Consider the following 105,962-nt stretch of genomic DNA (forward strand, 5'->3'; position numbering starts at 1 on the left):
CGGGCATTTCGGCGATGGTCATGCATTTCGGCTGGTCGCTCGGGTTTTGGCTGCAACTGCTCGGCTCGCGATCGCAGCGCGGGGTGGCATGATGGTCGCCGACAGCCGCCGAATCGACATCTGCGTCTGCACGTTCCGGCGGCCGGAACTGGCCGACACGCTGCGGTCGCTCGCTGCCATGGATATGCCTGCCGGTTTCGGCATCGGCGTCATCGTCGCCGACAATGACGACGAGCCGACCGCCGAGCCGCTGGTGACCGCGCTGGCGAGCGAATTGAAGCTCGTGGCCCGCTACCGGCACGCTCCGGCGCGCAACATCTCGGTTGCCCGCAACGCCTGTCTTGATGCCAGCACGGCCGATTTTGTCGCCTTCATCGACGACGATGAAACCGCTTCCCGGCAATGGCTGGCCGAACTGATTGCTATCGCGGAGACAAGCGGCGCCGAGGCCGTGCTCGGTCCGGTGCGGGCGCTCTACCGCCCGGATGCGCCGGACTGGATGCGCAAGGGCGATTTCCATTCGACCTTGCCGGTCTGGGTGCAGGGCGAAATCCGCACCGGCTACACCTGCAACGTCCTTTTGAGGATGAGCGCCGACAGCTTGCGCGACCGTCGTTTCAGCCTGGCGCGCGGCCAGAGCGGCGGCGAGGACACCGAATTCTTCAACCGCATGGTCAAGGCAGGCGGTCGCATCGCCTTTGCGCCGGAGGCGTGGGTCGAGGAAGTCGTGCCGCGTTCGCGAGCCGCTTTCGACTGGCTGCGCCGCCGCCGCTTCCGCTTCGGCCAGACGCACGGCCACCTCATCGGCCATGACGCAGGCGTGATAGAGCGTGCGAAGGCTGTCGGCCTTGCCTCGGCCAAGGCCGTCTATTGCTTCGGCATGGCGGCGTTGACCGCGATTAGCCCGGTCCGCCGCAACCGCAGCGTGCTGCGCGGCATCATGCATGTCGGCGTCGTCAGCGGCCTGGTCGGTATCAGCGAAATTCGCCAATACGGACTGTCTTCCCCGCAGCAAGGAGGCAAGCGTGCAGCCTGACGTCTCCTTTGTCATCGCAGCCTACAATGCCGCGGCCACGCTCGACCGGGCGATCGCAAGCGCCATGGCCCAGCGCGATGTCAGCGTCGAAATCATCGTCGCCGATGACCAGTCGCGCGACAACACGCTCGACGTCGCAAGAGCCTATCCAAAAGATGTCGTCAAAGTGGTTGCGCTGCCGGCAAATCGTGGCCCTGGCGGCGCCAGGAATGCCGGGCTCGAACTGGCTTCCGGCCGCTGGGTCGCGGTGCTCGATTCCGACGATGCCGTCCTGCCCGGGCGGCTTTCTGCCATGATCGCGCGGGCCGAAAGCGCGGGCGCTGTGATCGCCGTCGACAACCTCCAGGTGGTGCGCGAGGACGGCATTGCCGAAGCGACGATGTTTCCCGCCGAATATCTGGAGGGCCTGCGTGAAATCACGCTCGCCGACTACATCGCTGGCAACATCGTTTTCGAATCCACGTTCAACCTTGGCTATCTCAAGCCGATCTTCCAGCGCCGTTTCCTGATCGAAAACGGGCTTCGCTATGATGAAAGTCTGAGCATAGGCGAGGATTACATCCTGCTCGCCAACGCGCTGGCCAAGGGCGGAAAATGCGTCGTCGAGCCGACGACCGGCTATATCTACCACATCCGCACGGGCTCGATCTCGCGCGTGCTCGAGCTTCACCATATCGAGGCGATGCGCAAGGCCGACGCGGTCTTCGCCGAGACCAATTCCATGGACGCTGCTGCTGCGGCCGCCTTCGCCAAACGCGCCCGCAGCCTGCGCAAGGCGGCATCGTTCCTGTCGCTGGTCCAGCACATCAAGGCGCGTTCGCCGTTGAAAGCGATACGCACCGCGCTAAGTGATCCGGCGGCTGTCAGGCACATGTCGATGCCGATCGCCGTCCGCCTCAAAAGGGTGGCGGCGCAGTTTGCTGTCGGCGCGGAGTAAGGAGGGCGAGTACATGAAGACGTTTGTTCGTGGCCTGCAACAGGCTGAAATCGATCTGCTCAGAAGGAATTTGCGATGAAGAAAATCAGGAAGGCAGTCATCCCTGTGGCGGGGCTTGGAACACGGTTCCTGCCGGCAACCAAGTCGATTCCGAAGGAGATGCTGCCCGTGGTCGACCGGCCGGTCGTCCAATATGCGGTGGACGAGGCCTTCGAAGCCGGCATCGAGCACATCGTGTTCGTCACCGGCCGCAACAAGGCTGTCATCGAGGACTACTTCGACCTGCACCCCGAACTGATTGGAACGCTCGAACAAACCGGCAAGAAGACCCAGCTGGAGGCGCTCGAAAGCATGCTGCCCGTGGCCGGCGCCACCAGCTTCATCCGCCAGCAGTCGCCACATGGTCTCGGCCATGCGGTGTGGTGCGCACGCGAAGTCATCGGCGACGAGCCCTTCGCCCTGCTGCTCCCCGATATGGTGTCGTTCGGTCGCCGAGGTTGCCTGGCTGAAACAGTCGATCTCTATCAGCAGACCGGCGGCAATGTGATCGCCGTCGAGCGCTGTGATCCCAGCGAGACCAGCAAATACGGCATCGTCGGGCGCGGCGCCGAGACAGGCAGCGGCTTCGAGGTGACGGCCATGGTCGAAAAGCCGGCGCCGGCCAATGCGCCGTCGAACTATTACATCAACGGCCGCTACATCCTGCAGCCCGAGATCTTCTCGCTGCTGGGCAACCAGCAGCGCGGCGCCGGCAACGAAATCCAGCTTACCGATGCCATGGTGCGGCTGGCGAAAAGCCAGTCTTTCTTTGCCCAGCCTTTCAATGGCCGCATGTTCGACTGCGGCTCCAAGGAAGGCTTCATAGAGGCGACCATCGCCTTCGCGCTGGCGCGCGACGACATGAAGGGACCTGTGCTGGAAATGCTGCAGGCGTTCGCGCGGTCGCATGAGCGTCAGGAAGTGGCCGCATAATGCCCATCTTTCGAGGGCATATGCGTTTGGACGATGGCGCGGCTCATGCCTGCACGCCTGGCCGCTCAGGCCCGGCGCCGGATGGCATGAAGCTTGCGTTGCATATCTTGCCCCCGATCTCCGCAGCTTCGGACGAGGTGGGACCTGACCCGTCTCGCTCCGGCGCCTGTAACCTAGAATTGGATCGAAGATGAATTATGCCAGCTTTCCTCTCGACAAGAGGATGCCATTGCCCAACCCCGATCAGGAAAAGGGTGAAGACTTCATCGACGTCGAGCGCCTGCTTGGCATGGCGGCGCGTCAGGTCAAGGTGGTGGCGGTCTGCGCCATCATCGGCCTGTTCCTGGGGTTGCTCTATCTGCAGACCACGCCCAAGCAATACATGTCGGTCGCCAGCGTGCTGATCGACGAAGGCCTGAACAAGGTCATCGACGACATCTCGGCTGCATCCGTCACCATGCAGACCGACGCCGCCCTGCTCAGCCAGATCGAAATCATCACCTCGGCGCGGCTGGCCTCGGTGGTGGTCGACAAGCTGAAACTCGACCAGAACGCAGAGTTCATGAACCCGCCGCAATCGGCGCTGGTCAAGGGCATCGGCTTCGTGCGCGGCGTGATCGGCTATTTCCGCTCAAGTTCCGCCGAGCAGATTCCCGGCATGGAAAACGTCGATGAGGCGACACGCCAGGCCATGATGCAGACGGCGCGCCACGACTATGCCGTGCTGAAGCTGCAGAGCGAGGTGCTGGCGCAGCGCAACGGCCGCTCCTATGTGCTCGCCATCGGTTACCAGTCGACCAATCCGGCGCTCGCCACCGCCATCACCAAGGCCTATGCCGACGCCTATCTCGCCGACCAGCTCAATGCCAGCTTCGACGCCACCGAGCGCGCTGCGGTCTGGCTGCAGGGCCGGCTGACCGAGCTTCGTCAGAACTCACAGGCGGCCGCTATGGCGGTCGAGAAATTCAGGGCCGAGCATGGTCTGGCCGCCAACAGCGACGGCCAGCTGATCAGCGACAAGCAGATTGCCGATCTCACCGCGCAACTGATCGTCGCGCAGGCCGATACGGCGCGCGCCAGCGCCCGCTATCAGCAATACAAGACCATCGTCGAAAGCGGCTCGGACAATGCCTTCAACGATTCCGCCATCTCAAGCGATCAGCCGGCAAGCTCCGTCATTGCAACGCTCAAGACCCGCTATCTCGCAGTGGCCAAGCGGCTGCAGGACGTGACGGCCAATTTCGGCGCCGACCATCCGCAGGCGGTGGCGCTGGCCAAGGAAAAGGCCGACCTGTCGACCCAGATTTTCGGCGAGTTGAAGCAACTGACCGAAAGCTATCGCAATGAATATGAAGTCGCGCTTTCACGCGAGACCTCACTGAGGCAGAAGATCGCCGACGCGGCCGGCAAGAGCTCCATCGACAACCAGAGCCAGGTCAAACTGCGCGAACTCGACCAGCAGGCGCAGGCGCTGACCACGCTCTACCAGACCTTCCTTAGCCGCTACGAGGAGGCCTCGCAGCAGCAATCCTTCCCGGTCGGCAAGGTCCGCATCATCTCGGATGCCTCAACGCCGCTTTCCGCCTCGAGCCCGCGCACCTCCAGGGTGCTGGCGCTGTCGCTGGTGCTTGGCGTGCTGCTTGGCGCCGGCTTTGGTGGCCTGAATGAGTTCAACGAGCGCTTCTTCAGGACCGGCGAGGACATTCGCGATCGCGTCGGCCTCAAATTCCTCGGCTATTTGCCGATGATCGGCGGCAGGCTCGGCAAGGACGCCGACGGCGGTGCGGCGGATGCCAAAGGCGCCAACACATTGTCGGCGGCCGAGAAACGGGCGCGCATGCGGGTCAGCGTCGATGCGCCGGCATCGATGTTCTCCGAAACGCTGCGCAACGCCAAGATCGCCTTCGACGTCGTCATGGAAGGGCAAGGCAGCCGGGTCATAGGCGTGGTCTCGGTCCTGCCCGGCGAGGGCAAGTCTACGGTCGCGGCCAATCTCGCCGGATTGCTGGCCGCCAACGGCTCGAAGACGCTTTTGATCGACGCCGATCTGCGCAATCCTGGCCTCAGCCGCAACCTCGGCATGGAGGCCGAGCAGGGGCTGATGGAGGCCGTGGTCAACGGCCAGACCTGGCAGTCGGTCGGCAAAGTCGACCGCCAGACCAAGCTGGCGATCATCCCGGCCGTGCTGCGTGGGCAGTTCTCGCATACCAGCGAGCTGCTGTCGTCGGCCGGCATGCGGCGCTTCATCGACAACGCCAAGGAGACGTTCGAGTACATCATCGTCGACCTGCCGCCGCTCGGCCCCGTGGTCGACGCCAAGGCGTTTGCGCCGCTGGTCGACGGCTTCGTGCTGGTTGCCGAATGGGGCCGCACGCCGCGCGCCATGGTGCGCTCGCTGCTGGAGCAGGAACCCTACGTCGCAAGCAAGGTCGTCGGCGCCGTGCTCAACAAGGTCGATCTGAAGAAGCTGCCGAAATACGGCTCGCTCGGCGGCTCGGAAAAGTTCTTCGACCGCTATTCGACCTACTATCTGGAGAAATCGGACGTGCGGGCCAAGACCGCCGCCTGAACGGAGCGCGATCCTGAAAAGGAGCGTGATCCGGAAAAGCAGATCCGGTTTTCGGAAAAGATCACGCTCAAACGAAGAAGCACGGCAGGTCAGGAAAAGATCAGCTTGCCGAATTTACCGGCGATCCTGAGCGCTGTCAGCCGGCCGCTTTGAAAGGCGCCGGTGTCGATGCCGAGCCTTCGCCCGTCAAGCCTGGGGATATCGACCGGCGTGTGCCCATGCACCACAAGGCGGTCGAGCAGATGTGCGGCCTTGAAGAACTCGTCGCGGATGTTGAGCAGATCCTGCTCATCCTGTGCGACCAGGTCGATGCCCGGCCTGATGCCGGCATGGACGAAAACGAATTTATCCGAACAGAGCAGCACCGGCAGGCTGCGCAGGAAGTCGATATGGCTGGCCGGAATGACCTCCTTCACGCGCCGGTCGACCGCGTCGCTCGAGGCATAGAGGCTGGCAAGCCGCGCCGGATCGACCCCATAGGAAAACAGAGTCTCGCGGCCGCCGACCGCCAGCCAGCGGTCCCGCGACAGATAGCCGTCGAGATAGTTCAGCATGGCCACTTCGTGGTTTCCCGCCAGGCAGACGCGCAGGAACCCTGTTGGCGGCAGCGCCAAGAGGTGGTCGAGCACGCGCGCCGATTGCGGCCCGCGATCGATATAGTCGCCGAGCATGACGATAATCTTGCGGCCGCGAAATTGCAGCGCGTCGAGCTGGATCTTCTGCTCCAGCGACAGCAATTCCTTGTAGCAGCCATGCACGTCGCCGATCGCGTAGACGACGGTGTCGTCCATATCCATTTCCAGGCGCTCGCGCGGCGCCGGCCGGGGGGGCCTGGATCGCTGGAACAACGCCACTGGGGCCGTCAGACCCCGATGCCGCGGGCTTTGAGCGCCGCGGTGATCTCGTCAAGAATGGCGGGATCGTCGATAGTCGCCGGCATCGTCCATTCTTCCTTGTCGGCGATCTTCTGCATGGTGCCGCGCAGGATCTTGCCGGAGCGCGTCTTGGGCAGGCGCTTGATCGTCACCACGGTCTTGAAGGCCGCGACCGGGCCGATCCGTTCGCGCACCAGCCCCACCACTTCGCCTTCGATGACGGCGGTATCGCGCGACACATCGGCATTGAGCACGACGAAGCCGAGCGGAACTTGGCCCTTCATCACATCGGCGACGCCGATGACGGCGCATTCGGCAACATCGGGATGCGCTGAAAGCACCTCCTCCATGGCCCCGGTCGACAGCCGGTGTCCGGCGACATTGATGATGTCGTCTGTGCGCGCCATGACATAGAGGTAGCCGTCCTCGTCGATCATGCCGGCATCGGCCGTCTTGTAGAAGCCGGGAAATTCCTCGAGATAGGCTTGCCGGAAACGCTCGTCGGCATTCCACAGCGTCGGCAGGCAGCCGGCCGGCAGCGGCAGTTTCACCACCACATTGCCAAGTGTGCCGCGCGGCACTTCATGGCCGGCATCGTCGAGCACGCGAATGTCGTAGCCCGGCATCGGCACGCCGGGCGAGCCGTATTTCACCGGCAGCAGGCCGAGGCCCGCCGGGTTGATGGTCATCGGCGAGCCGGTCTCGGTCTGCCACCAATGATCGACCACCGGCACGTTGAGTTTCTGCTCCGCCCATTTGATGGTTTCCGGGTCTGCGCGTTCGCCGGCCAGGAACAGAGTGCGGAATTTCGACAGATCGTATTTCGGCACGAATTCGCCCTTGGGGTCCTGCCCCTTGATGGCGCGGAAGGCCGTCGGCGCGGTGAACAGCGCGACCACGCCGTGTTCTGCGATCACCCGCCAATAGGTGCCGGCGTCGGGTGTGCCGATCGGCTTGCCCTCGAACAGCACGCTTGTCGCACCATGCAGCAGCGGTCCGTAAACGATGTAGGAATGGCCGACCACCCAGCCGACATCGGAGGCCGCCCAGAATACTTCGCCCGGTCTGACGCCGAACTCGTTTTCCATCGTCCATTTGAGCGCGACCATGTGGCCGCCATTGTCGCGCACGATGCCCTTAGGCTGGCCGGTCGTGCCGGAGGTGTAGATGATGTAGAGCGGGTCGGTGGCGAGCACCGGAACGCAATCGACGTTGGCGCCCGCGGCGCGCTCGCGGGCAACGGCGTCGGCAAAATCGATATCGTAATGCTCCCTCAGATCGCAGCGCAGCTGGTCGCGCTGCAGGATCAGGCAGGCGTCCGGCTTGTGGCGGGACATTTCGATCGCCTTGTCGAGCAGCGGCTTGTAGGCCACGACACGTCCAGGCTCCAGGCCGCAGGACGCGGAGATGACCAGCTTTGGCTTGGCGTCGTCGATGCGGGTGGCGAGCTCGTGCGAGGCAAAGCCGCCGAACACCACCGAATGCACCGCGCCGATGCGGGCACAGGCAAGCATCGCGACCGCCGCTTCGGCCACCATCGGCATGTAGATGATGACGCGGTCGCCTTTGTGAATGCCGCGGTTCTTGAGCACCGAAGTCAGCGCTACCACTTCGCGCTTCAATTCGGCATAGGTGAATTTCTTGACCGTGCCGGTGATCGCGCTGTCGTAGATAAGTGCGATCTGGTCGGCGCGGCCGCTTGCGACATGGCGATCGAGAGCGTTGAAGCAGGTGTTGCAGCTGGCGCCGTTGAACCAGCGCCCGTAAACGCCGGCCTTGGCATCGAAGACGCTGGTCCACGGCGAATACCAGTCGATCGCCTCGGCCGCATCGGCCCAGAATTGTTCCGGGTCGCGTTTCCAGCCGTCATAGACCTCGTGGTAGCGTGACGCCATTCATCCCTCCTCGGGAAAACTCTCTATCTTGCAATAGCCTATGCGGGTTTTCCCGGCCACGTCTTTCCCCAAATGCCATGTCTTTCCCGAAATTTGGGGCTTGGCCGATCTCGCCTTGGCCATAAATTGCAGGCACCATGGCCGGGTTTGAAATCGGGGCAGGGCGCGCAATGACGGTACGATACGGGGTTGGATCTGCCGTTGGAGCAGCGCTGCTGTTGACGATCGTTTCCGCCGCCCAGGCCGGCGATGCCGCCGCGCGGCGCATCATCGGCTTTTCCCCCGACGGCAAATATTTCGCCTTCGAGCAATATGGCGAGCTCGACGCTGCCGTTTCCGGCTGGTCGCAGATCGACATCATCGAAACAAGCACAGACGAGTTCGTCGGCGGCAAGCCGATCCTTGTCCTCGATGAATCGGAAGAGGCGACCACGACGGTGGAGCAGGCACGGGCGCAGGCCGCAAAGCAGGCCGCGCCAATCCTGGCCAAATACGGCATCGCCGAGCGCGGCACGCGCACGGCCTCCGACAGGTTCACCTTCCCGGATGACACGGTCGAGTACAACGACATTTCCCGCCTCGAGCAGGCCGCGCAGAAATGGCTGTCGCCGTTCTATGGCGAAACACAGATTTCGACCATCCAGCTCGATGAGATTTTGGCCGACAGCAAGACGGACTGCTCGGCAAGCTTTGATGACGCCAAGCCAAGCGACCAGGCTCTTCCGAGCGACAAGACACTTCAGGGCGAAAAGAAACTTCAAGGCGCCAAGACGGGCAAGGCGCGCGGCTTCCGCCTGTCGCTGCAGGGGCAGGACGGCAAGCCGTTCAAGGTGCTGCACGAGGACAAGGCCGTGCCGGGCTCGCGCAACTGCCCGACTTCCTACAGCCTGTCGGAATCCTACGAATACACCCCGCCCGGCAGGCCGGCGGTAGTGGCGGTGCTGGTGCAGCGCTTCAGCCAGGGCTTCGAAGGACGCGACCGCCGCTTCATCGCCGTAACCGGCCATGCACGCTAAGCCGCGGCCCGTCTTGTGGCAGGCAGAAAAAGCTCATGCGCCCGGAGAAAGCAGGGCGTTCGTGTCGGATATCAGGTCTTAAAGCGGCAAGGCCGCCAGCATCAGCCCGACGCCACCCGCGATCAATATGGCGGCTGCCAATGCTTTTCGATGACGTTCGAACGCGGTCGGAGCCCGCTCCCAGTTGTAACGCATACCCAATGCTCTCCCAAAACCCCGCGACTCCATAGCTTACTTTAGGTAAGAAAAGCAAGACCTTGACCCTGCGAGATAGCTGGCTTGACCGTTTGCGGCGGTGATTCCCAGCTGCAATCACCGACTATTTCTGGGGTGCTTCCCTGTTCTCAGGCTCTGAATGATGTGGAAGTTACCACAATCTGAAATTGGATGTCTCCATTAGGCTTCGGTTGCCTGTGTCGTGAGGATGGTGGCGTTGCCGGATTGCCACAGAACGGTCAGGCCGGCCTGTTCTCCCTCTCGTCCGCGCAATGGACAGACCCGCATCGCCGCGCTATCTGCTCTCCAGGAAAATGGTGGAGGGGCTCCATGGCCCAAATCGGTTCTGAAATGGTTCTGCGGCTGGCGGACGACGCCTCGGTCCAGCATGTCGGCGATGGCGCCGTCGTGCTCTTGGCACGCAGCGGCCAGCTTTACACCTGCAACGGCACCACCGAAGCCTTTCTCGACAAGGTGGACGGCGCCCGCAGCCTTGACCAGATCGTCGTCCTGTTGTCTGACGAGTTCGAGGTCGACAAGGGCACGCTCGACCAGGACATGGCGGCGCTGGCCGCCGAACTGGTGAGCGAAGGCATTCTCGCCGACCCGGCTCCCTGATGGTGGACGGCGTTCTCCTGCGCGCTTTGTTTCGTGTCCATTTATGGGCAAGCGCGCGGCTGATGCCGACCCTGATCGGCCGCCGCAGCTTCGAATCGGTGCTGAAATGGGCGCCGCTCAGCGCACCCACCCCTTATCGCGGCCTGTCGTCAGCCTACATCGTCGCTGCCGTCAACCGGACCGTCCGGCACCCCTGGCTGATGCGCGACCGCAGATGCCTGCGCGAGGGCCTGCTCGCCCACCGCTTCCTGCGCTTTGCCGGCTTCGATCCGGATCTGCGCTTCGGCGTCGATCCGAAGTCGATGCAGGCGCCGCGTATGTCTGCCCATTGCTGGGTCTGTCTCGATGGCCGCCCGGTGGTCTCGGACAGCCTCCCCGGCATGGTGCAGATCTATCGTCATCACGCCGATGCCGGAAAGGCGCACGCTGCTTGACCGGTCCGGCGACCACCTTCTGCTACGATCTCCAGGGCCAGGTCATCAGCATATCGGCCTCGCGGGCCGATCTCTGGCCGAGCTTCGACCTCTTACTCGGCACGTTGCGCGTGAGCGGGCCGGTCGAGCCCGATTTCCGCGTCGACATCGTCGAGACGCGGGAGTTACCGGAATCGCCTGCCGGAAAACTCGCTTTCGACGGCGAGGTGCCGGAGGACGGCCATTGCCGGCTGATCGACGGTGGCGGCACCGTTCACCTGGTCTTTCCCGGCCTGCAGACCGTCTCGATCAATGCCGATGGAGGCTGGGCCGAGATACGAGTCCATCCCGATGCCAAGGTCAAATGGACGATGCTGATGATGGTGCTGGATGCAGCACTTGATGCCGGCGACCAGCACATGCTGCACACCGCCGGCCTGACATTGCCTGGCCAAGAGGCGCTGGTGCTGATCCATGCGCCGAGCGGCACCGGCAAGTCGACGACGTCGCTGGCGCTGGCGTCGCAAGGCTTCGGCCTGTGCTCGGATGACGCCATGATCCTCAAGGTTTTGGCCGGTGGCGGCATCACGGCCTGGGGCTTGCCGCGCAAGGTGAAGGTCCACCGCCACACGGCGGCAATGCTGCCCTTCGTGGCGCCTTGCCTTGGCGACAAATGGGACGCCAATGGCGAGCAGGCCGTCTCGCTGGAACGTCTCGCCGAGATCATCCGCATCGAGGAAACTGTCGGCAGACCGGTTGCGGCACTGTTTCATCTCGCCCGCTCGGCGGACGCGCAAACCCGGCTCGTGCCCATGACCAGGACAGACGCCATGGTGGCGCTTGCCACCGACAATGTCAGGACCGGCATGACCGGCCTTTTGCCGGCGCAGAAGCGCCGCATGGCAACCATCGCAACGCTGGTCAAAGCCGTCCCGACATTTACCCTGGAAGTCGGCGCGAACCCGGCCGAGGCGGCCCCGCTGATCCGCTCGGCGCTGGCGGCGCGGGACTAAAGCACACTTCAGGCAGAATGCGGCTTTGGCCTGGCGAGGCGCTGGATCCAGCGGAAGGCGTCGCGGCGCAGGCGCGAATGCATCTTGTCCCTGGAATTGACGCCGAGCAGCGTATCGCCGGTGATCAGCCATTTGGCCAAAAATATCGAGAGGTCGGGCTTGATGCGGTCGGCCAGTTCGATCGCGCGCGGTGCATCAAACAGCCGCCCCGTCACATTGAGAACCGTCGCCAGTTCGAGCTCGATGCCGCTGATGCGCGCCGCCTCGAAAAGCCGGTCTTCATCCGCGGGCGACCGCAGCGCGCGCACGCCCTGCAGCACATCGACGCAAAGCTGCAGCCGGTGGAACTTGTGCCCGCCGGCGGCGTGGACAATGGCGATGGTCAGCAGCGCGGCCGGCGTGTCGGCCTCGCTGCCGTCGATGATCTGCAATTCGCGAAAGCCCAGCGACAGCCGCCGCCGCATGCCGGAATCATGCACCAGGTTGCCGTGCAGTTCGATCAGCAGGCTGGTATTCTCCTTCTCCAGCCACTTGAACTCCTGCAGATCCTGCGACTGCGCCTCGCCGCTCCAGAGCTCGAAGCCGCATCCGGCAATCACCGTGTTGGCTTCAATGATGCTGGCCGGCTCGACCAGAATGTCGATGTCGGTGAACGGCCGGTCAGCGGCGTGGCGGTAAAGTTTGCGTGCGAAGACCGGACCCTTGACGATGCGGGCCGGAACATTTTTCGCCGCCAATGCCTTCATGATGCGGTCGCCATGATATTGCAGCAGCATCGATTGGCCGGTCGCCAGCGTCGAGCGATCACGCAGTTCCGACAGCTTTTGCCGCAAGGCTGCGTCCGCAGGCAGTTGGGCGTCGCCGATCTCGCTGAGCTTGCGCAGCATGATCGGCAGCACGCCGTGGAACTCGGCATTGGCGAGCAGTGCCAGCAAGCTTTCGGCAGCAACGTCACGGCCAATGGCAACCGTCGCCTCCGGGTCGGCGAAGGTCAGCAGCAGTTTTTCATCGGCAGGCGCAAGAGATGGCAGCATCAAACCCGGATTGCGTTCGCCCACATCAGCAATTCCCGTCCGGAATTGCGTCAAACAACCAACTCAGAGGAGCGTATGTTGCAGAAAAGCATGCATGAAGCCAGCGTGTGGTGGCAGAACCAGCTCATGAATTGACTTTCCACGGTTTCGGTCCATTCTTTTGCACTTGACTGAAAAGGGTGTTTGGAATGGCCAAGAAAAAGTATGAAGCGCCCGTGCTGCGCAAGGCAGGAAAGTCGTCCAGCGTGGTGGCCGGGCCGTCGCTGCCGATACCGCGATAAGACTTCTACGGCTTCGGTTTGGATGAAGCCGGAGCGGTCGGCCGCAAGGCAAGCCGCGCTGCAGGCGGGCAATCTGTCGGCGTGACTGCGGGTAACGGTCCGTCCGGTCCCGCAGGCTAAGGCAAGTTCATAAGCCGCCTGTTCGGGATATGGGCAAGGCCCCTCCGTTACAGTCCCCAGCGCAGCGCGGCTGTGTGCACCGGCGCGTCCCACATTGACGTTGCCTCGTCATCCAGCATGGTCAGCGTGATCGAGCAGCCGGCCATGTCGAGCGATGTCACGTAGGACCCGACCAGCGAGCGGGTCACCGTCACGCCCTGTTTTTCGAAGATGTTTCGGGCGCTGTTGTACATCAGATAGAGCTCCATCAGCGGCGTGCCGCCAAAGCCGTTGATGAACAACAGTGCCGGGCCTTTCGCCCTGTCGCCGAGATCGCCCAGGATCGCGGCGCAAATCTCTTCGGCGATCGCATCGGCGCTTTTCAACGTGTCGCGACGCCGGCCGGGCTCGCCATGAATGCCGACGCCGAATTCCATCTCGCCATCACCAATCTCGAAGGTCGGCCTGCCGGCCGCCGGCACCGTGCAACTGGTCAGCGCCACGCCCATCGAACGCGTCGCGCTGTTGATGCGACCGCCGAGCGCCTTGAGATCCGCCAGCGCCATGCCTTGCTCGGCGGCGGCGCCGACGATCTTCTCCACCACCAGCGTGCCGGCGACGCCGCGCCGGCCGGTCGTAAAGGACGAATTCTCGACGGCGACGTCATCATTGATCACCACCTGCAGGACGCCGTCGGCCATTTCGCCGGCCATGTCGAAATTCATCACGTCGCCTTCATAGTTCTTGACGATGAACAGGCAGCCGGCGCCGGTATCGACGGCGGCGGCCGCCGCCAGTATCTGGTCCGGCGTTGGCGAGGTGAAGACCTGGCCGGGGCAGGCGGCGTCCAGCATGCCGTGACCGACAAAGCCGGCATGCAACGGCTCGTGGCCGGAACCGCCGCCCGAGATCAGCGCCACCTTCCCCGGCTTCATCACCTTGCGGCGAATGAATTTGTGCTCCTCGCCCAGCACCAGGATGTCGGCATGAGCTGCAACGAAGCCGTTGAGGCTTTCGGTCAGCACCGTGTCGACGGAATTCATAAACTTCTTCATGTGTCCTCCCGACACAACACGATCAGCCGCCACTCCTGCCGGTGATGCTGGTGATCTTCTGGATGAATTCGTTGATCGCCTTGTCGAGCGCTGCATTCTGCTTGTCGTCGCCGAAATCGGGCACGATCAGCGAGACATGCCGGGTCTTGCGCATGCCTGCCGCAACCGACATCTTGCCGGGATGCGCCAGATGATAGGCAGCCAGAAACTGATCGCGCTCGGCCGGACTGAAATGGCAGACCGAAAAAATAGCCGGCAGATGTTTTGACGGGATCGGGGTCGAATAGGCCGCGCTGGAAATCTGGGTGACGAAGCTGCGGTGCTTGCCAAGCGCGTCGGCAAGGCGTTGTCGCATACCCGACGGTCGCTGGTCGATGACCTGCGACAGGATCGTCTTGTAGGCGCGGATCGCCTCTTCGGAGCCGGCTTCTGGTGTCTTGTCGGCCATCTCAGTCATCCTAGACCGATGCATCCGAGATGGCCGCCTTGGCCATGGCGAGTTGGGCGGGAGCCACCGAGAGATCCCGCAGGCCGGCCTCGAGCAGTGCCGGGATCGATGCCGGATCGCCGCCGGCATCGCCGCACAGGCTGACTGGGATTTTCGCGCGCAGGCCAAAAGCGGCAACCGAGCCGATCAGCCGCAACACGGCGGGATGGCGGACAGAATTAAGATGCGCCACGGCTGCGTTATCGCGGGCAGCCGCCATTACATATTGGGTCAGATCGTTCGAACCGATCGAGAAGAAGGCGACATCGGCGAACGCCTCCGGCGCGATCGCCACCGAAGGCACCTCGACCATGATGCCGAGCGGCGGCATTTTTTGCGCGATGCCGCGCGCGGCAAGCCCGGCCTGCTCCTCCACGAACAGAGCGGCGGCGCGTTGGTATTCCTCCGCGACGGCGATCATCGGAAACATCACCTTCAGATTGCCGTGCACCGCCGCGCGCAGCAGCGCCCGGATCTGTACGCGAAACACCTCCGGCCTTGCCAGCGACAGCCTGATGCCACGCAGCCCGAGGAACGGGTTGCTCTCCTCGACGGTGAAGCCCGGCACCGGCTTGTCGCCGCCGGCGTCGACGGTACGGATGGTCACCGGCTTGTCGCCTGCCCATTCCAGCACCTTGCGATAGGCCTGGTATTGCGTCTCCTCGTCCGGCGGCGCCTTGCCGAACAGGAATTCGGTGCGCATCAGCCCGACCCCGTCGCAGGTCGAAATGTCGATGCCGTCGACCTCGGACGGATCGGCGATGTTGACCTGCACGCGCACTGTCGTCCCGGCCCGGGTTACCGCCGGTTTCGCGAGATAGACTCCGGCCTTGTCTCGATGTGCCACAAACGAGGACGAGGACCGGTGGAACGCTTCGATCTCGGTCGTGGTCGGCGAAAGCACGATACCGCCATGCTCCGCATCGAGCAGAGCCAGACCGACGGGATTAGCCGGCGAAGCGCCAAGCCCCACCACCATCGGCACGCCGCGCGAGCGCGCCAGCATGGCGACGTGGCTGGCGGCGCTGCCGGCCCTCAGCGCGATGCCGCCGCCGGTGCTCCAGTCGGTCTCGAGAAAGCGCGTCGGCGCGATGTCCTCGCCATAGAGAATGGCGCCCGCTGGTGGAGCGCTCTCCTGCTCCTCGGTAAGGGCGCGCAGCACGCGGTCGCGGATATCGCTGATATCGGCGGCGCGAGCCCGGAAATAGTCCTGGTCTGACGTTTCGTAGCCGGAGATCTCGGCGTCCAGCGCCTGTCGCCAGGCCATGTCAGCCGGCATGCCGGACGCGATCGCGGCAAAAGCCGGGCCGGTCAGGGCATCGTCCTCAAGCATGGCGAGCTGGAATTCGAGAATGCCGGCGGCCTCCTCATCGGCGGTTTCAATCAGGGTCGCGAGCCGGTCAGCCGAACTGGCGATAGCTGCTTCCAATGCAGCCTTTTCCTCGCCGGCTGTCGCCTTCCGTGAGTAGTGCGCGGTGCCGTTGTCGAGATTGAACAGCGGCCCCTCGGCGTAGCCGGCGGAGGCCGAAATGCCTTGCAGCCTAAGCGGTTCGGGCATGGCCCGCGCCTTCGTCGAAATCGCGCCGCACCAGCTCGACCAGCGCTCTCACGGCATCATCGGCGCCGTCGCCTGTGGCCCGGATGTGCAGCATGGTGCCTTTCGGCGCCCTGGCCGCCATCACCTTGACGATGCTCTTGGCGTCGAACCATGGGCCGTTGGCAGAAAGCGCAATCTCCACCTCGGCCGCAAAGCTCTTGGCAAGCTTGGTGAACTTCACCGAAGGGCGCGCATGCAGACCCACCTCGTGGGTGATCAGGACGGTCGCTTCGGCAAAGGCGGACATCAGGTCAAAATTCCCGTTCACTCACGACGGCGACAATTCATGCGCCGTCGCCACCACTTCCTTCAGCGAGGCGCCGCCGGAGGACTCGGTCGCCGCCATCACCGCGCCTTCGACGATCGGCGCGTTGCAGACGATGATCTTCTGCGCCCGCGGCTCGCCGATCATTTCCACCGCCATTTCCGAATTGGTCTCGGCGCCGCCGAGATCGACCAGTATGGCGACGCCCGCCTCCGACCACGCCTTGTCGATGGCGCCTATGATCGCTTCGACGCTGGTGCCGAGCCCGCCATGGCCGTTTCCGCCGCACCATGCAAGCGGCACTTCGTCGCCCACCATCTGCCGCACCATGTCGGCCGTGCCTTCGGCAACCAGCGGGGAATGCGAGACGATGACGATGCCGACATTGCTCATGCTTGGCCCTCGACGGTTTCGGCGACGGTCCGCACCAGCAGCGCCACAGAGCGTCCGCCGGCATCCATATGACCGATTGAGCGGTCGCCGAGGAATGAGGCGCGACCGCGTGTTGCCTTCATCGGCACGGTCGCCTCGGCAGCCATGTCGGCGATATCTGCAATTTCCATGGCCGTCTTTCCTTCGACCAACGCGTCCTGCACAGGTTGCAGCACATCGAGCATGGTCTTTTGACCGACCTGGGATTTGCCTCTGGCGGCCACAGCTTCGATTGCCTTGCCGAAAGCAGCCGCCAGATTGGCACGATCCGGCTCTCCCGAAATCTCCTTGCCCAGCGCCAGGAACAATGTACCGAAGAGCGGCCCGGATGCACCGCCAACCGTCATCACCAGCTTGGTGCCGATCGCCTTCAGCGCCTCGGGCAGCGGCTTGGCCGAAAACGCCTCGGCATCGGCACGCAAGGCCTCAAACCCGCGCTTCATGTTCAGCCCATGGTCACCGTCGCCGATCGCCTGGTCGAGCGCGGTCAACTCTTCCGAGTGAGCGGCGATCGTGTCCGCGGCGGCGGTGATTAGCCTGGCAAGGTCGAACGCTGCCATGTCCAGATTCCCGGTTTCGAACCTGCCGGCAGTATCGCAAGAGTTTTCATTCGACAATCGAAGCATGCCGTCAGGCCGCTGCATGCAGCGCGGCGGCGGCCGCGAACACTTCGGCCACGGCATGGGCGCCAGGGTCGACTACGCCCTGCAATTTGGTGCCGACATAGGCGGAGCGCCCGGCCTTCGCCTTCTCCATGGCCGCGGTCGCCTCGGCGCCGTGCCGTGCCGCTGTAGCCGCGGCATCCAGCCCCTTGGCATCGAGCGCCTTCAGCCCCGGCTCCAAGGCATCGACCATGGTGCGGTCGCCGACCCTGGCGCCGCCATAGAAGGTCATCCGGTCAAGCCCGGCAAGCAGCGCCTTGGACAGGGTTGCTCCGCCGTTCGAAGCCTGAGCCGCCGCCGTGAAGAAGATCGACAGCAAGACGCCTGAGGAGCCGCCCATTGCGACGCCCAGACTATCGCCTATAGCCGCAAGTGTGGCGGCAGGGTCGGCCAGCGGCAGCGCATCGAGCCGTTCCAGCACGCTGCGCGCGCCGGTCGCAACCGTCGAACCGGTATCGCCATCGCCCGCCTTGGCGTCGAGCCCGTTCAGTGTCTCTTCGAGCGCGATCAGCCGTTCGCAGACCGTGATGATCAAACGCCTGGTGCCGGAATCCTGGCTGGCCCTTTGGGCTGCGCTGTTTCCAGCCGCTTTCGCCATAGGCACGATAGCCGGCGCGACGACGGTTTTGGCCGGCATCCAGGCATGTGGGCCGACAGGCGCCAGCAAGCCTGCCTCGCGCGCCGCATCGAGCTTGATCAGCGACAGCGAAAAACCGTTCATGTTGAGCGCCGTCATCAGCGGTCCGGGGCCGATCGCAAGCTTCACGGTCTTGGCCAGCGGCGAGGCCAGCACGGCATTGGCGACCAGCGACATTTCGAGCGGCGGCACCGAGCCGAGATTGTTGATGAGCAACGCGTGGCTGGCGTTCGGGTCGAGCCGCGCGGCCAGCCGCTCCGCCATGATCGCCACAAGTCTGTCGGCGCTCTGCACGGCGATGCGCTCGACGCCCGGCTCGCCATGGATGCCGAGGCCGAGTTCGCCGTCATTTTCGCCGAACCGCTCTTCATGTGGCTGGCCAGGGATCGAGCAGGACGACAGCGACATGCCGAGCGAGATGATGTCCTTCGCCGCCGCGCGAGCCGCTGTCGCGATCGCTGTCAGACCGCTTCCCGTCTCCGACAAATGGCCTGATATCTTGTGCACGAACAAGGTGCCGGCGACGCCGCGCGGCTGGTTGATATCGGGCAAGGCAATGTCGTCGGCGACGATCGCCATCTCGACGCGAAACCCCTCGGCGCGCGCCTTCTCGGCCGCGAGGCCGAAATTGAGGCGGTCGCCGGTGTAGTTCTTGACGATCAGCAGGCAGCCAGCCGGGCCGGTCACCGCGCGAATGGCCGCCAGGACCGCCTCGACGCTGGGCGAGGCAAAGATCTCGCCCGAGACCGCCGCCGTCAGCATGCCCTTGCCGACAAACCCGGCATGCGACGGCTCGTGCCCGGCACCGCCGCCGGAGACGACGGCAACCTTTGCCTTATCCCAGTCGGCGCGCAGCACGACCTTGATCTCGGGATAGCCGTCGAGGCGGGCGAGATCGCCGGAACCGATAGTCCGCAACAGCCCGTCCAGCGCCTCGGTGACGATCGTTTCCCTGCGGTTGAAAAAGTGCTTCATCGAATTCGTCCTGTATTCGTCAATCAGAAGCCGGTGCCGTGCCCTTGGCGAGACACCGAAAACCTCACATCAGTCTTTGTCCGTCGGCGCCGAAATAAAGTGGCGAGCGGTAGCGGATCACCACTTTGTCGCCCTCGGCCAGATCCGTATCGGGGTCGGTGAGCGTCACCAGTTTCTTCGGGCCGACCGTAACATGCAGATGGTTCTGGTCCCCGAGATGTTCGACCCAGTCGACGACGCCGTCGGCATGGCCGCTTGCGGTCTTCTCGATCGACAGATGCTCGGTGCGCGCGCCGATGGTCTTGGTTCCGGTCGGCGCCCCACCATCAGGCAGCAGCCCGGCCGGCAGCAGGTTGATCGCCGGCTGGCCGAGGCGGGCCGCGACATGAAGGTTGGCCGGCTCCGAATAGATTGTGCGCGGCGTGCCGATCTGCACCAGCACGCCGTCATTGAGGATGCCGATGCGATCGGCCATGGTCATCGCCTCGATCTGGTCGTGCGTGACATAGAGCATGGTGGCGCCGAGTTCGGCCTGGATGCGCTTGAGTTCGAGCCTGAGATCGGCGCGCAATTTGGCATCCAGCGACGACAGCGGTTCGTCCATCAGATAGATCGACGGTTTGCGCACCAACGCTCGGCCGATGGCGACGCGCTGCATCTCGCCGCCCGACAGCTTGGTCGAGCGGTTGGCGAGCTTGTGGTGGATGCGCACCATCTTTGCCACCTCTTCGACGCGGCGGCGAATCTGGTCCTCCGGTACTTTCCGCGCTGGCGAACGCAGCGGGAAGGCGAGGTTGTCGTAGACCGACAGATGCGGGTAGAGCGAATATTGCTGGAACACGAAGGCGGTGTCGCGCTCGGCCGGCGACAGCGTCGTCGCATCGTGGCTGCCAATATGGATCGTGCCGCCATCCGGCCGCTCCAGTCCGGCGATCAATCTCAGCGTCGTCGTCTTGCCGGCGCCGGTCGGGCCGAGCAGCACGACGAATTCGCCATCGGCGATGTTAAGGTCGAGGCCATCGACGGCGACATGGTCGTCGAAGCTTTTTGTCACGCCCTTGATGTGCACGTCAGCCATGCTGCGCTCTCCCTTGAGAGGCGGTATCGTGAACAGCGGTGCGCACGGCGCGGCCCGAGCCCTTGTCGAACAGCGACAACCGCGCGCTGTTCAGCGTCAGGCCGACATGGTCGCCGGCAGCAAGCCGGATTTCGGCCGGTACCCGCGCCTTGATGATCCCGCCCGCCGTTTCCACGGCCACGATTTGCGTCGTGCCGAGATATTCGGTGCCATAGATGGCGCCGCGTAGTTTCGAGGCGTCGTCGAAGCGAATGTGCTCGGGGCGGATGCCGAGCGCCATGTCGGCCGGCGCGATATCCTCGCGCACTTCCGGCACCGCCACCTTGGCGCCTTGCACTACGATCTCCTTCGCCCCCTTCGCCAATCCGCCGCCAAAGCCGAGAAAGTTCATTGGCGGCGAGCCAATGAAATCGGCGACGAACATGGTTGCCGGGCGGTCGTAGATTTCGCGCGGGCTGCCGAACTGTTCGATGACGCCATGGTTCATGACGGCGATCTTGTCGGCCATCGACATCGCTTCCATCTGGTCGTGCGTGACATAGACGGTGGTGGCGTGGATGCGGTTGTGCAGCTCGCGCAGTTCATGCACCATCAGATCGCGGAATTCGGTGTCGAGCGTGCCGAGCGGCTCGTCCATCAGGAAGCATTTTGGCCGTCGCACGATGGCGCGACCGAGCGCCACGCGCTGGCGGTCGCCGCCGGCAAGGCCCGAGACCGATTTGTTGAGCAGATGGTCGATGCGCAGCAGCTTCGCCGTTTCCTCGACACGGCTTCGAATCTCGGCCGAGGGCATGCCTTGCGCGAGAAGCGGGAAGCCGATGTTCTTGCGCACGTTCATATGCGGATAGAGCGCGAACAGCTGGAAGACGAAGGCGATGTCGCGTTCGCGCGCCCGGCGCATGGTGACGTCCTCGCCGCCGAGCAGGATCTGGCCGCCGGTCGGCAATTCGAGGCCGGCGACCATGCGCAGCGTCGTCGTCTTGCCGCAGCCCGAGGGACCAAGCATGACGAAGAACTCACCATCTTCGACGACGAAGCTGGAATCCTGCACCGCGACGAAATCGCCGAAGGCCTTTCTCAAATGCTGGACGCGGATTTCGGCCATGATTATCCCGGGAACTTCGAGACGATGATGAACATCACCGTGCCGGCGAGCATGGTGATGAAGGAGTAGGTGTAGAGCGCCAGCGCGAAGGGCTGGAACAGCATCAGGAATCCAATGGCGATCAGCGTCGTGGCGATGTTTTCCATCAGGCCGCGCCGGGCCCAGCGAGGCCAGGATGACTTTTTGGAGATGGCTGGGCGCGTCATGCGCAGCTTCCTTCCTTCTGCCCGGCAACGGGGCGAGACGGTTGCCAGGTGGTTCCCCCACTCCGTCGCTGCTTCGCAGCGCCACCTCTCCCCCCTCCGGAGGGAGAGGAAGGGAGCCTGGCTGAATGAAGTTCGCGTCCTTCCTCTACCCCGTCGATCGGGGGAGAGGTGTCGAGCGAAGCTCGACGGAGTGGGGGTCGACCTGGCACACCAATCATTTGCGCACCGCCCCAAAAGTGATGCCGCGCAGCAACTGCTTGCGTAGCAGGATGGTGAAGACCAGGATCGGCACCAGGAAGATGGTCGTGCCGGCCGCCACCGCCGGCCAGTCCTGGCCGCCTTCGCCGATGATGGTCGGGATGAAGGGCGGCGCGGTCTGCGCGGTGCCGGAGGTCAGGAGTGCGGCGAACGCATATTCGTTCCAGGCGAAGATCAGGCAGAAGATGGCGGTCGCGGCGATGCCGGTAGTCGCTTGCGGCAGCACGGTGCGCCAGAAGGCCTGCAGCCTGGTATAGCCGTCGATCATCGCCGCTTCCTCATACTCGCGCGGGATCTCGTCGATGAAGCCTTTCAGCAGCCACACCGCGAGCGACACGTTGACCGCGGTGTAGAGCAGGATCATGCCCAGCGCGGTGTCGGACAGGCCGAGCTCGCGGTACATCAGGTAGATGGGAATCGCGACCGCGATCGGCGGCATGAAGCGCGTCGACAGGATGAAGAACAGAAGGTCATCGGCCAGCGGCACCTTGAAGCGCGAGAAACCATAGGCAGACAGCGTGCCGAGGAAGACCGCGCAGAAGGTCGAGCCGAAGGCGATGATCAGCGAATTGACGAAGCGCGGCAGGAAATTGGACGGGCCGGCAATCACCATGTTGCGCTTGCGCGAGGTCTCGTCGCAGAAACCGGTCGCGGGTCCGAGCGAGTTGATATACTCGGGCGTTTGCCTGGTGCGCGTCGTGAACAGGTTGCAATAGCCCTCGATGCTCGGCTGGAACAGAATCTTGGGCGGATAGGCGATCGAATCCGGCGGCGTCTTGAAGCTGGTGGCGAAGATCCACAGCAGCGGCACGATCGAGATCAGCGCGTAGAGCACGATGATCGTGCCGGCGATCCGCTTCGAATTGGCCGAGGGGGCGACGACGGAGTGGGCGGTGGTCAGGCTCATCTCTGCTTCACCTTGTTCAGCGCCTTGACGTAGATGTTGGCCAGCCCGAACACCGCGACGAACAGGATGATGGCGAAGGCCGAGGAATATCCGGTGCGCCAGCTCTCGAAGGCCTGCCGCTTCAGCGTGATCGAGGCGACCTCGGTGGTCGAGCCCGGCCCGCCACCGGTCAGCAGGTTGACCATGTCGAACATCTTGAAGTTCTCGATGCCGCGAAACAGCACTGCCAGCATGATGAAGGGCAGCGCCATGGGCAGCGTGATCGACCAGAACTGCCGCCAGTTGGACGCGCGGTCGACCTCGGCGGCTTCATAGATGTATTCGGGGATGGAGCGCAGGCCGGCGAGACAGATCAGCATGACATAGGGCGTCCACATCCAGGTGTCGACGATGATGATCGACCACGGCGCCAGCGACACGTTGGACAGCATCTGGATGTCGGTCGGTGGTATCCGGGTGACGAACGAGATGGCGTAGGCGAACAGGCCGATCTGCGGCTCGTAGAGGAAACGCCAGAAATTGCCGACCACCGCCGGCGACAGCATCATCGGCACCAGGATGATGGTCGTCCAGAAGGCGTGGCCGCGAAACTTCCTGTCGATCAGCCATGCCAGCGTGAAACCGATCAGCGTCTGCAGCAAGATCGTCCAGAACACGAAATGCGCCGTCGTCTGCATGGCGATCCAGATGTCCTGGTCGCCGAGGATGCGCTGGTAGTTGGCGAAGCCGAGGTTTTTCACCACCTCGTTCGGGCGGTTCGCGCGGAAGTTGGTGAAGGACAGGTAGATCGCCCAGAACAGCGGGAAGATGTTGATGGCCAAGAGCAACAGGATCGTCGGCGAGATGAACAGCCAGGCGAGGCCCTTGTCGCTGATGCCCCGGACCTTGCGGGCCAACGGCTCCGGGGTCGCCCGGGCAACGTTCTCCGCAGTCCGATTGAGCATGGTGAGTCCTGCTTCGGTCACGTCAAGTCTCGACACTGGAATTTATCTGAACTGCGTCCCGTGCCAAGGGCGGCACGGGACCAAGAGCATGAAGCCGAAAAGTGTGAAGCGGTTTTCGGACGACATCATGCTCTCTCTCTTTTTAGCCCGAGGCGGATGATTTCTGGTCGATTCGGCCTGAAAATCATCCGCCTCTGGGGTCAGGCTCGGGAGGAGCCGTTGGTCCGGTTACATCTTGCCGTCGTCCTGGAACACTTGCGTCCAGTCCTTGACCAGGCCGTCAAGCGCGTCCTTGGCCGAACCCTGGCCGGCAACGACATAGTCGTGGAAGCGCTTCTGCGACGCCTGCAGCAGCGGTGCGTAGCTCGGCTCGGCCCAGAAGTCCTTCACGATCGCCATCGAGTCGAGGAAGGTCTGCGCATAAGGCTGGCTGGACGGGAAGGCCGGGTCCTTGACCACCGCGTTCAGGCAGGAATAGCCGCCGAGCGACCACCATTTGGCCTGCACATCCTTGTCGGCGAACCACTTGATGTATTTCAGCGCCGATTCCTGCTTGTCTGAATAGGACACCACCGAAATGCCCTGGCCGCCAAGCTGCGCAAACTGGGCGCCACCGGGACCCTTCGGATTGACGAAGTAGCCGATCTTGTCGCCGCCGACATTCTCGTCCTTCTGCAGGCCGGGCCAGGTGAAGGCGAAGTTCATGTGCATGGCCACCTGACCGGATTTGAAGGCGTCGACGCCTTCGCCCATATAGCTGTTCGAGGCACCCGGAGGCGTGCAGCAATCGTAGAGCGACTTGTAGAACTCCAGGCCTTTGACCGCGTCTGGCGAATTGACGAAGCCTTCCATCTCGTAGGGCTTCTTGGGGTTTTCATACTGGAAGCCGTAGCTGTAGAGCACGTCCATGGCGCCCATGGTGATGCCTTCCGAGCCACGCTCGGTGTAGATCGAAGCGCCATAGACGGTCTTGCCGTCGATCTCGCGCTTCTGGAAGAACTCGGCGACCTGCTTCAGTTGGTCGAAGGTGGTCGGCGGGCCGAGATCCCAGCCATATTTTTCCTTGAATTCCTTTTGCAGCTCCGGCTTGGAGAACCAATCCTTGCGGTAGGTCCAGCCGACGACGTCGCCCATGGCCGGCAGCGCCCAGTAATTCGGCGTGTTCTTCGGCCATTCGGAATAGCCGACGACTGTTGCCGGCACAAAGTCGTCCATGCTGATCTTCTCCTTGTCGAAGAAGTCGTTCAGCTTGACGTAGTGGCCGTTCTCGGCCGAGCCGCCGATCCACTGGCTGTCGCCGATGATCAGGTCGCACAGTTTGCCGTGCGAGTTGAGCTCGTTGAGGAAGCGGTCGGCATAGTTGGTCCACGGCACGAATTCGAATTTCATGCCGATGCCGGTTTCCTTGGTAAAATCCTTGGACAGTTCGACCAGCGCGTTTGCCGGATCCCAGGCGGCCCAGCAAAGCGTCAGGTCTTCAGCGTGCGCAACGTTCGAGACGGCTGTCGACGCGGTAATCGCCGAGGTCAGTCCCAACGCCAGTTTCAAGCTCGATTTCATGCCTTCCTCCCATTTGCGAAACGCGCCCGGATGGCCGTTTCAAGAACCCCTCAACCCTCGCTCCTCCGAGGGGCTAAACACGGCGCGCTATGCGTCGCCAGGGCGGCGCGGTGCGTCGCAGATGTTTAGTAATTTGTTTAGTGATGCAATTTTTACTAAACAAGGCAAGCGAATTCGTCGCTGCGCCGCAACATGGCGAAACGGCGATTGAAATCGTTGGGAAATGATTGCCGGACGGCTCGCCCGGAAGTTGCTTAGCCGGGGTCGCCTATAATTTTCGTCTGCGGCGTCACCGGCCGAACAGGGGGCGCGGGCGGCAGCAGCGCGCGGATGTCGGCGAAGGGAAATGTCGGCTCGAATCGGAAGGCCTCGGCCAGGGAGCCGGGAACGCTGTTGCATTGCCCGGCGCGAAACTCATTCTGGACGCGCGCTCTGTCGACATATTGCTCCGGCCACTGCGACTGGTGCGCTCGGATCGCCTGCGTCTTGATATCGCCGTAGGCGGAAATGTCGACGTAATGCGTCGGCGCAAAGCCGGTGCCGCCCATCGTGTCGGCATGCAGCACGGGGACGCCGAACGAGGCCGCGATGCGCACGCCGTCCGACAAAGCACGATGGTCGGCGTGATAGTCGTTGGGGGCATGCGTGATAACCAGATCCGCCGCGGTCTCGCGTATCAGCGCTTTCAGCGAAGCGATCAGTGCCGCATCAGCCACCAGTTCGCCGTCGGGAAAGTCGAGAAAGCGAAGGGTTGCGCCGAGCAGCGCCGCAGCGGCCGCCGCCTCGTCGCGGCGGACACGAGCCAAAACGCTCGGGTCGCCCATGCCGCCCCTGGCGCCATCCGTGGCCACGGCAAAAGTCAGTTCTGCGCCTTGCGTGGCATAGGCAGCCAGCGTACCGAACATGAATATCTCGATGTCGTCGGGATGCGCGCCGAGCGCCAATACCTTCACTGCACTCTCCCCGGAAATGGAAAAACGTGACGAACGGAATCCTGCTCGCCCTCATCGCCTATGCAAGCTATTCGTGCAGCGATGCCGTTATCAAGAGCCTTGGCGGACAGTTCACCGTCTTCGAGATCGGCTTCTTCATCACGCTGTTTGCCGGCTGCTTCCTGTTTTTCAGCCGCCCAGTCGATGAGCGCTGGCGCGACTTCTGGCGCACCGGGCGGCCATGGGCGGTGCAGGCCCGCGCCTGGGCCGGCATCGCCTCGGGCGTGCTCAGCGTCTACGCCTTCACCACCATTCCGCTGGCCGAGACCTATGCACTGATCTTCCTGGCGCCGCTTTGCGTTACCATTCTCTCGACCGTCATCCTGAAAGAAAAGGTCGGTCCATGGCGCTGGCTGGCGGTGGTTGCCGGCTTTGCAGGTGTCATGCTGGTGGTGCGGCCAGGTTTTCGCGAGTTGCATCTCGGACACCTTGCCGCCTTCACGGTGGCCTTCCTTGCCGCGGCGAGCGTCATCCTGATGCGGTCGCTCGCCCAGCAGGAAAAGCGCACCACCATGCTCGGCGTGCTCATCGGTTACGGGCTGCTGTTCAACGGGGCCGGCACCATCGCCACATCGTTCACCCTCCCCAACGCCATGCAGCTGCTGTGGCTGGTGCTGGGCGGCGCCTTTACCGCCGGCGGCCAATTGCTGCAGCTGCTGGCCGCCAAACACGCACCGGCCAACCGCATCGCGCCGACGCATTATTCGCAGATCGTCTGGGCGGTGATCCTCGGTGCGTTGTTCTTCCAGGAGTATCCGGACTGGATATCGCTGGTCGGCTTGGCCGTCGTTGGCGCGTCCGGCCTGCTCACCATGGTGCGCGAGGAGGTGCGGCTGGGCACGGTGCGCTGGAACCCGTTTGCGCGCACGAGGCTTTGATCCGGTTGCATGGCCATAGTGACCGCTGATATGCGGACGCAATGACGACGAGATCCTTGCCGGAGCTTCCGGTATCCGCCGTGCTGCCGGCCCTGAGCCAGGCGCTCGGCTCCGGCAACAGCGCCGTCCTGGTGGCGCCGCCCGGCGCCGGCAAGACGACGCTGGTGCCGCTGGCGCTGCTCGATGCGCCCTGGCTGGCCGCCGGCAAGATCGTCCTGCTCGAACCGCGCCGCCTCGCCGCCCGCGCGGCCGCCCGCCGCATGGCGGAATTGCTTGGCGAAGAGCCCGGCGCCACCGTCGGCTATGCCCTGCGCATGGAAAACCGCACGTCGGCACGGACCAGAATTCTCGTCGTTACCGAAGGCGTGCTGGCGCGCATGATCCTCGACGATCCGGAGTTGCCCGGCGTCTCGGCGGTGATCTTCGACGAATTCCACGAGCGCTCGCTCGACGGCGATTTCGGCCTGGCGCTGGCGCTCGACGTGCAGGGCGCGCTGCGGCCGGATTTGCGGCTGCTGGTGATGTCGGCAACGCTCGATGGCGCGCGCGTCGCGAAACTCCTGTCCGGCGCCCCGGTGATCGAAAGCCAAGGCCGTGCGTTCCCCGTCGATGTCAGATACGACGAACGGCCGGCCGGCGTTCCCGTCGAAGACGCCATGGCCAAGGCTATCCGCTCCACCCTTGCCGAGGAGAGCGGCAGCGTGCTCGCCTTCCTGCCCGGCCAGCGCGAGATCGAGCGCACCGCCGAGCGGCTGCAGGGCCGCCTCGGCGCCGACACCGACATCGTGCCGCTCTACGGCCAGCTCGACAACACGGCGCAGGACGCCGCGATCAAGCCGGCGCCGCCCGGTCGCCGCAAGGTGGTGCTGGCGACGTCGATCGCCGAGACCTCGATTACCATCGACGGCGTGCGCGTCGTCATCGATTCCGGCCTGTCGCGGCTGCCGCGCTACGAGCCGGCGAGCGGCCTGACCCGGCTGGAGACGGTGCGTGTTTCCAGGGCGTCGGCCGATCAACGCGCCGGTCGCGCCGGACGCACGCAGCCAGGTGTCGCCATTCGGCTGTGGCGGGCCGAGCAGACGGCGGCCCTTCCCGCGTTCACCCCGCCCGAGATTCTGGAAGCCGATCTGTCCGGGTTGCTGCTCGATTGCGCCGCCTTCGGCGTCGCCGATCCCGCAAGTCTCTCCTTCCTCGATCCGCCGCCCATTCCCGCGCTTAACGAGGCGCGGGCGCTGCTCACGGCGCTGCACGCCATCGACGCGGCCGGACGGCTGACGGAGGCAGGCGGCGCGATGCGCAAGCTGGCGCTGCCCGTGCGGCTCGCACACATGGTCGCTGAAGCCGCTGGCGGCGGCCACGCGCTCGAAGCTGCGATGCTAGCCGTCCTGCTCACCGAGCGTGGCCTTGGCGGCGACGGCGCCGACCTCGAACGGCGCCTGATGCGCTTCCGCACGGAAAAGTCACCGCGCGCCGTTGCGGCAAGGCAGCTTGCCGGGCGATTGGCGAAGCAGGCGGGCGGCGCCAAGAGCAGCGAAACCGCTTCTGCCGGTCTTCTCCTCATCCACGCCTGGCCGGACCGTGTCGCCAGAGCGCGCGGCGAGCGCGGGCGTTTCGTGCTCGCCAACGGCTCCGGCGCCATGCTCGACGCCGCCGATCCGCTGGCCGGTGAGACCTGGCTGGTCGTCGCCGATCTGCAAGGCAAGGCGCAAAATGCCCGCATCACGGCGGCGGCAGCCGTCGACGAGGCCGACATCCGCGCCGCACTCTCCGACAGGATCGAGACTCGCCGCGAGACAAGCTTCGACCGCGAGCGGCGCGCGGTGCGCGTGCGCGAGACCGCCAGGCTCGGCGCCATCACTTTGTCGGAGCGCATGCTGCCCGCACCAACTGGAACAGACGCCGACCGCGCCATCCTGGATGCCTTGCGCGAGCACGGCCTGTCGCTGCTGGAATGGGGCAAGGACGGCGAGACGCTGCGCCAACGGCTTGGCTGGCTGCATCGCGGCCTCGGCGCGCCTTGGCCCGATGTTTCGGAAGCCGCCCTGCTCGAACGCCTCGACGACTGGCTGCTGCCGTTCCTGTCGGGCAAGGCGTCCTTCGCCGCCATCGAACCCGGCGTGCTGTCGTCGGGCCTGATGGCGCTGGTGCCGCATGATTTGCAGCGCAAGATCGGCACACTGGCGCCGACCCATTTCGACGCGCCGTCCGGCAGCCATGTGCCGATCCGCTATGACGGCGAATGGCCGGTGCTGGCGATCCGCGTGCAGGAACTATTCGGCCTTGACCGCCATCCGGCAATCGCCAACGGCACCGTGCCGCTGACGCTCGAGCTGTTGTCGCCGGCGCACCGGCCGATCCAGACGACGCGCGACCTGCCCGGCTTCTGGCGCGGCTCCTGGGCCGATGTGCGCACCGACATGCGCGGCCGCTATCCCCGCCATGTCTGGCCGGAAAATCCGCTGCTCGCTGCGGCCACCGCCCGCGCCAAACCGCGAGGGACCTAGCGCTCGTCCTTTCCCGGCTATAATCCTTGGCCATGATCAACATCGTGCACGCGCCAGACTTCCAGCAAAGCCAGCGGCTGCGCCTCAACACGCTGATCCGGCTGCGCTGGCTGGCCATCGTGGGCCAGAGCCTGGCGGTGCTGGTCGTCGCCTATGGGCTCAAATTCCCGCTGCCGGTCAGCCTCTGCTTCGCGCTGGTCGCCTGCTCGGCCTGGCTTAACCTGGTGCTGACCTTCCGCTATCCGGCAGCGCACCGGCTGACCCCGTTCTCAGCCTTTTTCATCCTGACCTTCGACAGCCTGCAGCTTGCCGGCCTGCTCTTTTTGACTGGCGGCCTCACCAACCCGTTCTCGGTGCTGATGACCGTGCCCGTCGTCATCTCGGCGGCGTCGCTGCCGCTGCGGCTGACTGCGGTGCTCGGCGCGCTGGTCATGGCGGCGGCCACGTTGCTGGTCTTCTTCCACCAGCCGCTGCCATGGTATGAGGGCGCGCCGCTGCCCATGCCATTCATCTATGTCGCCGGCATATGGATGGCGGTGTTTTCCTCGATCGCCTTCACCGCCATCTATGCCTTCCGCGTCGCCGAGGAAGCCCGCCTGCTCGCCAATGCGCTTGCCGCCACCGAACTGGTGTTGCAGCGCGAGCAGCATCTGTCGGCTCTGGATGGGCTTGCCGCCGCCGCCGCGCACGAACTCGGCACGCCGCTCGCCACCATCGCCCTTGTCTCCAAGGAGATGGAAAAGGCACTTGGCGACGACCCAAAATACGGTGAGGACGTCAAACTTCTGCGGTCGCAGAGCGAGCGCTGCCGCGAGATCCTGAAGCGGCTGACCAGCCTGTCCTCCGAGGGCGAGGCGCATCTGTCGCGTCTGCCGCTGACCTCGCTGGTCGAGGAGGTGACCGCGCCGCACCGCGATTTCGGCATCTCGATCAAGCTTCGGCCGGGCGAGCGCGTCGGCCCCGAACCGGTGGGACGACGCAACCCCGGGGTCATCTACGGCCTCGGCAATCTTGTCGAGAACGCCGTCGACTTCGCCCGCAACAGTGTGACGGTGCGATGGAGCTGGGACGAACTCGACGTCACCTTCTCGATCATCGATGACGGGCCGGGCTTTCCCCCCGAAATCATCGATCGCATCGGCGAGCCCTATATGTCGACACGCCAGGGCAACGAGGCCGGCGGTGGCCTTGGACTCGGGCTGTTCATTGCCAAGACCTTGCTCGAACGCTCCGGCGCCACGCTCGATTTCCGCAATTCGAGCGGGCTGGGCGAGGGCGCCATCGTGCAGATATCGTGGCCCCGCACCGTCTTCCTCAACCCGGAATCGGTGGGGATCTCGATGTTCGACACCGCGTAAAAGCCTGGCGGAGGCGGCAAAATTGGACAATGGCGTTCAGGAACTATATCTGCGTAAAATTAAGGCAGCAGGATTTTTTAAGATAATGACTGGCGAAGAAGCAATTGGCGCAATGGTTGAAGGCGAGGACACCTCGCTGCTCATCGTCGACGACGACAAGCCGTTCCTGACGCGGCTGGCCCGCGCCATGGAAACCAGGGGTTTCGTGGTCGAGACGGCCGAGAGCGTCGAGGAGGCAGTGGCCAAGGCGCGCGCCCACCCGCCGGCCTATGCGGTGGTCGACATGCGGCTCGGCGACGGCAACGGCCTCGACGTCGTCGCCGCCATCCGCGAGAAGCGCGACGATGCCCGCACCGTCATCCTCACCGGCTACGGCAACATCGCCACCGCGGTGACCGCGGTGAAGCTCGGCGCCATCGACTATCTGTCGAAGCCGGCTGACGCCGACGACGTGTTTGCAGCGCTCACCCGCACCGCCGGCGAGCGCGCCGCCCCCCCGGAAAATCCGATGTCGGCCGACCGCGTGCGCTGGGAACACATCCAGCGCGTCTACGAAATGTGCGACCGCAACGTGTCGGAAACCGCGCGCCGGCTCAACATGCATCGCCGCACGCTGCAGCGCATACTCGCCAAGCGCGCACCACGCTGAGGTTCACGCGCCGGCGGCGCCGGCCGCCAATTGCCGACCTCAGCGCTGCCCCTCACCTGCCTGCCGGCGTCCTCTCCCCGTATAGAGACGGGGGAGAGGGGCGCTCTCATCGCCGGCTTCGCCAATCGCCGGCGTTGCAGGAGACGACGGCGAGGCTGAAGCTGCTGTCCAGCCGATAGATGGGTAACACTTTGAACCGGATACATAGGTGACACTTCTCTCCCCCTATGCGTCCGCCGCAGCGCCAAGCGGATTGGTTGGNCCAGCCGATAGATGGGTAACACTTTGAACCGGATACATAGGTGACACTTCTCTCCCCCTATGCGTCCGCCGCAGCGCCAAGCGGATTGGTTGGGGCGGCGCCAACGCTGGAAACAGTTGCGCTTGCCGTGCCATCGACCTTTGCCCATCATCGGCAATAACGCCGCCGGAAAACCCGGCAACGGAGCACACATGCGCGACAAGCAGCCGAAATCCATCCTTCGCGAATTCCTCGACGGCGAGGCGGCGGGCGGCATCATCCTGATGGTTGCGGCAGCCCTTGCGCTGATCGTCGCCAATTCACCATTGGCCGGAACCTATTTCGCCGCTCTCCACGCCTATCTCGGCCCGCTCAGCGTGTCGCACTGGATCAATGATGGGCTGATGGCGGTGTTCTTCCTGCTGGTCGGCCTCGAGATCAAGCGCGAGATGCTCGACGGTCAGCTCTCGACCTGGCCGCGCCGCGTGTTGCCGGGCGTCGCCGCCGCCGGCGGCATGCTGGTTCCCGCGCTGGTCTATGTCGCCATCAACCGCAACAACGCCGCCGCGCTCTCCGGCTGGGCGATCCCGACCGCCACCGATATCGCCTTTGCGCTCGGCGTACTGTCGCTGCTCGGCAACCGCGTGCCGGCGTCGCTCAAGATCTTTCTCACCGCGCTCGCCATCATCGACGATCTCGGCGCCGTCATCATCATCGCCATCTTCTACACAAGCGGCCTGTCGCTGGCCTATCTCGGTGCGGCCTTCGCCGTCATCGCGGTGCTCATCGTGCTCAACCGCATGCGGGTGACGAGGCTGACGCCCTACCTAGTGCTCGGCGCCGTGCTGTGGGTGCTGGTTCTGAAATCGGGCGTGCATGCCACGCTGGCCGGCGTCGCGCTGGCGCTCACCATTCCGCTGAAAATCTCTGCCGGTAGCGGCCACGATCTCGACCATTCGCCGTTGCACCGGCTCGAACACGGCCTGCACAAGATCGTGCCCTTCTTCGTCATCCCGATCTTCGGCTTTGCCAATGCCGGCGTGTCGCTGGCCGGCCTCAGCGCCTCTGCCCTGGTCGAGCCGCTGACGCTCGGCGTTGCCGCTGGCCTGGTGCTGGGCAAGCTGGTCGGCGTCTTCGGCTCGTCCGCGCTTGCCATCCGGCTCGGCTTCGCCGACCTGCCGGTCAATGCCGGCTGGCTGCACATGATCGGCATTTCGCTGCTCTGCGGCATCGGCTTCACCATGAGCCTGTTCATCGGCCTGCTCGCCTTCGCCAACGACATGGCGCTGCAGGACGCCGTCAAGGTCGGCATCCTGGCGGGGTCCTTCGTTGCAGCGCTGCTGGGTGCCGCCGTGCTCCTGATGGCGCCGGCGGCAGGGGTGGAGGAGGTGGTGGAGTAGGTGTTCTTGGGTTCCTCTCCCCACTTCGTGGGCGAGGAACTTGAGCTTCGTCTACTCGCTCTCCCCCGCCAGCGCCGGCACCGCCACACCCGCCAGCTCCGCCGCCAGCAGCCGCGCCGCACCCGCCCGCGCAATGCGCAGCATCAGCGCCTTGCGCGTTGCCGCCGCCATCCGGTGCTCCGGCGCATCGCGCAGGATCTCCGCGCCATAGCCGTCGGAAAGGATGAAGCCGCATTCCTCCGGGAAGATCTCCGAGGGCACGCCCGGATGGGTGGCGAAGAAGAAGCGGTCGGAGTGCAGCCGATAATCCGGCCATTTGCGGTCGACGCGAAAATCCTCGATCGAGGATTTGACCTCGATGATCCAGATATCGCCCTGCCTGGTCAGCGCCACAAGGTCGGCGCGCCGCCCGGTGGCCAGCGACAGTTCGGGCAGCACATGCATGCCCATTTGCATAAGCAGCCGCTGCACGCCACGCCGCACCAGCATGGCGCGTTCCGACTGGCGGCCGTCGATCAGGGGATTGAGGAGAATCGGGGAGATGATCGGCATGGCAGCCACCATGCCAGATTTTGTTCACGGTTTGAACCCTGTGTGACCATGGCGATCGTATGGTTGACAAACCCATAGGCGAATTTTCTCTCGCAATGATAAGAAGCACGGTCCTTGGCACGAGGGGAGACACCATGGGGTTTTTGGGATTCATCAACCGGCTTTTCCCCGCGACCGAAGAGTTGCGCCGGTACTCAGCGATCGCGGGTCCCTATTCATTCATGTTTCTGGTGAAGCGCATCCCAGCCGAAAACCGGAAATTCGTACGCTTCCGCCTCAGCCATATGGGAGCGGTCCAGGATAGTTGCACATTCAGCGTCGAGGAGTTCGGTTCCCTCGTTGATGCCGTCCTGAAGACAAAGGCAGAGCTAGATGACCCACTGCTCACGAGCGCTACCCAGCCGTAGGGGAATGGCGGCGATTATACGGTTGACAGAACTGAGGCTGCGACTTGATCCGAGCGCCTTCCGCGATCGCACCATATCTGTATCGGCGCGGTCTGGTATTGCTCCGGAACGCCCCTGCGTCCGCCGATCAACTTCCGTTCTTAGCTATAAGGCGGCCGGACTAAAGTCTTGCGCCGTGAACGCAAAGGTCTGATGTAACCGCTTTGGTTCCGTTCTTGTCCCTTGGACGTTCCCGTATTTTAGTCAGTCGAGATACTACCTATATGGCCGAAGCCGGCCTGTTCTCGAGTAGCGCAGCCCCCGCAATGTCATCCAAAATCGGGCAATCCGGCCGGTCGTCACCATGGCAGGCCTGGATCAGCGTCTGCAAGGTCGTGCGCATCGACTGCAGCTCGCGCACCTTTTCCTCGATGGCGCTCACATGGGCGGCGGCAATCTCGCGCACATCGTGGCTGGCGCGGCTGCGATCGCGGTAGAGCGCCATCAGCTGGCGGCAATCGTCGATTGAAAAGCCGAGGTTGCGGGCACGGCGCAGGAAGGCCAGCCGATGGATGTCGTCGCTGGAATAATCGCGATAGCCATTGCCGGCGCGCGCCGGCGCGATCAGGCCGATCTCTTCATAGTAGCGGATGGTCTTGGCCGGCAGGCCGGACCGCGCCGCGGCATCGCCTACATTCATTGTGATTCCTCGATGTGGTTCCCTGATTCTAGGCTATCCGACAGGGCCGCCCATTGTTTTTCCTTCACAATCCCGTGAGTCCTGTTGCCGAAATGCCATAGTTGACGGCTTACCGGCACGTAAGCTCCTGCATATAGGCATCGCGCGCTTGGCAAGCAAAGCAAATGCCAGCATGAATGATTTCAGGAAAAGCGGCCGTAACGTGTCGCGACATCTTGGCGGGGCATCGGACCATTTCATGCGCATGAAGTCATTTGCAATCGTCGCCGCACTTGCGTTGTCGGCCGCGATCTCGGGTTGCAGCACGATCGGCTCGCAACTGTTCACCAACAACTACGGTTCGGTGAACGATGCAGGCTACCAACTGCCGCGCATCCCGATCGAGAGGGTGCCGCTGAAGTACCACCGGCAAGAGGTGAACTACGACACCTCGGAAAAGCCGGGCACCATCGTCGTCGATACCCAGAACAAGTTTCTCTACTTCGTCGAAGGCGACGGCCGGGCGATCCGCTACGGCATCGGCGTCGGCCGCGAAGGCTTTGAATGGCACGGCACCGCCCATATCGCGCTGAAGCGCGAATGGCCGACCTGGACGCCGCCGCGGCAGATGATCCAGCGCCAGCCGGAGCTAGCGAAGTTCGCGAGCGGCATGGAGCCGGGCTTGAAGAACCCGCTCGGCGCGCGCGCCATGTATCTGTTCAACAAGGGCGGCGATATGGGCTACCGCCTGCACGGCAGTCCGGAATGGAATTCGATCGGCAAGGCGATGTCGTCAGGCTGCATCCGGCTGATGAACCAGGACATCATCGACCTCTACGACCGCACGTCGGTCGGTGCCAAGGTCATCGTGATGTAGGGACCATGATCCGGAACCGAGGTCCACGAAAGCGAAAAGTGGAACCGGTTTTCGGGAAGATCATGGTCAAAATAGGCGTTACCCTTCGTACGCGGACCGTCTAGGCAACAACGGACGTCCAAAACAGAAAACCGGGCAATCTGGCCCGGTTTTTTGTTGCTCGCTCGAATGCGTGAAGGGGTCTTAGGAGACCTGCTCGACCTGCTGTACTTCCGGCACGAAGTGGCGGAGCAGGTTCTGGATGCCGTGCTTCAGCGTCGCCGTCGAGGACGGGCAGCCGGCGCAGGCGCCCTTCATGTGCAGGAACACGGTGCCGTTCTCGAAGCCGCGGAAGGTGATGTCGCCGCCATCCTGGGCAACCGCCGGGCGCACCCTGGTGTCGAGCAGTTCCTTGATGGTGATGACCAGTTGCTCATCGGCCTTGTCGTAGAATTCGCCGGTCTGGCTGGTCTCGGCGGCGGGGCCGGCGTTGATCATCACGGGCGCGCCCGACATGAAATGCTCCATGATGGCGCCCAGGATCGCCGGCTTCAGGTGCTGCCAGTCCGGGCCGTCCTTGGTCACGGTGATGAAGTCATAGCCGAAGAAGACGCCGGTCACGCCGGGGATCTCGAACAGCCGGCCGGCCAGCGGCGATGCGCTGGCTGCACTGTCGACGTCGCGGAAATCGGCGGTGCCTTCAACAAGGACTTCCTTGCCGGGCAGGAACTTCAGCGTTGCCGGGTTCGGCGTCGATTCGGTCTGGATGAACATGGCCGTCTCCGTGCCCCAGTCGGGCAGCTAGTTTGGAATAGTTCTAAATAGGCTCAATCGGCTGGACATTCAAGCGAAACGCGTCGCTCAAAACGGCTGGCTGGCGGAATGTTTTTGCTGGCTGGGAATGAATCCCGCGCGGGCTATAAATCCAGGATCGTGATGTTATCCGAAACCGCTTCACACTTCCGGCATCACTCTCTATGCGAGGCTGTCGATCTCCTCGTCAGACAGGTTCTGCGGCACCACTGTGACCGGAATAGGGAAGGCGGCGCCCTTGCCGGCAACAGCCCCGACCAGCGGCCCGGGTCCTTCCTTGCCGGCACCTGCCGCCAGCACCAGGATGGCGATGTCCTGGTCTTCCTCGATCAGCTTGTGGATCTCTTCGGTCGGCTTGCCTTCGCGCACCACCATCTCGGGCTCGATGCCAAGCTTCTGGCGCACCTTGTTGGCGTAGCCGTCGAGTGCCGCGCGTGCCGTGGCATTGGCTTCCTCGCGCATGATCTTCTCGACGCCCAGCCAGTGCTGAAAGTCGTCCGGTGTGATGATGTAGAGCAGCACCAGCGTGCCGCTGGTGCTCTGCGCCCGCTTGGAGGCGTAGGCGACGGCGCGCTCGCACTCCGGCGTGTCGTCGATGATCGTCAGGAATTTCCTGCGATGGCCGGCTTCGCGACTGAGGCGTTTGGAGACCATGTCTATCTACTCGATGTTTTCGGCCGCAATCTGCCACCGCGGCAGACCGGCGGCAAGCCGCCGGCCTTGGGCCAGAATGGTGCGGTGCACTGACGGTAGGATCAGCCCTGCAACAGGCCGATAATGTCGCGTACCGTCTTCATGGTGGTCCCAGCCAGCGCGCCGGCGCGTTCGCCGCCGTCTCTCAGCACCGCGTCGACATAGGCGCGGTCTCCCTCGATACGGCGCATCTCGCCGGCGATCGGCGCCAGTTTTTCCACGGCAAGGTCGGCGAGCGCCGGCTTGAACACGGAAAACTGCTGGCCGCCGAATTCCTTCAGCACGTCCGCCTTCGACATCTCGGCCAGCCCGGCATAGATGCCGACCAGGTTTTCCGCTTCCGGGCGGCTTTCCAGTCCGTCGACTTCGCTTGGCAACGCTTCCGGGTCGGTCTTGGCCTTGCGGATCTTCTTCGAGATGGTGTCGGCATCGTCGGTCAAATTGATGCGCGACAGGTCGGACGGGTCCGACTTCGACATTTTCTTCGAACCGTCGCGCAGGCTCATGATGCGCGCCGCCGGCCCGCCGATCACCGGTTCGGTTATCGGGAAGAACCCGTTTACCGTCTCTTCGCCAACCTGCATCTCGACGCCGACGCCAAGACTGGCGATGCGGCTCGAAAAATCATTATTGAACTTTTGCGCGATGTCGCGGGTCAGCTCCAGATGCTGCTTTTGGTCCTCGCCCACCGGCACATGGGTGGCGCGGTAGAGCAGGATGTCGGCGGCCATCAGCGAGGGATAGGCAAGCAGGCCCAGCGAGGCGTTCTCGCGGTCCTTGCCGGCCTTGTCCTTGAACTGCGTCATCTTGTTCATCCAGCCGATGCGCGCCACGCAGTTGAAGATCCAGGCAAGCTCGGCATGCTGCATCACCCGCGACTGGTTGAAGACGATGTGCTTCTTCGGGTCGATGCCGGAGGCAAGGAAGGCCGCGGTGATCGAGCGGGTCTGGTCGGCGAGGTCGTCATGGACGAGTTGTGCCGTCAGCGAATGCAGGTCGACGACGCAATAGATGCAGTCGGACGTTTCCTGCAGGGCGACGAATTTCTTGATGGCGCCGAGATAGTTGCCGAGATGCAGATTGCCGGTCGGCTGTACCCCGGAAAAGACGAGCTGTTTGAAGGCGGTCATGGGTTCCTCATGGCTTGTGGAGGGCCGTATAAGCGTGATTCCGAAAAGTTGCAGACTTTTCGGAGCCAATCACGCGGCTGGAAACCGCGCCCGGCGAAGTCTTTCGACGGCGCGCTTATGGACGAAGGGGCGGAGAGGATCAAGACCGATGTTGCTGTTAGCTCGTCCGGACTATTCGTCCAGATCGGCCTTTGGCGCTGGCGCCGCTGCCTTGCCCGAGCCGCGTTTCACATTGCGCCGGATCATTCCGAAATCGGCGCCGCCGGTGGCGAAAGCCGTGACGAAGTAGAGCAGCGCCCCGCCGGCTACCAATGAGAGAAGCGTCACGGCCTTGATCACCAGTGGCGAGCCGGGGCCGAGCCTAACGGCCAGCCAGTGCTCGGCGAAATAGAGCGCCACCGCCATCACCGCAGCCGACAGCACCAGGCGCGGAATGCGCTTCAGCAGCGGCGCGTCGCGGCCCCAATGGCCGCGACGGATCAGCACGGCAAGCAGCATCACAGCGTTGACCCAGCCGGCCACGGCCGAGGCCACCGCAATGCCGGGCGCGCCCATGCTCGGGAACAGCGTCAGTGCCGTGATCACGTTCACGCCGACCGAAATGGCGGCGAACATCATCGGCGTGCGCGTATCCTCGCGGGCGAAATAGCCGGGAGTGAAGGCCTTGATCAGCACGAAGGCCGGCAGGCCGAGGCCAAAGATCGCCAGGATTGCGGCCACTGTCGGCGTCGAGCCGTTGGCGGCGAAGGCGCCGCGCTCATAGACCAGCCGCACGATCGGCTCCGCCATCACCCACAGTGCCGCCGCCGCCGGCAAGGTCATGAACAGCGTGAACTCGACCGAGCGGTTCTGCAGATTGGCCGCCTCGACCAGATTGCCCGATTTCAGCGCCCGCGACAGCTCCGGCAACAGCACGATGGCCACCGCGACGCCGACGACGCCGAGCGGCAGCTGGTAGATGCGGTCGGCGTAAGCAAGCGAGGACACGGCGCTGTCCTGCGCCGACGCGATCGCCGTGCCGATCAGCTGGTTGATCTGGGTGATGCCGCCGGTGATCGCCGCCGGCAGCGCCAGGATCAGCAGGCGCTTGACGTTGGGCGTCATCTTCGGCCGGCGAAAGCCGATGGCGATGCCGGCATTGCGCACCGCCACCCAGACGATGGCAAGCTGCACCAGCCCCGCCGCCAGCACGCCCCAGGACAGGCTGAAACCGACCTCACGGGCATCCATGCCGTGGTACCAGGCGTAGCCGAGCACGCTGATCAGGATGATGTTGAGGAAAGCCGGCGCCACGGCAGCCGCGAAATAGCGGCGCAGCGAATTTAGCATGCCGGCCATCATCGCTGCGAGTGACATGCAGATGAGATACGGGAACATGATCGTCGCCAGCAGGACGGTCGTCTCGAATTTGCCCGGCGTGTCGGCAAAGCCCGGCGCCACGAGATAGCGCACGATCAGCGGCATCGCCAATTCCATGACGATGGTCAGCGCCAGAAGTGCGGTGAACAGGACGCCGAACACTTCCTCCGAAAAGCGCTTGGCGCCGTCGGTGCCGTGGGTCTCGATCTCCTTGGCAAACAGCGGCACGAAGGCGGCGTTGAAAGCGCCTTCGGCAAACAGCCGGCGAAACGTGTTTGGAAACTGGAAGGCGGCGTTGAAGGCGTCCGCCACCGGCCCGGTGCCGAGTGCGGCAGCCATCAGCATCTCGCGGCCAAAGCCAAGGGCGCGGCTCATCAGCGTGCCGGACGCAACCGTGGCGAATTTCTTGACGAGGCTCATGCGCGGGGAGATTGCCTGGATGATTGGGACAAAGGGGGTGATTGGGACAAAGTGATGGTCACTCGGCCGCCGCCTTGGCCTTGCCGCCGCGCTCTGGGACAACGCCTTCAAGCGCCGCGATCAGCCTGGCGTGGATGGTGGCGGTGCGTGCCGGGTTGTCGATCTTCTGCCCCGTAAGGTCGGTGACATAGAAAGTGTCGATCACCTTCTCGCCGAAGGTGGTGATGTGAGCCGAGGCGATGTCGAGCGAGAGATCGGACAACGCACTGGTGATTTCCGACAACAGCCCAGGCCGGTCCAGTCCCTCGACCTCGATCACCGAAAACCGGTTCGACAGCGTGTTGCGGATTTCGGCGCGCGGCGGAATCTTGAACACCTTGGCGCCGCGCCGCGGCCGGGTGCGCTTCTCGATCATCTCCGGCAACCAGCTCTTGCCCGACAGCACGTCCTCGATCAGCCGGCCGACGCGCTCGGCGCGACGGCGCTCATCCTCGTCGCGGTCGAATTCCCGTGAGATCAGGATGATGTCCAGCGCGCGGCCGTCGGACGTGGTGAATATCTGCGCGTCGACGATGTTGCCGCCGGCTCCCGCGCAGGCGCCGGCAATAACCGAAAGCAGGCGCGGATGATCCTGCGCCAACACGGTGATCTCGGTCACCGCCTCGAATTGGTGGGTCCTGACCACGGTGGCGAGCTTCTTGCCTGCCGCGTCGGCTTCGCGGATGAATTCGGCATGGCGCAGCTGATCGGGGAGGTCGACCGTCAGCAGATAGTTCTCATAATGCAGGCCGACATAGCGCTTGCGGGCCTTGTCCGGCCAATCGGCCAGCGCCTCGGCCAGCCGCTCGCGCGCCGCCGCCGTCCGCTTGGCGCGCGACACTTCCGAGAAGCCGCCGGTCAAAAGCAGTTCGGTCTCGTAGTATAGCGTGCGCAGGAGCTGGCCCTTCCAGCCGTTCCACACGCCCGGCCCGACACCCCTGATGTCGCAGACGGTCAGGATCAACAGCATTTTCAGCCGCTCGACCGATTGCACGATCGAGGCGAAATCCTCGATCGTCTTGCGGTCGTTGAGGTCGCGCGTCTGCGCCGTCATCGACATCACCAGATGGTTCTCGACCAGCCAAGCGACGGTCTCGGTGTCGGCGGCCGACAGCCCCATATGCGGGCAGATGCGGCGTGCGATCCGGGCGCCGGCCTCTGAGTGATCCTCCGGCCGGCCCTTGGCGATGTCGTGCAGCAGCACCGCGACATAGAGCGCCTCGCGGCTCTTCTCTAGCCCCGGCATCAGCGTGTGCGAGAGCGGATGCACCTTTTCGCCGTCGCCGCGCTCGATTTCGGCCAAGACGCCGATGCAGCGGATCAGGTGCTCGTCCACCGTATAGTGGTGGTACATCGAGAACTGCATCATGGCGACTATTCTGCCGAAATCGGGGATCAGCCTGCCGAGCAGGCCGGCCTCGTTCATGCGCCGCAAATTAAGCTCGGCATTGCGGTCCGAGGTCAGGATGTCGAGGAACAGCCGGTTGGCCTCCTCGTCGCGCCGCAGCGACTTGTTGACCAGACCGAGCGAGCGGGTGAGCAGCTTCAGCGCATCGGGATGGAACTCCAGCCCGTGCTTGTCGGCGAACCAGAACAGCCTGAGCAGATTGACCGGGTCGCGCTCGAACACGCTGTCGTCGGCGACGTTGATGCGGTGATTGTCGACAATGAAGTCCGACGTGCCTGCCAGCTTGCGCTTGCGGCGCTGGAAGGTGAGGAAGATGCGGTTGAAGCCGGGCACATGCTTGGCCTGCTCTTCCTCGAGCGCGGCGCAGAAGATGCGGGTGAGGTCGCCGACATCCTTGGCGACGAGGAAGTAATGCTTCATGAAGCGCTCGACCGCCGACAGACCGGGATGGGTGGTGTAGCCCAGCCGTTCGGCGATCTCGCGCTGGATATCGAAATGCAGCCGTTCCTCTGGCTTGCCGGTGAGGAAATGCATGTGGCAGCGCACCGCCCACAGGAAGTCTTCGGCCTTCTGGAATTCGCGGTACTCGGCCTCGGTGAAGACACCTTTCTCGACCAATTCCTCGCCGGTGCGCACGCGATAAAAATACTTGGCGATCCAGAACAGCGTCTGCAAATCGCGCAGGCCGCCCTTGCCATCCTTGACGTTGGGCTCGACCAGATAGCGGCTTTCGCCGGCCTTGGCATGGCGATCGTCGCGTTCGGCGAGCTTGGCCTGCACATATTCCGGTCCGGTGGTGCGCACCACTTCATGGTCGAAGCGGGTGAGCAATTCGTCGAAGAGCTTCTGTTCGCCCCACAGGAACCGCGCTTCCAGGATCGTGGTGCGGATGGTGATATCGCTGCGCGACAGCCTGAGACACTCGTCGATGTTGCGGGTGGCGTGGCCAACCTTCAACCCGAGGTCCCACAGCATATAGAGCATATATTCGACGATCTGTTCGCCCCACGGCGTCTGCTTGTAGGGCAGCAGGAACAACAGGTCGATGTCGGAGCCCGGCGCCAGCGTGCCGCGGCCATAGCCGCCGACGGCAACGACCGCCATGCGCTCTGCGGTCGAGGGGCTTTTCACCCGGTAGACGTGGGTCGCGGCGAACTCGTAGAGGGCGCGGATGATCTCGTCCATCAGATGCGACAGCCGGGCGGCGCAGGCCGTGCCGCTGCCATCGTCCATCAGCATGCGCTCGGCAACCTTGCGGCCCTCGGTCAGCCGATCCTTCAGCAGCCGGAGCGCACCGACGCGCGCGCCGGGCTCGGCGCCGCTGGCCGCCGAGATCAGCGCCGTCATGTCGCGGCGCAAAGCCTCGCTGTCGATCAGCGCGTCGAGCTTGAGGGAGATTTTTGCCATGGATTGCCGGGGGCCTCGCCTTTGCGCGGCGTCTATAGCGCGTTTTCACGGCGCTGTGTATGGGGCGGACGGACGCGTCGGCCGCGATACCAGAAAGGGATGATCATCTCGCGCCGGAGCCGGAAGAGATCGGCGATCTGCCGCGTCAACCGCCTGGTCTCGTTCCTTACCTTGGCGGTGATTGGCCTGGGGCGCCGTTTACCTATCCCGCTTGCCACCCATTCCTCTGTTCGCTCCTGCTTGAGCAGGCTTGGCAATCTCACCGGACTGTCGCCGAGGAATTGTGCCTGCAGGCACAATGCTGGGACGAGTTGGTAAATGACCTTGTCGGACGAGGTAGCAAAACGCGGATTGAAGATGAGGTGATCGACGGGAATGCTGATCTCATTCGTTGCCGCAAGAAGGTCCCGCGCGGCCTGTCTGGACAGGATGTATCCCGCCGTACCGATATGGAGCCCGTGCAGTCTGCTCGCAGAAAAACCGTGGCCGCAGGCAACTTGCTTGCGTGAAATTACGGTCCGGTTGAAGAACGTTTCCAACTTGACGATGTCCGCATCGGCGGGAATCCAGCCCGCATCGGCAAGCAAAGCGCCGGCTTTGTCCGGGAAAACGACATCGTCCTCGAAAATCGCCGCGTAAGCATCCTCACCTGTCGCGATCATCGACCAACACTGTTGGTGGCTGAGCAGGCATGCAATCTCGGCGTCGGCCAGACGCAAATGCTTCTTGCCCTGCGGCATTTCGGCCAGATCCGGCCGATCTCGCGCATCGATGGCGGCGACCCGCTCGAAGGCGATGCCGATGCGCGCGAACTCCGCCGTTACATGGGCGAGGCGATCGCGGGACCGATCGAGATTGATAATCAGGCATTTCATTTGGGTGGGATCGATGCAGTGGGACGCGCGTCCATAGCATGGGAACAAAGTCGCGTAAGCGATTTTCCCTTTGATGTGCGCGATGACGGCCATGATCGAAAAGTCGAAATCGCCCCTTGACCTTCCAGTTACTGGAAGCACTACCTCCTCACCCAGACAGATATAAGGCATTTTTCGATGGCGCATTCCGAGCATCACCACCACGCGGCCGATGGCAGCTGTTGTGCGGCAAAGGCTGCTGAGCCGGCCGCCGAAGCCGTGGTGCGCGATCCGGTGTGCGGCATGAGCGTCGATCCGGCCGCGGGCAAGCCGACGGCCGAGCATGGCGGCCGTCTCTTTCACTTCTGCAGCGAGGGTTGCCGTACGAAATTCGTCGCCGGGCCCGAAAAATACCTGACCGCCACCGACCCCGTCTGTGGCATGAGTGTCGACCGCGCTACCGCCAGGCATTTCTTCCGCCACGAAGGCCAGGGTTTCTATTTCTGCTCGGCCGGCTGCCAGGCGAAGTTCGAGGCCGAGCCACAAAAATATCTCGGCGATAGGCCGGCGCCGTCGCCAGTGCCGAAAGGCACGCAATACACCTGCCCGATGCACCCCGAAGTGATAAGAGACAAGCCCGGCTCCTGCCCGATCTGTGGCATGGCGCTTGAGCCGATGGGCGTTCCCACTGGCGATGAGGGCCCGAACCCCGAACTGGTGGACTTCACCAGACGGTTCTGGGTCAGCGCGGTGCTGTCCGTGCCGCTGCTGATCGTTGCCATGGCGCCGATGCTCGGCCTGACGTTCCAGGCGTTTGTCGACGGGCGAACGATGGTCTGGCTGGAATTGGCGCTGGCCAGCCCGGTGGCGCTGTGGGCAGCCTTCCCGTTCTTCCATCGGGGCTGGGAATCGGTGGTCAACCGCAGCCCCAACATGTGGACGCTGATTTCGCTGGGTGTGGGTGCGGCCTACCTCTACAGCGTCGTCGCCGCACTGTTTCCGGACATCTTTCCGCATCAGTTCCGTGGCCATGGCGGCACCGTCCCGGTCTATTTCGAGGCAGCTTCCGTCATCGTCGCGCTGGTATTCCTCGGTCAGGTGCTCGAATTGCGGGCGCGCGAAAAGACCGGCTCGGCCATCCGTGCGCTGCTCGGCCTGGCGCCGAAGACGGCACGGCTGATCGGGGAGGACGGCTCCGACACCGACGTGCCGCTCGATGCGGTCAAGACCGGCGACCACCTGCGCCTCCGTCCGGGCGACGCCGTGCCGGTCGACGGCATCGTAACGGAAGGCCGTTCCTCCATCGACGAATCGATGATCTCGGGCGAGCCGCTGCCGGTCGAAAAAACGAAAGGCGATGCCTTGACCGGCGGCACGCTCAACAAGAACGGTTCGCTGATCATGCGCGCCGAAAAGGTCGGCTCCGAAACGACGCTTTCGCGCATCGTCGAGCTGGTCGCAAAGGCGCAGCGTTCGCGCGCGCCGATTCAAGGTCTGGCCGATCGCGTCTCCTTCTACTTCGTGCCGGCCGTCGTGCTGGTCGCGCTCGCGGCCTTTGCCGCCTGGGCGATCTTCGGTCCCGAACCCAGCTTGATCTTTGCCATCGTCTCGGCGGTCTCGGTGCTGATCATCGCCTGCCCCTGCGCGCTCGGACTGGCGACGCCGATGTCGATCATGACCGCCACCGGGCGCGGGGCGCACGCGGGCGTGCTGATCAAGGACGCGGCCGCGCTCGAGCGCTTCGCTTCGGTCGACACGTTGATCGTCGACAAGACCGGCACCTTGACCGAAGGCAAGCCTCGCTTGACCGATGTCGTCGCTGCCGACGGCCTGTCCGAGAATGAGTTGCTGGCGCTCGCCGCCGGCCTGGAAAAAGGCTCGGAGCATCCGCTGGCCGAGGCCATTGTCGGCGGCGCCGGCGAACGCGGCCTGACGCTCGTTGAGGCCGGCGGCTTCGACGCCGTCACCGGCAAGGGCGTATCCGGCACGGTGTCTGGCAGGAAGGTTTCGCTCGGCAACGCCGCCATGATGGCCGATGTCGGCATCGACACCGCTTCCCTGTCGGCCAGGGCCGAGGCGCTGCAGGCAGAAGGCAAGACGGCGATGTTCGTTGCGGTGGACAAAAAACTGGCCGGCATTGTCGCGGTCGCCGATCCGGTCAAGGCAACGACAGCCGAGGCGATCAGGGCGCTGCACGACAGAGGCTTGCGGATCATCATGGCGACCGGCGACAATGAACGCACGGCGCGCGCCATCGCCAAAAGCCTTGGCATTGACGAGGTGCGCGCCGGCCTTCTGCCGGAACAAAAGGCCGCCCTTGTCGAGGAGTTGCGTGCGAAAGGTGCCGGCGTCGCCATGGCCGGGGACGGCGTCAACGATGCGCCGGCCTTGGCCAGCGCCGATGTCGGCATCGCCATGGGCACCGGCGCCGATGTCGCTGTCGAGAGCGCCGGCATTACGCTGGTCAAGGGCGATCTCAACGGCATCGTCAGGGCGCGAACACTCGCCCAGGGGACTATCCGCAACATCCGCCAGAATCTGTTTTTCGCCTTCCTCTACAATGTGCTTGGCGTGCCGGTTGCTGCCGGCGTGCTCTATCCGCTCACCGGCACGCTTTTGTCGCCGATGCTGGCGGCGGCGGCCATGAGCCTGTCTTCGGTTTCGGTCATCGCCAACGCATTGCGGCTGCGGACGTTGAAACTCTGAGCAAAGCCCCCAGATTCGAATTTCAATCAACAGGAGATCATGGATGACCTTGGCTAAGAAAATCGTGCTTTTGATGATGGCGGCGGGAATGCTGCTTGCCGTTTTCCTCGAAAGCGTCCCGGCGCAATCCGAAGAGATGAAACACGACATGGGCGCGATGGGCGCGCAAGGTCCTTCGACCGACGGCTACAAGGCGGCGATGGACAAGATGCACACCGACATGATGATCGAATATTCCGGCAATGCCGATGTCGATTTCGTGCGCGGCATGATCCCGCATCATCGGGGCGCGATCGACATGGCCAAGGTGGAACTCGCCAATGGCAAGGATCCCGAAATCCGCAAGCTGGCCGAAGATGTCATCGCCGCGCAGGAAGCCGAGATCGCCAAGATGCAGGCCTGGCTCGCCGCCCATCCGGCGAAGTAAGGCAGCAACGGCCATGCCGGAGAGATTCATTCTGGATTTCTCTCCGTGCTTGTGATGCCATTCGCATCGATTACACGGCGCCAGGAGCCCACATGCCATCGACGATAAGAGCCACCACACTGCCTTCGGGCGAGGCCGTCCAGGTGCTGGGACAGGGCACATGGAAGATGGGCGAGGATTCCCGCCGCCGCGCCGGCGAGGTCAATGCCCTGAAGCTCGGGCTGGACCTCGGCATGACGTTGATCGACACCGCTGAAATGTATGCCAGCGGCGGCGCCGAGGAGGTGGTGGCGGAAGCCATTGCCGGGCGCCGCGACGAGCTCTTTCTTGTCTCCAAGGTATTGCCGTCCAATGCCTCGCGCGCCGGCGTGGCGCGGGCCTGCGAAAACAGCTTGAAGCGCCTGCGCACCGACCGCATCGATCTCTATCTCCTGCACTGGCCGGGCAGTGTGCCTCTATCTGAAACCGTCGAGGCTTTCGAGGCGCTGAAGGAGGCCGGCAAGATACGCCACTGGGGTGTCAGCAATTTCGACACCGACGAAATGGAGGAGCTGACCGGCCTGTCGTCTGGCAATCATGTCCAGACCAACCAGGTGCTCTACAATCTGTCGCGGCGCGGCCCCGAATTCGATCTCGCACCGTGGAGCCGGCAGCGCGGCATCCCGCTGATGGCCTATTCGCCGGTCGAGCAGGGCGCGCTGGCGCGCAATTCCAGGCTGGAAACCATCGCCGCCCGCCACAACGCCACGGCAGCACAGATCGCGCTTGCCTGGGTGATGGCGCAGCCCGGTGTCATCGCCATCCCGAAGGCGAGCAGCCAGGAGCATGTCCGCCAGAATGTTGCCGCGCTCGACATCGAGCTGACGGCCGAAGACCTCGCCGAACTCGACCGCGCCTTTCCACCGCCGACGCGCAAGCGCGGGCTGGAGATGATCTAGATTGGAACGGGTTTCGACCGGGTATCATCATACGGCGTATAGAGTCGGAGCCATGACGGTCACGTCGCTGCGCGACGGTTACGTCGACATGCCAATCAGGCGGCTGCGCCAGCCCGGAGACCGGACATTCGGTGACAACCTGCCCTCGCATGTACCGCTCGTCGACGGTGCGCTCAGGCTGTCGGTCAACGCCTTCGCCATCGATGACGGCGACGACATCACGCTGATCGACACAGGGGCTTCGAACGCCTGGCACCCGACAATGGGGCACCTGCCCGAGGCGCTGCGCGAGGCGAAGATCGCCACCGACCGGATTCGGACTGTTGCTTTCACCCACACCCATCTCGACCATATACACGGGCTCATCCTTGCCGATGGTGGCGACGGCTTCCCGCAGCTCTCTCGCCTGCTTGTCCCGCGCGCTGAGCTCGGCATGTTTCGCGACGTGGCGAGGCTGGAATGCTTCCACGATCGCGCCCAGCCTCTCGATGCTGGACAGCGCGTCAGCGCTGACATCGATACGATCGGCTCCGCTGGCCATGAAGCCGGCCACACTTGCTTTCGCGTTGTGAGCGCAGGCGAAACACTGTTGATCTGGGGCGACATCGTACATGTGCCGTCGCTTCAATTCGCTCGACCCGAGATCACGTGGGAATTCGACGCAGACCAGCAGCAGGCGAGGGCAAGCCGGTTGCAAATGCTGGCGCTTGCGGCCAACAACGACTGCTACGTCGCCGGCGCGCATCTTGATTCGCCCGGCGTCGGCCGGGTTTTTCGAACCGAGACGGCTTTCCGCTTCGAGCCCTTGTAGCACTCTAGCCGAGCGCCGCCCGCGCCCGTCGCAACGCGCGCGAAAACACTGCGGTGTCGTCGAAGGCGCGCGCCAGCGTGAGCGCGCCCTGGATGGCGCCGACCGTTTCTTCGGCGAGTTCGTCCGCCCTGGCAGCGCTGTGCCCGCTTCGGGTCAGCGCTTCGGCAAGATGCGCCACCCAGCGGCCGAAATAGCTTTTGATCGCAATGGCGAAGAGGTCGCGGGATTCGTCCAGCGCGAAGGCGCCGATCAGGCACACCCGGCGTCCCGAGCGGAAATAGCTGTCGGTCGCTTCGAACATCCGATCGATACCCGTGCGAGGGTAGGCCCTGTCCTGCAACGGCACGAAGACATTCTCCTCGAACCAGCCATCTATATGGGCAATGACAGCCGCCGCCATCTCTTCCTTGCCGCCGGGGAAGAAGTGGTAAAGGCTGCCTTTGCCTAGGCCGGTCGCCGCACCGATCCGCGCCAGGCTCGCCCCTTCATAGCCGTGTTCGCGGAAAACCTCGCCGATGATGGAGAGCAAATCGGCGCGATCGGACGCGATCCTGCGCATGCGCTAGTTTTTCCGCTTGAGCATGATCTTTGCCGAAAACCGCGACACAGCTCTAGGGATCATATTCTAAAATCCGAGTTCGGACAGGCCGGGATGGTCGTCCGGTCGGCGGCCGAGCGGCCAGTGATATTTGCGCTCACCCTCGGCGATCGGCAGGTCGTTGATGCTGGCGACGCGCCTACGCATCAGCCCGGCCGCGTCGAATTCCCAATTCTCATTGCCGTAGGAGCGGAACCAGTGGCCACTGTCGTCGCGCCATTCATAGGCAAAGCGCACCGCGATGCGGTTGTCGTTCCAGGTCCAGACCTCCTTGATCAGGCGATAGTCGAGCTCGCGAGCCCATTTGCGCGTGAGGAAGGAGACGATCTCATTTCTGCCCGAGACGAACTCGGCGCGGTTGCGCCAGGTGCTGTCCTGCGTATAGGCGAGCGAAACCCGTTCGGGATCGCGGCTGTTCCAGGCGTCTTCGGCAAGCCGAGCCTTCTGCGCGGCGGTCTCGGCGGTGAAGGGCGGCAGCGGCGGACGGCTCATGTCATTCTCCCATAGGCAAAGGCGATGGCGAGCATTGTACCAATCGGTACAATTGGTCAAGGCCGAAATCGGGCTAGGTTTTCCCCGCCAGCCCCTTCAGCCGGTAGAGCGCTTCCAGCGCCTCGCGCGGCGTCATCTCGTCTGGATTGATCTCACCCAGCGCTGCGCCCAATGCGTCGCTCTCCGCAGGCTTTGCCGCTTCCCGCTTCATTGCCACCGAAAACAGCGGCAGATCGTCGACCAGTCGGTTGGCCTTGCCGGAGACATCGCCTTCCTCGAGCTGATGCAGCACCTCTTTGGCGCGGCCGACCACCGCTTCCGGCAGACCGGCAAGGCGAGCGACCTGAACGCCATAGGAGCGATCGGCGGCACCCTTGCCGACCTCGTGCAGGAAGACGACGTCGCCTTCCCACTCCTTGACCCGCATCGTGACATTGTGCAGTCGCGGCAGCTTGCCGGAGAGTGCCGTCATTTCGTGGAAATGAGTGGCGAAGATCGCCCGGCAGCGGTTCTTCTCGTGCAGATACTCGACCGCCGCCCAGGCGATCGACAGGCCATCGAAGGTGGCGGTGCCGCGGCCGATTTCGTCGAGGATCACCAGCGCCCGCTCACCGGCCTGGTTGAGGATCGCGGCCGTCTCTACCATCTCGACCATAAAGGTGGAGCGGCCACGCGCCAGATCGTCCGAGGCGCCGACGCGCGAGAACAGCCTGTCGACGACGCCGATATGGGCCGATGTCGCCGGCACGAAGGAGCCGGTCTGGGCAAGGATGGCGATCAGTGCGTTTTGCCGCAGGAAGGTCGACTTACCGCCCATATTCGGACCGGTGAGCAGCCAGATGGCGCCGGCCTTGGCACCGTCTTGCGGCGACAGATCGCAATCATTGGCGACGAACGGCCCTTCGCCCGAACGGCGAAGCGCCTGTTCGACCACCGGATGGCGTCCGCCCGAGATGTCGAAGGCGAGGCTGGAATCGACCAGCGGCCGGCACCAGGCTTCGCTCTCCGACAACAGCGCGAGCGCCGCCGACACGTCGAGTACGGCGAGCGCATCGGCGCCGGCGCGGATCTTCTGCGCCTCGCCGACCGCCTCAGCCGTCAGCGTATCGAAAGCGGCAAGCTCGATGCTCAGCGCCCGGTCAGCGGCATTGGCGATTTTGGTCTCGAGTTCGGCAAGTTCGGTCGTGGTGAAACGCATGGCATTGGCCATGGTCTGGCGGTGGATGAAGCGTGCCTTGGCGCCATCGCTGCCGGTCATGATCGAATGATGGTTGGCGGTCACCTCGATGTAATAGCCCAGCACATTGTTGTGGCGGATCTTCAGCGAGCGGATGCCAGTCTCCTCGATCAGCGAGCGCTCCAGCCCGGCGATCACCTTGCGAGACTCATCGCGCAGCGCCCGCATCTCGTCGAGCTCGGCATGGTAGCCGCCGCGCACGAAGCCGCCGTCGCGCCTCAGCAGCGGCAGTTCCTCGCCAAGAGCCTGGGTCAGATGCCCGGCCAGCGCGCGCGGCAGCGCCTTTATCGCGGCAAGTGCCGCTGTCAGCTCCGCGGGCAGGACGGCCGTTCCGAACAGTTCGGCAATGGTGGCCGCCGCTTCGAAGCCGGCACGCAGCGCGCCGAGATCGCGCGGGCCGCCGCGGTTGAGCGCCAGCCGCGACAGCGCCCGCGGCATGTCGGCGACGCTCTTCAGGCCTGACCGCACCGCCTGGCAAAGCTGCGTCTCCGCACGGAAGAACGACACAGAATCGAGCCTGGCGCCGATCGCCGCCGGGTCAGTCAGCGGCGCCATCAGCCGGTCGGCGAGCAGCCTGGCGCCGCCGCCGGTGACCGTGCGGTCTATAGCCTTGAACAGCGAGCCGTCGCGGCTGCCCGACAGCGTGCGCAACAGTTCCAGATTGCCGCGTGTCGCAGGATCGATGAACAGCGTCGAGCCCTGCTCCTCGCGTTCGGGACGCGACAAAGGCGGCCGCTCGGCCTTCTGCGTCTTTTCGACATAGGCGATGGCGCCCGAGATCGCCGACAATTCGGCGCGCGAGAAGGCGCCGAAACTGTCCGGCGTCGCCACTTCGAAGAAACGCGCGATCCGCCCCGCTGCCGAAGCCGAATCGAAAAGCGACGGCGGCTGCGGGCTGGCAACGCGGCCAATGACGTCGAACACCGGCTTCAACTCGGGATCGTAAAACACCGGCTCGGCGACGATCAGCTCGCGCGGGTCGACGCGGAAGACATCGGCCAGCAGGCGGTCGGTCGTGGTTTCGGCGACGCGGAAGACGCCGGTCGAGATCTCGATCCAGGCCAGGGCGAAGGCGTCACCGCTGTTGCCGCCCTTCACCCGCCCTAGCGCCATCAGGAAGCTCGATTCCGACGGCGCCAGCAATTTATCCTCGGTGATGGTGCCTGGCGTCACCAGGCGCACCACGTCACGGCGTACGACCGATTTGCCGCCGCGCTTCCTGGCTTCCGCCGGGTCCTCGATCTGCTCGCAGACGGCAACGCGAAAACCTTGGCCGATCAGCTTTTGCAGATAGTCGTCGGCCGCATGCACCGGCACGCCGCACATCGGAATGTCGTTACCCTGGTGCTTGCCGCGCTTGGTCAGGACGATGCCCAGCGCCTTGCTCGCCTTTTCGGCGTCGTCGAAGAACAGCTCGTAAAAATCGCCCATGCGGTAGAACAGCAGAGAATCCGGGTTCGCCGCCTTGATCTCGATATATTGCTCCATCATCGGCGTGACGCTGCCGACGGGCGCAGGCGGTGTCACCTCGGGGGCGTCGGTTTCTGCTGAAGTGTGCATGTTCATGCCCGCACGCTAGCAGATGTGGGTGCGGGGTTTAATGCCGGCGGCCCGAAAAGCAGGGGACGACCGGCCTCGACGGCGGCTTGTGCTCCCTCTACGCCGGGTGAAGCCGTTGGTTGCTTCGGGCGCCAACCAGACCCTATGATCGCCATGGCGGGGATAAGCGGCATGGATCAGGACAAACAGGAGGCGTTCGAAGAGCTGGTCGGTCCGGCTGGATCGGCGCTTGAGCGCCTGCTGCTGTTGGCGGCGCGGCGCGTCCACCGCACCAAAGGCAAGCTCAGGGGGACACTGCGCAAGCGCGTCCCCTTCCTCCTGCCGACACGCGGGCCGCTGTCCGATGTCGATGGCGGCATCGAGATGTCGCTGCATGTGCTCAGCCGCGACCCGTTGGTGCTCTATGTCCCGATTGGCGGAGCCCGTCCGCTCTATCCACTGGCGGCCCTTGGCCGGCGCCTGGCGGGACGGCGCGTCACCTTCCTGACGATGCAGACCTGGACCATGGAGCGGCCGGCTGTCATCGCCCGGATGGGCCGCGATCTCGCCTGGTATGCCGGCCGGTTTCCGCTGCACGAAATCATCTTCCTGTGCAACACCGAGGAAGAGCGCCGTCTCGTCGCGGCTGCGGGCGGCAATGCCATCTTCTCCAACCACAATCTGATGGTGTCGGAGGATATATTCCGGCAGCTGCCGGACGTGCCGGTCGAATTCGACGCGGTCTACAATGGCCGCATCTCGCCGATCAAACGCCATCACCTGGCCTTCGACATAGAGCGGCTGGCCCACATCACCTATTCGATCGGCGAATTGCCGCCGGTTGCCGCCCGCGCCTTTGTTCGGCGACTGCAGGCGCGTTCGCCGCTCCACCAGATCGCCAATCCGCTCGTCGACGGCTGGCCGGGCAAGCTGACGGCGCAACAGGTCAACCACGTCTACAACCAGGCCGCCGTCGGGCTGTGCCTGTCGGCCGTGGAAGGAGCGATGTACTCCTCGATGGAATATCTGATGGCCGGCCTGCCGATCGTCAGTACGCCGAGCCTTGGCGGTCGCGACGTCTATTTCGATCCGGATTATTGCATCGTCGCCGATCCGGAACCGGCTGCCATTCGCCGCGCCGTCGAGACGCTGCGAGATCGTGCCATACCGCGTCAGCAGATCCGCCGCCGCACGCTGGAGAAGGTTCACGCCCAGCGCATCGAACTCATGGCGTTCCTGACTGCATTGCTGCGGCGCAAGGGAAGCCGTGCGCCACCCATCGAGACGTGGCCTTTCCCCGGCACAGACGGCATGATGCGGCGGGGAACGGTGCGCGAAATCGCTGCCTTCGTCAGCGAGCCAGAGCCGACGTGACGCCGTTCGACTTCGGGAGATTCGCTGCGGGCGTGAAGATCGCTTGGCGATTTACAGCGGTGGCGTGTAGCCTTGATCCGGAAGTTTCAAAAACACGCACCCGTCTCAAGGGGGCGACACCGGCGAGGAAATCAAAAGCATCATGGCCAAGAAAACCGAAAATAGCGGCCCCTCCGTCAGCGCCGAGGAGGCGCTGGAATTCCACGCCATGGGCCGCCCCGGCAAGCTGGAGATCGTCGCCACCAAGCCGATGGCGACGCAGCGCGATCTGAGCCTCGCCTATTCGCCGGGTGTCGCGGTTCCTGTGCTGGCCATTGCCGAAGACCCCAGCCGCGCTTTCGACTACACGACGCGCGGCAACATGGTCGCCGTCATATCCAACGGCACCGCCATTCTCGGCCTCGGCAATCTCGGCGCGCTGGCCTCCAAGCCGGTTATGGAAGGCAAGGCGGTGCTGTTCAAGCGTTTCGCCGATGTCGACTCCATCGACCTCGAAGTCGACACCGAGGATGCCGACGAGTTCATCAATTGCGTGCGCTTTCTTGGGCCGTCTTTCGGCGGCATCAACCTGGAAGACATCAAGGCGCCGGAATGCTTCATCATCGAGCAGCGCCTGCGCGAATTGATGGACATCCCGGTCTTCCATGACGACCAGCACGGCACCGCCATCATCTCGGCCGCCGGGCTGATCAACGCGCTGGAGATCACCGGCCGCGACATGAAGACCACGAAAATGGTCTGCAACGGCGCCGGCGCCGCCGGCATCGCCTGCATCGAACTGATGAAGGCGATGGGCTTTGCCCCCGACAACATCATCCTGTGCGACACCAAGGGCGTCGTCTACCAGGGCCGCACCGAAGGCATGAACCAGTGGAAGTCGGCGCATGCGGTCAAGACCGACACGCGCAGCCTGGCCGAGGCGCTGGACGGCGCCGACGTCTTCCTCGGCCTGTCGGCCAAGGGCGCATTGACCACCAGGATGGTGCAGTCGATGGCCAAGAACCCGATCATCTTCGCCATGGCCAATCCCGACCCGGAGATCACGCCGGAGGAAGTGGCCGAAATCCGCACCGACGCCATCATGGCCACCGGGCGTTCCGACTACCCCAACCAGGTCAACAATGTGCTGGGCTTCCCCTACATCTTCCGCGGTGCGCTGGATGTCAGGGCCACCACCATCAATGACGACATGAAGATCGCCGCAGCGAGAGCGCTGGCCGACCTGGCGCGCAAGGACGTGCCCGACGATGTCGCCGCCGCCTATCAGGGCAACCGGCCGAAATTCGGCCCGAACTACATCATCCCGGTGCCGTTCGATCCGCGCCTGATCTCGGCCATCCCGCTCGCTGTGGCCAAGGCGGCGATGGAGTCAGGCGTCGCCCGCAAGCCGATCCTCGACCTCGACCGCTACGCGCAGGAACTGTCGGCCCGCCGCGACCCGATCGCCTCGACCTTGCAGCGCATCTACGACCGCGTCCGCCGCCAGCCCAAGCGCATCGTCTTTGCCGAGGGCGAGGAAGAACAGGTGATGCGTGCCGCCGTCTCCTATGTGAACCAGAAGCTCGGCACCGCGATCCTGCTCGGCCGCGACGATGTCATCAAGGAAAACGCCAGGCACGCCGGCATCGACCTCAACAAGCAAGGCATCGAGATCATCAATGCCAGGCTGTCGCGCCGCAACGGCATCTATACCGATTATCTCTACGAGCGCATGCAGCGCAAAGGCTTCCTGTTCCGCGACTGCCAGCGGCTGATCAACAATGACCGCAACCATTTTGCCGCCTGCATGGTGGCGTTGGGCGATGCCGACGGCATCGTCACCGGCGTCACCCGCAACTATTCCACGGCGCTTGACGATATCCGCCGCGTCATCGACGCCAAGCCCGGCCACCGCGTCATCGGCGTCTCCATCGTGCTCGCGCGGGGCAAAACAGTCCTCGTCGCCGATACCGCCGTGCACGACATGCCCAATGCCGAGCAGATCGCCGACATCGCCGAAGAGGCGGCGGGATTTGCCCGCCGCATGGGCTACGAGCCGAGGCTCGCCATGCTGGCCTATTCGACTTTCGGCCACCCGCAGGGCGAGCGCTCGGAACGCGTCCAGGAAGCGGTACGCATCCTCGACAAGCGCCGCGTCGATTTCGAATATGATGGCGAGATGGCCGCCGACGTGGCGCTCAATGCCCGCGCCATGGCCCAGTATCCATTCATTCGCCTGACCGGCCCGGCCAATGTGCTGATCATGCCGGCGTTCCACTCGGCCTCGATCTCGACCAAGATGCTGCAGGAACTCGGCGGCTCCACCGTCATCGGCCCGCTGCTGGTCGGCCTCAACAAGCCGGTCCAGATAGTCTCGCTCAACGCCAAGGATTCCGACATCGTCAACATGGCTGCGATCGCGGCGTATACGGCGGGTGCTTGAGGGGCGGTCCGCGCCGCGGACTGTCTTTTTCCTGCTTGGGCGGAGTCGCTGGCGTTGCAGCGGCTCGTGTCGCCGAACGCTTGCACCGATGGCCTATTCGCGCCACCCCATAAGAGATTGATAACATTCACCTGATATAGAACCCCTCTCGCCGACCTGCCGTAACGGCATTTATGGCGCGCTCAGACCGCTAACGGGGGTGCGGCCATGAAGCATGACGGGGTTTCTGCATCCGCGGTTGGCCAGGGGGTCTACCACGACGAGCGGCTAGACGCGCTGCTCAGCATCACCGGCCGCATGGACGGTTATCTCTACCGTTGCCGCAACGATGCGTCCTACACCATGCTCTACATCAGCGACGGCATTTTCACCGTCAGCGGTTATCGGCCGAGCGACTTCATTCAAAATGCCGTGCGCGACTATGTCTCGGCCATCCACCCGGATGATCTCGCTGCCGTCTATGCCGCCGTCGATACCGCGCTCGAGGCGCGCTGCAACTGGAACGTCGACTACCGCATCGTGCCGCAGGTCGGCGAGCCGCTCTGGGTCCGCGAGATCGGCGGCGGCGTCTGGGACGAGGCCGGCGAACTCGAATTCCTCGAAGGTTTCGTCGTCGACATCAGCGACCGCAAGGTCGTCGAGGATCTCAACGCCGAGCTGCTGCTCGAACTCAAGGCCGCCAATGAGGAACTCTCCGTACAAAAGCGCGAGATCGAGCTGGCCAAGCAGCACAGCGACCACTCGGCCAACCACGATGCATTGACCGGCCTGCCCAACCGGCGCGCCTTTCACAACGAGCTGAGGTCGGTGATCGACCGCTGCGACAGCACCGGCCAGGCGGCCGGCCTGCTGTTCATCGACCTCGATAGGTTCAAGAAGGTCAACGACACGCTCGGCCACGAGGCCGGCGACGCGCTGCTGCATGAGGTGGCGGGTGAGCTTCGCACCGTCCTGCGCAGCGCTGATTTCGTGGCGCGGCTCGGTGGAGACGAGTTCGCATTCCTGTTTTCAGGAGAGGCTAGCCGGGCCCGACAGAAGGCCGTGGGCGTCGCCGAACGTATCCTGGAAAAGCTGCGGATCAAGGTGCCGACGCCGAATGGTGCCATCCATGTTGGTTGCACCGTTGGCGTCGCCATCTACCCGGCGGAAGCCTCCGATTCGGAGGCGCTGATAACGCTCGCCGACCGACTGATGTACATCGGCAAAAAGAGCGGCCGCAACCGGCTGGTCACCGCCGGGGCTTTGGAACCCGGGCCTACGTCCGACGACCTTCGCCGCACCGCCTGAGCGGAGCGCCGGACAGCCTCAACCGGCGGGCACCCCTCATCTGGCTCGGCGCTGCGCGCCGAAAGACGGCCCTACAGCAACCCCGCCAGTTGGGCCGCGCTGCGCAGGTTCTGCCGCGGCCGCGGCCCGAGCTGCTGGATCACCAGCCCGGCTGCCAGCGAGCCGAGATCACCGCAATCCTGCAGGCTGCGTCCGGTCGTGTAGCCGTAGAGGAAGCCGGCGGCGTAGAGGTCGCCGGCGCCGGTGGTGTCGACCAGTTCGCGGATCGTCGTCGCCTGGATGGTGACGGTCTCCTCGCCACGCACGATCACCGAGCCTTTTTCGGAGCGGGTGACAGCGGCAATCTTGCAGTCCTTGCGGATAGCCGCCAGCGCCTCGTCGAAGGATTTTGTCTGGTAGAGCGACTTGATCTCGTGGCTGTTGGCAAAGACGATGTCGANGTCATCGACACTTCGCGTCCGGCCTCGTGTGCGAGCTTCGCCGTCTGCCGGATCGCCTCCTTGGCGCGCGGCGGATCCCACAGATAGCCCTCGAAATAGGTCACCTTGGCGCCTGACGCCTTGTCGGCCTCGACGTCTTCCGGCCCGAGTTCGATGCAGGCGCCGAGATAGGTGTTCATCGAACGCTCGCCATCGGGGGTGACGAAGATCATCGATCTCGCTGTCGGCGGCTGGCCCTCAAGCGGCCTGGTGTCGAAGGCAACGCCCTGGGCATGGATGTCATGCGCGTAGATTTCGCCGAGCGGATCGTTCGACACCTTGCCGAAGAACGCGGCGCGGCCGCCGAAGCTGGCGATGCCGGCGGCGGTATTGCCGGCGCTGCCGCCGGAGGCCTCGATCGCCGGCCCCATGCGGCTGTAGAGCAGCTCGGCGCGCTTGGTGTCGATGAGGTTCATCGCACCCTTGATGATGCCGTTGGTCTCAAGAAAAGCGTCGTCGCACTGGGCGATGATGTCGACAATGGCATTGCCGATGCAAAGCACGTCAAAATCCGGCATCAATGTCTCCGCCTTGGAACCTGCCGGCTTTCTGCCGCGCCCGGGCGGGTCTACAGCATCACCCCGAAAAATGGCAACCGATTTCCACCCTTTGCCGGCCCAGGCCGGCGCGCGCGCCTGGGACGAGGCTCCATCACAGTTCGACCGTGGCCGAAGCATCTGACCGCCGGGTCGCCTACAAGCTTGGCCTCAGATCAAGCGCTGGAAGCACCCTGCATGCAAGCAAAGACCGACATGGCCACCGAACTGGCGCTGCTTGGCGTGCTGGCCGCCCTGTGGGGCGCGTCCTATACCTTCATCAAGATCGGTGTCGAGACGATCCCGCCGATAACCTTCATCGCTGCTCGCACCCTGATCGCCGGCGCCATCCTGCTCGCGCTGATCCGCTGGCGCGGCCTTTCCATGCCCAAGGACGGCGCGACCTTGTGGCGGTTCATGGTCCAGGCCTGCCTCAACAGCGTCGTGCCGTTCACGCTGATCGCCGCCGCCGAGCGCTCCATCGACGCCGGTCTGGCCACCATTCTGAACGCGACCTCGCCGATCTTCACCTTCCTGCTGACCGCGCTTATCATCCGCCACGAATCCGTGACCGCACGCAAGCTGTTCGGTGTCGGTGCCGGCATTGCCGGCATTTGCCTGATCGTCGGCACCCAGGCGCTTGGCGGGCTCGGCCATCAATTGTGGGCGCAACTTGCCGTCATTGCCGCCACGGTCTGCTATGCCGGCGCCGCCATCTTTGGCCGCGGCTTTAGGGGACTCGACCCGATGCTGCCGGCCGCCGGCTCGATGCTGTGCGGCGCAGTCATCCTCGTCCCCTTGAGCCTGGCCTTCGACCGCCCGTGGACGCTGTCGCCTTCAATGGCGTCGATACTGGCCTTGTTGGCATTGTCGGTGTTCTCCACGGCGCTGGCCTTCTGCATCTTTTTCCGCCTCATCCACACGCTTGGTTCGGTCGGCACGACGTCGCAGGCCTATCTGCGCGTGCCGATCGGCGTCGGAATCGGCGTCGTGTTCCTCGGCGAGAGCCTTGGGCCGACAGCTTTCTGGGGCATGGGCTGCGTCGTCGCCGGCGTTGCGGCGATGACCATCCCCGCCCGCTCCCGGGCGCTGGCGCGCTAGATCATGATGAGATTTGGTTGAAATCTCATCATGATCTAACCCTTTGTTGGAGCATGATCTTGTCCAAAAACCGGTACCCACTTTTTGGGATCATCCTCTAGTTCCCGTCCGGAATTGCGCCCGCTCCGGCAGGCTTGCGGCTGACAGGGTCTCCGCCTATGTCGGAGATATCCGTTTGTTCCTGGGGTGAAACGCCGTGATCTCCAACGCTGCCCGCGCCGCCTTCAGCCGGCTGTTTTCTCCCGAATTCCGCGCGGTTTTCCTGAAGACGCTGGGCTTGACCGTCCTGGCGCTGGTCGCCTTGTGGTTCGTCTTGACCGGGCTTGTCGATTGGCTGGCCCTGCCATGGGTTCACTCCTTGCTGCCCGGCCTGCCGTCCTGGGCCGGATGGCTGAGCGGCATCATCGCTGCCATCGCGCTTGCCTTCGGGATGGCGCTGCTGATCGCGCCGGTGACGGCAATCGTGGCCGGCCTGTTTCTCGACGACATCGCCGAAGTGGTCGAGCGCACCGACTATCCGGCCGATCCCGTCGGACGCGCCATGCCGGCGCTGCGCTCGCTCGTGTTGTCGGTGAAATTCTTCGGCGTCGTCATCCTGGGCAACATCGTCGCCTTGCTCCTTCTGTTGGTTCCAGGCGTCAACATCGCCGCCTTCTTCATCGTCAACGGCTATCTGCTCGGACGTGAATTCTTCGAATTCGCCGCCATGCGCTTCCGCCCGGAAGATGAGGCGAGGGCGTTGCGCCGGAAATATGCCGGCACCGTCTTTCTGGCCGGGCTGCTCATCGCTGCCTTCCTCGCCGTGCCCCTGCTCAACCTGCTGACGCCGCTCTTTGCCGCCGCCATGATGGTGCATCTGCACAAGGCGGTCGGCGCGCGGGAGAGCGCCGGGCGATAGGCCTATCAACGCAGAAGAAAACCGCGTCCCAATTCGTCATCCGGCTCGACGGTGAATTCCGCCCGGCCCGAATAGTAGGCGCGGCCGCCGACGCGGGCGATGATCGCATCATGCGGGCCGGCCATGGTCGTGCGCGCCACCGCTCCGGAAAAGCGCGAGCCGGCGATGCTTTCGAAGGACCGCTCCTGACCAGGGTTGATTTCACCCTTGGCATGCATTGCCGCCAGCCGCGCGGTGACGCCGGAGCCGGTCGGCGAGCGGTCGACCTCGGCATCGGCAAAGACGCAGATGTTTTTCGTTGCCTCGCTGGAGAACGCATCTCGTCCATCGGTGAGGATGGTGCCGTAGAGGAAAGCGAGATCGGCATGGTCGGGATGCGATAGAGGGAACTCCGCCTTCAGCCGCTCGGTCAGCGCGGTTGCCGCGTCGACGAAATCGCGCACCCGGCTGCGGCCGAACTCCAGGCCGAATTGATGGCAGTCGGCCAGCGCGTAGAAGGCGCCGCCATAGGCGATGTCGAACGCAATCTTGCCGTATCCCGCCAATTCGATTTGTTGGTCATGGGCAAACAGAAAGGCCGGCACGCTTTCGAACGACACGGATCCCGCTTTGCCGTCCTTGACCTCCACCGAAGCGACGACCAAGCCGCACGGCGCCTCGATGTTGACCATGGTGATTGGCTCCTGTTTCGCCACCAGTCCTTCGTCGACGGCGTAGCGGCCAAGCGCGATGATGGCGTGGCCGCACATGGTGGAATAACCCTCATTGTGCATGAACAGCACGGCCAGGTCGGCGCCGGGCAGGTCGGGCTCCACCAGCAGCGCGCCATACATGTCGTAGTGGCCGCGCGGCTCGAAGATCAGCAGCTTGCGCAAATGGTCGAGGTGGTCGCGCACATAGGCGCGCTTTTCCAGGATCGTGCCTTTGGGAATGTCTGGATAGCCGCCGGTGACGATCCTGAGCGGCTCGCCGCCGGTGTGCATGTCGACGACGGTGAGCGTCATGCGCCGGGACCCCTAGCCTGAGGATTTGGAAAACAGCGCCTGCAATTTGCCGAACGGCATGGCGGCGCGGGTGAAGCCGAACGTGCCGTCCTGCTGGATCTCTCGCGCCGCGGTTTCCAGCATGCCGAAGGCGAAATTGGTCAGCCACGGCCCAAGCGAGATGCGCTTGACCCCGGCCATGGCGAGGTCGGCGATGGTGAAGGCCGGGAGTGCCATGACATTGACCGGCCTGCTCACTGCCGAGCAGACGTTCCGGATGGTCTCGACATCTTTGAGGCCCGGCGCATAGAGCACGTCGGCGCCGGCCTTTTCGAAGGCCTGCAGCCGCTTGATCGTGTCGTCGAGATCCGGTTTGCCCCAAAGGAAATTCTCGGCCCGTGCGGTGAAGACGAAATCATGCTTGAGCGCCCGTGCGGCTTCAGCAGCAGCTGCAACGCGCTCGACGGCGTGTGAAAACTCATAGATGGGCTTGTCGGAATCGCCGGTATGGTCCTCGATCGAGCAGCCGGCGAGACCTGCCGCTTCGGCCGCAAAAACCGTCTCGGCGGCACTCGTCGCGCTGTCGCCCTTGCCTTTCTCGAGATCGGCCGACACCGGCAGGCTGGTTGCCGCCGTCAGCTCGCGGCAATGGTGGATCATCGCCTCGAAGGTCACTGCGCCATCGGGCAGGCCGCGCGAGAAGGCAAAACCGGCGCTGGTCGTCGCCAGCGCCTTGAAGCCGAAGGAGGCCAGGAGCTTGGTCGTGCCGACATCCCAGGGGTTGGGCATGACGAAGGTCGAGGCGTGCAGGTCGCGAAAGATCTTGCCCTTGTCCATGAGTGCTCCCTTCAGATGCGGAAATGCCGGCGGATTCTATCGTGCAGAAATGCACCGGGCAAACGAATGCGGTTGGCTCAGAAGCGTTTGGCGTTCTCTCCTGCCAGTTTGTCCAGCGCATCGGAATCCTTGACATAGTGCAACGTCTTCTTGTCCCAATGATAGGTGACGGAAATTGCATGGGCTTCAGGCTTGGGCGGCTGGTCGTCGCAGCTCTCGCCGTTGAGCACCGTGGCGTCGGTCACTATCACTTTGACCGCGGCATAAGGCTGCCCGTCAGCGATCGTCTGGAAAGCAACGTCCTGCTTGCGGCTGTAGGCGCACAGGTTCTCATCGAAGGTGAAGATCATGTCGATCAGTTGGAATTTGTCGTCGCGCACCATGATCAGCGGCGTGATCGCGTAGTTTTGGCTTGAATTGAAATGCGCGCTCATGGTGATCACGATGTCGTCGTTCGGCCCAACGGAAAGCTTGCCCGGTTCACGGAAATAGGTGCCGCGGTCGAGCGCGACATTGACGGCGTCGAGCAGCTTCGGCTTGTCTGTGATGTCGTAGAGCGCCAGCACGGCATAGCCTTCGGCGCTGTCGGGAGAGTCGCCGAGGTCGTAGAGCATCGCCAGCCGGTCCTTGCCCCCGGCCTTGATGGCGAGCACGCCGGCGTTGGAGAGGCCCGATGTCTCAGGCGGCGAACCGCCGCCATCCGGTCCCTCGATGTGGCGCATCTCGATCGGCAATCCACCCCGGTAGAAACCGTTGCTGTTACCTGCGAGGCCGGGAATGACCATCCTTGCGAGGTCCAGATAGGTCACATCCATGTGGCCGGGGATGGCGCTGCCGAATTCCGGGAAGCTGACGGCTTGCGCGCCGGCTGCGGTCCAAAGCCACGGCAGCAGCACAAGCGCTAGAGCAATTTCAGGAAAAGTGTGTGCGGTTTTCCGGCCGGAAATTGCGACAAAACAAAAAGATAGAGCGGTTCGCCGTTTCCATGAAACGGTGAAACGCTTTAGGATGGAGCGAAGCAGGTTCGTTGGCATGGGCGCCTCAGGCTGGCCGCGCGGAACCTAACACAGCTTCAGTGGATCGGCACCAGCCCGGCAAGTTCGCGCATGTCGTCGAACAGGACGCCGCCGGCGCTGGCCAGGCCATCGCGGTCGGAATAGGGATCGCCATGATAGGAATAGACACGCATGCCGGCGGCAATGCCGGCCTGCGTGCCGGCAACGCTGTCCTCGATGACGATGCAGTCGGCGGGCACAAAGCCCATGGTCTTTGCCGCATGCAGGAACAGGTCCGGGAACGGCTTGCCGCGGCTGACCATGGTCGAAGAGAACATGCCATGCTCGAACAGCGGCAGCAGCCCGGTCTGGCCGAGCGTGATGTGCATCTTCGAGATACGCGCGGAAGTGGCGACGCAATAGGGAATGCCGGCCGCGCGAACCGCCTCGATGAAGTCGCGCACATAGGGGATCGCCTCGACGCCATGCGCAAACAGATCGGGCAGGCCGGCATNAACCGCCTCGATGAAGTCGCGCACATAGGGGATCGCCTCGACGCCATGCGCAAACAGATCGGGCAGGCCGGCATTCCAGCGATCGACGAAATCGGCGCCGAGCCGCACCGTGGTCGTCTCTTCGATTTCCTTCTGCACCGAAGCCATGCTGCGGCCGGAAAAATATTTGCGGCAATATTCGAATGTGGTGGGATAACCGGCGGCAACAAACCACTCGGCAAGCCGCCGGTTGGCAAGGTTCTCGGTGTCGACCAGGATGCCGTCGCAGTCGAAGATGACCAGTTTCGGTATGCTCATTTCAGGCGGTGCCGGTCGATCCGAACCCGCCCGCGCCGCGCGTCGTGGCGCCGGCCAGCGAGCGCTCCTCAACCGTCACCTGCGTCACCGCGGCAAAGACGATCTGGGCAATGCGCATGCCGCGCGTCACCGCGAAATCCTCGTCGCCAAGGTTGATCAGCAGCACCTTGACCTCGCCGCGATAGTCGCTGTCGACCGTGCCCGGTGAATTGAGGACGGTCAGCCCATGCTTGAAGGCAAGGCCGGAGCGCGGCCGCACCTGGCCTTCCATTCCTTCGGGAATTTCCAGGATCAGACCGGTCGGCACCAAGGCGCGCTTGCCAGGCAGGATCAGCAGCGGCCGGTCTTCCGGCACCGCGGCGCGCAGATCCATGCCGGCGGCGCCGGTGCTTTCATAGGCGGGAAGGGGAAGTCCATCTCCATGCGGCAACCTGACGAAGCCGACGGTTGGACCGATGACGGAGGAATTTTGGAAGGCTGCGCGCATAAAATCGATCCTATCGGCGCGAACGGCGATTCGGTCAACTCGTCCGCAGGCCTATCAACGGCTTTCTTTCGGGCGTCAGTGTGACCTAGCGCAATTCCATCGGAACGACGGTCGTCTCCTTGATCTCCTCCATGACGAAGGAGGCCGAAACGTCCGACAGCGCCACCTTGGCGATCAGCCGCTGATAGAGCCGGTCATAGGCCTTCATGTCAGCGACGCGGGCGCGCAGCACGTAGTCGAGATCGCCGGACATGCGATAGACCCCGGTGATCTCGGGAAAACCGGTCACCGCCGCACGGAACTTCTGCAGCCAGTCCGGGTCATGATTGGAGGTGCGGATCAGGATGAACACCGAAAGTCCGAGCCCGAGCTTGTCGGCATCGACCAGCGCCACCCGTCCGGTGATGACGCCGTCCTCTTCCAGCCGCTTGACCCGGCGCCAGCAGGCGTTGCGCGACAGCGACACTTTTTCGGAGAGCTGATCGACCGATAGTGTGCCGTCGCGTTGCAGCTCGGCCAGCAATCTTCGGTCGATTTCATCGAATTCAAGCGCCATGTGGGATGAATGTCCCGAACCACGGCGTTAGACAAGGACAAATTGAGACCGATGAACCTTTACCCCGTGGCAGGATACCCACATCGGGGCTTATCCCGGCAGGAGGGATCACCATGACGACGCTGTTTTCGAAGCTGTTCACCTCTCACCCGGCCAAGGTGGGCGAGACCTATTTCAGCCATATGGCCTTTGCCGCCTGGTTCTGCTCGCGCCTCCTGATGGCCGCTGGTGCGGCACTCGTTCACGCTTTCTTGCCGTTTCTCTTCGAAACTACGGCAAGCCGAATCGTTCGCGAACTCTACGAGCGGACGCACAACAGAGGCTCGCACGCGGTCAAGGAGCCCCAGGCTCTCTTGGATCGCGCCTAGGATTGGTTAGAAGCCATGTGCCGATGGGCGGCCTATCTGGGTGAAGCGGTCTTCCTCGAAGACGTCGTCACCGCACCTTGCCACTCGCTGATCGCCCAGAGCCATTGCGCCCAGGAAGCCAAGTCGCCGACCAATGGCGACGGTTTCGGCCTTGCCTGGTATGGCGACCGGCCCGAGCCCGGCCTCTACCGCGACATCCTGCCGGCCTGGTCGGATCCCAATCTGAAAAGCCTATGCCGGCAGATCAAATCCGGCCTGTTCCTCGCCCATGTCAGGGCGTCGACCGGCGGCGCCACCAGCCGCATGAACTGCCATCCCTTCATCTCCGGCAACTGGTCGTTCATGCACAACGGCCAGATCGGCGGCTTCGAAAAGATCCGCCGCGCGCTGGAGAACTCGCTCTCTGACGCCGTCTTCGACCAGCGCGAGGGCACCACCGATTCCGAATTGTTTTTCCTGCTGATGATCGACGAGGGTCTTGCTGGCGACCCGCAAGGGGCAGTATCGCGCGCCACCGCTCGGGTTCTGGAGGCGTCACGCCACGCCGGTCTCGAACCGGCCTTGAAACTCACTGCAGCCCTTTCCGATGGGCGCGCGCTCTATGCCGTGCGCTACGCAAGCGATGCCCACGCACCGACGCTGTACACGTCGCTCCGCAACGGCGGTCGTTGCATCGTGTCCGAACCCTTCGACCGCGAAGGCGGCGACTGGCAGGCGATCCCGCCGGCGAGTTTTGTCACGATCACTGGCGATGGGATGAGCATTCGGCCGTTCGTGCCGGCTGTGGCAAGGCTGGCACTGGTCGTCTAGGCCCTAGTCTAAGCCGCATTCCTTCGCGCCCCCCTCTGTCCTGCCGGACATCTCCCCCACGAGGGGGGAGATTGGAGGTCACGGCGGCCTTCGCCAATTTTCAACGCAGGAAAAGGGGCGCCGAAGCCAAAGCTGCCAATCTCCCCCCAAAGTGGGGGAGATGTCCGGCAGGACAGAGGGGGGCGCCGTAGAGCGCCAACCTCAACCGACCGGCAAGCGCAATTTTGATCAAGCGCCGATGATCTCCGAATGCTGAACTTGGTTTTAAACCGCGATACGTTTGGCAGCAGCCGGAGCAATCATGGACCTCGCCTTTTCCTCTACCATCGATCTCGCCGCCGCAATCGCGGCGCGAAAGATCTCCGCCGTCGAAGCTCTGGACGCCCATCTGGTCCAAATCGACCGACACAACGAGGCCGTCAACGCCATCGTCAATCTCGACCTCGAAGGCGCCCGTGAGCGCGCTGAAAACGCCGACGTGGCATTGGCGCATGGCGATGCGCTCGGCTCGCTGCATGGCGTGCCCTTCACCCTGAAGGATACGCACGAAACGGCCGACATGAAGACCACGGTTGGTTTCGCACCATTCGCCGACTATGTGGCAAAGGCAGACAGCCCGGTCGTCGCCCGATTGAAAGCCGCAGGCGGCATCCTGATTGGAAAGACCAATGTCGCGACGATGCTGGGCGACTGGCAATCGGACAATCCGCTGTTCGGTCGCACCAGCAATCCGTGGAACCGATCGCGCACGTCAGGCGGGTCCAGCGGTGGCGCAGCGGCAGCGGTGGCGACCGGCATGACGCCGTTCGATGTCGGCACCGACATGCAGGATTCGATCCGCCTGCCGTCGGCTTTTTGCGGCGTCTACGGGTTGAAACCGACCGAGCACCGCGTGTCCCTGGCCGGCGCCTTCCCCGATCCGAACGGCGCGGCGCGTAGCGTGCGGCTGATGTCCTGCCTCGGCCCGCTGGCGCGCAGCGTGGAGGATCTTGCGCTGATCTACAAAATCATCGCCGGCCCGGACGGAGCAGACACCGACCTCGCGCCGGTGCCCGTAGAGGCCATGCCCAGGCTCGACCTCAAGACATTGCGCATCGCCGTCGCGCCCTCCTTCCCCGGCTTTCCGGTGGCTGGTAAAATCGCTGCCGCGGTCGAAAGCCTGGCCAAGCGGTTGCAATCAGCAGGGGTGATTGTGGAAGAAGCGAACTTGCCTGAGATCGATCTGCATGACGATCTGGAGCAGGGCGGCGATCTGATCGGCATGATGCTGGAGGCAGCGCAGCCCGAACCGCCGGAGCAGCCAACGCCGATCACCAATTGGTTCGAGGCGCTCGCTCGCCGCGACCGCTCGATCCTGGCCTGGGACAGGTTCTTCGAAACCTGCGATGCCTTGCTGTGCCCGGTCGCCATGACCACGGCCTTCGCGCATTGTGAGCCCGGCACGCCGATCGAAGTCGACGGCAAGGAGCAAAGCTATTGGATGCTACCGGCCTATGGCGCGGTCTTCAATTATTCCGGCCATCCGGCACTCTCGCTGCCCTGCGGGCAAGACCGCGACGGCCTGCCTATCGGCCTGCAACTGGTCGGCAAGCGCTGGTCGGAATCGCGGCTGCTCGGCATCGCCAAGGCGATCGAAGCGCTGACCGGCGGCTTCAAGCGTCCGCCGGGCTACTGAGCAAACCGACCCAACCCATAAGGCGTCAGCAGCGGATCACGCTCGCCGTCGAGAATTTCGCGCGTGGCGAACAGCCCGACCGCGGGCGCCAGCGTTATGCCGGAATGCATGACGGCGACATAGAGACCTTCCGTGCCCTCGGCGCGGCCGATGATCGGAAAGCCGTCGATCGGCGTCGGCCGGTAGCCAACCGTGTGGAAATCGAATTCCAGTTCGTCGGCGCCGCGCAAAGCCGCCTTCATTGCTGCAAACAGCTCGCGCGCCGTGGCGTCGGGATTCTCACCGGGATCGCTCCCCGCGAAATCCGAGCCGGCGATGATGCGGCCCTCCGCCGTCTGGCGCATATGCAGCTTTTCGGCATGCACCAGCCCGTTGAGGAGCTTCTTGTAGGGCTGCGAGTGGACGATCAGACCGGGCGGCGTCTCGATTGGCAGCTTGATGCCGGCGGTAGCGGCAATATCGGGCGCCCCGACACCGGCTGCGATCACCACCTCTTCGGCTGGCATCAGCCCATGCGATGTATCGACACCGGCAATCCTGCCATCGGTCTGGACAAGTGCGGTTACAGAACTGGAGAGAACGCGCGCACCTTGCCGTTCTGCGTGGGCCAGCAGCGCCTTGGCCGCTGCGACCGGTTCGGCCACGCCTTCCTCCGCGACATAGACAGCGAATTCCGGCGGCTCGACGAGATTGGGCTCGATTTGCGCTGCCCGCCCGGCGTCGACGCGTTCGATGCCGTAACCCCAGGAAGCGTGCTCAGCCGCGTAGGCTTCGAGCCTGTCGGCCGGCAGATCCCAGCACAGCCCGCCGCACCAGGCGAGCGGCAGGCCGGGCAGCTCGTTTGCCAGCCGCTTCCATTCGGCCATCGCACGGATGCGCAGCCGGAAATAGATTTCGGGATTGCCCCAGCTGGCGTTGATCCAGGCAAAGGAGTTTGGCGTGGCGACGCCGCCGGCACCACTATCGGAAATCACAGTCACCCGCGCCCCGGCCTTGGTCAGGTGCCAGGCGATGGACGCCCCGATAATGCCGGCGCCGATGACGATGACTTCTTTAGCGCTGCTCATACCGGACCTCTCAGAATGGGCTCCTCTGATGCCACCGTAACGATTCAAGCTCAAGTGTGGTCGGCCTGCCGGCCCGAAACTGTCGACAGGCTGGCAATGCGCTGCTAGAAGCCCGCGCCACAGACAGGATTCCAGAAATTGGCTGAAGACATCGAACAGGCGGTATCGCGCCGCCGCACTTTCGCGATCATCGCCCACCCAGACGCCGGCAAGACGACGCTCACCGAAAAGCTGCTGCTGTTCGGCGGCGCCATCCAGCTTGCGGGCGAGGTCAAGGCCAAGAAGGACCGCATCCAGACGCGGTCCGACTGGATGAAGATCGAGCGCGAGCGCGGCATTTCGGTCGTCACCTCGGTGATGACCTTCGAATACGAGGACAATGTCTTCAACCTGCTCGATACGCCCGGCCACGAGGATTTTGCCGACGACACCTACCGCACGCTGTCGGCGGTGGACTCGGCCGTCATGGTCATCGACGCCGCCAAGGGCATCGAGCCGCGCACGCTGAAGCTGTTCGAGGTCTGCCGGCTGCGCGATATCCCCATCATCACCTTCATCAACAAGATGGACCGCGAAAGCCGCGATCCCTTCGAGATTTTGGACGAGATCGAGCAGAAGCTGGCGCTGGACACTGCCCCCATCACCTGGCCGATCGGCCGCGGCAAGACTTTTGCCGGCACCTACCACCTGGCGCTCAACGCTGTGCGCAGGGGCGATGCCGAGAAAGACCGCACACCGGCCAACGGCCCCGACTCCAACCGCGTCGCCGGCCTGCTGCCGGAAAACGAGCGCGAAGCCTTCATCGAGGAGCTGGAACTCGCGCGCGAGGCCTGCCGACCTCTTGATATTGACGCGTTCCGTGAGGGCCATCTGACGCCGGTCTATTTCGGCTCGGCGCTGCGCAATTACGGCGTGCGCGACCTGATCGAGGCGCTTGGCGCCTTCGGGCCGCCGCCACGTGCGCAGGAGGCAGACACCCGCAAGGTCGAGGCGACGGAGGAGAAGATGACGTCCTTCGTGTTCAAGATCCAGGCCAATATGGACCCCAACCATCGCGACCGCATCGCCTTCGTGCGCGTCTGTTCGGGCAAGCTCGAGCGCGGCATGAAGGCCAAGCTGGTGCGCACCGGCAAGCCGATGAGCCTGTCGGCGCCGCAGTTCTTCTTTGCCCGCACCCGCGTCACCGCCGACGAAGCGTTTGCCGGCGATGTCGTCGGCATTCCCAACCACGGCACGCTGCGTATCGGCGATACGCTGACCGAAGGCGAGGAGATACTGTTCCGCGGCGTACCTAACTTCGCGCCCGAAATCCTGCGCCGTGTGCGCCTCGGCGACGCGATGAAGGCGAAAAAACTCAAGGAAGCGCTGCACCAGATGGCCGAGGAAGGCGTCGTGCAGCTGTTTTCGCCGGAAGACGGCTCGCCGGCCATCGTCGGCGTTGTCGGCGCGCTGCAGCTCGACGTCTTGAAGGAAAGGCTGAATTTGGAATACACGCTGCCGGTCGAATTCGAAATGTCGCGTTTCTCGGTCTGCCGCTGGATCTCTGCCGACGACAAGGCCGAAACGCTTCGCTTCATTGAGGCGCATCGCGGCGACATCGCCCGCGATCTCGACAACGACCCGGTATTTCTGGCCCAGAACGCCTTCTCGCTGAACTACGAAGCCGAACGCTGGAGGGCGATCCGCTTCGCCACCATCAAGGACTACCAGGTCCGCGACAAGGCGGCGTAAGGCGCCCCTTTTCCTTCTGCCAGCTTACGCGGAGAAGGTGCCCGAAGGGCGGATGAGGGGCAGCGCCGACGTTGAAGGGTCAATTGGCTCCAACGCGCGCCGGCCCTTCGCATGGCTCAGGGCGTTCGAAGCTCGAAAAGCCAAGCAATTGGCTTTTCGTCCGCTACGCGGACCCCTTCTCACCCCTCCGCAGCTTCCTCGATCTTCGCAATATCGATCTTGCTCATCTGCATCATCGCCGACATCACCCGCCCGGCCTTGGCCCGGTCCGGATCCAGAAGCAGGCGCGGCAGTTGCTCCGGCACGACTTGCCAGGAGACGCCGAACTTGTCCTTCAGCCAGCTGCATTGCGACGGTTCGCCGCCGCCTTCGATGAGCTTGTCCCAGAAATAATCGACCTCTTCCTGGGTCTTGCAGTCGATCGACTGTGACATCGCCTCGTTGAACTTGAATTGCGGTCCGCCGTTGAGTGCCTGGAACTGCACGCCGTCGAGTTCGAACGTGGTCACCAGCGCCTTGCCGGCATCGGCATGGCCTTCGGGCCAACGCAGCACGCTCAGCACCTTCGAATTCTTGAAGATGGAAACGTAGAAATTCATCGCCTCTTCGGCCTGGCCATCGAACCACAGGCAGGTGGTGATCTTTTGCATGTCATGCTCCTCGGGTGTTTGGTTGCGGTTACAGGTGAAGCTGCTGACTTATTGAAATGGTGCCATTCCCTTGCCGTCGTCCCAAGGACGGATGCCGGGCTAGCGATCCGACACTGGCCGGCAATCTTTTTCGAAACCCTGATTTCAGCGAGACTCTGGCGCATTGCAAAAATGTGGCCAGACCATACTTGCCGGTCTATAAACCCTGCGATCCAAATCCAGCGCCGCCACGCTCCGCGTTGAGCGCAGCCAGCCAGCCAAGGAAAATTCATGCCTGCCTATCGCTCCCGCACCACCACCCACGGCCGCAACATGGCCGGCGCCCGCGGCCTGTGGCGCGCCACAGGCATGAAGGACTCGGATTTCGGCAAGCCGATCATCGCGGTGGTCAATTCCTTCACCCAGTTTGTGCCGGGTCATGTCCATCTGAAAGACCTTGGCCAGCTGGTGGCGCGCGAGATCGAGAAGGCCGGCGGCGTCGCCAAGGAATTCAACACCATCGCCGTCGATGACGGCATCGCCATGGGCCATGACGGCATGCTCTATTCGCTGCCGTCGCGCGAGCTGATCGCGGACTCGGTCGAATATATGGTCAACGCGCATTGCGCCGATGCCATGGTCTGCATCTCCAATTGCGACAAGATCACGCCCGGCATGCTGATGGCCTCCTTGCGCCTCAATATCCCAAGCGTCTTCGTCTCCGGGGGGCCGATGGAAGCCGGCAAGGTGGTGCTCGCCGGCAAGACACAAGCGCTCGACCTGGTCGACGCCATGGTTGCCGCCGCCGACGACAAGATCTCCGACGAGGACGTCAAGGTCATCGAACGCTCGGCCTGCCCGACCTGCGGCTCGTGCTCCGGCATGTTCACCGCCAATTCGATGAATTGCCTGACCGAGGCGCTCGGCCTGTCGCTACCCGGCAACGGCTCGACCCTGGCAACCCACGCCGACCGCAAGCGGCTGTTCGTCGAGGCCGGCCATCTCATCGTCGATCTCGCCCAGCGCTACTACGAGCAGGATGATGAGTCGGCACTGCCGCGCAGCATCGCCTCCAAAGGCGCCTTCGAGAACGCCATGACGCTCGATATCGCCATGGGCGGCTCGACCAACACCGTGCTGCATATCCTGGCCGCCGCCCATGAGGGCGAGGTCGATTTCACCATGGAAGACATCGACCGGCTGTCACGCCGCGTTCCGGTGCTGTGCAAGGTCGCACCGGCCAAGTCCGACGTGCATATGGAAGATGTCCATCGTGCCGGCGGCATCATGGCGATCCTCGGCCAGCTCGACAATGCCGGGCTGCTCAACCGCAACCTGCCGACGGTGCATACGGCAAGCCTCGGCGAAGCGCTCGACCATTGGGACATTTCCCGCACCTCAAGCCAGAGCGTCCGCGACTTCTTTCTCGCCGCTCCGGGTGGCGTGCCGACACAGGTCGCCTTCAGCCAGGACCGCCGCTGGGACGAGCTCGACCTCGACCGCGAGAAGGGCGTCATCCGCTCAGCCGAGACGCCGTTCTCCAGAGACGGCGGGCTTGCGGTTCTGAAAGGCAATCTCGCGCTCGACGGCTGCATCGTGAAGACCGCCGGGGTCGACGAGTCGATCCTGAAGTTCACCGGCCCGGCCCGCGTGTTCGAAAGCCAGGACGCTTCCGTCAAAGCGATCCTGTCCAACGAGATCAAGGCCGGCGATGTCGTCGTCATCCGCTATGAAGGGCCGCGTGGCGGCCCCGGCATGCAGGAAATGCTCTACCCCACCAGCTATCTGAAGTCGAAAGGCCTCGGCAAAGCCTGCGCGCTGGTCACCGACGGCCGCTTCTCGGGCGGCACATCAGGCCTGTCGATCGGCCATGCCTCACCGGAGGCGGCCGAAGGCGGATTGATCGGGCTGGTGCAAGAGGGCGACACGATCGAGATCGACATCCCCAACCGCACCATACGTCTGGCGGTCAGTGACGCCGAGCTAGATGCGCGCCGCGCGGCCATGGAGGCAAAGGGCGCCATGGCCTGGAAGCCCGAGGAAAAGCGCAAGCGCAAGGTGACGACCGCGCTGCGCGCTTACGCAGCCTTCGCCACCAGCGCAGACAAGGGCGCGGTGAGGCACGTGCCGCAGTGAGGGGGTGCGGCGCCGACCCCCACCCCGCTGCTGCGCAGCGACCCTCCCCACAAGGGGGAGGGTAAAGCTCACGGCATCAGCTGATATTCGTAAAGCTTCTGATACAGCCCACCCTGGTTGAGCAGCGTGCGATGCGCGCCGCTTTCCACCACCTTGCCGGCCTCCAGCACCACGATCGTGTCGGCCTGGTGCACGGTCGACAGGCGGTGGGCAATGACGATGGTGGTGCGCCCGACCGTCAGCTGCTGCAGCGCGTCGCGGAAAAGCGCCTCGGATTCGGCGTCGAGCGCGCTGGTCGCCTCGTCGAGCAGCAGGATTTCGGCATTGCGCAGCATGGCGCGCGCGATCGAGATGCGCTGGCGCTGGCCGCCTGACAGCAGCGCGCCATTCTCGCCGACATCCGTGTCGTACCCTTTCGCCTGGGCGCTGATGAAGTCATGTGCATTGGCGGCCCTTGCGGCGGCCATTACTTCCTCGTCCGTGGCGCCCTCGCGCCCGAGCCTGATGTTGTGCATGATCGTGCCGGCAAACAGGAACGTGTCCTGGCTGACATAGGCGATCTTTTCCCTGACCGAGGTGAGCGTGGCACAAGAAATGTCCTGCCCGTCGAACATCACCCTGCCGACCTGCGGGTCGTACATGCGCATGATCAGGTTGAGGATGGTCGACTTGCCGCTGCCCGAGGGTCCGACCAGCGCCGTCATCTTGCCTGCGGCAAGCGTCAGGTCCAGTCCCTCGAACACCGGCGCGCTTTCGGGGTAGGCGAAGCTGACATTGTCGAAATGGATCTCGCCCGGCCCGGCCCGCAGCGGCTTTGCATCCGGCTTTTCGGCCAGCGTCAGCGGCCGGTCGGCGAGCTGGAACATCATGCGCACGCCGACAATGCCGGTTTCAAGCGAGATGCGTACGCGGGCCAGGCGCTTGGCCGGCTCATAGGCCAACAGCAGCGCCGCGATGAACGCCATGATGTTGCCCGGCATCTGACCGCCGCCGCCCAGAACCAGGAAGCCGCTGACAAAAACGGCGCCAGCGATGGCCAGCCCCGCAAGTGTTTCCATCACCGGGCTGGTGGCGGCCTCCAGCGTGGCGATGTTGTTGGCGCGGCTCTCCACGTCCGACACGGCCTTGTACATGCGCTTGCGCATGGCGCCTTCGAGGCCGAAGGATTTGACGACGCGCACGCCGATCGCCGTTTCCTGCATCACCTGCACGATCTGGCCGAGCGAACGGAATTCTTGCGAGGCAATTTTTCGGACGCGCTTCAGGATACGATTGACGCCGTAAATGGCGATCGGCCCGATCACCAGACAGATCAGGGACAGCGCCGGCTGCTGCCAGACCATCACACCCACCAGCGCAGCCAGCGTCACCAGGTCGCGAACATAGGACGTGACGATTTGGTCGAGCACGCTGCGCGCGGCCTGGGCATTGTTCGTCATGCGCGAAATCAGTTCGGACGAAGAGGTCGAATGATAGAATTCGATGCCTTGCGCAAGAATGCTGTCATAGATCTTGCGCTGCCGGTCGGCGATGATGGCATTGCCGACCCTGCTCATGAAGTAGGCCTGGATGAAGTTTGCGAAGCCCTTGAGAATGAAAATCGCTCCGGTCGCCGCCGCGATCAGATTGACCTGCCCAATCCGCTTGTAAACCACGAATTCATTGGTGATTTCGCGCAGCATATAGGCGCTGGCTGCTGTCGTTGCCGCCACCACCAGCATCGACAGAATGGCCGCAGCGTAGCCAAATCTATGCGCGTGAAAGGATTCCCGCAAAAGCCTTGCGATAAGGCGCTGGTTTTCCGTCGAACGGAAGAAGCGAAACAAATGGCCGATCCCATGCCTGACTGACGAATTTCGGATTCGCCACCAGGGCGAAAGGCGGCTTATAGAGCGAGTTGTGGCCGGATGGAACCTTTCGCTGTCGCGGAGACAATCGGCTGCGGCACGGTGTCTTTTGCGCCACGATTGCGGCGATTGATCTGCGGGGAGATGACGACAGATGGATTTCGACCTTGTTGTGCGCGGCGGAACGCTGCCCGACGGCACCGTCGCCGACCTCGGCATCATCGGCGAGACGATCGTCGCCATCGAGCCCGAACTGCATGTCAGCGCCGGCACGTCGATCGACGCCCGTGGCAATCTGATCTCGCCGCCCTTCGTCGATCCGCATTTCCATATGGATGCCACGCTGTCCTACGGCATTCCACGCATCAACGCTTCGGGTACGCTGCTGGAGGGCATTTCGCTATGGGGCGAGCTGAAGCCGCTCCTGACGCATGACGCGGTTCGCGAGCGGGCGCTCGCCTATTGCGACTGGGCGGTCTCGATGGGCCTGCTCGCCATCCGTACCCATGTCGATGTCTGCGATGACAGGTTGCTCGCGGTCGAGGCGCTGCTCGACGTCAAGAAGATTGTCGCGCCCTATATCGACCTGCAATTGGTCGCCTTCCCGCAGGACGGGTTTTATCGCTCGCCGACGGCGCGCCACAACACCATCCGCGCGCTCGACATGGGCGTCGACATCGTCGGCGGCATCCCGCATTTCGAACGCACCATGGCCGACGGCACGCGCTCGGTGACCGAATTGTGCGAAATCGCGTCGAAGCGCGGGCTGATGGTCGACCTGCATTGCGACGAGACCGACGATCCGCTGTCGCGCCACATCGAGCAGCTTGCCTATGAGACCCACCGCCTTGGCCTTCAGGGCAAGGTGGCCGGCTCGCACCTGACTTCCATGCACTCGATGGACAATTATTACGTCTCCAAGCTCCTGCCGCTGATTGCCGAGGCCGGTGTGTCGGCGATCCCCAATCCGTTGATCAACATCATGCTGCAGGGCCGCCATGACACGTTTCCCAAACGCCGCGGCATGACCCGGGTGAAGGAGATGCAGGCGCTCGGCATCCGCGTCGGCTGGGGCCAGGATTGCGTTCTCGACCCCTGGTATTCGCTCGGCACCGCCGACATGCTCGACGTCGCCTTCATGGGCCTCCACGTCGCTCAGATGTCGAGCCCTGCCGACATGGCGCGCTGCTTCGACATGGTCACCAATGTCAACGCCGCCATCATGGGCCTCGATCATCTCGGCCTTGCCGTGGGCAAGCGCGCCAGCTTCGTTATCCTCGATGCCGGCAACCCGATCGAGGCCTTGAGGTTACGTGCCGAACGGCTGTGCGTCGTCGCCAGGGGCAAGGTGGTGGCCGAGCGCACGAAGCAGGAGACACGGCTGTCGATCGCCGGCCGTCCCGGACAGGTGAACCGGCGGCACAAAACTGCGTAGAAACAGCCGATTTCCGCCGCTGGTCTTACCGATTTGCCTCGTCAAAGCGGCCGCTTGCAGCTAGGGAGCCGCATGGCCCAGTCGCTCGTCCGCACCTTTACCATCAGGAACGTGCTTTTGGCCGGCATCCTTTTGATGCTGGCCGGCGACTTCATGTTCGCGCTGAACGACGCGATGGGCAAATGGCTGGTCGCCAGCTTCTCGGTGGGGCAGGTGGTGCTGATCCGATCGATCGGGGCCTTCATCGTGCTCGGCCCGATGATCGCCAACCAGGGCGCCGGCAGACTGTTCCAGATGGAGCGGCCGGTCCTCCAGATTCTGCGCGTGCTGGCGACCACGGTGGATACAGCCTTGTTTTACGCGGCCGTCGTCTATCTGCCGCTGGCCGATGTGATGAGCTTCTACATGGCCGGGCCGATCTATGTGGCGGCGCTGTCGCATTTCCTGCTCGGTGAAAAGGTCGGCTGGCGCCGCTGGGCCGCCATCATGGTCGGCTTCTGCGGCGTGCTGATCATCTTGAAGCCGTCTTCGGCGGCGTTCTCGCAGTCCTCGCTGTTCGCACTGGTCGGCAGCATTGCCTTCGCCTTCGCCATCATCCTCAGCCGCCGCCTGCGCGGCACCAGCGACACAACGCTGGTCACCTGGCAGACTATCGGCACGCTGCTGGTCGGCGGCGTGATGACCATCGGCGCCTGGCAGACGCCCTCGGCACTCGATTTCGGCGCCATGCTCCTGCTCGGCATCGTCTCCTGCAGCGCGCATCTGATGATTACCAGGGCGCTGAAACTGGCCCCTGCCTCGACGCTGGCGCCGCTGCACTACAGCCTGCTTCTATGGGCGGTGATCTTCGGCCTGGCCTTCTTCGGCGACGTGCCGGGACCGCGCATCCTGATCGGCGCGGCCATCGTCGTGCTCGCCGGCCTGTTCATCTTCCACCGCCAGAAGGTGGTCGAAATAGTCGTGCCGCCGGAGAACGTGCCGAAAGGCGTGAATTGACCTAACCTTGGCGCACCGCCGCCAGATGCCGTGAAAACTCAGGCGTTTCCATCAGCGCCTTGCAACGGGCGAAGCGGCCGTCGGCATAGGCGCGGAAATCCTCGACCGGGTTGTTGTTGGCAAGCTGGATAAGGCCCCAGAGCGTCCACAACAGGTCGCACATCGCCTTGTAGGTGACGACGCGGCCGCGCTCGGCCGGTTTTGCCTCGCCGCCGAAATAGGCGCGCATCATCTCTTCCTCCTGCGCGGTGTCGAACCGGCCTTCGACCGAGAGGTCGCCGAGGTCCCAGAGCGGGTCGTTCATCCCCGAATATTCCCAGTCGACGATCCACATCCGCTCGCCCGTATCGAGAAAATTCTCGCACAGTGGATCGCAATGGCAGGCGGCAATCGGCAGTCTATGCGCGGCAAGGGACGCACGCACGGTGTCGGATTCGCGCACCACGTCGTGGTAGCCCGGCGGCAAGGCGACTTCCTTGGTCGATAAGACCTTGAGATAGTCGTCGATCATCGCAAACAGCTCGAAGCGGAACGGAAATACCGCACCGGACGTGTGCAGCTTGCGGAAGGCTTCGCCGGCGCGGGCCGGGCTGCCGGCGCGCAGCTTGAACTTTTCCGGCGACATCGTCACGGCGCCGGCAACGAAGCGGCTCGCCAGCACGCCTGTCGCGGGGTCGACATGCAGCACTTCGGGGCTGACGCCCGCTTTGGCCGCCTCACGCGCCGCCACCGCTTCATTGGCGCGGTTGATATACTCCTCGGTGCCTTTGCCGGGGATACGCAGGCAGATATCGCCGGCCCGAAAGACGAGATTGGTCATCCCGCCCAGCCGCTCAAGCGGTCCGTCATAGCCCGCCAATGCCGGAATTGCCGCAAGTGTTGCGCGTGCCTCGTCCGTCCCCATGCCTGTTGCCCCTGGCGTGTTATTTCTTGCGACAACGGTTCCACAGTTTTCGCCGTTTGGCTATCATCCCGATCGAGGGTGAGCAGCGAGCTGGCGGAGAAACAGCCATGGCGGGCAACAAGGATCATGGCGGGCTTGGCGCCGCCTATGCGGCGCAACGGCCCGAGGACGTCGCCGCGATCTATGACAGTTGGTCGGAAACCTACGATGCCGACATGTCGGCCGCCGGCTACCGCCATCCGACGATCTGCCTGGCCCTGCTGGCCCGCCATCTGCCGCGCGGCGCCGCACCGCTTCTCGACGCCGGCGCCGGCACCGGGCTGATCGGCGAGTGGCTGGCCATCACCGGCTATCCCCAGGTCGAAGCGCTCGATATTTCGCAAGGCATGCTGTCTAAAGCGGCGGCAAAGGGCGTCTATTCGGCGCTGCATTGCCTGGCGCTCGGCGGGCCACTGCCCTTTGCCGACAATGCCTATGCCGGCATCGTCTCGGCCGGCGTTTTCACCTCCGGCCATGTCGGCGCCGAGGGACTGGACGAACTGATCCGCGTCTGCCGTCCCGGTGGCGTCATCGTGCTGACCATCAAGAACACGCTGTGGAACGCCGGCTTTGCCGATCGCATCGCTGCGCTCGAGGCTGAGGGCAGGGTCGGTCGTGCCGAGGAGACTGCGCCTTATGTTTCGATGCCGGGCGAGGCTGACACCGTGCCCAGCCGCGGCCTTGTACTCCGTGTGAGCTAATCCAGGTTTCGTCTACGCCTTGATCCTGCTCATCGAAGAATCGTACATCGGTTCGAGATGAATGTTGGCCGGCGTCCGTTCCATCGCGACCACCAGCTCATAGTCCCCTGAGCTGAGAAAATCGTCGCTGACGCCATCGGCGTTGCGGACATAGCCATAGCCGATGTTCTTAGCCAGCGTGTAGCCATAACCGCCGCTGGTGAGATAGCCGACCGGTTCGCCATTGCGCAAAATCGTCTCGCGCCCGACCAGCACGATATCGGGATCGTCGACCGTGAAGCCGGCAAAGCGTTTCTTCAGGTCGGCGCCGCTGATCTTTTCGAGCGCCCGCCGGCCGACGAAATCGGTGTTCTTCCTCAGCTTCACCGCCCAGCCGAGGCCGGCCTCCTGAGGCGTGTCGTTAGGGGTGATGTCGGAGCCCCAGGCGCGGTAGCCTTTCTCCAGCCGAAGTGATTCCAGCGCCCGATAGCCTATCGGCCGGATGCCGTGCGGCTTGCCGGCGGCCATCAATGCGTCGAAAATCTCGCCGGTGGCGGCGATCGGCACATGCAATTCCCAGCCGAGCTCGCCGACATAGGTGACGCGCAGCGCCCGAACCGTATGACCGGCAGTCGTGATCTCGCGGATATGGCCGAACGGGAAGGCGGCGTTCGAGACATCGGCATCGGTCACGGCAGCCAGAACGTCGCGGGCCCGCGGTCCCATCAGTGACAGCGTGCCGAAATCCTCAGTGACATCTTTCAGCGTCACGTCGAGACCCTTGCCGACATGGTCGCCGATCCAGGAGAGATCATGCGTGCGGAAGCCGGTGCCGGTCACGATGTAGAATTTGTCTTCGGCGAGCCTGGCCACCGTCAAATCGGCCTCGATGCCGCCGCGCGTGTTGAGAAGCTGCGTGTAGGTCAGCCGTCCCACCGGCTTGGCGACATCGTTGGCGCAGATCCAGTCCAGCGCCTTAGCCGCATCCGAACCCGTCATTTCGTATTTGGCGAAGGACGACTGGTCGAAGATGCCGACTTTCTCGCGAACATGGCGATGCTCCTCGCCGACCGGGCCAAACCAGTTCTGCCGGCCCATGGAATAAATGTCTTCGGATGTGGCGCCCTGCGGCGCGAACCAGTTCGGCCGTTCCCAGCCGAGCTTGGAGCCGAACACCGCGCGATGTTCTTTCAGCCGGTCATAGAGCGGCGAGACGATGCGCGGCCGGCCCGAGACGTACTCCTCATGCGGAAAGCCGATCGTGTAATGCTTGCCATAGGCTTCCAGCGTGCGATCGCAGACCCATTGCCGGTCGCGGTGCAAATTGGAAAAGCGCCTGATGTCGACCACCCAAAGGTCGAGCGGCGCTTCACCATCGACAACCCATTGCGCCAGCACCCAGCCGGCGCCGCCGCCGGAAGCGATGCCGAAGGCGTTGAAGCCGGCGCCGACGAACATGTTGGCGCATTCGGGCGCGACACCGAGGATGAAATTGCCGTCCGGCGTAAAACTCTCCGGCCCGTTGATCATCTGCTTGACGCCGACCGTCTCCAGCGCCGGCACGCGCGCGATCGCCTGGCTCATATGCTGTTCGAAATGATCGTAGTCGTCGTCGAACAGGCGGAACTCCCAGTCATCGGGGACATCGCCGCCGGGCAGGCCGGTCGCCCAGGCCTGCGGGTTCGGCTCATAGCCGCCCATCACCAGCCCGCCGACCTCTTCCTTGAAATAGGTACGGCGGTCGGGATCGCGGATTGTCGGCGCGTCGGTCGCCAGCCCGTCGATCTTCTCGGTGATGATGTACTGGTGCTTGACCGGTTGCAGCGGCACGGAAATGCCGGCCATCGCGCCGACCTGGCGTGCCCATTGCCCGGCGCAGTTCACCACCTTGTCGCAAGCAATGTCGCCCTTGTTGGTCTTCACCGCGGTGATGTGCCCGTCCGTCATGTCAAAGCCGGTAACGCGGACGTCCTCGAACAGCTTGGCGCCATGCATGCGCGCGCCCTTGGCCAGCGACTGCGTGATGTCGGAGGGGCTGGCCTGCCCATCGGTCGGCAGCCAGGAGGCGCCGACGAGGTCGCCGGTCTCCAGCAGCGGCCACATCTTTTTGACCTCCCCCGGCGACAGCAACTGCATGTCCATGCCGAAGCTCCTGGCCGTCGTCGCCAGCCGTTTATATTCGGTCCAGCGGTCGGCATTGGTCGCAAGCCTGAGGCACCCGGTCATCTTCCAGCCGGTAGCGAGCCCGGTTTCGGCTTCCAGTCCCTTGTAGAGCTCGACCGAATATTTGAGCACGCGGGTGATCGAGGCCGACGAGCGCAACTGGCCGACCAGCCCGGCCGCATGCCAGGTCGAACCCGAGGTCAGCTTGCCCTGTTCCAGCAGCACGACATCGGCCTTGTGGTCGCGCGCCAGGTGATAGGCCGTCGAACAGCCGATAATGCCGCCGCCGATGACGACGATGCCGGCATGTGTAGGCAATGTCATGACTGTGTCCCGTACTTCGTGCGGTAATTGTCCAGCGCCCCGTCGAGCCGCGTCAGGTTCTCCGCGGTGTAGGCGACGTAGTCGATGCCGGGCGCGTCGAGGTAAAGTTCGGAAACCATGCTCCACATCGCCTCGCGCAGCAGCGAGGCGCATTGCATGGCCGCGTGCGAGCGGCGGATCGCCTCATCCGGCTCGCGCATGAAATACGCCGTGAGGAAAGTGAAGGACTCCGCGTCGCTCATCTCGGCGTTGGAGGCAACGCCGGCAAGATCGAACATCGCGGTGTTGAAACCGGCATATTCGAAATCGATGAGCCACAACCTGTCGCCATCGTCGAGAATATTTGCCGGCAAAAGATCATTGTGGCCGAAGACGATCGGCAGCAGTTTCTGGGCCCGCTCCAACTCGTCGGCCAGAGCCAGCAGCCTGGGCAGCTCGTCGCGCTTGCGGCTGCCGCCTTCGCTCAGCGTTCGCGCATAGTCGCGGATGACATGGAAGACCCAGAACATGAAGCCGGCGCCGGAGATGTGATTGGGCATCTCGCGATGGAACCCGCGCATAAGGGCTGCGACGCGGCCGATATTGGCGCGCACGTCCTCGGCAACATAGGTTTTCGCGCCGAGAAATTCCGTGACCATGATGCCGGGTTCGGAATGGCGGACCGCCGGCGCGAAGCCTGCGGCGTGCGCCGCGCGGGCCGTCATCACCTCGCGGTCGCGAAAGACGTGGTGAAATGGATAGTCCTGGCCGAAGCGCACGACATGCCGCCCGGCCGCGTCCTTGACCAGATAGTTGGCGTTGCTGAGGCCGCCCGGCAGCGGCGCAATGTCGATGCTGCCATTCCAGCAGGGCAAGGCCCGGATGCGGTCTTCAGCAGTCACGGGACCATCCCTGACTTTTGCGGAGCTTTCTTGGGCGCCATGCGCCGCGCAACGAGCGTTGGGAAACGCAAAAAATCTCGTCGGTGCGGGACGCAGGAACTCCTATCCCGCGCCGCACCGACGAGCCCCTCTGGCCAGGTTTTGATACCCGGTCTCCGCCCCCGCGGATTTGAGAAACTTTTGTGCCAGTTCAAACCCAGACGGTCTGGCCAGACGGTCCGGTCCGTGAATTGCGGCTCTGCCATCACCCTCCCGTGGCAGTTCCGAAGCTGTCACGCCGTCAATGTCACGCCAGTGCTACCTAACTGTCAATGAAATGTTGTGACTTTTTTTGGGTGTTTTGCCCGAAACCACGAGCAATTCCTTTAAAAACGGCGGCATTGCCCTAAAACCGGGCAGGCCGCAAATTCAGGAAGCCAGATGATCCATTCGAAACGGCATGGCGAAATCCTCCGCCTCCTCAAGGAAGAGGGCACCGTCACCATTGCCAGCCTCGCCGACCGGCTGGGGGTTTCGCTTGAAACGGTGCGCCGGGATGTCAAGCCACTGACCGGCAATGGCTCGGTGCTCAAGATGCATGGCGCCATCGGCCTGCCGTCGATGGCCGGCGAAGCGCCGTTCGAGCGGCGCATGCGCGACAATGCGGAGGCCAAGCGGCTGATCGCCCGCATGGTCGCTGCCACCATTCGCGACGGTGAATCGGTCATGCTGGACACCGGCACCACGACCTCGTTCCTGGCCCGCGAACTGCTCGGCCACCGGCGGCTGACCGTGGTCACCAATTCATCCGACATCGCCCGCACGCTGGCCACCGTCAACGGCAACAAGGTCTATATGGCCGGCGGCGAATTGCGCAGCGATTCCGGAGCCGCCTTCGGCGCCTCGGCGATCGATTTCGTCAGCCGCTTCTCGGTCAGCCATGCGGTGATTTCGATCGGCGCCGTCGATGCCGCCGCAGGCCTTGCCGACTACGATCTGGAAGAGGCGGAGTTCGCCCGCATGGTGCTGTCGCGCGGCCAGCGCTCGCTGGTCATCACCGACCACACCAAGTTCGGTCGCCAGGGTCTGGTCCAGGTCTGCGGCTTCGACGGTTTTTCCGAACTCGCCACCGACCAGCCGCCGCCGCGCGACATTGCCTCGGCACTTGCCGAGGCTGGAGCGCGCCTTAGCATTGCTGCGGCCTAGCCAAACACCAGCGACTGGCGCGCCGCGATCCCGGCCATGCCGCCACCCGATACCACGAAGGCATGTTGTGCATCATGCGCGCCGCGTCGCCGGCCGCATAAGATTTCGTTCTGGTGAAAAATTGTTTTTCAATCATCCCGCTCTTCGCAATGTCCATGCAACTTGGCAGCCGCAAACAGCGCCTCGTCGAAATGCGGGCCGGGCGAATCGCCCGCATCAGCAATGAGGCCACCATGCTGCAAACGATGCCTTGTCTTTCCTCATGGCCTGGACGCTTGCGCGCTCCGACCTGGAAGCCGACCCGGCTTGGCCGGACATTCCGCAACTTTCCGCCGGCGACGGTGTATGACGGTGTATAAGGTGTCCAGGATCAAGAACCTCAAAACCTATGACTGGCGCTTCGCATGACTGATCCACTGTCGGCGATCCTGGGCTTCGGCCTGCTCGGCGTCGCCTGCCTCGCCTTCACAGAAAAGATCCTGCCGCTGCCGCCCTCGCATGTGCTGCTGCTGTTCCTCGGCATGACGGCAGCCCCCGATCTCCCGGCGCTGGCGATCCTGCTTCTGGTAACGACGCTGTCCGCCATCACAGGCTGCCTTGTCTGGTATAGTTTGGGTCGTCGGATTGGCTTGGATCGTGCCGACAGGCTGGTCCAGCGTTTCGGCAAATATGTCTGCTTGCGCTATGCGACCTACAGCAAGCTTGGTCAGGCCTATCGCCGCCATCATGTCCGGGTCTCCTTGCTGGCGCAGTTCATCCCGACGGTTCGCAACTATCTGCCGATCGCGGCCGGCGCGCTCCGTCTTCCACTCTTGCCCTTCGCGGCGGCGACGCTGCTCGGCGCCACGCTATGGAACACCGGCTTCCTCGTCACCGGCTACCTTATGCGCGGCAGCGGCCGGGATTCCTATGCCATCGGCTTTCGCATCATCGTCATCGTCATGGCGCTGGAGACGGCGTTCATGCTCGCGCTGCGCTACGGTTCAGCCTGCCGGCGGCGCCTCGGGTTCGGCTGACCAGGAGGCGCCTCAAGCCGTATGGGTATAAGCTCCGCCTTCGGCTTTCCTTCCCCGGCGCGCCGGTGTTTAGTCCGGCCATGGCTTTCACCATCCGCCAGCTGCAGTTCTTCATTGCCGTCGCCGAGCAAGGCACGGTGTCGGGCGCCGCACAAAACCTCTCCATCTCGCAATCCTCGGTCACCGAGGCGATCAAGGAGCTGGAGAGCGATCTCGGCGTCGAATTGTTCGAGCGCCATCCGCGTGGCCTCAACATTACCCACAAAGGCCACCAGTTCCTGCGCCATGCGACCAAGATCCTGGCCGACGTCTCCGACGCGCGCCGCGCTTTTTCCGACGACCAGGTGGTGGCCGGCGGGCGGCTGCAGCTCGGCGTCACCTCGCTGGTCGCGGGCTATGTGCTGTCCGATCTGCTGGCGCGCTACCGCCGCGCCTATCCCGGCGTCGATGTCTCGGCCATCGAGGACAATGGCGACTATCTCGAACATCTGCTGATCGGCGGCAAGCTCGACATTGCCGTCATGGTCACCTCCAATTTGCGCGACCGCACCGCTCTGCAGTCGGAAATCCTCGAGGTCTCGGCCTACCGGCTGTGGGTCCCGCTCGGCCACAAGCTGGCCAGCGCCGACATTATCGGCATAGGCGACATTGCCGGCGAGCCGCTGATCATGCTGACCGTCGACGAGATCGAGGAGAACACCGGCAAGCTTCTGGCGGCGATCGGCGCCAGGCCGCATGTCGCCTTTCGCACCCGCTCGGTCGAAGCCGTTCGCAGCCTCGTCGCCACAGGTGCGGGCGTGGCGTTGCTGCCCGACCTAGTCTACCGGCCGTGGTCGCTGGAAGGCGACCGCATCGAATCGCGCGACATTTCGGGTTCCCTGCCGGTCGTCCAGGTCGGCATGGTCTGGCGCCGCGGCTCCGGTCTGCCGCAGGCGTCGCGCGACTTCATCGGCCTTGCCCAGTCGCAGCGTATGGTACGCCAGCAGCGTTGATAGGGTGCGTGGTTATCTATCGGAAAAACCGATATCGCGTTTCTGATAAATGAATTTGCGAAACCGGAATTTTCCGAGCACTTTTCATGTCAGGGACGAAAGCCGCCATCAGAGCGGCAACGTGCCATCGGATGAACTGACGCTTTTCAGCCTGCGGCTGACCGCGGCGGCGACTCGCTTCGCAGTCAGGCGCCAAAATGGGAGATTGACGATGAATTCATTCCTGAAGACGTGCACCGCCTTGACGGTCGCGCTGACCTTTTCCGGTCAGGCCGTCGCCCAGGTCAAGGAACTTGGCAAGGGCGAAGGGGAGGTCAGCATCGTTGCCTGGCCGGGGTACATCGAGCGCGGCGAAACCGACAAGGGCTATGACTGGGTGACCTCCTTCGAGAAGGAGAGCGGCTGCAAGGTCAACGTCAAGACCGCGAACACCTCCGACGAGATGGTCTCGCTGATGAATGAGGGTGGGTTCGATCTAGTCACCGCTTCGGGTGACGCATCGCTGCGCCTCGTTGCCGGCAAGCGCGTGCAGCCGATCAACACCGATCTCATCCCGAGCTGGAAGGCGGTAGACGACCGTCTGAAGGATGCGCCCTGGTTCACCGTCGACAAGGTGCATTACGGCGTTCCCTATCAGTGGGGCCCGAACATCCTGATGTACCACACCGATGTCTTCAAGGAAGCGCCCAAGAGCTGGAACGTCGTCTTCGAGGAAATGAACCTGCCGGACGGCAAGTCCAACAAGGGCCGCGTCCAGGCCTATGACGGCCCGATCCACATCGCCGACGCCGCCAACTATTTGATGTTCCACAAGCCGGAACTCGGCATCAAGGATCCCTACGAACTGAACGAGGACCAGTACAAGGCCGCACTCGAGCTGCTGCGTGTTCAGCGGACGCTGGTCGGTCGCTACTGGCATGACGCCGCCATCCAGGTCGACGATTTCCAGAACGAAGGCGTCGTCGCCTCCGGCTCATGGCCCTACCAGGTCAACACGCTGGTCGCCGCCAAGAAGCCGGTCGCCTCGACCGTGCCGGAAGAAGGCGTCACCGGCTGGGCCGACACCACCATGATGGAGGCCGACGCCGCGCACCCGAACTGCGCCTATATGTGGCTCGAGCATTCGCTGTCGCCCAAGGTCCAGGGCGACGTCTCGGCCTGGTTCGGCTCGCTCCCGGTCGTGCCCGCTGCTTGCAAGGGCAACGAGCTGCTCGGCGAGGAAGGCTGCAAGACGAACGGCTACGAGAACTTCGACAAGATCAAGTTCTGGAAGACGCCGGTCTCCAAGTGCGCAACCCAGAACGACCAGTGCGTGCCTTACTACCGCTGGGTGTCCGACTATATCGGCGTCATCGGCGGGCGTTGAGCTCCCTTTAACCCACCCCCTTGTGGGGAGGGTCGACGCGCAGCGTCGGGGTGGGGGCAGCGCTGACGTCCGGTGCTAGTCACCCCCACCCGCGGCTTCGCCGCGACCTCCCCCATCGAGGGGGAGGTGAAGTGCCGTGCCCGCTGGCCTGATTGGTGGCGGCAAGAGCTATTTCGACGAACCACAAACCGGCAACAGATCAGGACAGCCCATGACCTCGGCCGTTTCCTTCCAGAAAGTCTCTCGCCATTTCGGCAGCGTGCGCGCCGTCGATGCGGTCGATCTCGACATCGTGCCGGGCGAGTTCTTCGCCATGCTTGGTCCGTCGGGGTCCGGCAAGACGACCTGCCTGCGCCTCATCGCCGGCTTCGAGCAGCCGACATCGGGCTCGATCTCGATCTTCGGCGACCGCGCCGAGGGCGTGCCGCCCTATCGCCGCAACGTCAACACGGTGTTCCAGGACTACGCGCTGTTCCCGCATTTGAACGTGCTGGACAATGTCGCCTACGGGCTGATGGTCAAGGGCATCGCCAAGCCGCAGCGGCAGAAGGCGGCGGAAGAGGCATTGTCACTGGTGCGGCTTCCCGGCTATGGCGCCCGCCGTCCCGGCCAGCTCTCCGGCGGCCAACGCCAGCGCGTCGCGCTGGCCCGTGCGCTGGTCAACCAGCCCAAGGTGCTTTTGCTCGACGAGCCGCTCGGCGCGCTCGACCTCAAGCTGCGCGAGAACATGCAGGAAGAGCTGAAGTCGCTGCAGAAGGCGCTCGGCATCACCTTCGTCTTCGTCACCCATGATCAGGGCGAAGCGCTGTCGATGGCCGACCGCGTTGCCGTCTTCAATGACGGCAAGATCATGCAGATCGGCACGCCGGAAGACATCTACCAGCGGCCCAGGACACGCTTCGTCGCCGATTTCGTCGGCTCCTCCAATGTGTTGCCGCCGGATTTCGTCCAGCGTTATTCCGGCCAGGACCGCTGGGGCAGCCTGCGCCCCGAAACGATCCGCATCGGCAGCATTGCGAAAGGCGAAGGGGTTGCCGCGCGCCTGGTCGGAACCAACTATCTCGGCGCTACGACCAAGCTGGCGCTCGACGCCGACGGGTTGAGGCTGCACGCCATCGTACCGGCCGGGACAAAGCTGCCGGCGGAAGGCGAAGCGGTGGTGCTGACGTTCAACCGCGAGCATTTGCATTTGATGGACGAGCCGGCATGATTGAGGTTTGCGCCAAGCACCCCCCTCTGTCCTGCCGGACATCTCCCCCTCAAGCGGGGAGATTGGCTGTTCCTCCCGGTTTCGCCAATCTTCAACGTTGGGGATTTGGCGAGGCAGCGAAACTGCTGATCTCCCCCCTTGAGGGGGAGATGTCCGGCAGGACAGAGGGGGGTGTGAAGGAACGCGGCTTCTCAGGGTTCCTTCAGCACGCGGTCGCCCCATGACCATCGCCGCGCTCAACTCAACCTCCGCCCCCGCCATCCTGCCCGGCAGCGGTGGCATGCGCGGCGCACTGTCGGACCTTTTCTGGCGCAAGCCGCAACTGCTGCTGTTCCTCATGCTGGCGCCGCCGGTGCTGTGGTTGGGCGTCGTCTATATCGGTTCGCTGTTCGCGCTCTTGGCGCAGAGCTTTTTCTCGATCGACGAGTTCTCCGGCCTCATCAACCACGAATTCACGCTGAAGACCTATGGCGACCTGTTCCAGCCCGCCAATCTCGACATCATCCTGCGCACGGTGACGATGGCGGTGCTGGTCACGCTGGCCTCGGCCGTCATCGCCTTCCCGATCGCCTATTATGCGGCGCGCTATGCCCGCGGCCGCTGGAAGGCGCTGTTCTATCTCGGAATCATGCTGCCGCTATGGTCGAGTTACCTCGTCAAGATCTACGCCTGGAAGCTGATCCTCGCCAAGGAAGGCATTTTGACCTGGCTGCTCGCCAAATTGCATCTGCTCTGGGTGCTCGATGGCTGGCTGTCGCTGCCGGTCGTCGGCGGCAACTCTTTGTCGGTCTCCGCCACCGGCACCTTCATCGCTTTCGTCTATGTCTGGCTGCCGTTCATGATCCTGCCGGTGCAGGCGGCATTGGAGCGCGTGCCCGGCAATCTGGTCGAGGCGTCCTCCGATCTCGGCGCATCGCCGGGCCAGACCTTCCGCAACGTGCTGTTCCCGCTGGCGCTGCCCGGCATCGTCGCCGGCTCGATCTTCACCTTCTCGCTGACGCTGGGCGACTACATCATCCCACAGATCATCGGCACATCGCGGCTGTTCATCGGGCAGGCCGTCTATTCGCAGCAAGGCACAGCCGGCAACATCCCGCTCGCCGCAGCCTTCACCGTCGTGCCCATCGTCATCATGGGTTTCTATCTCTGGGGCGCCAAGCGCATGGGGGCCTTCGATGCGCTCTGACGGTTCGCAATCCGCTCCGCTCGGCCTCAAGATCGCTGCCGCCTGCGGCCTGCTGTTCCTGCATCTGCCGATCTTGTTGATCTTCGTCTACGCCTTCACCACGGAAGAGAAGAGCTTCGTCTGGCCGCCGCCGGGGCTGACCACACAATGGTTCGCCGTCACCTGGAACCGGCCGGATGTCTGGCAGGCGCTGTCGCTTTCGGTCCGTGTCGCCGCCATCTCGACCGCGATTGCCTTGATACTGGGCACGCTGTGCGCCGCCGCCGTGTCACGGACGAAATTCTTCGGCCGCGAGACGATCTCGCTGCTCGTCATCCTGCCGATCGCGCTGCCCGGCATCATCACCGGCATCGCGTTGCGCTCGGCCTTCTCGCTAGCCGACATCCCGTTCTCGTTCTGGACGATCGTGCTCGGCCACGCCACCTTCTGCGTTGTCGTCGTCTACAACAATGCGGTCGCCCGTTTCCGCCGCACTTCCGGCTCAATGATCGAGGCCTCGATGGATCTCGGCGCCGACGGCTTCCAGACCTTCCGGCACGTCGTGCTGCCCAACATCGCCACCGCTCTGCTTGCCGGGGGGATGCTCGCCTTCGCGCTCTCCTTCGACGAGGTCATCGTCACCACCTTCACCGCCGGCCAGCAGCAGACCGTGCCGATCTGGATGCTGGAAGAGCTGATCCGCCCACGCCAGCGTCCGGTCACCAATGTCGTCGCCATGGTCGTGGTGCTGGTGACGCTGCTGCCCATCCTTGCCGCCTATTACCTGACCCGCGACGGCGACCAGATCGCCGGTTCGGGCAAATGAAGAACAGCGAATAGGGAGTAGCGAATAGCGAATAGGGAGATTGCACGACCAGCCCTATTCGCTACTCGCTATTCGCTACTCGCTCCTGACCAAGGAGAACCCGCATGGACACCCAGATGCTGATCGGCTCGAAGTTCGAGAACGGCACCGACACCGAGGAGCCGATTCTGAATCCAAAGACCGGGGCGACCATTCTCAACCTGCCTGAAGCCAGCCAGGCGCAGATCGAGGCGGCTGTTACTGCCGCCGGGCGAGCGTTCGTCTTGTGGTCACGCACAACGCCGGCGCAGCGCTCCGGCTATCTCCTCAAGATCGCCGACCGCATCGAGGCCAACGCGCGGGAGTTCGCGGCGCTCGAGGCGCTGAATTGCGGCAAGCCGATCAACGCCGTGCTCAATGACGAAATCCCGGCGATCGTCGACTGCTATCGCTTCTTTGCCGGCGCGGTACGTTCGATGCCGGGCGTGGTCGCCGGCGAATATCTGCCCGGCCACACCTCGATGGTGCGGCGCGACCCGATCGGCATCGTCGCTTCCATCGCGCCGTGGAACTATCCACTGATGATGATGGCCTGGAAGCTGGCGCCGGCCATTGCCGGCGGCAACACCGTCGTCTTCAAGCCGTCGGAGCAGACGCCGCTGACGGCGCTGAAGCTGGCCAGGATCCTGGCCGAGGTTCTGCCCGAGGGCGTCGTCAATGTCGTGCTCGGCCGCGGCGACAGCGTCGGCAACACGCTGATCAATCACGCCAAGGTCAACATGATTTCGATCACCGGCGACGTCGCCACGGGCAAGAAGGTGCTGCAGGCCGCCGCCAAGTCGGTCAAGCGCACGCATCTGGAACTCGGCGGCAAGGCGCCGGTCATCGTTTTCGACGACGCCGACCTCGGCGCCGTGGTCAACGGCCTGCGCGCTTTCGGCTACTACAATGCCGGGCAGGATTGTACAGCCGCCTGCCGCATCTATGCCGGCAAGAAGATCTACGACAAGCTCGTCGCCGATCTCTCATCTGCCGTCTCGACCATCAAATACAACCAGCCCGATGACACCGAAAACGAGATCGGGCCGCTGATCTCGCGCCGCCAGCGCGATCGCGTGTCGAGCTTCGTCGAGCGCGCTTCGGAACTGAAGCACATCGAGATCACCACCGGCGGCAAGCCGGGCGCAGGCTCCGGCTTCTACTACCAGCCGACGGTGGTTGCCGGCGCGCTGCAGGAAGACGAGATCGTGCGCCGCGAAGTGTTCGGCCCGGTCGTTTCCATCACCCGCTTCTCCGAAGTCGATGAAGCCGTGAACTGGGCCAATGACAGCGACTACGGCCTGGCATCCTCGGTGTGGACCAAGAACGTCTCGCGCGCCATGGCGACGGCCGCCCGTCTGCAATATGGCTGCACCTGGATCAACACCCATTTCATGCTGACCAACGAGATGCCGCATGGCGGGCTGAAGCAGTCCGGCTACGGCAAGGACATGTCTCTCTATGCGCTGGAGGATTATACCGCCGTTCGTCATGTGATGGTGGCGCATGGGTAGAGGCCGCCACTATCTCTAAAATATTCGCCACGCCGTTTTCTGTACATTAAGCGTGAGTAACTTTAGGCGCACGTCGAGAGTTTACGATTTACTGAATATTCAACCTGAACGAGCAGCCTCTTGCCGGGAAACCGCGCGGCGAGGGGGTTGCGCATGAACACGACCAAGATCAAGCTGGTACTCATTGGCGGCTTCTGTCTGCTGATCGCTGTGTTCGGCGGCAAGGACATGATCAAGAAGAGCGGCTGGCCCGAGGCGCCTGCTGAAATCCTCGCGGTCAATGTCGAATGCGACATGGAATCGACCGCCCACAAGATTGTCTACAAGACCGTCAGCACCGCCACGATCCCGTGCGAACTGGTGGATGCGTTCAAGACGGTTCATGCTGACAAAGAGTGGAAGGTGACCCAGAAATTCACCGGCACCTTGCGCGTCGGCACCGGCGCCGACGCCGTCGAGGCCACGATGGAGCTGAACAAGAACGGTGCCCGCGAACCGCAGGTCCGCGACAAGCTCACCGTCGTCCAGAACCCCGCCAACCCCACCCAGATCGAACGCACCGGCATGACCGGCACGCGTTTGACGATCGTCATTGGGGCTGGACTGCTCGGCGCGTTGCTTCTCTATCTTGCTTTCAAACCCCGCCGGCGGATGTCGACCTCCGCCGTGGCGGGCAACCCTGCCGGAGATGCCGGCGCGGACCAGCGCGCGCGCCAGGCCGACGCCTTGATAGCGGCGGCCCTGGCCAAGCAGGCCACATTGCCCAATCAGCCGGCACGTGTCGCGGCTGCCGGATCGGCCAGGGAAGGGCGGTTTTCCGGGCAGCGGACGAGTTTCGGCCGCCGCAACTGATGGCCGAAAACTGCTGCACCTGCCACGGCTACTCCACGATGCGGTAGATGTTCCAAAGGCTGGTGCCTGAAACGACGTAGGGCTCCATCTCCTTGCCCCATTTGGCGTGCGCGTCGATCTTGCCGATCCTGGCGAAGAATCCCTCCAGCTGGGCAAGGCTTTCGACCTGATGATGCGATTCGACCGTCGCTTCCCGAGCTCCGACCGAACCGGTCATGATCTGGAACTCGAGATCGGCAATGCCGACCTGAGAGCCGATCNGAGCCGATCTCGCGTTCCCATTTCTTCAACAGGTCGAGCACGGTCTGCTTGTGCCCGAACTTGGCGTCGATCTGCCATCTGGCGCTGAACATTTTTGTCTCCTCCAGTTTTGCGGCCCAAACCGCGGTTGATCTTTCCGCGGTGGAACTACTCGTCCCAGGCCTGCACGACGGTCTGTCGTGCAATCCGCCCATTCTTCAGCTCCAGCATCGCCGCGCAGAACACTTTCGTTCCGTCCGGATAGGCGCAGGCCTGGGTGAAGGCGAGATTGTCGCCATCGGCGATGGTGGTGTCGACCTTGTGGGTCATCGCCCGGCTGCAGATGTCGTCCCAGAAGGTGCTGATCGCCGCCCGGCCGCGGATCTCGCGCGGCTTGCTCGGCGGATTGTTGCGGTCGATCACCCGCACCAGTGCGTCGTCGGCATAGAAGCTAGCGAGCATCCTGCCGTCCCGTCCTTCGATCGCTTTCTTGATCGCCGCGCCGTCCACGCTCTGCGTCTTGGTCAGCATCTTCTCCTCCATGGCCCGTTGATCGGGCGGTTGAATGATCACAAGCAATGCCCGGCGCACCGCCCGGCATTTTCTTTCACTGCGACTTGGCTTTGACGGCTGCGAACACGCCGTCGGTCTGTTGTTTGAAGGTCGCGAAGTCGACCTGGCTGCCGTTGAGCATCGTCGACCAGTGGCGCACCATGGCCGCCATCGCGATCGCCTCCTTGATCTCCTCATCGGTCGCGCCATTGAGCTTGGCGGCCTCGGTGTGGAAATAGATGCAGTACTGGCAGGGGATCTGCGAGGCGACGGCCAGCCCCAGCAGTTCCTTGGTCTTGCCGTCGAGCGCGGTCTTGGGGTTGAGCTGCACACCCTTGATCTCGGCCCAGGCGCCGGCAACCGCGACATCGGGCAGCGTCTTGAACATGTCCGGCACTGAGCCGAGCGTCGCCTCGATGTCCTTGTAGGCGGCCGCCGCCGAGGCATCCTCGGCCCTGGCGGGAGCGATCGTGAACAGCGCGCCAACGCCTGCCGCTATCACCAGCGATTTGATCGACCTGTTTGACTTCAGCATTGCATCCTCCATCCGCAGTGCCTTTCCCGGCGACATCCGCCTGGCCTGCATGGAGAGAATTGGTACGCCTCGACCCCACCTGGCCGCTTCGCCCGAAAGCGCCATGGTCCCTATGGCCCGTCCGGGCCAGCCTGCCTGGCGGAAAATGCCGCTGCCGCCGCCCGTGAGGGCAAATCGAGCTTCAGCAATATGTTGGCGACATGACGCTTGACCGTATGCTCGCTGAGCCTCAGCTCGGCGGCGATCGCGGCATTGCTCTTGCCGTCGGCGATCAGGATCACCACCTCGCTTTCGCGCGCCGTCAGTTGAGCCGGCTCGGCGGGTTTCGCCTTGGGGCGGCAGGCCGGCTCCAGGTGCTGTTCCGACGTTGCCTGGACCAGCGCCAGCGGCTCGTCCAGCTCATCCACCGTGACACGCCCGGCATCGATGAAATGCAGGCCGGACCCCGCCGCCAGATCGGCGGCCAGACGCGACGCCAGAATATCGCCGCGCCCGGCATGGGCGGCGATCTGCATCGTCACCCGTGCCATCAGCCCCACCGGCGGCCCGCGCATTTCGACCTCACCGACATGGGCGCCCTGGGCGCTTGCAACGCCCATATGTTGCGCCGCATCGCGCAGTGCCGCCGCGCAGCGTATGGCCCGCGCCGGCCCGTCGAAGCGCGAGATCATCAATTCGCCATGGATGCCGGCGACGCGTCCGCCATGACGGCCGACCAGCTGCCGCCAGCTCTCCTGGAAGCGCTCGCTACGTTCGCTCCACATGCGGTCGCCAACCCGCGCCGTGTCGTAGATGCGTGTCGCCAGAAGAGCGGCAAGCACGCGCTCCGCTTCGGCCACCGCACGCTCGCCGGTCAGGAATTCCTCGATCAGGTCGGCCACCCGGTCGACATCGCCGGTCCAGATCGGGTGATCGCGCCCGGGGACCTCGACCAGTCGCGCATTCGAGATGTTTTTCGCCAGGAAGCGGCTGGCGTCCGGGTCGACCCGCGCGTCGTTGCGGCGATGAATGAGCAGTGTCGGTGCGCCGATAGCCGAAAGCACGCCGCGCACATCGATTCCGGCATTCATCCGGGCAAGGGCTGCCGCTGCCGTCGGACTGGCCGACAGCCGCTCGAAGCGGGCCCACCACTGGGTGAAATGCGCATCATCTACCCGGCCGGGAGCGAAGTTGGGCAGTGTGGCGCCCGTGCCCCATTCCGTGCCGGCCTTCGCGATGAAGGCCTCGAGGCGCTCCGGCGACATCACCCATTTGTGGAAATGCGCATAACCGCCATAGAGCGCCAGCGCTCGTGTCCGTTCCGGATAGGTGGCGGCAAACAACATTGCCATCGGCGCGCCTTCCGAAGCGCCGAGCAAGGCCGCGCGGCCGCTGCCGGTGGCATCCATCACCGCGCGCACATCGTCCATGCGGGTTTCGAGGCTGGGCAGGTGGCGTGGGTCGACGCGGTCGGACAGGCCGGTGCCGCGCTTGTCGAACAGGATCAGCCGCGAGAACGCCGAGAGCCGTTTCAAGAGCCTGGCGTAGCCCTCGTCTTCCCAATGCAGGTCGAGATTGGAGATGAAGCCGGGCACGAAAACCAGGTCGAACGATCCCTGGCCGACCACCTGATAGGCGATCCGCACGTCGCCGCTGAGGGCATATCGCGTCTCGATCGGCCTCACGTTGCTATCCCGCCCGGCCAGACGATTTCTGATCGCCGACCATAGCAGACGCCCGGCGGATGCGGCAGCCAAACTTTAGAAGACAGGAATATAGCCCGCGGCGAACCGTGTTCGCCCGCCATTTCTGGGGGAGGCTATTTCTGGGGAGCGGCGCTCTCTGCACCCGTGGGTTGGACGTAGCCGATGCTCACATCGGCCTGCTCCTCGGTCTTCGGCCGCTTGATCCTGGCCGAGGCCACGACGACGAGTTCGTCAAAACCTTCGCCGCCACTGTCCAGCATCTCGAAGAACTGCCGGCGCATCCTGGGCTCCCAGAACTTGTTGATGTGCTCGGCCACGCCCGCCACACCTTCCTCGCGGGGCCTTGAATGGAAGAAGGCGGCGATCTGGTTGGCCATGCGCACCAGCTTTTCCCCGGTGCTCGTGATGTGTTCTTCGTCATGCGACATGCTGGGCAACTCCCAAGACCACCCGTTCCGGGTGGGTGAAAACATCGAAATCGTCGCCGCGCACAAGCGCCACCAGCGTCATGCCGGCCTCTTCGGCGGTGCGGATGGCAAGGGCTGTCGGCGCCGACACGGCGATGATGAAGGCGGAGCCGATCGCCGCCGTTTTCTGCACCATCTCCACCGAGACGCGTGATGTCACCACCACCGCGCCCGATGCACCGTCAATGCCGGCCTTGGCCAGCGCGCCGGCCAGTTTGTCCAGCGCATTGTGACGGCCGACATCCTCGCGCGCCATGACGATGCCTTTGCCGAGAATGTAGAAGCCCGCTGCATGCACGGCGCCGGTTTCTGAATGCAGAGGCTGCACCTTGGACAAAAGCTTTACCGAACGGGTGATGTCGTCGGCTTCAAGCGTAAGCTTGGACGCACCAACCTTGTCGACCGAGCGCATCGCTTCCTCGATCGATTCGATGCCGCACAGCCCGCAGCCAACCGGCCCGGCCAAGCGCCGGCGCCGCGTCTCGAAGCGCGTATTGGCCTGGTCCTTCAGCCGGATCTGGATATCGATGCCGGCGCCATGGTCCTCGACCTCAATCGCATCGATTTCGTCAGGCAAGGCTATGATGCCTTCGGTCAGAGAGAAGCCGAGCGCGAAATCCTCGAAATCGGCCGGGCTCGCCATCATCACCGCATGGGTGGTGCCGGCAAAGGAGAACGCCACCGGCGTCTCCTCCGGCACCATGCGGTTGGCCGCCGCAGTGCCGCTGGCGCGGTGGGCAAGGCGAGAGATTTGGGTGGTGGCTTGGCGTTTTCGGGTCACGAGGCGCGCCCCTCTGCCCTGTTCGTCCTTAGCAGTAGCTGTGGAGGCTCGCGCCTTTCCTCTCCCCCGTCGACCGGGGGAGAGGTGTCAAGCGAAGCTTGACGGAGTGGGGGTCGACTGCTCGCCAGATAGGCCGGTTTGCCTGCTCTTTGGGTTGTGCGCGACTTTCGACGGCTGCGTGTTGCGGGGCCGGCTTCCCCCACTCCGTCGCCGCTTCGCGGCGCCACCTCTCCCCCCTCCGGAGGGAGAAGAAAGGCGCCAGGCGGCATAAGCTCGCGTCCTTCCTGACGGAGTAGGGGTCGACCAACCGTCAAGATTGAAGCTCTTATTGTCGAACGCCGTGGCAAGACTACTCCGCCGCTTCCAGCTTTGCGATGCGGCGGCTCTGCTCGGCCTGCTCGTTATAATCGCGCTGCCAGTCCGAAGGCCCGTTGGAGGCGCCGACCTGCACCGCGGTCACCTTGTACTCCGGGCAGTTGGTCGCCCAGTCCGAGAAGTCGGTGGTGATGACGTTGGCCTGCGTGTCGGGATGGTGGAACGTTGTGTAGACCACACCTGGCGACACCCGGTCGGTGATCAGCGCACGCAGCGTCGTCTCACCCGAACGGCTGGTCAGCCGCACCCAGTCGCCATCGCGCAGGCCGCGGTTCTCGGCATCGTGCGGATGGATCTCCAGCCGGTCCTCCGAGTGCCACATGACGTTTTCGGTGCGCCTTGTCTGTGCACCGACATTGTACTGGCTGAGGATGCGACCGGTGGTCAGCAGCAACGGGAAACGCGGCCCGGTCCGCTCGTCGGTCGCCACATATTCTGTGCGGATGAACTTGCCCTTGCCGCGCACGAAGCCGTCGATATGCATGATCGGCGTGCCGAGCGGCGCCTTCTCGTTGCAGGGCCATTGCACCGATCCGACACGGTCGAGCAGATCGAAAGAGACGCCGGCGAAGCTTGGCGTCGTTTTGGCGATCTCGTCCATGATTTCGGAGGGATGCTGGTAGTTCCAATCCAGCCCGATCGCGCGGGCAAGCTCCTGTGTCGCTTCCCAGTCGGCATAGCGCGCCTTCGGCTCCAGCACCTTGCGCACTATGTTGATGCGGCGCTCGGCATTGGTGAAGGTGCCGTCCTTTTCCAGGAAGGTCGAGCCCGGCAGGAAGACATGCGCGTAGTTAGCTGTCTCGTTGAGGAACAGGTCGTGCACGACGACGCATTCCATCGCCGCCAGGCCGGCCGCGACATGCTTGGTATCAGGGTCGGATTGCAGGATGTCCTCGCCCTGGATGTAGATGCCCTTGAAGGATCCGTCGACGGCGGCATCCAGCATGTTGGGGATGCGCAGGCCCGGTTCGTCGTCGAGCTTCACCCCCCACAACGTCTCATAGATGTCGCGCACCGCCTCGCCGGAGATGTGGCGGTAGCCCGGCAGTTCATGCGGGAACGAGCCCATGTCGCAGGAACCCTGCACGTTGTTCTGGCCGCGCAGCGGATTCACCCCGACGCCCGGGCGGCCGATATTGCCGGTCGCCATGGCAAGGTTGGCGATAGCCATAACCGTGGTCGAACCCTGGCTGTGTTCAGTCACGCCGAGGCCGTAATAAATCGCGCCATTGCCGCCCTTGGCATAGAGCCGTGCAGCACCTCGGATCAGTTCGGGATCGACGCCGGACAGCTTGCCCACGATTTCGGGGCTGTTTTCCGGCAAGGCGACGAAAGAAGCCCAATCCTGGAACTCCGCCCAGTCGCAGCGATCGCGGATGAAGGCTTCGTCGAAAAGCCCTTCGGTAACGATGACATGCGCCAGCGCCGTCAGCACCGCCACGTTGGTGCCGGGCTTCAGCGGCAGGTGATAGTCGGCCTCGATATGCGCCGACTTGACCATTTCGGTGCGGCGCGGATCGAGCACGATCAGCTTGGCGCCCTGGCGCAGCCGCTTTTTCAGCCGCGAGGCGAACACCGGGTGCGCGGAAGCCGGATTGGCGCCGATGATGACGGCGACATCGGTGAAGTCGACGGAATCGAAATCCTGCGTGCCGGCCGAGGTGCCATAGGTCTGGCCGAGGCCGTAGCCGGTCGGCGAGTGGCAGACGCGGGCGCAGGTGTCGACATTGTTGTTGCGGAAGCCTTGGCGCACAAGCTTCTGCACCAGATAGGTCTCTTCATTCGTGCAGCGCGAGGACGTGATGCCGCCGATCGAGGTGCGGCCGTATTGATACTGGATACGGCGGAATTCCTTGGCCGTATGGGCGATGGCCTCTTCCCAACTCACCTCGCGCCAGGGATCGCTGACCTTTTCCCGGATCATAGGCGACAGGATGCGGTCCTTGTGGGTCGCATAGCCATAGGCGAAACGGCCCTTCACGCAGGAGTGGCCGTGGTTCGCCTTGCCGTCCTTGTAGGGCATCATGCGAATGACTTCGTCGTCCTTCACTTCGGCCTTGAACGAGCAGCCGACGCCGCAATAGGCGCAGGTGGTGACGGCGGAGCGCTCGGGCATGCCTTTCTCAAGCACGGTCTTTTCACGCAGCGCATCGGTCGGACAGGCCTGCACGCAGGCGCCGCAGGATACGCATTCGGAGGCGATGAAATCCTCGTGCATGCCGGCGACCATGCGCGATTCGAAACCGCGGCCCTCGATCGTCAGCGCGAAGGTGCCCTGCACCTCCTCGCAGGCCCGCACGCAGCGCGAGCAGACGATACATTGCGCCGGATCATAGGTGAAATATGGGTTGGACTCGTCGCGGGCGATGTAGTCGACCGCCAGCGAGCCATGGCCGGGCGCGACGCCGTTTTCCTGCTTGACGTGGTTGCGGCCCTCGATGCCGAAGCGGTTCTCGGTCAGGCCGACCGATTTCGCCACAACGTCGAACTCGCTGGCGCCGGTGCCGGCCTTCTCGTTCCAGCCGGTCGGGTGGTCGGAGACGTAAAGCTCCATGACACCGCGGCGGATGGCGTCGAGCCGCTCGGATTGCGTGCGCACCACCATGCCTTCGCCGACGGGCGTCGTGCAGGATGCCGGCGTGCCGCCGCGCCCGTCGATCTCGACCAGGCAGACGCGGCAGGAGCCGAACGAGTCCAGCATGTCCGTGGCGCAGAGTTTTGGGATCTCGACCCCGCCTTCCATCGCCGCGCGCATGATCGACGTACCCTCCGGCACGCTGATGCTGCGGCCGTCGACGATCAGCGTAACCTGCTTTTGCGCCTTCGATTCCGGGGTTCCGTAATCGAGTTCTTCGATGAGTGTCGGGAAGTCGGCCTTGATATTCATCTGCCAGCTCCTATTCAGCAGCCACGCGCGCCGGCGCGGGCTTGAAATCTTCGGGGAAATGGGTGATCGAGCTCATCACCGGGTAGGGCGTGAAGCCGCCCAGCGCGCAGAGCGATCCGAACTTCATCGTGTTGCAGAGATCGGTGACCAGTGCCAGGTTCTTCTCCGGCTCGATGCCGGCGGCAAGCCGGTCGATGGTCTCCACCCCGCGTATCGAGCCGATGCGGCAGGGCGTGCACTTGCCGCAGCTTTCGATGGCGCAGAACTCCATGGCAAAGCGCGCCTGCTTCAGCATGTCGGCCGTGTCGTCGAACACGGTGATGCCGGCATGGCCGATCAGCCCGTCGCGCTTCGCGAACTCTTCGTAGTCGAACGGCGTGTCGAACAGGCCGCGCGGGAAATAGGCGCCGAGCGGGCCGCCGACCTGCACCGCCTTCACCGGGCGACCAGTGGCCGTACCGCCGCCGATATCGTCGACGATTTCGCCCAGCGTCATGCCGAAGGCCGCCTCGAACAGGCCGCCGAATTTGACGTTGCCGGCGATCTGTATCGGGATCGTGCCGCGCGAGCGGCCCATGCCGAAATCCTTGTAGAAGGCCGCACCCTTGTCCATGATGATGGGCACGGAGGCTAGGCTGATGACGTTGTTGATCACCGTCGGCTTGCCGAACAGACCCTGGATCGCCGGCAGCGGTGGCTTGGCTCGCACCACGCCGCGCTTGCCTTCAAGGCTGTTCAGCAGCGAAGTTTCCTCGCCGCAGACATAGGCGCCGGCGCCGACGCGGATTTCCATGTCGAAGGCGTTGGGCGAACCCAGCACGCTGACGCCGAGCACGCCTGCCTTGCGGGCGACCTCGACAGCCTTGTTCATGACATCCACCGCATGCGGATATTCCGAGCGGATATAGACGAACCCCTTGGTCGCGCCGGTGGCGATGCCGGCAATCGTCATGCCTTCGATGAGCACGAAGGGGTCGCCCTCCATAATCATGCGGTCGGCAAAGGTGGCGCTGTCGCCCTCGTCGGCATTGCAGACGATGTATTTGCGGTCAGATGTCGTATCGAGCACCGTCTTCCACTTGATGCCGGTCGGGAAGCCGGCGCCGCCGCGGCCGCGCAAGCCCGATTCCGTGACCTGTTTGACGATGTCGAGCGGCGCCATGGCCACCGCGTTCTGCAGGCCCTTCAGCCCGCCCAGTGACTTGTAGGCGTCGAGCGATAGCGGGTCGTTGATGCCGCAACGCGCAAACGTCAGGCGCGTCTGCTTGGCCAGGAACGGGATTTTGTCGGGCGCGCCCAGCCAGCGCTTGTGATGCCCGCCGGTGAGAAAGCCGCTGTCGAACAGGCTCTTGACGTCCGAGGGCTTGACCGGCCCGTAAGCGACCCGGCCCTTTTCGGTCGCGACCTCGACCATCGGTTCGAGGAAATAGGCGCCGCGCGAACCGTTGCGGACGATCTTGGCCTCGACGCCCCGTTCGGCCAGTTCCGCACGAACAGCCTTGGCGACCTTTTCGGCGCCGAGCGCCAGCGCGCCGGAGTCACCTGGAATGTAGATGCGCGGGATCATGAGCGTACCTCCGCGACGATCGCTTCGATCTTCTCGTCATCGAGCCGCCCGATCACCTCACCATCCAGCATCGCCGACGGTGAACAGGCGCACAGCCCGAGGCAATAGACAGGCTCAAGTGTAACCGATCCGTCGCGGGTGGTCTCATGGAAATCGATGCCCAACAACTGCTTGACCTTTGCGGCGATCGCATCCGAACCCATCGACTGGCAGGCTTCCGCCTGGCAGAGCTTGAGCACATGCCGGCCGGCCGGCCGGGCACGGAAATCATGATAGAAGGTCACAACGCCATGCACTTCGGCCCTCGACAGGTTCAGCCCATCGGCGATGACGGGCACGGCGTCCTGCGGCACGTGGCCAAATTCGTCCTGGATCTCGTGCAGGATCGGCAGCAGCGGGCCTTCGAGGCCCTTCAACTCCTGGATGATCGCCGCCGTGCGCGACTGTATCTCGGTACTTGCTGGCTGCATCGTCACGCAGCGCCCTCCCTATCGTAGCGATCGATGCATATATCGTCCAAAAGCATGACGCGGTTTTGGAACAACGACATGCCTACGCCGCTTAATCGCTAAGTGCTTAAGAAATCAGAGAAAACCCCTGAAATCAATAAAGCGGTTTCGTTGCACGATAGAAAATTTCTATCGCGCCGATTGATCAGTTATGACTAGCTCAGCGATTGGCGCGGAAATCGTCTGCCAGCGCCATCGCCTCGTCCAGCAGCGCCTGCACCAGCGGCGTGTGCGGTTCGCGCGGCGCGGCGACCAGCCCGACCGTGTGGCTGGCATCCGGTTCGACGATCGGAATGGCCCGGATCGGCTCGGAAAAACCGAATGTTTCCGCCAGGTTGAGCGGCATGATCGACGACCATTTGCCTGTCCGTATGTGGGAGAACAGCACGATCATCGAGTTGGATTCCAGTGTCGGCCGCACCTGCACGCCGGCCTCGGCCAGATGCTGGTCGATGATGCGGCGGTTCTGCATGTCCGGCGTCAACAAGCAGAGCGGCAGCTGGCTGATTTCGGCCCATGTCACTTTGTCGCGATCCGAATAGGGATTTCCGACCGCCGTGATCAGCTGGTAGCGCTCGTCATAGAGCGGCACGCTGGTCACCCGTCCGAGAGGCTCGTTGTCGAGATAGGTGATGCCGGCATCGACGTCGAAATTGCCGAGCAGCGACAACACCTCGATCGAGGTGCGCGACAGGATAGAGAAGGTGACGCCCGGATGCTTCTCGCGAAATGGCGTCGTCAGCCGCGCCACCATGGCGAGGGCGGTTGGGATGGCGGCAATACGGATACGCCCGGACAGGCCATGTCGCGCCGCCCGCATCTCTTCGCGCATGGTCCTGGAATCGCCGACGATGCGACGCGCCCACACCAGCACCTGCTTGCCTTCCGGCGTCAGCCCCTGAAAGCGCGAACCGCGATTGACCAGCATGACGCCGAGCTGGCCCTCCAGCTGCTTGATCCCGGCCGACAAGGTCGGCTGCGTGACGCCGCACGCTTCCGCCGCCCGGCCGAAATGCTCCTCCTTGGCCAGCGCGATGAAGAATTCGAGCTTGTCGATCATCCCATCCGTCCGTTCGTTGCGCGCAAGGTCGGGGAAATTGCCTTTCGCCGCAAGCTCTACCCGCAATTGGCCATGCATCCACATCTTTGGGCCGGCTGGCTGTTTCCCCCGGCCGAACACGGCGCTATGTGGTTGGATGGAATACGAGGAGATCGGACATGCTGGGCTGGTTCCGCAAGCTTTTGCCGCGCGAAGATCGCTTCTTCGACCTCTTTGAACGGCATTCCCGCACCGTGGTCGGCGGCGCCGAGGCGCTGGAGCAGCTTCTGCAGGGCAAGGACATCGATCGCTGGTGCCAGAAGATCATCGATCTCGAGGACGAGGCCGATCATATCACGGCCGAAGTCCTGCTGGCGGTGCGGCGTTCCTTCATCACGCCTTTCGATCGCGGCGACATCAAGGACCTGATCCAGTCAATGGATGACGCCATCGACATGATGCACAAGACCGTCAAGACGGTGAAGCTGTTCGAAAAGAAGGAATTCGACCCGCTGATGCAGGAGATGGGGGGCGTCATCGTTGCCGCCTCCAGGCTGGTTGCCGAAGCGATCCCGCTGCTCAGCAAGGTCGGCACGCACACGGTACGCCTCAACGCCATCGCCGAAGAGGTGATGCGCGTCGAAAGCCGCGCCGACGATCTGCATGAGCAGGGATTGAAGGACCTGTTCAAGCGGCATGGCCGCAGCGATCCGATGGCCTACCTGATCGGCTCGGAGATCTACGGCCAGCTGGAGAAGGTGGTCGACCGCTTTGAGGACGTCGCCAACGAGATCAGCGGCATCGTCATCGAGAACGTTTAGGCAATGGAAGCCACCATCGCCTTTCCCGTGCTGATCGGCCTTGTCGCCGTCGCGCTGTTTTTCGATTTCCTAAACGGCTTGCACGATGCGGCGAACTCCATCGCCACCATCGTCTCCACCCGCGTGCTGAGACCGCAGTATGCGGTCCTGTGGGCGGCTTTCTTCAATTTCATCGCCTTCATGTTCTTCGGCCTTCACGTGGCTGAAACCGTGGGAAAAGGTATCGTCGACGTCAGCATCGTCACGCCGGCGGTGATCTTCTCGGCGCTCGTCGGCGCCATCGTCTGGAACATCGTCACCTGGATTGCCGGCATCCCGTCCAGCAGTTCGCATGCGCTGATCGGCGGGCTCGTCGGCGCCGGCGTTGCAAAGGCTGGGCCCGGCGCCATCGTCTGGACCGGGCTTGGCAAGACGGTCGCCGCAATCGTCGTGTCGCCGGCGACAGGGTTTGTTCTGGCGCTGGTCCTGATCCTGGCCGTTTCCTGGCTGTTCGTGCGCCAGACACCGTTCGCCGTCGACAGCACCTTCCGCGTCATGCAGTTCTTTTCGGCCTCGCTTTATTCGCTAGGGCACGGCGGCAACGACGCCCAGAAAACCATGGGCATCATCGCCGTGCTGCTCTATTCGCAAGGTATGCTCGGCGGGACGTTCTACGTGCCGCTGTGGGTCGTCCTCACCTGTCAGACAGCACTGGCGCTCGGCACTTTGTTCGGCGGCTGGCGCATCGTTCACACGATGGGCTCGAAGATCACCCGGCTGAATCCGATGCAGGGCTTCTGCGCCGAGACCGGCGGCGCCATCACCCTGTTTGCCGCCACCTGGCTCGGCGTCCCCGTGTCGACCACCCATACCATCACCGGGGCCATCATCGGTGTCGGCGCCGCCCGCCGCGTCTCGGCCGTGCGCTGGGGCATTGCCGGCAACATCGTCATCGCCTGGATCGTCACCTTGCCGGCCACGGCTGCAATTTCGGCGCTCACCTACCTTGCGGTTGGCCTGGCAAGGTGAGGCGGACACCGTGGTGCTTGGAGTCGCTGCCAATCTGCACTATCTGAGCCGCAGCCAAACGCCTTAGGGAATAATGCATGTCCGTCACCAAGGAAATCGTCACCGAGCGTCTAAAGACGGTCAACGGGCCGGACTTCACCGGCAACATCGTCGACCTCGGCATGGTTTCGGAGATTTTCATCGCCGATTCGAAAGTGTTTTTCTCGATCACCGTTCCCGCCGCCCGCGCACAGGAGATGGAGCCGCTGCGCGCTGCAGCCGAGCGTGTCGTCAAGGCGATCCCTGGTGTCGCCGGCGCCGTCGTCGCGCTGACGGCGGAGAAGAAGGGCGGCGGCATGGAGGCTCCGGTTGCGTCGCGCCCCGCGCCCAGGCCGGCACCGACGGCCGCGCCC

The 105,962-nt window shown here is 63.8% G+C and carries 94 protein-coding genes and 2 pseudogenes (1 of these 96 cut by a window edge); 45 read left to right on the forward strand and 51 right to left on the reverse strand.

The genetic code is table 11. The annotated features are described in order from the left end of the window. The 5 genes from X730_RS149760 to X730_RS149745 all read left to right on the forward strand — a co-directional run. Positions 1 to 92, forward strand: partial view of a glycosyltransferase family 2 protein gene (locus X730_RS149760; protein ID WP_023826492.1) — the 3' end only. Its footprint begins 904 nt before the window's first position; the window shows 92 of its 996 coding nt (coding positions 905–996); its start codon lies beyond the left edge, outside the window; its stop codon occupies positions 90 to 92. Next, entirely contained in the window at positions 89 to 1,036 is a 948-nt protein-coding gene (locus X730_RS149755) for a glycosyltransferase family 2 protein (protein WP_023684220.1), read from the forward strand. The genes X730_RS149760 and X730_RS149755 overlap by 4 nt, the downstream gene beginning before the upstream one ends. Next, positions 1,026 to 1,973: a glycosyltransferase family 2 protein gene (locus tag X730_RS0133865; protein WP_031196277.1), complete on the forward strand. Its 948-nt coding sequence runs from the start codon at positions 1,026 to 1,028 to the stop codon at positions 1,971 to 1,973. The genes X730_RS149755 and X730_RS0133865 overlap by 11 nt, the downstream gene beginning before the upstream one ends. 75 nt (positions 1,974 to 2,048) lie before the next feature. Further along, on the forward strand, positions 2,049 to 2,945 hold the full coding sequence (galU, locus tag X730_RS149750) for a UTP--glucose-1-phosphate uridylyltransferase GalU (RefSeq protein ID WP_023826493.1): 897 nt from the start codon (positions 2,049 to 2,051) through the stop codon (positions 2,943 to 2,945). Positions 2,946 to 3,135: 190 nt separating this feature from the next. Further along, on the forward strand, positions 3,136 to 5,514 hold the full coding sequence (locus X730_RS149745) for a polysaccharide biosynthesis tyrosine autokinase (protein ID WP_023689994.1): 2,379 nt from the start codon (positions 3,136 to 3,138) through the stop codon (positions 5,512 to 5,514). 89 nt (positions 5,515 to 5,603) lie between these two features. Here the strand turns inward: X730_RS149745 and X730_RS149740 are convergent, their stop codons facing one another. After that, the gene (locus tag X730_RS149740; protein WP_023689995.1) at positions 5,604 to 6,305 is read right to left on the reverse strand and encodes a metallophosphoesterase family protein; all 702 of its coding nucleotides are present in this window, start codon (positions 6,303 to 6,305) and stop codon (positions 5,604 to 5,606) included. A gap of 71 nt (positions 6,306 to 6,376) precedes the next feature. Beyond that, positions 6,377 to 8,284: a propionyl-CoA synthetase gene (locus X730_RS149735; protein WP_023826494.1), complete on the reverse strand. Its 1,908-nt coding sequence runs from the start codon at positions 8,282 to 8,284 to the stop codon at positions 6,377 to 6,379. 218 nt (positions 8,285 to 8,502) lie between these two features. Here X730_RS149735 and X730_RS149730 point away from each other — a divergent pair, with 218 nt between their 5' ends. The 4 genes from X730_RS149730 (at position 8,503) to X730_RS149715 (ending at position 11,560) form a co-directional block, all read left to right on the forward strand. Beyond that, positions 8,503 to 9,300: a DUF2259 domain-containing protein gene (locus tag X730_RS149730; protein ID WP_245261372.1), complete on the forward strand. Its 798-nt coding sequence runs from the start codon at positions 8,503 to 8,505 to the stop codon at positions 9,298 to 9,300. 546 nt (positions 9,301 to 9,846) lie between these two features. Then, the gene (locus tag X730_RS149725) at positions 9,847 to 10,134 is read left to right on the forward strand and encodes a PqqD family protein (RefSeq protein WP_023684213.1); all 288 of its coding nucleotides are present in this window, start codon (positions 9,847 to 9,849) and stop codon (positions 10,132 to 10,134) included. After that, positions 10,134 to 10,568, forward strand: coding sequence for a lasso peptide biosynthesis B2 protein (locus tag X730_RS149720; protein WP_023668789.1), 435 nt, complete (start codon positions 10,134 to 10,136; stop codon positions 10,566 to 10,568). The genes X730_RS149725 and X730_RS149720 overlap by 1 nt, the downstream gene beginning before the upstream one ends. Further along, positions 10,565 to 11,560 (forward strand): HPr kinase, encoded by a 996-nt coding sequence (locus X730_RS149715; protein ID WP_023826496.1) that lies wholly within the window; start codon positions 10,565 to 10,567, stop codon positions 11,558 to 11,560. Before X730_RS149720 ends, X730_RS149715 begins: the two co-directional genes overlap by 4 nt. 8 nt (positions 11,561 to 11,568) lie before the next feature. Here X730_RS149715 and X730_RS149710 read toward each other — a convergent pair whose 3' ends face one another. The 15 genes from X730_RS149710 to X730_RS149640 all read right to left on the reverse strand — a co-directional run bounded on the left by X730_RS149710 (position 11,569) and on the right by X730_RS149640 (position 26,095). Then, complete coding sequence (locus X730_RS149710; RefSeq protein ID WP_023668787.1) at positions 11,569 to 12,594, reverse strand: nucleotidyltransferase family protein; 1,026 nt, start codon at positions 12,592 to 12,594, stop codon at positions 11,569 to 11,571. Positions 12,595 to 13,042: 448 nt separating this feature from the next. Further along, on the reverse strand, positions 13,043 to 14,029 hold the full coding sequence (dhaK, locus tag X730_RS149705; protein WP_023668785.1) for a dihydroxyacetone kinase subunit DhaK: 987 nt from the start codon (positions 14,027 to 14,029) through the stop codon (positions 13,043 to 13,045). A 22-nt stretch (positions 14,030 to 14,051) separates the two neighbouring features. Continuing rightward, a complete protein-coding gene (locus tag X730_RS149700; protein WP_023668784.1) occupies positions 14,052 to 14,477 on the reverse strand; it encodes a hypothetical protein in 426 nt (141 codons plus the stop codon). A 10-nt stretch (positions 14,478 to 14,487) separates the two neighbouring features. After that, entirely contained in the window at positions 14,488 to 16,074 is a 1,587-nt protein-coding gene (ptsP, locus tag X730_RS149695; RefSeq protein ID WP_023702322.1) for a phosphoenolpyruvate--protein phosphotransferase, read from the reverse strand. Next, a complete protein-coding gene (locus tag X730_RS149690) occupies positions 16,058 to 16,360 on the reverse strand; it encodes an HPr family phosphocarrier protein (protein WP_023729629.1) in 303 nt (100 codons plus the stop codon). Before X730_RS149690 ends, ptsP begins: the two co-directional genes overlap by 17 nt. A 21-nt stretch (positions 16,361 to 16,381) precedes the next feature. Continuing rightward, positions 16,382 to 16,771: a dihydroxyacetone kinase phosphoryl donor subunit DhaM gene (dhaM, locus tag X730_RS149685; RefSeq protein ID WP_023668781.1), complete on the reverse strand. Its 390-nt coding sequence runs from the start codon at positions 16,769 to 16,771 to the stop codon at positions 16,382 to 16,384. After that, the gene (dhaL, locus tag X730_RS149680; RefSeq protein WP_023668780.1) at positions 16,768 to 17,370 is read right to left on the reverse strand and encodes a dihydroxyacetone kinase subunit DhaL; all 603 of its coding nucleotides are present in this window, start codon (positions 17,368 to 17,370) and stop codon (positions 16,768 to 16,770) included. The genes dhaM and dhaL overlap by 4 nt, the downstream gene beginning before the upstream one ends. Before the next feature lie 70 nt (positions 17,371 to 17,440). Beyond that, entirely contained in the window at positions 17,441 to 19,084 is a 1,644-nt protein-coding gene (locus X730_RS149675) for a dihydroxyacetone kinase subunit DhaK (RefSeq protein ID WP_023826498.1), read from the reverse strand. 64 nt (positions 19,085 to 19,148) lie between these two features. Further along, positions 19,149 to 20,162 carry an ABC transporter ATP-binding protein gene (locus tag X730_RS149670; RefSeq protein WP_023826499.1) on the reverse strand — a complete coding sequence of 338 codons (1,014 nt, stop codon included), beginning with the start codon at positions 20,160 to 20,162 and terminating at the stop codon, positions 19,149 to 19,151. Then, complete coding sequence (locus tag X730_RS149665; RefSeq protein ID WP_023826500.1) at positions 20,155 to 21,267, reverse strand: ABC transporter ATP-binding protein; 1,113 nt, start codon at positions 21,265 to 21,267, stop codon at positions 20,155 to 20,157. The genes X730_RS149670 and X730_RS149665 overlap by 8 nt, the downstream gene beginning before the upstream one ends. A gap of 2 nt (positions 21,268 to 21,269) precedes the next feature. Further along, entirely contained in the window at positions 21,270 to 21,473 is a 204-nt protein-coding gene (locus X730_RS149660; RefSeq protein WP_023826501.1) for a hypothetical protein, read from the reverse strand. A gap of 214 nt (positions 21,474 to 21,687) precedes the next feature. Further along, entirely contained in the window at positions 21,688 to 22,638 is a 951-nt protein-coding gene (locus tag X730_RS149655; protein ID WP_023711245.1) for a carbohydrate ABC transporter permease, read from the reverse strand. Next, the gene (locus tag X730_RS149650) at positions 22,635 to 23,582 is read right to left on the reverse strand and encodes a sugar ABC transporter permease (protein WP_031198535.1); all 948 of its coding nucleotides are present in this window, start codon (positions 23,580 to 23,582) and stop codon (positions 22,635 to 22,637) included. The genes X730_RS149655 and X730_RS149650 overlap by 4 nt, the downstream gene beginning before the upstream one ends. Positions 23,583 to 23,810: 228 nt before the next feature. Next, the gene (locus X730_RS149645; RefSeq protein ID WP_023826502.1) at positions 23,811 to 25,142 is read right to left on the reverse strand and encodes an ABC transporter substrate-binding protein; all 1,332 of its coding nucleotides are present in this window, start codon (positions 25,140 to 25,142) and stop codon (positions 23,811 to 23,813) included. 254 nt (positions 25,143 to 25,396) lie between these two features. Beyond that, a complete protein-coding gene (locus X730_RS149640; RefSeq protein ID WP_023715560.1) occupies positions 25,397 to 26,095 on the reverse strand; it encodes a PIG-L deacetylase family protein in 699 nt (232 codons plus the stop codon). 26 nt (positions 26,096 to 26,121) lie between these two features. On the opposite strand from X730_RS149640, the gene X730_RS149635 reads away from it, so the two are divergent. The 5 genes from X730_RS149635 (at position 26,122) to nhaA (ending at position 33,164) form a co-directional block, all read left to right on the forward strand. After that, complete coding sequence (locus X730_RS149635; RefSeq protein WP_023684199.1) at positions 26,122 to 27,012, forward strand: DMT family transporter; 891 nt, start codon at positions 26,122 to 26,124, stop codon at positions 27,010 to 27,012. A 41-nt stretch (positions 27,013 to 27,053) separates the two neighbouring features. Then, positions 27,054 to 29,516, forward strand: a complete 2,463-nt coding sequence (gene hrpB, locus X730_RS149630; RefSeq protein WP_023826503.1) for an ATP-dependent helicase HrpB — start codon at positions 27,054 to 27,056, stop codon at positions 29,514 to 29,516. Between the two features lie 32 nt (positions 29,517 to 29,548). After that, the gene (locus tag X730_RS149625) at positions 29,549 to 30,874 is read left to right on the forward strand and encodes an ActS/PrrB/RegB family redox-sensitive histidine kinase (RefSeq protein WP_023692667.1); all 1,326 of its coding nucleotides are present in this window, start codon (positions 29,549 to 29,551) and stop codon (positions 30,872 to 30,874) included. Between the two features lie 85 nt (positions 30,875 to 30,959). Next, positions 30,960 to 31,523: an ActR/PrrA/RegA family redox response regulator transcription factor gene (locus X730_RS149620; protein WP_023672848.1), complete on the forward strand. Its 564-nt coding sequence runs from the start codon at positions 30,960 to 30,962 to the stop codon at positions 31,521 to 31,523. A gap of 453 nt (positions 31,524 to 31,976) precedes the next feature. After that, complete coding sequence (gene nhaA, locus X730_RS149615) at positions 31,977 to 33,164, forward strand: Na+/H+ antiporter NhaA (RefSeq protein ID WP_023826504.1); 1,188 nt, start codon at positions 31,977 to 31,979, stop codon at positions 33,162 to 33,164. Between the two features lie 51 nt (positions 33,165 to 33,215). Here the strand turns inward: nhaA and X730_RS149610 are convergent, their stop codons facing one another. Further along, positions 33,216 to 33,716: an MmcB family DNA repair protein gene (locus X730_RS149610; protein ID WP_023826505.1), complete on the reverse strand. Its 501-nt coding sequence runs from the start codon at positions 33,714 to 33,716 to the stop codon at positions 33,216 to 33,218. A gap of 59 nt (positions 33,717 to 33,775) precedes the next feature. On the opposite strand from X730_RS149610, the gene X730_RS149605 reads away from it, so the two are divergent. After that, complete coding sequence (locus tag X730_RS149605; RefSeq protein WP_023826506.1) at positions 33,776 to 34,123, forward strand: hypothetical protein; 348 nt, start codon at positions 33,776 to 33,778, stop codon at positions 34,121 to 34,123. A gap of 259 nt (positions 34,124 to 34,382) precedes the next feature. Here X730_RS149605 and cueR read toward each other — a convergent pair whose 3' ends face one another. Continuing rightward, entirely contained in the window at positions 34,383 to 34,802 is a 420-nt protein-coding gene (gene cueR / locus X730_RS149600) for a Cu(I)-responsive transcriptional regulator (protein ID WP_023703112.1), read from the reverse strand. Positions 34,803 to 35,040: 238 nt separating this feature from the next. Between cueR and X730_RS149595 the strand changes: the two genes are divergently transcribed. After that, a complete protein-coding gene (locus X730_RS149595; RefSeq protein ID WP_023692663.1) occupies positions 35,041 to 35,658 on the forward strand; it encodes a L,D-transpeptidase in 618 nt (205 codons plus the stop codon). 183 nt (positions 35,659 to 35,841) lie between these two features. Here the strand turns inward: X730_RS149595 and X730_RS149590 are convergent, their stop codons facing one another. The 6 genes from X730_RS149590 to X730_RS149565 all read right to left on the reverse strand — a co-directional run bounded on the left by X730_RS149590 (position 35,842) and on the right by X730_RS149565 (position 43,976). Then, on the reverse strand, positions 35,842 to 36,411 hold the full coding sequence (locus X730_RS149590; protein WP_023826507.1) for a NifU family protein: 570 nt from the start codon (positions 36,409 to 36,411) through the stop codon (positions 35,842 to 35,844). 201 nt (positions 36,412 to 36,612) lie between these two features. Beyond that, a complete protein-coding gene (locus X730_RS149585) occupies positions 36,613 to 37,104 on the reverse strand; it encodes a universal stress protein (protein WP_023672856.1) in 492 nt (163 codons plus the stop codon). A 101-nt stretch (positions 37,105 to 37,205) separates the two neighbouring features. After that, positions 37,206 to 38,273: a tryptophan--tRNA ligase gene (trpS, locus tag X730_RS149580; protein ID WP_023826508.1), complete on the reverse strand. Its 1,068-nt coding sequence runs from the start codon at positions 38,271 to 38,273 to the stop codon at positions 37,206 to 37,208. 171 nt (positions 38,274 to 38,444) lie between these two features. Next, positions 38,445 to 40,052, reverse strand: a complete 1,608-nt coding sequence (murJ, locus tag X730_RS149575) for a murein biosynthesis integral membrane protein MurJ (protein WP_023826509.1) — start codon at positions 40,050 to 40,052, stop codon at positions 38,445 to 38,447. 58 nt (positions 40,053 to 40,110) lie between these two features. After that, positions 40,111 to 42,906 carry a [protein-PII] uridylyltransferase gene (locus X730_RS149570; RefSeq protein WP_023826510.1) on the reverse strand — a complete coding sequence of 932 codons (2,796 nt, stop codon included), beginning with the start codon at positions 42,904 to 42,906 and terminating at the stop codon, positions 40,111 to 40,113. Positions 42,907 to 42,938: 32 nt separating this feature from the next. Then, positions 42,939 to 43,976 carry a glycosyltransferase family 25 protein gene (locus X730_RS149565; RefSeq protein ID WP_348633124.1) on the reverse strand — a complete coding sequence of 346 codons (1,038 nt, stop codon included), beginning with the start codon at positions 43,974 to 43,976 and terminating at the stop codon, positions 42,939 to 42,941. Between X730_RS149565 and X730_RS149560 the strand changes: the two genes are divergently transcribed. The 4 genes from X730_RS149560 (at position 43,959) to X730_RS149545 (ending at position 48,642) form a co-directional block, all read left to right on the forward strand. Then, on the forward strand, positions 43,959 to 46,466 hold the full coding sequence (locus X730_RS149560; RefSeq protein ID WP_023826512.1) for a heavy metal translocating P-type ATPase: 2,508 nt from the start codon (positions 43,959 to 43,961) through the stop codon (positions 46,464 to 46,466). The two genes, X730_RS149565 and X730_RS149560, sit on opposite strands and share 18 nt — an antisense overlap. Positions 46,467 to 46,509: 43 nt before the next feature. Then, on the forward strand, positions 46,510 to 46,893 hold the full coding sequence (locus X730_RS149555) for a DUF305 domain-containing protein (protein WP_023685134.1): 384 nt from the start codon (positions 46,510 to 46,512) through the stop codon (positions 46,891 to 46,893). A 92-nt stretch (positions 46,894 to 46,985) separates the two neighbouring features. Further along, on the forward strand, positions 46,986 to 47,831 hold the full coding sequence (locus X730_RS149550) for an aldo/keto reductase (protein WP_023826513.1): 846 nt from the start codon (positions 46,986 to 46,988) through the stop codon (positions 47,829 to 47,831). 52 nt (positions 47,832 to 47,883) lie between these two features. After that, positions 47,884 to 48,642, forward strand: a complete 759-nt coding sequence (locus tag X730_RS149545) for an MBL fold metallo-hydrolase (protein WP_023685132.1) — start codon at positions 47,884 to 47,886, stop codon at positions 48,640 to 48,642. Positions 48,643 to 48,646: 4 nt separating this feature from the next. On the opposite strand, the gene X730_RS149540 is transcribed toward X730_RS149545, so the two are convergent. The 3 genes from X730_RS149540 to mutS form a co-directional block, all read right to left on the reverse strand. Next, positions 48,647 to 49,201, reverse strand: coding sequence for a TetR/AcrR family transcriptional regulator (locus X730_RS149540; RefSeq protein ID WP_023826514.1), 555 nt, complete (start codon positions 49,199 to 49,201; stop codon positions 48,647 to 48,649). Between the two features lie 66 nt (positions 49,202 to 49,267). Next, the gene (locus tag X730_RS149535; protein ID WP_023685130.1) at positions 49,268 to 49,732 is read right to left on the reverse strand and encodes a nuclear transport factor 2 family protein; all 465 of its coding nucleotides are present in this window, start codon (positions 49,730 to 49,732) and stop codon (positions 49,268 to 49,270) included. A gap of 73 nt (positions 49,733 to 49,805) precedes the next feature. Then, complete coding sequence (mutS, locus tag X730_RS149530; protein WP_023752996.1) at positions 49,806 to 52,535, reverse strand: DNA mismatch repair protein MutS; 2,730 nt, start codon at positions 52,533 to 52,535, stop codon at positions 49,806 to 49,808. Positions 52,536 to 52,700: 165 nt separating this feature from the next. Here mutS and X730_RS149525 point away from each other — a divergent pair, with 165 nt between their 5' ends. From X730_RS149525 to X730_RS149515, 3 genes are all read left to right on the forward strand, one after another. Beyond that, positions 52,701 to 53,882 carry a glycosyltransferase gene (locus tag X730_RS149525; RefSeq protein ID WP_032910081.1) on the forward strand — a complete coding sequence of 394 codons (1,182 nt, stop codon included), beginning with the start codon at positions 52,701 to 52,703 and terminating at the stop codon, positions 53,880 to 53,882. Positions 53,883 to 54,024: 142 nt separating this feature from the next. Beyond that, complete coding sequence (locus X730_RS149520) at positions 54,025 to 56,304, forward strand: NADP-dependent malic enzyme (protein ID WP_023826516.1); 2,280 nt, start codon at positions 54,025 to 54,027, stop codon at positions 56,302 to 56,304. A 207-nt stretch (positions 56,305 to 56,511) separates the two neighbouring features. Then, entirely contained in the window at positions 56,512 to 57,591 is a 1,080-nt protein-coding gene (locus X730_RS149515; RefSeq protein WP_023826517.1) for a sensor domain-containing diguanylate cyclase, read from the forward strand. A gap of 71 nt (positions 57,592 to 57,662) precedes the next feature. On the opposite strand, the pseudogene X730_RS01000000164495 reads toward X730_RS149515, so the two are convergent. Continuing rightward, positions 57,663 to 58,747, reverse strand: a pseudogene (locus tag X730_RS01000000164495) (adenosine kinase). Between the two features lie 57 nt (positions 58,748 to 58,804). On the opposite strand from X730_RS01000000164495, the gene X730_RS149510 reads away from it, so the two are divergent. Both X730_RS149510 and X730_RS149505 read left to right on the forward strand, forming a co-directional pair. Then, the gene (locus X730_RS149510) at positions 58,805 to 59,707 is read left to right on the forward strand and encodes an EamA family transporter (RefSeq protein ID WP_023725829.1); all 903 of its coding nucleotides are present in this window, start codon (positions 58,805 to 58,807) and stop codon (positions 59,705 to 59,707) included. Positions 59,708 to 59,903: 196 nt separating this feature from the next. Next, the gene (locus X730_RS149505) at positions 59,904 to 60,605 is read left to right on the forward strand and encodes a sulfate transporter family protein (protein ID WP_023672874.1); all 702 of its coding nucleotides are present in this window, start codon (positions 59,904 to 59,906) and stop codon (positions 60,603 to 60,605) included. Between the two features lie 5 nt (positions 60,606 to 60,610). On the opposite strand, the gene X730_RS149500 is transcribed toward X730_RS149505, so the two are convergent. From X730_RS149500 to X730_RS149475, 6 genes are all read right to left on the reverse strand, one after another. Next, a complete protein-coding gene (locus X730_RS149500) occupies positions 60,611 to 61,609 on the reverse strand; it encodes a proline racemase family protein (protein WP_023703542.1) in 999 nt (332 codons plus the stop codon). Between the two features lie 12 nt (positions 61,610 to 61,621). Further along, on the reverse strand, positions 61,622 to 62,425 hold the full coding sequence (locus X730_RS149495) for an oxaloacetate decarboxylase (RefSeq protein ID WP_023826518.1): 804 nt from the start codon (positions 62,423 to 62,425) through the stop codon (positions 61,622 to 61,624). A gap of 77 nt (positions 62,426 to 62,502) precedes the next feature. Next, entirely contained in the window at positions 62,503 to 63,321 is an 819-nt protein-coding gene (locus X730_RS149490) for a hypothetical protein (RefSeq protein ID WP_245261373.1), read from the reverse strand. A gap of 176 nt (positions 63,322 to 63,497) precedes the next feature. Beyond that, positions 63,498 to 64,232, reverse strand: a complete 735-nt coding sequence (locus X730_RS149485) for an HAD family phosphatase (RefSeq protein ID WP_023826520.1) — start codon at positions 64,230 to 64,232, stop codon at positions 63,498 to 63,500. Position 64,233: 1 nt separating this feature from the next. Beyond that, the gene (gene dut, locus X730_RS149480) at positions 64,234 to 64,719 is read right to left on the reverse strand and encodes a dUTP diphosphatase (RefSeq protein WP_023672879.1); all 486 of its coding nucleotides are present in this window, start codon (positions 64,717 to 64,719) and stop codon (positions 64,234 to 64,236) included. Between the two features lie 85 nt (positions 64,720 to 64,804). Then, complete coding sequence (locus X730_RS149475; RefSeq protein WP_023672880.1) at positions 64,805 to 65,275, reverse strand: Lrp/AsnC family transcriptional regulator; 471 nt, start codon at positions 65,273 to 65,275, stop codon at positions 64,805 to 64,807. A gap of 113 nt (positions 65,276 to 65,388) precedes the next feature. Between X730_RS149475 and X730_RS149470 the strand changes: the two genes are divergently transcribed. The 3 genes from X730_RS149470 to X730_RS149460 all read left to right on the forward strand — a co-directional run bounded on the left by X730_RS149470 (position 65,389) and on the right by X730_RS149460 (position 68,128). Further along, complete coding sequence (locus X730_RS149470) at positions 65,389 to 65,643, forward strand: DUF6356 family protein (protein WP_023685117.1); 255 nt, start codon at positions 65,389 to 65,391, stop codon at positions 65,641 to 65,643. 15 nt (positions 65,644 to 65,658) lie between these two features. Further along, positions 65,659 to 66,453 (forward strand): class II glutamine amidotransferase, encoded by a 795-nt coding sequence (locus X730_RS149465; protein WP_023685116.1) that lies wholly within the window; start codon positions 65,659 to 65,661, stop codon positions 66,451 to 66,453. 301 nt (positions 66,454 to 66,754) lie between these two features. Further along, a complete protein-coding gene (locus tag X730_RS149460; protein ID WP_023816919.1) occupies positions 66,755 to 68,128 on the forward strand; it encodes an amidase in 1,374 nt (457 codons plus the stop codon). On the opposite strand, the gene X730_RS149455 is transcribed toward X730_RS149460, so the two are convergent. After that, positions 68,122 to 69,195: an FAD-binding oxidoreductase gene (locus tag X730_RS149455; RefSeq protein WP_023826521.1), complete on the reverse strand. Its 1,074-nt coding sequence runs from the start codon at positions 69,193 to 69,195 to the stop codon at positions 68,122 to 68,124. The genes X730_RS149460 and X730_RS149455 overlap by 7 nt on opposite strands. A gap of 138 nt (positions 69,196 to 69,333) precedes the next feature. Between X730_RS149455 and X730_RS149450 the strand changes: the two genes are divergently transcribed. Continuing rightward, the gene (locus X730_RS149450) at positions 69,334 to 70,926 is read left to right on the forward strand and encodes a peptide chain release factor 3 (protein ID WP_023826522.1); all 1,593 of its coding nucleotides are present in this window, start codon (positions 69,334 to 69,336) and stop codon (positions 70,924 to 70,926) included. A gap of 179 nt (positions 70,927 to 71,105) precedes the next feature. Here X730_RS149450 and X730_RS149445 read toward each other — a convergent pair whose 3' ends face one another. Beyond that, entirely contained in the window at positions 71,106 to 71,576 is a 471-nt protein-coding gene (locus X730_RS149445; RefSeq protein WP_023672886.1) for a VOC family protein, read from the reverse strand. Between the two features lie 270 nt (positions 71,577 to 71,846). Between X730_RS149445 and ilvD the strand changes: the two genes are divergently transcribed. Further along, positions 71,847 to 73,691, forward strand: a complete 1,845-nt coding sequence (ilvD, locus tag X730_RS149440) for a dihydroxy-acid dehydratase (RefSeq protein ID WP_023715582.1) — start codon at positions 71,847 to 71,849, stop codon at positions 73,689 to 73,691. A gap of 68 nt (positions 73,692 to 73,759) precedes the next feature. On the opposite strand, the gene X730_RS149435 is transcribed toward ilvD, so the two are convergent. Further along, entirely contained in the window at positions 73,760 to 75,517 is a 1,758-nt protein-coding gene (locus tag X730_RS149435) for an ABC transporter ATP-binding protein (protein WP_023698913.1), read from the reverse strand. 175 nt (positions 75,518 to 75,692) lie between these two features. Between X730_RS149435 and X730_RS149430 the strand changes: the two genes are divergently transcribed. Both X730_RS149430 and X730_RS149425 read left to right on the forward strand, forming a co-directional pair. Further along, positions 75,693 to 76,973, forward strand: a complete 1,281-nt coding sequence (locus tag X730_RS149430) for an amidohydrolase family protein (protein ID WP_023698914.1) — start codon at positions 75,693 to 75,695, stop codon at positions 76,971 to 76,973. Between the two features lie 72 nt (positions 76,974 to 77,045). Then, entirely contained in the window at positions 77,046 to 77,969 is a 924-nt protein-coding gene (locus tag X730_RS149425; protein ID WP_023725821.1) for a DMT family transporter, read from the forward strand. A gap of 1 nt (position 77,970) precedes the next feature. Here X730_RS149425 and X730_RS149420 read toward each other — a convergent pair whose 3' ends face one another. After that, a complete protein-coding gene (locus X730_RS149420) occupies positions 77,971 to 78,873 on the reverse strand; it encodes a phosphotransferase family protein (protein ID WP_023715584.1) in 903 nt (300 codons plus the stop codon). A gap of 107 nt (positions 78,874 to 78,980) precedes the next feature. Between X730_RS149420 and X730_RS149415 the strand changes: the two genes are divergently transcribed. After that, the gene (locus X730_RS149415; RefSeq protein ID WP_023826523.1) at positions 78,981 to 79,613 is read left to right on the forward strand and encodes a class I SAM-dependent methyltransferase; all 633 of its coding nucleotides are present in this window, start codon (positions 78,981 to 78,983) and stop codon (positions 79,611 to 79,613) included. A 12-nt stretch (positions 79,614 to 79,625) separates the two neighbouring features. Here X730_RS149415 and X730_RS149410 read toward each other — a convergent pair whose 3' ends face one another. Then, positions 79,626 to 82,079 (reverse strand): FAD-dependent oxidoreductase, encoded by a 2,454-nt coding sequence (locus X730_RS149410; protein WP_023826524.1) that lies wholly within the window; start codon positions 82,077 to 82,079, stop codon positions 79,626 to 79,628. After that, positions 82,076 to 82,960 carry a phosphotransferase family protein gene (locus tag X730_RS149405; RefSeq protein ID WP_023826525.1) on the reverse strand — a complete coding sequence of 295 codons (885 nt, stop codon included), beginning with the start codon at positions 82,958 to 82,960 and terminating at the stop codon, positions 82,076 to 82,078. The genes X730_RS149410 and X730_RS149405 overlap by 4 nt, the downstream gene beginning before the upstream one ends. Before the next feature lie 420 nt (positions 82,961 to 83,380). Between X730_RS149405 and X730_RS149400 the strand changes: the two genes are divergently transcribed. The 9 genes from X730_RS149400 (at position 83,381) to X730_RS149360 (ending at position 93,104) form a co-directional block, all read left to right on the forward strand. Continuing rightward, complete coding sequence (locus tag X730_RS149400) at positions 83,381 to 84,145, forward strand: DeoR/GlpR family DNA-binding transcription regulator (protein ID WP_023685103.1); 765 nt, start codon at positions 83,381 to 83,383, stop codon at positions 84,143 to 84,145. Positions 84,146 to 84,549: 404 nt separating this feature from the next. Then, positions 84,550 to 85,161 (forward strand): DedA family protein, encoded by a 612-nt coding sequence (locus tag X730_RS149395; protein ID WP_023712606.1) that lies wholly within the window; start codon positions 84,550 to 84,552, stop codon positions 85,159 to 85,161. 80 nt (positions 85,162 to 85,241) lie between these two features. After that, a complete protein-coding gene (locus X730_RS149390; protein ID WP_023673412.1) occupies positions 85,242 to 86,153 on the forward strand; it encodes a LysR substrate-binding domain-containing protein in 912 nt (303 codons plus the stop codon). Between the two features lie 211 nt (positions 86,154 to 86,364). Further along, positions 86,365 to 87,519, forward strand: a complete 1,155-nt coding sequence (locus X730_RS149385; protein WP_023736171.1) for an ABC transporter substrate-binding protein — start codon at positions 86,365 to 86,367, stop codon at positions 87,517 to 87,519. 211 nt (positions 87,520 to 87,730) lie between these two features. After that, positions 87,731 to 88,729: an ABC transporter ATP-binding protein gene (locus X730_RS149380; protein WP_023826526.1), complete on the forward strand. Its 999-nt coding sequence runs from the start codon at positions 87,731 to 87,733 to the stop codon at positions 88,727 to 88,729. 220 nt (positions 88,730 to 88,949) lie between these two features. Further along, positions 88,950 to 89,915, forward strand: a complete 966-nt coding sequence (locus tag X730_RS149375) for an ABC transporter permease (protein ID WP_023732489.1) — start codon at positions 88,950 to 88,952, stop codon at positions 89,913 to 89,915. Continuing rightward, complete coding sequence (locus X730_RS149370; RefSeq protein WP_023673416.1) at positions 89,905 to 90,720, forward strand: ABC transporter permease; 816 nt, start codon at positions 89,905 to 89,907, stop codon at positions 90,718 to 90,720. The genes X730_RS149375 and X730_RS149370 overlap by 11 nt, the downstream gene beginning before the upstream one ends. Positions 90,721 to 90,824: 104 nt before the next feature. Next, positions 90,825 to 92,252 carry a gamma-aminobutyraldehyde dehydrogenase gene (locus X730_RS149365; RefSeq protein WP_023821499.1) on the forward strand — a complete coding sequence of 476 codons (1,428 nt, stop codon included), beginning with the start codon at positions 90,825 to 90,827 and terminating at the stop codon, positions 92,250 to 92,252. Between the two features lie 153 nt (positions 92,253 to 92,405). Then, on the forward strand, positions 92,406 to 93,104 hold the full coding sequence (locus X730_RS149360) for a hypothetical protein (RefSeq protein WP_023826527.1): 699 nt from the start codon (positions 92,406 to 92,408) through the stop codon (positions 93,102 to 93,104). Positions 93,105 to 93,132: 28 nt separating this feature from the next. Here X730_RS149360 and X730_RS1000000169235 read toward each other — a convergent pair. From X730_RS1000000169235 to X730_RS149315, 10 genes and pseudogenes are all read right to left on the reverse strand, one after another. Beyond that, positions 93,133 to 93,457, reverse strand: a pseudogene (locus tag X730_RS1000000169235) (hypothetical protein). A gap of 55 nt (positions 93,458 to 93,512) precedes the next feature. Next, the gene (locus X730_RS149355; RefSeq protein ID WP_023688799.1) at positions 93,513 to 93,875 is read right to left on the reverse strand and encodes a nuclear transport factor 2 family protein; all 363 of its coding nucleotides are present in this window, start codon (positions 93,873 to 93,875) and stop codon (positions 93,513 to 93,515) included. A gap of 76 nt (positions 93,876 to 93,951) precedes the next feature. After that, the gene (locus X730_RS149350; RefSeq protein ID WP_023826528.1) at positions 93,952 to 94,431 is read right to left on the reverse strand and encodes a carboxymuconolactone decarboxylase family protein; all 480 of its coding nucleotides are present in this window, start codon (positions 94,429 to 94,431) and stop codon (positions 93,952 to 93,954) included. A 110-nt stretch (positions 94,432 to 94,541) separates the two neighbouring features. Next, a complete protein-coding gene (locus X730_RS149345; RefSeq protein WP_023826529.1) occupies positions 94,542 to 96,095 on the reverse strand; it encodes an alpha/beta fold hydrolase in 1,554 nt (517 codons plus the stop codon). Positions 96,096 to 96,229: 134 nt separating this feature from the next. After that, entirely contained in the window at positions 96,230 to 96,544 is a 315-nt protein-coding gene (locus X730_RS149340) for a formate dehydrogenase subunit delta (protein WP_023688796.1), read from the reverse strand. After that, a complete protein-coding gene (gene fdhD, locus X730_RS149335; protein ID WP_023826530.1) occupies positions 96,534 to 97,364 on the reverse strand; it encodes a formate dehydrogenase accessory sulfurtransferase FdhD in 831 nt (276 codons plus the stop codon). The genes X730_RS149340 and fdhD overlap by 11 nt, the downstream gene beginning before the upstream one ends. A 349-nt stretch (positions 97,365 to 97,713) precedes the next feature. Next, entirely contained in the window at positions 97,714 to 100,626 is a 2,913-nt protein-coding gene (gene fdhF, locus X730_RS149330) for a formate dehydrogenase subunit alpha (protein ID WP_023826531.1), read from the reverse strand. 10 nt (positions 100,627 to 100,636) lie between these two features. Beyond that, complete coding sequence (locus X730_RS149325) at positions 100,637 to 102,193, reverse strand: NADH-quinone oxidoreductase subunit NuoF (protein WP_023826532.1); 1,557 nt, start codon at positions 102,191 to 102,193, stop codon at positions 100,637 to 100,639. Next, entirely contained in the window at positions 102,190 to 102,669 is a 480-nt protein-coding gene (locus X730_RS149320) for a formate dehydrogenase subunit gamma (protein ID WP_023826533.1), read from the reverse strand. Before X730_RS149320 ends, X730_RS149325 begins: the two co-directional genes overlap by 4 nt. Positions 102,670 to 102,862: 193 nt before the next feature. Further along, entirely contained in the window at positions 102,863 to 103,762 is a 900-nt protein-coding gene (locus tag X730_RS149315; protein WP_023688790.1) for a LysR family transcriptional regulator, read from the reverse strand. A 158-nt stretch (positions 103,763 to 103,920) separates the two neighbouring features. Here X730_RS149315 and X730_RS149310 point away from each other — a divergent pair, with 158 nt between their 5' ends. The 3 genes from X730_RS149310 to X730_RS0133885 all read left to right on the forward strand — a co-directional run. Then, positions 103,921 to 104,562, forward strand: coding sequence for a DUF47 domain-containing protein (locus X730_RS149310; RefSeq protein WP_023673429.1), 642 nt, complete (start codon positions 103,921 to 103,923; stop codon positions 104,560 to 104,562). 3 nt (positions 104,563 to 104,565) lie between these two features. Further along, on the forward strand, positions 104,566 to 105,570 hold the full coding sequence (locus tag X730_RS149305) for an inorganic phosphate transporter (protein ID WP_023688789.1): 1,005 nt from the start codon (positions 104,566 to 104,568) through the stop codon (positions 105,568 to 105,570). A gap of 77 nt (positions 105,571 to 105,647) precedes the next feature. After that, the coding region (locus X730_RS0133885; protein ID WP_031197020.1) for an iron-sulfur cluster assembly protein at positions 105,648 to 105,962 on the forward strand (315 nt) is incomplete at its 3' end.

Origin of the sequence: Mesorhizobium sp. L103C131B0, assembly GCF_000502275.1 — a bacterium.
Lineage (GTDB): Bacteria > Pseudomonadota > Alphaproteobacteria > Rhizobiales > Rhizobiaceae > Mesorhizobium.

Excerpts from the sequence above, each read along its gene's own strand:
- X730_RS149735 (WP_023826494.1), bottom strand. The coding sequence starts at position 8,284 with ATGGCGTCACGCTACCACGAGGTCTATGACGGCTGGAAACGCGACCCG.
- X730_RS149585 (WP_023672856.1), bottom strand. The coding sequence starts at position 37,104 with ATGGTCTCCAAACGCCTCAGTCGCGAAGCCGGCCATCGCAGGAAATTC.
- X730_RS149560 (WP_023826512.1), top strand. The coding sequence starts at position 43,959 with ATGGCGCATTCCGAGCATCACCACCACGCGGCCGATGGCAGCTGTTGT.
- X730_RS149305 (WP_023688789.1), top strand. The coding sequence starts at position 104,566 with ATGGAAGCCACCATCGCCTTTCCCGTGCTGATCGGCCTTGTCGCCGTC.
- X730_RS149590 (WP_023826507.1), bottom strand. The coding sequence starts at position 36,411 with ATGTTCATCCAGACCGAATCGACGCCGAACCCGGCAACGCTGAAGTTC.
- dhaL (WP_023668780.1), bottom strand. The coding sequence starts at position 17,370 with ATGGCAGCGTTCGACCTTGCCAGGCTAATCACCGCCGCCGCGGACACG.
- X730_RS149385 (WP_023736171.1), top strand. The coding sequence starts at position 86,365 with ATGAATTCATTCCTGAAGACGTGCACCGCCTTGACGGTCGCGCTGACC.
- X730_RS149350 (WP_023826528.1), bottom strand. The coding sequence starts at position 94,431 with ATGCTGAAGTCAAACAGGTCGATCAAATCGCTGGTGATAGCGGCAGGC.
- X730_RS149520 (WP_023826516.1), top strand. The coding sequence starts at position 54,025 with ATGGCCAAGAAAACCGAAAATAGCGGCCCCTCCGTCAGCGCCGAGGAG.
- ilvD (WP_023715582.1), top strand. The coding sequence starts at position 71,847 with ATGCCTGCCTATCGCTCCCGCACCACCACCCACGGCCGCAACATGGCC.
- X730_RS149460 (WP_023816919.1), top strand. The coding sequence starts at position 66,755 with ATGGACCTCGCCTTTTCCTCTACCATCGATCTCGCCGCCGCAATCGCG.
- X730_RS149525 (WP_032910081.1), top strand. The coding sequence starts at position 52,701 with ATGGATCAGGACAAACAGGAGGCGTTCGAAGAGCTGGTCGGTCCGGCT.
- X730_RS149445 (WP_023672886.1), bottom strand. The coding sequence starts at position 71,576 with ATGCAAAAGATCACCACCTGCCTGTGGTTCGATGGCCAGGCCGAAGAG.
- X730_RS149390 (WP_023673412.1), top strand. The coding sequence starts at position 85,242 with ATGGCTTTCACCATCCGCCAGCTGCAGTTCTTCATTGCCGTCGCCGAG.
- X730_RS149420 (WP_023715584.1), bottom strand. The coding sequence starts at position 78,873 with ATGGGGACGGACGAGGCACGCGCAACACTTGCGGCAATTCCGGCATTG.
- dhaK (WP_023668785.1), bottom strand. The coding sequence starts at position 14,029 with ATGAAGAAGTTTATGAATTCCGTCGACACGGTGCTGACCGAAAGCCTC.
- X730_RS149665 (WP_023826500.1), bottom strand. The coding sequence starts at position 21,267 with ATGGCCGAAATCCGCGTCCAGCATTTGAGAAAGGCCTTCGGCGATTTC.
- X730_RS149400 (WP_023685103.1), top strand. The coding sequence starts at position 83,381 with ATGATCCATTCGAAACGGCATGGCGAAATCCTCCGCCTCCTCAAGGAA.
- X730_RS149540 (WP_023826514.1), bottom strand. The coding sequence starts at position 49,201 with ATGCGCAGGATCGCGTCCGATCGCGCCGATTTGCTCTCCATCATCGGC.
- X730_RS149470 (WP_023685117.1), top strand. The coding sequence starts at position 65,389 with ATGACGACGCTGTTTTCGAAGCTGTTCACCTCTCACCCGGCCAAGGTG.
- X730_RS149310 (WP_023673429.1), top strand. The coding sequence starts at position 103,921 with ATGCTGGGCTGGTTCCGCAAGCTTTTGCCGCGCGAAGATCGCTTCTTC.
- X730_RS149740 (WP_023689995.1), bottom strand. The coding sequence starts at position 6,305 with ATGGACGACACCGTCGTCTACGCGATCGGCGACGTGCATGGCTGCTAC.
- nhaA (WP_023826504.1), top strand. The coding sequence starts at position 31,977 with ATGCGCGACAAGCAGCCGAAATCCATCCTTCGCGAATTCCTCGACGGC.
- X730_RS149565 (WP_348633124.1), bottom strand. The coding sequence starts at position 43,976 with ATGCTCGGAATGCGCCATCGAAAAATGCCTTATATCTGTCTGGGTGAG.
- galU (WP_023826493.1), top strand. The coding sequence starts at position 2,049 with ATGAAGAAAATCAGGAAGGCAGTCATCCCTGTGGCGGGGCTTGGAACA.
- X730_RS149595 (WP_023692663.1), top strand. The coding sequence starts at position 35,041 with ATGCGCATGAAGTCATTTGCAATCGTCGCCGCACTTGCGTTGTCGGCC.
- X730_RS149605 (WP_023826506.1), top strand. The coding sequence starts at position 33,776 with ATGGTTGACAAACCCATAGGCGAATTTTCTCTCGCAATGATAAGAAGC.
- X730_RS149660 (WP_023826501.1), bottom strand. The coding sequence starts at position 21,473 with ATGACGCGCCCAGCCATCTCCAAAAAGTCATCCTGGCCTCGCTGGGCC.
- X730_RS149495 (WP_023826518.1), bottom strand. The coding sequence starts at position 62,425 with ATGGACAAGGGCAAGATCTTTCGCGACCTGCACGCCTCGACCTTCGTC.
- X730_RS149355 (WP_023688799.1), bottom strand. The coding sequence starts at position 93,875 with ATGCTGACCAAGACGCAGAGCGTGGACGGCGCGGCGATCAAGAAAGCG.
- dut (WP_023672879.1), bottom strand. The coding sequence starts at position 64,719 with ATGCGCGCAGCCTTCCAAAATTCCTCCGTCATCGGTCCAACCGTCGGC.
- X730_RS149510 (WP_023725829.1), top strand. The coding sequence starts at position 58,805 with ATGCAAGCAAAGACCGACATGGCCACCGAACTGGCGCTGCTTGGCGTG.
- X730_RS149500 (WP_023703542.1), bottom strand. The coding sequence starts at position 61,609 with ATGACGCTCACCGTCGTCGACATGCACACCGGCGGCGAGCCGCTCAGG.
- X730_RS149650 (WP_031198535.1), bottom strand. The coding sequence starts at position 23,582 with ATGCTCAATCGGACTGCGGAGAACGTTGCCCGGGCGACCCCGGAGCCG.
- X730_RS149375 (WP_023732489.1), top strand. The coding sequence starts at position 88,950 with ATGACCATCGCCGCGCTCAACTCAACCTCCGCCCCCGCCATCCTGCCC.
- X730_RS149315 (WP_023688790.1), bottom strand. The coding sequence starts at position 103,762 with ATGATCGACAAGCTCGAATTCTTCATCGCGCTGGCCAAGGAGGAGCAT.
- cueR (WP_023703112.1), bottom strand. The coding sequence starts at position 34,802 with ATGAATGTAGGCGATGCCGCGGCGCGGTCCGGCCTGCCGGCCAAGACC.
- X730_RS149720 (WP_023668789.1), top strand. The coding sequence starts at position 10,134 with ATGGTGGACGGCGTTCTCCTGCGCGCTTTGTTTCGTGTCCATTTATGG.
- mutS (WP_023752996.1), bottom strand. The coding sequence starts at position 52,535 with ATGAACATGCACACTTCAGCAGAAACCGACGCCCCCGAGGTGACACCG.
- X730_RS149365 (WP_023821499.1), top strand. The coding sequence starts at position 90,825 with ATGGACACCCAGATGCTGATCGGCTCGAAGTTCGAGAACGGCACCGAC.
- trpS (WP_023826508.1), bottom strand. The coding sequence starts at position 38,273 with ATGACCGCCTTCAAACAGCTCGTCTTTTCCGGGGTACAGCCGACCGGC.
- X730_RS149700 (WP_023668784.1), bottom strand. The coding sequence starts at position 14,477 with ATGGCCGACAAGACACCAGAAGCCGGCTCCGAAGAGGCGATCCGCGCC.
- X730_RS149380 (WP_023826526.1), top strand. The coding sequence starts at position 87,731 with ATGACCTCGGCCGTTTCCTTCCAGAAAGTCTCTCGCCATTTCGGCAGC.
- murJ (WP_023826509.1), bottom strand. The coding sequence starts at position 40,052 with ATGAGCCTCGTCAAGAAATTCGCCACGGTTGCGTCCGGCACGCTGATG.
- X730_RS149745 (WP_023689994.1), top strand. The coding sequence starts at position 3,136 with ATGAATTATGCCAGCTTTCCTCTCGACAAGAGGATGCCATTGCCCAAC.
- X730_RS149555 (WP_023685134.1), top strand. The coding sequence starts at position 46,510 with ATGACCTTGGCTAAGAAAATCGTGCTTTTGATGATGGCGGCGGGAATG.
- X730_RS149620 (WP_023672848.1), top strand. The coding sequence starts at position 30,960 with ATGACTGGCGAAGAAGCAATTGGCGCAATGGTTGAAGGCGAGGACACC.
- X730_RS149570 (WP_023826510.1), bottom strand. The coding sequence starts at position 42,906 with ATGGCAAAAATCTCCCTCAAGCTCGACGCGCTGATCGACAGCGAGGCT.
- X730_RS149675 (WP_023826498.1), bottom strand. The coding sequence starts at position 19,084 with ATGAAGCACTTTTTCAACCGCAGGGAAACGATCGTCACCGAGGCGCTG.
- ptsP (WP_023702322.1), bottom strand. The coding sequence starts at position 16,074 with ATGCCCGAACCGCTTAGGCTGCAAGGCATTTCGGCCTCCGCCGGCTAC.
- X730_RS149550 (WP_023826513.1), top strand. The coding sequence starts at position 46,986 with ATGCCATCGACGATAAGAGCCACCACACTGCCTTCGGGCGAGGCCGTC.
- X730_RS149430 (WP_023698914.1), top strand. The coding sequence starts at position 75,693 with ATGGATTTCGACCTTGTTGTGCGCGGCGGAACGCTGCCCGACGGCACC.
- X730_RS149755 (WP_023684220.1), top strand. The coding sequence starts at position 89 with ATGATGGTCGCCGACAGCCGCCGAATCGACATCTGCGTCTGCACGTTC.
- X730_RS149625 (WP_023692667.1), top strand. The coding sequence starts at position 29,549 with ATGATCAACATCGTGCACGCGCCAGACTTCCAGCAAAGCCAGCGGCTG.
- X730_RS149670 (WP_023826499.1), bottom strand. The coding sequence starts at position 20,162 with ATGGCTGACGTGCACATCAAGGGCGTGACAAAAAGCTTCGACGACCAT.
- X730_RS149395 (WP_023712606.1), top strand. The coding sequence starts at position 84,550 with ATGACTGATCCACTGTCGGCGATCCTGGGCTTCGGCCTGCTCGGCGTC.
- X730_RS149415 (WP_023826523.1), top strand. The coding sequence starts at position 78,981 with ATGGCGGGCAACAAGGATCATGGCGGGCTTGGCGCCGCCTATGCGGCG.
- X730_RS149515 (WP_023826517.1), top strand. The coding sequence starts at position 56,512 with ATGAAGCATGACGGGGTTTCTGCATCCGCGGTTGGCCAGGGGGTCTAC.
- X730_RS149360 (WP_023826527.1), top strand. The coding sequence starts at position 92,406 with ATGAACACGACCAAGATCAAGCTGGTACTCATTGGCGGCTTCTGTCTG.
- X730_RS149690 (WP_023729629.1), bottom strand. The coding sequence starts at position 16,360 with ATGTCCGCCTTTGCCGAAGCGACCGTCCTGATCACCCACGAGGTGGGT.
- X730_RS149425 (WP_023725821.1), top strand. The coding sequence starts at position 77,046 with ATGGCCCAGTCGCTCGTCCGCACCTTTACCATCAGGAACGTGCTTTTG.
- hrpB (WP_023826503.1), top strand. The coding sequence starts at position 27,054 with ATGACGACGAGATCCTTGCCGGAGCTTCCGGTATCCGCCGTGCTGCCG.
- X730_RS149475 (WP_023672880.1), bottom strand. The coding sequence starts at position 65,275 with ATGGCGCTTGAATTCGATGAAATCGACCGAAGATTGCTGGCCGAGCTG.
- fdhF (WP_023826531.1), bottom strand. The coding sequence starts at position 100,626 with ATGAATATCAAGGCCGACTTCCCGACACTCATCGAAGAACTCGATTAC.
- X730_RS149535 (WP_023685130.1), bottom strand. The coding sequence starts at position 49,732 with ATGAGCCGTCCGCCGCTGCCGCCCTTCACCGCCGAGACCGCCGCGCAG.
- X730_RS149465 (WP_023685116.1), top strand. The coding sequence starts at position 65,659 with ATGTGCCGATGGGCGGCCTATCTGGGTGAAGCGGTCTTCCTCGAAGAC.
- X730_RS149455 (WP_023826521.1), bottom strand. The coding sequence starts at position 69,195 with ATGAGCAGCGCTAAAGAAGTCATCGTCATCGGCGCCGGCATTATCGGG.
- X730_RS149655 (WP_023711245.1), bottom strand. The coding sequence starts at position 22,638 with ATGAGCCTGACCACCGCCCACTCCGTCGTCGCCCCCTCGGCCAATTCG.
- X730_RS149370 (WP_023673416.1), top strand. The coding sequence starts at position 89,905 with ATGCGCTCTGACGGTTCGCAATCCGCTCCGCTCGGCCTCAAGATCGCT.
- X730_RS149645 (WP_023826502.1), bottom strand. The coding sequence starts at position 25,142 with ATGAAATCGAGCTTGAAACTGGCGTTGGGACTGACCTCGGCGATTACC.
- X730_RS149340 (WP_023688796.1), bottom strand. The coding sequence starts at position 96,544 with ATGTCGCATGACGAAGAACACATCACGAGCACCGGGGAAAAGCTGGTG.
- X730_RS149710 (WP_023668787.1), bottom strand. The coding sequence starts at position 12,594 with ATGCTGCCATCTCTTGCGCCTGCCGATGAAAAACTGCTGCTGACCTTC.
- X730_RS149325 (WP_023826532.1), bottom strand. The coding sequence starts at position 102,193 with ATGATCCCGCGCATCTACATTCCAGGTGACTCCGGCGCGCTGGCGCTC.
- X730_RS149610 (WP_023826505.1), bottom strand. The coding sequence starts at position 33,716 with ATGCCGATCATCTCCCCGATTCTCCTCAATCCCCTGATCGACGGCCGC.
- X730_RS149410 (WP_023826524.1), bottom strand. The coding sequence starts at position 82,079 with ATGACATTGCCTACACATGCCGGCATCGTCGTCATCGGCGGCGGCATT.
- dhaM (WP_023668781.1), bottom strand. The coding sequence starts at position 16,771 with ATGAGCAATGTCGGCATCGTCATCGTCTCGCATTCCCCGCTGGTTGCC.
- X730_RS149545 (WP_023685132.1), top strand. The coding sequence starts at position 47,884 with ATGACGGTCACGTCGCTGCGCGACGGTTACGTCGACATGCCAATCAGG.
- X730_RS149725 (WP_023684213.1), top strand. The coding sequence starts at position 9,847 with ATGGCCCAAATCGGTTCTGAAATGGTTCTGCGGCTGGCGGACGACGCC.